The sequence below is a fragment of the Paraburkholderia silviterrae genome, from assembly GCF_004353915.1.
GTDB lineage: Bacteria > Pseudomonadota > Gammaproteobacteria > Burkholderiales > Burkholderiaceae > Paraburkholderia > Paraburkholderia silviterrae.
Genome location: NZ_SMRP01000011.1, coordinates 1 through 115343 on the forward strand (window position 1 = coordinate 1; position 115343 = coordinate 115343).

Below are 115343 nucleotides of genomic sequence, written 5' to 3' on the forward strand. Positions count from 1 at the left end.
GCCACGGCGGGCGCGCTGGGCCGCGGCGCCGGTGCGCGGGCCGGCGCGCGCGGCGCCTCGGCGGGCGGCTTCGAGGCGAACAGGCCGTCGATCCAGGTCTTGAGCCGATCGCGGAAGGTTTCGAACGCGCCCGGCGTGACCTCGGTCGCGAAGCGCGCACGCGGATCGACAATGCGCGCGCGCAACGCACGCTGGAAGAAGTCGCCGACGATCGGCAACGCGCTGCGCGCGCCCTCGCTCTGGAGCGTGACGCGTCCGTCGTCGAAGCCCACCCACGCGCCCGCCACCAGTTGCGGGTCCATGAGGATGAACCAGCCGTCCGCGTTGTCCTGGGTCGTGCCGGTCTTGCCGGCCACGTCGGCGCGAATGCCGAAGCGCGTGCGGATGCTCGCGCCCGTGCCGCGATTCACGACGTCGCGCATCGTGTCGAGCAGCGTGCGGTCCGCGGATGCCGAAAGCGCGCGCTCGGGCGAGGCGCTCGCGAATTGCGCGAGCACATTGCCCTTGCTGTCCTCGATGCTGGTGACCATGCGCGGCTCCAGGTACTCGCCATCGTTCGCGATGGTGCTGTACGCCGACACCATCTCCTTCAGCGTGACCGGGCTCGTGCCGAGCGCCAGCGACGGCACCGGGTTCAACTGGCTGTCGCGCACACCCATCGCGCGCGCAAGACGCGCGACTTTGTCCGGGCCCACCGCCTGCATCACCTGTGCCGTGATGCGGTTGCGCGAGAACGCGAGCGCGTCGCGCAGCGTCATCGGCTTGTTGCTGGGCGGCACGTCATCGTTAGGACGCCAGATCTCACCGCCTTCGAGCGGCATTTCCACGGGCTGGTCGATCAGCGTGTCGGTGGGCTTCGCGCCGTCCGCGAACGCGGCGCCATAGACGAACGCCTTGAACGTCGAGCCCGGCTGACGCCGCGCCTGCTGCACGTGATCGAACGGCTCGTCGGCGAAGTCGCGGCTGCCCACCCAAGCCTTGATCTGCCCATTGCGCGGATCGATCGCGAGGAAGCCGGCCTGCACCGTGGTCTTGTCCTTGCACAGCGCGCGCATGAACGTGCGGTCGGCGGCGAGCTTCTTGAGCGCGTCCTCGTCGCTTGCGCCCGAATTTGCATCCCCCTCGCGCGCGCTTTTGTAGTCGGGCGTCTCGCGCATGAAGGTCTTGAACAGATCGTTGCCGGCGTAGCAGCCGTTACGCCCGCTCCATGCACTATTCGCGCTGCCCTGCAGCTGATTGGCGTGCTGCTTGAGCGCGGCAGTGGCCATCGCCTGCAGGCGCGAATCGATCGTTGTCCGCACAACGAGTCCATCGGAATAGATGTTGTAGTCGTTACGGTCGGCCCATGCGATCAGCCATTTGCGCAGTTGCTGCGCGAAATGCGGTGCAGGGCCGGGCGGCTCGGTCTGCCGCTCGAAGTCCAGACGCAGCGGCTTCTTCGAGAGCGTCGCGTACTGCGCGTCGGTGAGCTTGCCGTACTTCACCATCTGGCCGAGCACGGTGTTGCGCCGCGCGAGCGCGCGCTCGGGATTGATCACCGGGTTGTAGTAGGCGTTGCCCTTGAGCATGCCGGTGAGCGTCGCGCTTTGCAGCACGGTGAGCTGATCCGCGGAAACGCCGAAGTACGTGCGCGCCGCCATCTCGATGCCGAACGCGTTGTAGAGGAACGGCACCGTGTTCAGATAGGTCTCGAGAATCTGCGGCTTGCTGTAGACGGCCTCGATCTTGAACGCGGTGATCGCCTCCTTGATCTTGCGCGTGAGCGTGGGCGCGCGGCCGATCTCGTCGGGATAGAGATTGCGCGCGAGCTGCTGCGTGATGGTCGAGCCGCCCTGGCGCTCGCCCGAGAACGTGTGCAGCGCCGCGCCCGCCGTGCGCTTGAAGTCGATGCCGTGGTGTTCGTAGAAGCGGTGGTCCTCGGTCGAGATCAGCGCGTCGACCATGTGCGGCGAGATCTGCGAGAGCGGCACCCACTCGCGGTTCGAGGGCTTGAATTCGGCGAGCAGCTTGCCGTCGGCGGAAAGAATCTGCGCGGGCTGGTCCACCCGCGCCTTGCGGATGTCGCCGATGCCCGGCGTGAACGGAATCAGCACCAGCACATAGAGCACGAGCGCCGCAGGCAGCGCGCCGATGGCGATGAGGATGCCGCGCCGGGTGGGATGGCGCAGATGATGAAGGCCCTTGCCTAGCCACGGCCGCACGAACGCGCAGACGCGCGACATGAGGGGCTTCAGGCGGGAGGACCATTTCGCGGCTTGAGCGCGGATGAACGACAAGGAACGCTTCACGCGGGGCTTCAGGGTCGGCTGCCAAAGCGTGCATCGTACCAAAAGTGCCGGGCACGCCTTTTAACGCACCAGTGGCGACACGAACCGCACCATTGCCGCGATTTATGACACGGCGATGAAATATTTATTCCAGATCGAGGAAGAATCCTCTCCAGTCACAGCCGATTTTCCGGCGGCTGTCGATCCTTACACTCCTGACGCTGCTTGCTGGCCGACGCCCGCAGCAAGCCCTTTCCAAACGCTACGAAAAAATCGCCTCAGGAGTTTTACACGTGAAAAAGAACGCCCCCTCGCTCGCCAGGACCGCCGCGCTCGGCGCTGCAGTGACCACCGCTGTTGGCCTCATCGGCGCCCTCGCCCCGAGCGTCGCGCACGCGCAAAGCTCGGTCACGCTCTACGGCCTGATCGACGCCGGCATCATGTACACGAACAACGTCGCGAACGGCAAGTCGGGCAGCGCGCTCTGGCAGGCGACGAGCGGCAACGTCAACGGCAGCCGCTTCGGCGTGCGCGGCAGCGAAGACCTGGGCGGCGGATTGCATGCCGTGTTCGTGCTCGAAAACGGCTTCAACGTGCAGAACGGCAAGCTCGGCCAGGACGGCCGCATGTTCGGCCGCCAGGCCTACGTGGGACTCGCGAGCGACCAGTTCGGCACGCTCACGCTCGGCCGCCAGTACGACGAACTGGTGGACTTCGTCTCGCCGCTCTCGGCCACCGCGGGCACGTTCGGCGACACGGGCTTCGCGCATCCGTTCGACAACGACAACCTCAACCACTCGCTGCGCATCAACAACGCCGTCAAGTACACGAGCAACAGCTATGGCGGCTTGAAGTTCGGCGCGTTGTACGCGTTCTCGAACCAGCCCGACTTCGCGGCCAACCGCGTCTACAGCTTTGGCGCGAGCTACAACAACGGCCCACTCGCCGTGGCCGCCGGCTATCTGCAGATGAACGGCACGCAAGGCGCGAATGCGAGCAGCCCGGGCGCGGTCGATCTCGCCGAGTCGGCGGCCAACGGCAAGGGCGGCTTCTCGCTCGGCGCGGACCGCCTGCGCTCGTTCGGCGGCGGCCTGAACTACAGCTTCGGCCCGGCCACGGCCGGCTTCGTGTTCACGCGCAGCGAGTACTCGGGCACGAACGCGTTCGGCTCGCAGGGCGGCGACATGAGCTTCAACAACTACGAAGTGAACGGCAAGTACCAGCTGAACCCGGCCTGGAGCCTCGGCCTCGCCTATACCTACACCGACGGCCACGTGGACCGCACGAGCTGGGGCGCCGATCCGAAGTGGCAGCAGGTGGATGCGCAGGTGGTCTATCGACTCTCGAAGCGCACCGACCTCTACGCCGAAGCGATGTACCAGCACGCCACGGGCCACAACTACGTGGCGTTCATCAACACGGCGGGCGGCGCTTCGTCGACGGCGAATCAGGTAGTGGGCACGGTCGGCCTGCGCGCGCGCTTCTAAGGCGCGGCGCTAGACCAGCACCAGCGACAGCGCGATCGAGATCCACACCGCGCACGCGCCCGCCAGAAAGGCGCGGCGCGCGAGCAGGAAGCGCGTCTCGTCGCCCGCCTTCTGGGGCGACGTGGCGAGCCAGGGCACGCTGCCGAGACAGGCGAAGCCCGCCAGCGCGAGCACGACGATCACGCGGTCGCCAAGGCGCCACGGCACTGGCTCGTGCAAGCCCCAGTAGCCGAGAAAGATCATGCCGATGGAAAACATCGTCGATGCCGCCGAGCTGAGCGCCACGACCGATCCGGTCGGAGATTGCATGGACTGTCTCCCCTCGCGCGAGACGCGCTGTGTGGGCCATTGCGGGTGGATTGCGGGTGATTTGCGGGCCATTATCGGCGCGCGCAGCGGCGGCGGCAACGCGCCCGCCAGGCCCGCCAGGCATTACGCATTCAGGCCGTGGGCCGCACCATCTCGAACATCTCGCCGATCTGCGCGTAGTCGGCGCGATAGCCCGCGCGCATGATGGGCTGCGCGGCATGGGTGTCGAAAAGCCCGTCTTTCAGAAACTGCTGCTGGATGTGCACGCCCACGACCTGGCCGAGCGCGAGCCAGTTGTCCATGGGCGAGCCATCGAGTGCATTCAGACGCACGATCTGCAGCAGCTTGCATTCGAGCGCGGCCGGCGCCTCGGCCACGTGCGGCACCGCCACGTTGCGGCCCGGCGCGGGCGTGAGGCCGGCGAGCGCGAACTCGTCGATCTCGGCGGCCACGGGCGCGGAGCTGCGATTCATCTGCTCGGCCAGCGGGCGCGACGCGAGATTCCAGACGAACTCACCCGTCGCCTCGATATTGGCGATGCTGTCCTTGCGGCCTTCGCTGCTAAAGCCGATCACGGCCGGGAACGTGGCGAACGCGCCGAAGAAGCTGTACGGCGCGAGGTTCAGCACGCCGTCCGGCGAGCGGCTCGAGATCCAGCCGATCAGGCGCGGCGCGACGATCGCCTTGAACGGGTCGTGCGGCAGGCCGTGGCCAGTGGCGGGGTCGTAGAAGTAGGTGTCGGGCATGGTGATTGGAGGGGGTTCTGGCGGCTGACACTATGACACGAGGCGGGGAAAGGCGCTGACGGTGGATGGGCGGGTATTTATCCACAGATTTTGTTGAGAGCCCTGTGGGCAACACCGGGAAATCGAAGCCAGGTGATTGATCCGAAAGGACTAACTGCCAGATACCGCATCGCAGGCGCGCGCGGAGCCTGGCGGGTTTTCCACAGATTTTGTTGAGAGCCCTGTGGACAAGCTCTGGGCGGTTCACCCAAGTGACTGTCACCAAAGGGAAATCGCGTCGTGCGCGTTGGCCGCCGCCCATAGGGCGCGTCGCGCCTTCTTTGGGCGTGGGGAAGCCATGCAGACAACGAGGCCATTAAATCTGCATAACGAAGTATTTGTCCCGCATGCCGTTCGCCGGATGTGCGGGTACGCGCTCAGGCCAGACGCAACAAAGCCGGCTCTCTTGCAAGAACCGGCTTCATTTGATGTAACGACTGTTGGAGCGATCGATCAGAGCGGCGCGGATGGCGGCGCTCTTAAGCTCCCGATGCGGCGAGATTAGTCGCGCGGCAGGCTGTAAGGCGTGTAGTGCGAGCGGCGGACGCGTTCTGCTTCGCGGTGACGCGCTGCATACGAATATTCGGCATCCATCGGCAGGTACGGCGACGCGAAGAGGTCGTTCACCTTTTGGAGAATTGCAAGAATGAAGCTCATGGTGACTCCCGGTTAGACAAGCTTTAAGGGTTTTCCCTAGGAACAGATGCATTATAGGGTTTTCCCTAGTTCGACGCTAGTGCAGTGCAACAAAAAACCTGCGGCGGCGCGTCGCAGCTTGATGGCAGGCCACCCATGCGTTGCATCAGCACAACACATGGGGGCCAGAATTTTAGGGGTCGAAACGAAGGAGGGATCGCAGATCAGCTTTTCGACGCAGCCTGACGGGAGGGGGCGGCGTGCTGCGGATGCGACTTGGACGAACTGCTGCTCGCAGCGCGCGATGCGGACTTTTCCGGCGATTTCGGCGCCTTGGTCACCCGCGCGGCACGGCGCTGCGGCGTTGCAGCCGGCTGTGCAGGCCCCGCACCCGTCGCAGCCGCAGCCGGCTGCGGCATCGGCGCCACCGCCGCAGTGGCCGGCGCGGCAAGACGCGCCGCAACGCTGTCGAGCGCTGCCTGCTGGTTCTGCATCAGCACGTCGAAGCGCTGCTGTTGCGCCGCCGTATCGGCCGAGAGGCTCGCAAGCAGGAGTGTCTGCGCAATCGCCACGCCCGCCGTCACCACGAGTGCGGCAACGGCCGCCGTCAACAGCCACTTCGTCCTGCGCGTTTGCGCGGCCATCGCCGCGACGATCTCGGTCGGCAACGCGGCCATGGCGCGCTCGGCACCGAGACTTGCCGCGTGCTCGGGCACGAAGCCGTGGAGCGCCGCGTCGACGTCCGCGGCATGCACCACCGAGATCATGCGCGCGGGATTGCCCGTGGTACTCGTGGCCGCGTAGGAGACGCCGCTCGCCGGCAATGGCACGGCGGCCGGTTCGTTGGCTGCGCCGTGCACGCCGGGCGCGGGTTCGGGCGCAGGTGGGGTCGGCTCCTGCGTGGCCACCGCTTCAGGTTCCGGCGACATGTTGGCTGTGGCGGCCGTGGCGGCCGTGGTGGCCGTGGTGGCCGTGGTGGCCGTGGTGGCCGCAGTAGCCGCAGTAGCCGCGGTAGCCGCGGTAGCCCCTGTAGCCGCTGTAGCCGCTGTAGCCGCCAATTGCTCCATTTGCGCCACCGCACCTGACACGTCATGCGGTCCCGGCGCACCGGGCGCCAGAACCGCCGTCCCTGATGCTTGCGTACTTGCGGCCCCGTCGTTCGGCCGGTCCGGCTCCGCCGCCTCGCGCTCCGTCGCGGCAGCGGGCTGCGGCGCTTCGCTGTGCGCGCAAGCCGCCGCCGGTTCGTCCGGGCCGCCGCCGGGGTTCGCGGCATCCTCCACCGGCTCGGCTGCCGCCTTCGTGCGTGGCGCGCGCCGCTCGGGCGCCGCACGGCGTTCCTTCGCGCTTGCGGCCTGCGCCGCACCTTCCGCTTCGAGCTCTAGCACTGGCTCACGGCCTTCGCCAAAGAGATCGAGCGTGAGCGCACTGCCGGGCTCCACCGCCTCGGTGTCCGCTGACCGGCTGGCTTCGGTGTCGGTGAAAGGCGTCGGTGTTCGACGCCGGGACGGCGCGCTGCGCGCAACGCGTCCGGGATTGGAGGGTTCGTTTTCTGCGTGTTCGGCCATGGATCGACGATGAGACTCGCTTCAGGTGAACTCGCGTCGCGCGTCGGTCACGCCTGGCCGCAACGTGACAGCCGCGTTTCGCTCCTCGGACGCGCGTCCTCAAGACCCCGCGCGCCGCTGGTCAGGCATCTTAGCCGCAAACGTTAAACCTGTAAGCCCCTCGACTGTGAACCATGCGTGACGGATCAACCTTGCGCGTCGTCCTCGCGAAACTCCTTGACGACAGCCAGCCGCCGCAGCGCCGTGCAGATCGCCTCGTACTCCATCGAAGAGACGCGGCTCAGCACGATCATCACCTCGTCGAGCTCGGGCGAATCGTCGCTCTGCTGGACCACGAACTGCTTCACGCGCGGGCTGGACGTGCCCAGCGCGTCATGCAGCAAATGGAAGGTGAGCGCACCGCGCTCGACCAGCAGCGAAATGCGCCGGCGCTGCCGGAACGTGATGAAGCGCCGCTCGAGCGGCTTGATGCCCGCGAGGATGATGAGAATGATGATGGTGGCCGAGATCGCAGCCGTATAGAGGCCGCCGCCCACCGCGAGACCGACGGCCGCCACCGACCACAGGCTCGCGGCCGTCGTCAGGCCGCGCACGATCTCGCCGCGCAGCAGGATCGAGCCGGCGCCGAGAAAGCCGATGCCGGAAACCACCTGGGCGGCCATCCGCGAGGGGTCGAGCACGACGTGCTCGCCGCCGAGCGCATCGGCAAAGCCGAACGCGGAGACGATCATGATGAGCGCCGACCCCACGCAGACCAGCATGTGCGTGCGCAGCCCCGCAGCCCACGACAGACGTTCGCGCTCGAAGCCGATCACGCTGCCGAGCGCGGCGGCCAGCACCAGCCGCGAAATGAGTTCGATGTTGCCGAGCATGGTTGTCGCTCTCCTTTGTCGACCGGAGTTAGTGCCTTAGCACTTTGCGATCCGGAGTTAGTGCTTTAGCGCTTACTCCGGTCCCACGCAGAGCGCTCCGGTCCCACGCAAAGCGCTCTCGTGGATGTGCGCCGCGTGTCATGCATCGTACGCCGCATAATCGAGACAGACTGGCCCCGGCGTACAATCGCGGACACCCTGTTTTCCTCGTGCCGGCGCCTTGCGCGCCCACGTCTTTCATGAACGCTCTCACCGGCGCAGCGAGCCTGCGCAATCATTTCGACCGCACGATCCTGCCGTTGTGGCGCGGCCCCGGCTTCAACGCGGCGCTGCGCCTGCCGCATGAAGCGCTCGACGCGTCGGGCACGGCACCGCTGCCCGACGTGCGCTATCGCGCGATGGCTTGCGCCCGCCAGCTCTACGTGTTCTCGCAGGCAGGCGAGCATGGGGCCGCGCATGCGCACACGCTCTTCGAATCGCTGCGCCATACTTTTGCCGACCGCGCGCAGGGCGGATGGTTCTACAGTGTCGATGCGCAGGGCGCGCCGCTCGACACCACGAAGGACCTCTATACGCATGCGTTCGTGGTGTTCGCGTGCGCGGCATACGGCCAGCGCTTCGGCGTAGCCCAGGCACTCGAAACGGCGCGCGAAACGTCCGCACTAATCGTCGAGCGCTTCAAGGCGCACGACGGCTTGCTGAACGCGGCGCTCGACGCATCGTTTGCGAGCGTCACGAGCGGGCCGCTGCAGAATCCGCTGATGCATCTGACCGAGGCGTGGCTCGTCGCCCGCGACGCCACCGGCGACGCCGCGTTCGACACGGCAATCACGCGGCTCGTCGAAGCGCTGGCGCGCAACTTCCTGCACGCGCCCACGGGCTGCATCGCCGAATTGCCGCTCGGCACGGCGGGCAATCGCCTCGAGCCGGGACATCAGTTCGAGTGGTTCTGGCTCGCGGCTCAGGCGGGAGCGCACCGGCTGGGTGACTCGGGACTTCAGGAGGCGCTCGCTCGCGCGTTCGCATTCGCTGTGAAGCACGGCGTGGACCCCGTCACCGGCGCTGTGGCGGCGTCCCTCGACGAACAAGGCCGCGTGATCGACGCCACCCAGCGCATCTGGGCGCAGACGGAGTATCTGCGCGCAATCGCGACGCACGGCGATACCGTTGTGCGCGCAACGCTGGAGGCCCAGATCGGCAAATTTGCGCAGCGCTTTCTCACGCCGCAAGGCTGGGTGGAATGTAGAAGCGCGAGCGGAGAGGTCGCCCGCGCGGACATGCCCTCGACTACGCCGTATCACCTGTTGACGGCGTACGGCGCGCTGCCCTAGCGCACTGGTGCACCCGGGAAGCGGCGCGCGAAGACCGAAGGAAAAGCGCTTGTGCCGCGCCGGCCGCCATCGCGGCGGCCCTCTTCATGCCGATCAGGCAGCACCGACGAATCAGCCCGCCGCCAGCCGCCCCTCGGGCTCCGCGCCCACCGTCGCGGCGTGCGCGAGCCCACGGCCTTCGGCCAGCACCGCCGGCGAAATCTCGAACGCCGCCACCGCATCGGCCAGTTGCCGGGTCTGCTGATGCAGCGAAGCCGCAGCAGCCGCAGCCTCCTCGACCAGCGCCGCGTTTTGCTGCGTCATCTGATCCATCTGCGAAACGGCGGTATTGACCTGATCGATGCCCGCGCTCTGCTCGAGCGACGAGGCGCTGATGCCCGCCATCATCTGCGTGACGCGCGAGATCGACGTCGACACGTCGCGCATGGCCGAGCCCGCGCGCTCGACCAGTTCCGAGCCGCCGCGGATCTGCGCCACCGACTCGCTGATCAGCGTCTTGATCTCCTTGGCCGACTGCGCGCTGCGCTGCGCGAGCCCACGCACCTCGCCCGCCACCACCGCGAAGCCGCGCCCCTGCTCGCCCGCGCGCGCCGCTTCCACGGCCGCATTGAGCGCGAGAATGTTGGTCTGGAACGCAATCCCGTCGATCACGCCGATGATTTCGGCGATCTTGTCCGAGCTCTGCGCGATGCCGTGCATGCGCTCGACCACTTCGCCCACCACGGCGCCGCCGCGCGCGGTCGCGTCGAGCGCCGCCTCGGCCAGCGCGTTCGCCTCGCGCGCGTTTTCGGCGGTATTGCGCACCGTGCCGGTGAGCTCTTCCATACTGGCCGCCGTCTCTTCGAGCGACGCCGCCTGCGACTCCGTGCGCGCCGAGAGATCGGCGTTGCCCGTCGCGATCTCGTCCGCGCCCACGTGGATCGAGCCCGCCGTCTCGCGCACCGTGTGGACCGTGCGCGCGAGGCTCGCCTGCATCATCGCGAGATCGCGAAAGAGCAGGCCGATCTCGTTGTCGCCGCGCGCGGCCACGGTTTCGTTCAGGCGTCCGCGCGCAATGCGCTCGAAGTGGCGGCCCGCTTCCTCGAGCGGCGCCACGACGCCGCGGCGCAGCGCGAAGTGCACGCCCGTGGCGAGCGCGACCAGCACGATCAGGATCGCGATGCCCACGGTCTGGAACAGCGCGAGACGGGAATCGATCGACTCGAGCGATGCGTGGCTGGCCGCCGCGCTAAAGCGCGCGAAATCGTGCAGCTCGGCAAGGTAGGCGTCCTGGTAGGACTGGGTCGGCTGGTCGAGAAAAGCCTGGATGTTGTTGGCGTTGAGGTCGTCGATCAGTTCCGCGAGCGCCTTGTGATAGACCTGATAGCGCTGGCCGAGCGCGGCCACGCGTGCGCGGTCTTCATCGTTGACCGGCTCGACCGACGTGAGCTCCGAGTACGACCGGTCGGCCGCGCTCAGCTGCTCCTGCGCGTGGCTGATGATGTCGGCCGGCGCCGCGCCGCCGCCGCGAATCAGTCGGGTGCCCGCGCGCGAGAGATTGATGCGCGCGTCCATCAAATGCTGGGTGGTTTCGTTGGCGGCGCTCGCCTGGCGCAGCGCCACCCGGGAGAGATCCTTCACGTCGTCGTGCGTGCGGGTGAGCGCCCAGTAGCCTAGCCCCTCGGTCACGAGCTGGAGCACGCAGAATGCGGCTAGAACGCACAAAAGGCCGGATGCGACCTTGATCTTGCTGAACATCTTGAACACCTGGGATGGCAGTGAGTAGGTTCGGCGCGCGCGGGGTAACGCACGCACCCGCACGGGTTTACGGCCTCGCAAACGTTGGATTGAGGCCAAATGCGCGAAATTTCTGCATCAAATGCGCAATAGCGTGTTGCAGAAACGATCCCGGCGAGATTTCCACTGTTTTTGGCAACAATTCAGAGGCGGCGGCATTGCGATTCACCTTGCGCCGCCGCATGGCACTTCCTACAGTGGTTAGGAAACTACGTGGGCTTGGCCCCTGGGAACCCGACGATGACCGACTTGCTGGATCGCGCGCGCGGCGCGCTACACGCCCAACCGTTCAGCATGCTGCTCGGCGCGGAACTCATGCACGCCGGGCCCGACGAGCTCACGCTACGGCTTCCTGTGCGCGACGAGCTCAAGCAGCAGCACGGTTTCGTGCACGGCGGGGTGATCAGCTATCTCGCCGACAACGCCCTCACGTTCGCGGGCGCGCTAACGCTCGGCCCGCGGGTGGTGACGAGCGAGTACAAGATCAATTACCTGCGGCCCGCCATGTCCGGCACGCTGGTGGCGAGGGCGCGCGTGGTCTTTGCGGGGCGCCAGCAGGCCACCTGCCAGTGCAGCGTGTTCGTGATGGAGAACGGCGACGAGCACCTGGTGGCGCTCGCGCAGGGCACGGTCAGCCGGATGGGCGAAGCGGGGGGCGCGAACGGCGCGCACGGAGAGGCCGGCCCACCCGCATGACCGTTGCGCGGCGAGGGAAGCCAGAACGCAGAACGGCCGCGGGTGCTCCGCGGCCGTTTATCCATCATGCTGCTGCAAAGTCAGAACAGGCGCCCGCTCACTCGGCCGCGCGCGTCTTCTGCGTCTGCACGCCCAGCCCTTCAATGCCAAGGCGCACAGTCTGGCCCGGTTTCAGGTACACCGGCTCGGGCTTCACGCCCATGCCCACGCCCGGCGGCGTGCCGGTGGAGATCACATCGCCCGGCTGCAGGCTCATGCACTGCGAGAGATACGACACCAGTTTCGCCACAGTGAAGACCATCGTGCGCGTGCTGCCGTTCTGGTAGCGATGGCCGTCCACTTCGAGCCACATCGAGAGATTCTGCGGATCGGCCACTTCGTCGCGCGTGACGAGCCACGGGCCGGTCGGGCCGAAGGTGTCGAAGCCCTTGCCCTTGTCCCACTGGCCACCACGCTCGATCTGCCACTCGCGCTCCGACACATCGTTGACGATGCAGTAGCCCGCCACGTAGTTCAGTGCATCGGCCTCGCTCACGTTTTTCGCATGCTTGCCGATCACCACGCCCAGCTCGACTTCCCAGTCGGTCTTCTTCGAGCCGCGCGGGATCTCGATGTCGTCGTTCGCGCCGATGATCGCGCTCGTCCACTTGTTGAACACCACCGGCTCGCTCGGCACCGGCATGCCCGATTCGGCGGCGTGATCGGCGTAGTTCAGGCCGATGCACACCATCTTGCCGATATGGCCCACGCAGGGCCCGAGGCGCGGATTGCCCTCCACGAGCGGCAGCGTTTCCGGGTCGATCGAGCGCAGTTGCGCGAGGCCCGCGTCGGAGAGCACGTCGCCCGCGATGTCGGCAACGGCGCCCGAGAGCGCTCGAATGCGGCCTTCGGCATCCACGAGGCCCGGCTTTTCGTGCCCCTTGGGGCCATAGCGAAGCAATTTCATCGTCTCTGTTCCTTGTCTGTCTGTACGGGGATTGCGCAGCGCGCTACGTCATCCATGCGTCATCTACACGTGAGCCTTGCGTCGCTACTGCGTTGAGCGCCCGGGGATTATCGCCCACCACGGGCTAACTAGTTAGACCACCCACCATCGATCACATGCGCCTGGCCGGTCGTGAACGCCGACTCGTCCGAGGCGAGATAGAGCACGAGCGCGGCGATCTCTTCAGCCTTGCCCACACGCCCCATCGGCTGGCGCGCGACGAAGGCCGCGCGCGCCGCGTCCACGCTCGTGCCCTGCGCCGCGGCCTGGGCGGCGATGCGCTCCTCGAGCGAGGGCGAGGCCACGGTGCCGGGGCAGATCGCGTTGCAGCGGATGCCGCGTGTCACGAAGTCGGCGGCCACGGCCTTGGTCAACCCGATCACCGCCGCCTTGGACGCGCCGTAGACGAAGCGGTTGGGTACGCCCTTCACGCTCGACGCCGCCGACGACATGTTGATGATCGAGCCGCCGCCCGCCTCCAGCATGGCGGGCAGGAAAGCGCGGATGGTCCGGTACATCGCTTTGACGTTGAGGTCGAATGCGAAGTCCCAGTCTGCTTCGCTCGCTTCGAGAATCGAGCCCGCGTGCACGAAGCCCGCGCAGTTGAACAGCACGTCGATGGTGCCCAGTTCCTGCGCGAGCGCCGCGATGGCCGCGCCGTCGCGCACGTCGAGCTTGCGCGCCTCGACCGGCAGCGACGCTAGCGCGTCGATGCGGATATCGGTGGCGATCACGCGTGCGCCTTCACGCGCAAACATTTCGGCCGCGGCGTAGCCGATACCCTGGCCCGCCGCGGTGATCAAGGCCGTCTTGCCGGCCAGTCTTTGTGCCATCTGCCACTCCCGTCGATGCGGACGCGCTCGCCGCGTTCAGTTCAGTGATGAGGCTTGGGGGGATAACGATCGAGGCGATGCCGCTCGCGTGCCGCCTTGATGAAGCAAACGGCCATTATGGCCAGACACGCCGGCGCCGTGGCGGCTTCACGGACGTTTTCTAACCGGCTGGATCGGTCCGCAGCCCGTAGAACGCGGCCGCGTTGCCGCCGAACACGGCGCCACGCTCGCGCTCGCCCAGATGCGCGAGCAGACGCTGCGCGCTCGCATGCCAGCGTTCGTAGTCGCCGTTGAGGTTGAGCACGGGCCAGTCGCTGCCCCACATGAGCCGCTGCGCGCCGAAGCTCGCGAGCAGATGCTCGACCCACGGGCTCAGCGTGGCGTCGCTCCAGCCCGGCGCGGCCTCCGTGGCGAGCCCCGACACCTTGCAGTACACCTGCGGGAAGCGCGCGAGGCGTGTGATCGCCTGCGACCACGCAGCGAAATGAGGCGTGCCTGCACCGCCCTCGCCGGCGTCCTTGATCGGCGGCTTCGCGCCATGATCGATCACCACGCGCAGCGCGCGATGGCGCGCGAGGAACGTTTCGAGCGCGCTCGCGTGGCGCGTGAGGATGAGCGCGTCGAAGGCCAGGTCGTGGGCGATCAGGGCCTCGATGGCGCGCGCCGTATCGGCTTTCGCAATCCAGTCGTCGTCGGGCAAGTCTTGCAGCATCGGGCGCACGGCGCGCAGCTTGGGCTCGCGCGCAAGCTCGTCGATCAGCTCGGGGGCCAGCGGGTCGTCGAGCGGCACCCAGCCCACCACGCCCGCGATCGAATCGTCGTGGCGCGCGAGATCGAGCAGATACCAGGTTTCGTCGACGCTGGGCGCGGCCTGCACGACCACGGTGCGCGCGACGCCGCTGCGCTCACGCAGCGGCGCGAGATCGGCGGGACCGAAGGGACGGTAGAGCGCGGTCAGGCCGGGTGTGAGCCAGCCGTAGTCGCCGCGCGCGGGGTCCCAGTAGTGCTGATGCGCGTCGATCTGCATGTTCGCGGTGTGCTTTGTCATGGCGTCCGGCGTCGAGGGCTCAGGACTCGGCTTCAGGGCATCGGCGCGCGCGCATCGACGAGGCCCTCGTCGCGCAACGCGAGCCAAAGCTCAGGTGGCAACTTCGTCTCGAACGACGCCACGTTCTCGCGCAATTCCGCCGCGCTGCGCGCGCCGGTAAGCACGGTCGCGACCGCGGGATGCGCGTAGGGAAACTGCAGCGCCGCCGCCGCGAGCGGCGCGCCATGCGCGCGGCAGACCGCTTCGAGCCGCGCCACGCGCTCCACCACGTCGGGCGGCGCCTCGCCGTAGTTGAACTTGCGCTCGCCTGCGAGACCACGCGCGAGAATGCCCGAATTGAACGCGCCGCCCAGCAGGATGCTCACGCCATGCTGGCTGCAGGCGGGCAGCAGATCGTCGAGCGGCGCCTGTTCGAGCAACGTGTAACGGCCCGCCAGCAGCGCGCAATCGATCTGGAATTCGCGCATCGCTTCGAGTATCACTTCGCGCTCGTTCACGCCGAAACCCACGGCCTTCACCGCACCCGACGCGCGCAGGTCGTCCAGCGCGCGAAAGCCGCCGCCTTCGGTCAGTTGCCGCCAGTAGTGCGCGTTGCGCTCGCCATGCGTGAGGCGGCCAATGTCGTGCACGAGCAGGATGTCGATCTCGACAATGCCGAGCCGCTGCTGGCTATCCTCGAACGAGCGCAGGATGCCTTCGCGCGTGTAGTCGAAAATGGCCTCGAACGGCAGCGGATCCTGCCAGCCTTCGCTGCCGTCATAGGGATGGGTGCGCGGCACGAAGCGGCGGCCCACTTTGGTCGACAGCACGTAATCGCGGCGCGGATAGCGCCGCAGCGCGTCGCCGAGGCGATGCTCCGCTTTCGTGTGGCCATAGTGCGGCGCGGTGTCGAAAAAGCGCACGCCGGCCGCCCAGGCGGCATCGACGGTGGCCTGCGCCTCTTCTCCGGTGAGATCACGATACAGGCCGCCGAGCGGCGCCGTGCCCAGACTCAGCGCGCTCACTTCGAGCGCCGTGCGCCCGATGCGGCGGCGCTGCGCGACCTGCGGATGGAGCGCTTGCGCCATACGGGGTGTCTCCTCGATCGAATCAACGCTGCGCGTCGCGCGTGCGTGGGCATCTGTGCTTCAGTATGTTAGTACGTCAGCGCGAGGCGAGCACCGGCACGCGCGCTCGCGGGCAGCCTTCGTCGATGTTTCGGGGAGCAGCGGAGTAAGGCAAGTCGCGCTCGGGACGACTCGCCTCACCTCCCCCCAATTCATTTATTGCATTTATTTCACTTGTTTCATATAGTATGCGCATCGCAGGCAGCTATTGGCTACACGCATCAGGAGCCACGCTATGCCCATCCTCAAACGAATTCCCAAGGAAGCACCACCGGCAATGAGCGAACATGAAATGGAACTGGCCCGCGTCGCGCAGCGCTGCATCATGGAAGCGCTCGATCATTCGCGGGCGGTCTCCATCACGCTTTCGACCGAAACCGGCCTTCATCCCTCGATCGAAGTGCCACCCGCCGCGCTCAAGCTCATCGGCCAGTTGCTCGGTGCAATGAGCGAAGGCAAGACCGTTGTGCTCATGCCCGACAAGCAGGAGTTCACCACCGTCGAAGCCGCCAATTACCTCAACGTCTCGCGACCGTTCGTAATCAAGGAGATCGAGGAAGGCCGGATTAAGCACCGCATGGTCGGCACACACCGGCGCATCGCACTGGAAGACCTGCTGGCCTACGAGCGCGGAATGCGCGAGCGGCAGTCCGCCGCGCTCGACCGCATGGCAGAAAACGCCCGTGATCTCGGACTGGATTACTGAATGGCGGGGCACGTGCGCTACACGGCTTTGCTGGACGCGTGCGTCCTGTTCCCTATTGCCATGACTGATGCGCTCATGAGTCTCGCAACCGCGGGACTCTTCGCCGCAAAGTGGACACGCCGCATCGAAGAAGAATGGATCACGGCACTTGAGCGGTATCGCCCCGATCTCGCCGGCAAACTGGGTGTGCGCCGCGCCGCCATGCATGATGCCGTGCCGGACTGGCAAGTCGCAGAGGGGGCATGGAAACCTCTCGTGCCCTCGATTGCACTACCCGATCCCAACGACGCACACGTGCTCGCAGCGGCCATTGCGGGCCACGCCGACTGCATCGTCACAACGAACCTGCGCGATTTTCCTGCCGAGGCAGTCGCAGCCTATGGCATCGACGTGGTCGACCCGGATCGCTTCATCATCCATCAGTGGGATCTCGACACGCTCGTCTGCATCGCTGCTTTCAAGCGCATGCGGGCGCGCTGGAAAAAGCCCGAAGCCACGGCTGAGGATTTTTCCCGCGCGCTCGAACGCGGCGGCCTGCCGGGCACGGCCATGCGAATCAGGGAAGCGGCCGAGTTGATCTAATCCGCCGTGCCAGCGCGAAGCAACGCTCCACGGCACCGGAGTCTCACCTCTTCACGACCACCGGTCCCTCGGACCCTCCCCCTTCTCCACCCTTCGCCTCGCGCGCGACGATCGCCACGAAGAGCCGCTCCAGATCGCGCGTGAACCGCGCCGTATCGAAGAGCGGCGCATCGGCCTTCGCCCGCGCGAGCCGTTTGCGGATCTGCGCGAGCCAGGCCGGATCGCTCGCGAGCGCGAGCGCAATCTGAAAATAAGCGTCGAGATCGCGCGCGACCAGCGCTTCGAGCCCCACCGCGTGCAGCAGGCTCGCGCCCACGCGCCCCGCGAACAGCGAGCCCAGCGCCGACACCATCGGCACGCCCGTCCACAACGCGTCGCTGCCGGTCGTGTGCGAGCCGGTCGGCAGCGTGTCGAGCGCGAGGTCCGCGAGTTGCAGCCGCGCAAGATGCGCCTCCTGCGGCAAGCGCTTCGCGTAGATCACGCGCGTGCGTGCCACGCCGTTCGCTTCAAAGAAGTCGTTCAGGTTTGCCTGCGCCCGCTCGCTGCCCGGGTCGAGCAGCCACAGCACGCTGCCCGGCGTCGCGACGAGCAGGCGGCACCACACCGACGCCATCTGCGCGTTGAGCTTGAAGGTCTGATTGAAGCTGCAGAACACGAAGCCGCGCTCGGGCAAGCCCGCTTCGGCACGCGAGGGCCGCCGCCCGCACTGGCGCCGATGGTCGTTCGGCTGATAGCAATGCGGCATCAGCGCGAGCGTCTCGCTATAGAACGGCGCGGTGGCAGACGGCGTCACCATTGCATCGCCGATCAGGTAATCCGCGAGGCGCGGCTCGCCGAGCGAGCCCGGATAGCCCAGCCAGCTCACGATCGCGGGCGCGGGCCGCAGCGCCGTGACGGCGAGGCGCGTGCCGGTCGTATAGCCCTTCAGATCGACGAGCAGGTGGATGCCGTCGTGCGCGATCTTCGCGGCCGCCTGCGCGTCGGTGAGCGCACCCATTTCGTGCAGCGTGGCGGGCAGCGCCGCGAGCCGCTCGCGCCATGCGGCATCGGGCACGGTTTCGCCGTACGAATACAGATGGATGTCGAAGCGCGCTGGATCGTGCAGTTCGAGCACGCCCGCGAGCAGGCGCAGCGTGGCGTGCTCGTAGAAGTCGGAGGAGAGATAGCCGATGCGCAGGCGCGCACCCGCCTCCCAGGCCGCCAGCGCTTCGGCAAGACCCGCGCCGCGCGCGACGAGCGGCGGCGCGGCAAGCTCGCCGCGCCAGCGCGACTGCGCGAAGCGCCGCCCGGCGTCGCGATGCAGCCCCGGCGTGAGCGCCGGGATGCCAAGCAGCCCCCACGGCGTGAGATTCTCGGCCGCGCCCGTGGCGACCATCTCGAGCGCCGCCTGGTCGATCTTGTCCAGATCGCGCCAGTGCGCAACGCGCCGCCGCACGTACTGCGCGGACTCCCAGCGCCCGCCGCGGCAGTACGCTTCGTCGGCCTCGTCGAGGCGATTCAGGCGCTCCAGCAAGCCGCCGTAGCATTGCCAGAAGTGCGCCGACTTCGGTTCGAGCTCGAGCGCCCGCCGCAGGCTCGCCTCGGCAGCCTCGTATTGGCCCGCGTCCTGCTGCACCATGGCGAGGTTGCCGTGCGCGAGAGCATAGCCGGGATCGATTTCAATGGCCGCGCGATACGCGGCTTCGGCGTGGGTGGCGTCGTTGCGCTTCTTGAGGAGGTTGCCCACGTTGTTGAACATGCGCGCCTCGCGCACGCCCAGATTGATGGCCGCGAAGTAGGCCGCGATCGCCTCGTTGTCGCGCCCTTGCCAGAGCAGCGTCCACGCGAGGTCGCGCTGCAGCGGCCCGCTCTCGCCCATCGAAAGCGCCTGGCGGATCGCCTGTTCGCCCTCTGCATAGCGCTTCTGGCGCGCGAGCGCGACGCCAAGCTGATGCCACGCATCGACATGCTGCGGATCTTGCACCAGGATCTCGCGAAAAAGGGCCTCGGCAAGCGTGTACTGCTCGGCGTTCAGGCGGTCGATGCCGCGCTTGAGCAGTTCGTCGGAACGCGACGACGGAGTCGGAGTGGAGATTTTCATCACGCCATCGTAGGAAGCGTGATGGGGTGCGAACATCAGAACGTTCCTGGTTTACTGCGGCGCGCGCCGGGCCCTTGCGCGCGTTCAGCATCGCGACTGGAAGCCGGGTGCGCAAAACGGTTAGAATGGCCACCCTCTCAAAATACCGTCCGGTGTGCGCAAGGCGCGTCGGACGCGCATGCATACCTCATGGCGAAACTTCTGACCGATCAAGAATTCCAGCGTTTTTCCGAGCTTCAGCAGAAACAGGCCAGCTTCACGATTTCGAGCGAGGAAGCCGACGAGCTGCGCGATATCGTCGCGCGCGCGCAGCAAAAGCGCGACGACCGCGCAAGCGCGATGAAGACCGTCGAAACCGCGATCGAGCAATTCGAGATCACGCCCGACGAGTTGTTCACGGCCGAGCAGATTGCCGAAGCCGCGCGCAACTTCGGTCTGATCCCGGCCACGCGCAAGGAGCGCGTGCTGCCGCCTTCGCTCTCCTTTAACGGCAAGACGCACCAGTGGACGACGCGCGCCCTGCCCGAGGAAATCCGCGCGCCGCTGTTCGAAGCGTTCCAGGGCGGCCAGTCGGTCAAGGCGTTCATCGCCACGCCGAAGGACGCCGCGCGCTGCGCCGCGACCATCGCCCGGCTGGAAAAGGAAACCGGCGCGCAATACGCACAGCCCTGGCTCGAAGAGCTCGCCGTCACGCGCGCCCAGGTGGACGACGCGCTCGCGAAGATCGCCGCCTGAGTGCGGCTGCCTCGCGCAAATCCACGCAAAAACGCGCGGCAGAACCAGGCATAACGCCAAGGCGCAGCGAAGCTGCGCCACCCCTCGCCTGCGGGCAGGACATGCCGCGTCAGTCGAGCGGCATCCTGAACCCCACCACGCCCGGGTCTTCCGTCGGCGTCACCGTGAACCCGCAGGCGCGCGCGAGCCCAATCATCGGCGCATTCTCGCGCAGCGCCTCGCCGAGCAGCCAGTGCGTGCCGCGCGAGCGCACGTAGGCGATCATGCGCTCCAGCAGCAAGCGGCCAAGGCCGCGCCCCTTCAGATTGGACTGGATAGTGAGCGCAAACTCGGCGGTCTCGTTGTCGGGGTCGGCCACCGCGCGCGCCACGCCCAGCGTGCGCGGCTTGCCGTCCTCGCCCTCGACGGTCGCGATGAGCGCCATCTCGCGGTCGTAGTCGATCTGCGTCATGCGCGCGAGCTGCGTGTGGTCGAAGCTGCGCACCGCCGAGAAAAAGCGCAGGCGCAGGTCGTCGGGCGTCATCGTGTCGATGAACGCGCGGTGCATCTCCTCGTCTTCGGGCCGGATCGGCCGGATCGTCAGGCGCTCGCCGTGCCAGTCGACCGTCTCTTCGAGCCTGCGCGGATACGGCACGATCGCGAAGCGGCTGCGCTTGTCCGCCAGCGTGAGGCGCGGCGCGAGCACCTTTATCGCGTTCGGCAACACCCGCAGGGACAACTGCATCCCGACGATCTCGCGCACCTCGCACACCACCTGCGAAAGCTCGGTAAGCGCCGCGAGCGTGGGCTCGGGCGTGGTGTAGCGCGCATACGGCGAGTGCGCGACGATGTCGCGCGAAAGCACCGAGTTCAACGGCGGCAGGCTGTAGACGCGCAGCGGCGGCGAGAAGCCGTCCGGCGACGGCGCCACGAAGTGGAACACCGGGCCGAAGTTCTCGTCGTCGCGAAACTCCACGCTCACGTCGACGACGGCTTGCTCCGAGAACTGCGCCGCGCTTTCCAGCGTCTCGAGCCCGAACGAGGCCAATAGCCGCGCCGCCTCCTGGCCCTCCAGCGTGTTGCGCCCCGCCGCCAGCGCCGCGCGCGCCACGCCCTGCGCGGCCTCGATCGCCGCCGCGCCTTGCGCGGGCATGCTCTCGGGCGTCTGCATCAGGAGCTCGCGCCCGAGCCGGTAGTCGACGAGACGCGCAAACGCGCGCGCCAGGCGCCGCGGCGTGGTATGCACGGGAATGCCGTGCGCGTGCAGCGCGTCGCGCGTGGTGTCGTCCACGCCGCCGAAGAAGCACGCGAGCATGCCGCGGTACGCGAAGTGCTGGTTTTCGATGAGCGTGCGCGCGACCTCGGCCACGGGCGCGCTGTGCGTGGGCGCGTGCACGACGAACGCCGTGCCGGTCGAGCGCTGCGAAGCAAGCGCTTGCAGCGCGAGGCCAAAGTGCTCGGGCCTTGCCGTGTCGCCGAGCACGAGCGGATTGCCGGCCTGCGCATGCGGCAACGCCGCTTCGAGTGCGGCGCGCGCCTCGTCGCTCCATTTTGCGAGCGTGTCGCCGGCCTTCATGAAGGCGTCGCGCGCGAGCGTGGCCACGCCGCGGTCGCTCGTGATGAGCGTGGCCGTGTCGCTCGCGGCCACGCGGCCCAAGCCCAAGGTTTCGATTTCGTCGAGCAGGTCGTCGAGCGTGTCCACGCGCACGATGCCCGCGCGCCGGAACGCCGCCGTGTAGAGCGCGTCGCCCGGATCGTCGCGGCCGCTGCGCAGCGCGAGCACGGGCTTGTTGCGCGCCGCCGCCCGCGCCGCCGACATGAACTTGCGCGCCGCGCCGATGCTGTCCACTTCGAGCAGGATCGCGCGCGTGGCCGGATCGCTCGCGAGGTAGTCGAGCACGTCGCCGACATCGACATCGGCTTCATCGCCCAGCGCCACCGCGTGCGAGAAGCCGAGCCCGCGCGGGCCGGCCCAGCGCAGCACGGCGTTGGTGAGCGCGTTGGATTGCGAGACCCACGCCACGCCACCGGTGCGCGCGACCGTGGCAGCCGCGCCGAGCTGCGCGTTGAGCGCCGGCGTGAGCGCGCCGAGCGTGCCGGGCCCGAGGATGCGCAACAGATGCGGGCGCGCCGCCGCGAGCGCGTGGCGCAGGTCGGCACGGTCTTCTTCGTTGCGCACCTCGCCCACGATGATCGCCGCGCGCGTGCCCATGCCGCCGAGCCGGTGCACGAGCGCGGGCCACGTGGCGGGCCGCGTGCAGATGAGCGCGACGGTGGGCGCCTCGGGCAAGTCGCCCGTATCCGCGAGCACGGGCTTGCCGTCGAAGCGGTCGAACTCGCCCGCATGACGCGGATTGACCGCCCAGAGCGGACCGGCAAAACCGCCTTCGATGAGGCGCTGCCACACCATCTTGCCAATGCTGCCCGGCCGCTGCGAGGCGCCGATCACCGCTACGGATTTCGGCTGGAATATCGCGTCGAGATTGCGTACGGTCACTGCCCCTCCTCGCTATTCGAATGGGCGCGCGCGCACCTGGCGCGCCGCCGGATTGTCGTCACGAATGAGGATAGGCGAATCGGGAATGCGCTGCGCGCATTTCGCCGCGCGCGCCTGGCGTGGCGCACAGCGACACGGCGCCACCGGGCGGGGCGCCGTCAGGCGGGGCGCCGCCCGGTGCTTACATGTTCTTGCGGAACGGTGCGCCCGAATGCTCGCGCAGCTCGTTGAACACGATCTTCGGCCACGCCTTCTGGGCGACCTCGATCTCGGAGACGTGCGAGGCGAGATACGTGGGCGCGTTCGATGCGTCGTAGGCCATGCGGGCCTCGTACGAATCGGTGAAGCGGCGCAGCTCGTTGGGGTCGTCGCAGGTGACCCAGCGCGAGAGGCGATAGCGCGCCGGCATGATGCGCACTTCCACCTTGTACTCCGCCGCAAGGCGATGCGAGACCACTTCGAACTGCAGCTGGCCCACGGCGCCCAGGATCGTCGCGCCGCCGTGCAGCGGGCGGAACACCTGAATCGCGCCCTCTTCGCCGAGCTGCTTGAGCGCTTCGCCCAGTTGCTTCGCGCGCATCGGGTCGACCACTTCGATGGTCTGGAAGATTTCCGGCGCGAAGAACGGCAAGCCCGTGAACTGCAGGTCTTCGCCTTCGGTGAGCGTGTCGCCGAGGCTCAGCGTGCCATGATTAGGAATGCCGATGATGTCGCCGGGGTAGGCCTCGGCCACGGTCTCGCGGCGCTGCGAGAGGAAGCTCACCACGTTGTTGGCGCGGAAGGTCTTGTTGTTGCGCGTGACCTTCAGCTGCATGCCGCGCTCGAAGCGGCCCGAGCACACGCGGATGAACGCCACGCGGTCGCGGTGCGCGAGGTCCATGTTGGCCTGCACCTTGAACACGACGCCCGTGAACTTGGGCTCTTCGGGCGATACCGGACGCTGCACGGCCATGCGCGGCGAGGGCGGCGGCGCGAGATCGACGAGCGCGTCGAGAATCTCCTTCACGCCGAAGTTGTTGATGGCCGAGCCGAACAGCACCGGCGACTGCTCGCCGGCAAGGAAGGCCTCGCGATCGAACGTGGGCGTCGCGCCCGTGATCAGCTCGACTTCTTCCTTGGTGCGCTTCCAGTGGTAACCGAAGCGCGCTTCGCCTGCTTCGTCGCCAAGGTTTTGCAGCGTCTCCACCGCGCCGCCCAGCGATTGCTCGCCCGCGCGGAACACGCGCACCTGGTCGCGCTGGATGTCGTAGACGCCCTGAAATTCCTTGCCCATGCCGATGGGCCAGGTGAACGGCACCGCGGCCACGCCGAGGTGCTGCTCGATTTCGTCGAGCAGGTCGAGCGGCTCGCGCACTTCGCGGTCGAGCTTGTTGATGAAGGTGAGAATGGGCGTCTTGCGGCTGCGGCAGACTTCGAGCAGCTTGAGCGTCTGCGCTTCCACGCCGTTCGCGCCGTCGATCACCATCACCGCCGCGTCCACCGCCGTGAGCACACGATAGGTGTCTTCGGAGAAGTCCTCGTGGCCCGGCGTGTCGAGCAGGTTGATGACGGCGTCGCCATACTCGAACTGCATGACCGAGCTCGCGACCGAAATGCCGCGCTGCTTTTCGATCTCCATCCAGTCGGAGGTCGCAAAGCGGCCGCTCTTCTTGCCCTTCACGGTACCGGCGATCTGGATCGCGCCCGAAAACAGCAGCAGCTTTTCGGTGAGCGTGGTTTTACCCGCGTCCGGGTGAGAAATGACCGCGAACGTGCGGCGGCGTCTGAGTTCGGCAACTGACATGGATGGAGGGGTATCGCTGATGAAATCGGGCAGCCGGCCGTGCGGCGGGCGTTGCGGATGCGGCGAGCCGGTGCGCACGGCAGAAGGCGCCGGGGACGAATGATACACGGCATTGCCGCGCGCGACTAAAAGTTAACGGCGGGTTCGCTGCGCGCGCGCGAGGAGAGGCCATCGCCGGGCGCTTTTCGGGCGCTTACCCGGCAATGGCCGGCAGCGTGCCTGAGGTGAGCTTTTACGGGAGCGGTGCGCGGCGCACGCACGCCAGACGGGCCGCGCGCCGCGCAAAGGTGAGATTTTACGGGACCGGGTTCGCGTTCAGCGCCTGCTCGAGCCCTGTTTCGAGCCCCGTTTCGAGTCTCGCTTTGAGCCCCATTTCTAGCTCCGCTTCGAGTCCCAATTACTCCTTGATCAGAAAACGGTCGCGGTTCTTCACGCCAGCGAGCCAGCCCGGCGCGCGGCCACGGCCGCTCCAGGTCTCGCCGGTTTTCGGGTTCATGTAACGCGCCGGCAGCGGCTTCTTGCGCGCACCCGCCGCAGGCCGGCTGGAGAAACCGAGTTCTTCCGGCGTGATGTCGTACTCCGCGATCTTTTCCTTGATCTCGGCAATGGTTTGCTCGATTTCCTTTTCGCGTGCCGCCGCAACTTCCTTGTGCAGCTTTTCGAGTTGGGCGGTCAGTTGCTTGTAGCTCGGCATAAACAGTGATCTCCAGTTCGGTCACACATTCGCATTGTGACCGTTCTGGCGCCGAAGAGTGCCAAATTACGCGTTTTTTTGGTCGGTTTGAGCCAATTTATTGCGATTCTTTACACGGAGCGGACTGCGACCGGCAGGTCCGACCAACCGTTTCGTGTCACGCGCGTTCTTTTGCGCGTGCCTCCAGCTCGCACAGCGCTTCCGACAGACGCTTGACGCGCTGCGCCTGCGAAGGGACCAGATTTGCGCTCGATACGGAATCGACGCGGTTACGCCAATAAGAAAGCGGAATGCGATCGTTGCCTGAGAGCCGTGCAATGACGTGCTCGAGGTGCTCGATGTCCTTTTCAAGTTGATGATGATTCATTGCCGCCCCTGGAATAACCTTTTTTCTGGAAGACACCTCTGCAATGGCGTCTGCGCATTCAATATTCCTTAACACAAGGCGATTAACCCGCCGCATTACATCAGCGCAGCTGGACGTTTCACCGTTCGCCCCGGTCATTTTTTTGACTCATTTACTCTTTTTCAGCATTTCATTTCAGGGGCCCCTGTTTCAGGCGCAACGATTTCAGCATGCCCTGCCATTGGAGAATAAGGCCGGCACGGCGCGCCATCGGTTGCCTACCGCACGGAACGCGACGGGCGCCTCGTCCACCCTCACGGTTATTAATCATCGAAAGAACCGAAGATTAACGGTGGCAATCGCGCCTGTATATTCCTCAATTGTGCAGGGAATATGCACTGCGCATTTTGCGCAACACGCGGTCGCGTTGGATTTTGATAACGAGAACGGTGTGAATTCGAACGATTCGCAGCACGACAGTCTGCTGCATGCGATTTACGCAACAATAGAACGTCCGGCGGGCTGGAAGGATTTTTGCGCGCAATTCAGGAAATCGATCGAGACGGCCTCGGTTCATCTCTGTGTATTCGATCGGCAGCGCGAACTCTTTTCATGGGCCGACGGTTTCAGCATTCGGGAAACCGAGCCGCTCGAACTCATCCGCCCGCTCTATCGCGACGATGCCCGCCTCGAATGGCTGCGCGCATTCCCACCCGGCAAATGGCTGCATTGCGGCGCGCACCGGGAGACCGGCGAGGGCCATCCGGCCTTCGGGCCGGCCCTGATGGCGGGCGGCGGCGGCTTCGTCTCGATCTGCAAGCTGATCGACAGCGGCGCGCTCACGGCCATGATCGCCTGCCGCGGCCCCGCGCGCGGCGCCCCGCTGCCGGGGGCCACGCGCGCGCTGCTCGAGCGGCTCGCGCCCCATCTGGTGCGCGCGGTGCGCCTGAGCGTGCGCCGCCTCCTGCCCGACGCCGACGCGCTCACCGGCCGCGTGCGCCCGCCCGCCATGCTCGTGAGCGCGAGCGGCGAGGTCCTGCACGGCAACGAAGCCGCACAACGGCTCCTGCGCGCCACCTCGCTCGTGCGCGTGCGGGGCAAGCGGCTGGCGTTCTCCGCGCCTTATCAGGCGCGTTTCCTGGAGGATGTGGCGATCTGCGAGGCGCGCCTGAAGAACCGCGCGAGCGGCGCGCGGGCGGCGGCGGCGCGCATTCGCGCGCTGCGCATCGTGGGCGCCGCCGAAACGGCCGACAGCGAGCGGGGCCGAGCCGCGCCGCTGCCTGGCGGCCCGGAAGTGCTCTATGCGTTCTACAACGTGGTGACGCCCGGCGAAGTCGCCGGGCTGCGCGCCCTTGCGGCGCTGACGTTCTATCACCCGCGCTCGGCGCCGGCAGTGGATGAGCAGGTGCTGGCCACGGCGTTCGAGCTCTCGCCCGCCGAGTGCCGGATCGTGCATCTGCTGGTGGACGGGCTCACGCCGAAGGAAATCGCCGCGCAGGTGAGCGTGCAATACGACACGGTGCGCAAGCAACTACAGTCGATCTTTCAGAAAACCGCCACGCGTCGCCAGCCCGATTTGCTGCGCCTGTTGATGAACCTGCCCGCGCGCAGCCGCGGCGGTGGCGGCGCGGATGGCAACGCTTGATTCTGCTTGTTACCGCTTGATGCCGCTTGATGCCGCTTGATCTCGGTTGCTCTCGCTTGATTTCGCCTCGCGTCGCCTCACACTGCCGCGGTGCGCCGCAAGCCGGATGCGCCAGACGGCACGCGGCCGCCACGCCCGGAAACGGTGGGCAGGCGGCGCGCCCGCGCGTCCCGGTTACTTGGTGCGGCAAGCAAATACGAGGGTGTACGTGTCGCCTTTGGTGGACGTATCGACGGTGTCGTAGGCGCCGCCTGCGCAGCGTGCGCGGGCCTGCTGGACGCACGAGTCGTGGTCGCCCGCGGCGGAGCACTGCACGGGGACCGTGGGGCGGCCATCCGAGAGGAACAGCGGCGGACCGCTGCTGCAGGCGGCCAGTGCCGCGAGCAACGCACAGGCGCCCAGCGTGGACGACAGCCTGCCAAAGCGGGACAACAACGAACCGGAACGAATCATGGGGTACCCCGAGGGCCTTCTAGTTTTTCGACGTTGCGATTGTGCCATGCCAGACAGCGCCTGCGCGGCATGCGAGCCGTGTCGCGCACAGCGTCCGGCGAAGTCTCACCGGGCCGGGGGCAGCGTCTTGTAGGGCGGCAGTGCGTGCGGATCGGCGCGCAAACGCACGAACACCTTGTCGACGTCGGGAATCGCCGTGAGGCGGCGCTCCAGTGCCGCCCGGTCGAAGGCCGCCGGCGCGCAGCCTTCCGCGTAGACGAAACGGCGCTGCACCGTGATCCACAGACTCGTGCCGGCGAGCGATGCGTCGTCCTTGAACTTCTCGCGGATCGCCCTGGCGATATCCGCGTCGTAGAGGTAGGAATTCGGCTTCGTGCACTTGTGTGCAAGCCAGCAGGTGGTGCCGCGCTCCACGCGATAGTGGGCATCGTCGTCGGCTTCGGCCTTCGTCATGCGCGGGCCGAGCGGCTGCGGGCACGCGCCCGGCGCATTCGAGAGCGCGAAGAACGGATCGTTGTACCAGTTCCTGACTTCGTCGGGATTGGCGGCCGAAGCGCTCGTGCTGTTTGCCGCGTCCGCCGCGCTCACGCCGCTCACGTCTATGACGCCGCTCAACCCGGCAGCGCCATTTGCGGCGGGCTGTGCCACGGCCCCGGGCGCCGCAGCCGCCAGCGTGAAAACCACCACGAAAGCCGCCACGAACGTCGCGGCGACGATCGTCGCCAGCCGCGCGCTCCATCGTGCGCGCGGGCGTGTCCGCCCTCCCCGCATTGCCCCGATTTCCCGCATCGCCGTCTCCTTGCTGCCCCGGCGCGCCGCCCGTCGATCCGCGCACCCGCTCTCGTCAAGATAGGACTGCGCAGCTTGCGTCGCAATACTTAAGCGTTTCGGTACAATCGCCGCGGCGCACCATGGCCAGCCAATGCAATAAAAACGCCGTACAGAAGTGCATCGACGAAGTGCAACACGCCTTGCCGCAACCACCTTGCATGGAACCGGCGTTAGCGCTCTGCATGGACCAGGAACTAGAGCTTTGCATGGAATCAGCGTCAGTGCTGAAGCACTCACGCTGATCGACAGCCGCAGCACTCGCTCCAGCCGTAGCGCCAACGCCGCATCGAGCCGTGCATGGGATCGACACAGGAGACCCCATGTCGTTTGTTATCGTTTTAGCCGCTCTCGCTTTTCTCATGCTCGCCGCCTACCGCGGCTACAGCGTGATCCTTTTCGCTCCGGTGGCCGCCCTCGGCGCCGTCCTGCTCACCGATCCCGCCGCCGTCGCGCCCGTCTTCTCGGGCATCTTCATGGAGAAGATGGTGGGCTTCGTGAAGCTCTACTTCCCCGTGTTCCTGCTTGGCGCCGTATTCGGCAAGGTGATCGAACTATCGGGCTACTCCGAGGCGATCGTCCATGCCGCGATCCGCTATATCGGCCGCTCGCGCGCGAACGCCGTGATCGTGGCCGTGTGCGCGCTGCTCACGTACGGCGGCGTGTCGCTGTTCGTGGTGGTGTTCGCGGTGTACCCGTTCGCCGCCGAGCTCTATCGCCAGAGCAACATTCCCAAGCGCCTCATGCCCGGCGCCATCGCCCTGGGCGCGTTCTCGTTCACGATGGATTCGCTGCCCGGCACGCCGCAGATCCAGAACATCATCCCCACCACGTTCTTCAAGACCACGGCCTGGGCCGCGCCGGCGCTCGGCGTGATCGGCTCGCTCTTCATCATCGTCGTCGGCCTCGCGTATCTCGAGTGGCGCCGCCGCAGCGCGATGGCAAAGGGCGAAGGCTACGGCACCTCGCTCGTGAACGAGCCCGAGCACGTGAAGACCGACCATCTGCCCAATCCGCTCCTGGCCATCACGCCGCTCGTGCTCGTGGGCGTGGCGAACTTCTTCCTGACGCGCTGGATTCCGCAGTGGTACGGCGACACCTACACGGTCACGGCCGACGTGCTGCCCGGCATCCACGCGCCCGTCACCACGACGGTCAAGCAGCTGGTCGGCATCTGGTCGGTCGAAGGCGCGCTGCTGCTCGGCATCGCGTTCGTGATCGTCACGGCGTTTTCGCGCGTGAAGGAGCGTTTCGCCACCGGCACGAAGGCCGCCGTGGCGGGTGCGCTACTCGCCTCGCTCAACACCGCTTCGGAGTACGGATTTGGCGGTGTGATCGCGGCACTGCCCGGCTTCATCGTGGTGAGCGACGCGCTCAAGAGCATTCCGAATCCGCTCGTGAACGCGGCGGTCTCGGTGAGCTCGCTCGCGGGCATCACCGGCTCGGCTTCGGGCGGCATGAGCATTGCGCTCGCCGCCATGTCCGATCTCTTCATCAAGAGCGCGCAGGCCGCGCATATTCCGCTCGACGTGCTGCATCGCGTGGTGGCGATGGCCAGCGGCGGCATGGACACGCTCCCGCATAACGGCGCAGTGATTACGCTGCTCGCGGTGACGGGGCTCACGCACCGCGAATCGTATCGCGACATTTTCGCGGTCACGATCATCAAGACGATGGCCGTGTTCTTTGTGATCGCGGTTTTTTACGCGACCGGGATCGTTTGAGAGGGAGCGGTTGAGAGAGTGGCGGAGGGTTTCCCCTCCTCCTTTCTACACTTCGTGGCCCGTTCTGACGACGGCCTCACCCCGAGCCGCCAGCGCGCCGTTCGTCTGTGCAGATGCACGGACTTGCGCCATGTACGGCTCGATATCCATTTCCCCATACGCGATAAAGCGGCTCTTCTTCACGATCCGATAGCCGAGCCACATCGCAACGAACAAGGGAATCCCGATATAGGTAGCCAGCACGCTCGGCCAGTCGATTTTATTGGCCATGAACGCCTGGTAGTCTTGCCCGAGCATGACAACGAGACAAACCGCGAACGCGAATATCGGCCCAATGGGAAACCACTTTGATCGATACGGCAGTTCCTCGAGCGAAAAACCCTGTGCGACGAAGCCCTTGCGGAACCGATAATGGCTGGCCGCAATACCCAGCCAGGCGATGAACCCGGTCATGCCCGACGTATTGAGCAGCCACATATAGACGGTTTTGTCGCCATACATCGACGAAAAGAAGCACAGCGCACCCACCGCAGTCGTTGCATAAAGCGCATTCCGTGGCACGCCGCTCGCCGAAAGCTTCCCGAAGAGCCTGGGTGCACGCCCCTCGATCGCCAGGTTATAGAGCATCCGCGTAGAGGCATACATGCCCGAATTGCCCGCCGACAGCACGGCGGTCAGGATCACCGCATTCATGACGCCTGCCGAAACCGCCAGGCCGGCGCGACGAAATACGAGCGTGAACGGGCTGACACCAATATCCGTCACATCGGATTTCAGGAGATTCGGGTCCGTATGCGGAATCAGCAGACCGATGACGAAAATGGCGAGCACGTAAAACAGCAGAATTCGCCAAAACACCTGTCGTACCGCGCGGGGAATGTTTTTGCCAGGATTCTCCGATTCGCCGGCCGCAACGCCGATAAGCTCGGTTCCCTGAAAAGAGAAACCCGCGATCATGGTGACGCCCAACAAGGCCGGCAGGCCACCGGTGAACGGGCCGCCATCCAATGTGAAGTTGCCCCAGACGTGATCCGCCCCGCCCTTCAGGATGCCGATGATCATCAGCAAGCCGATGCCGATGAACGCGACGACGGTAATCACCTTGATCAGCGAGAACCAATATTCGGCTTCGCCGAAACCGCGCACGGAGAGTGCGTTGAGCAGGAACATCACGCTGAGGAACGCGGCGCTCCACCAGACTCCGGGAACATGGGGAAACCAGTAGCCCATCACCAGTTGCGAGGCAACCAGTTCGACCGCAATGGTCACGGCCCAGTTGTACCAGTAGTTCCAGCCGAGCGCGAAGCCAAACCCCTCGTCGACGAATTTCGCGCCGTAGGTCGCGAACGAGCCGGAGACGGGCATGAACGCCGCCATTTCCCCGAGGCTCGTCATCAGGAAGTAGACCATCAAGCCGATCACCAGGTACGCGGCCATGGCGCCGCCGGGTCCGGCTTGGGAAATGGACGCTCCTGAAGCGACGAACAGACCGGTGCCGATCGATCCACCGATCGCAATCATGGTCAGATGGCGCGCCTTGAGACTGCGGTGCAGGGCAGGTGTGGTGTCCCGAGCGCCGGAAGGGGGCGCTGAAACGCGATGTGAATCCGAATCCATATTAATTCTGACTTCTTTCTAGCTAGTGTTACAGGGGGGAATCGAGTTTCCAGGCCATCCGGGAGCCCGGTGGCCACGGCCATTGCGCAAGAGGATGCACCGCCCTGCCAGGCAGGTAACCGGTGCCGACGTCGCCGCGCATGGCGGAACCCTATGACACAACAACTTGGCGCAACGCCCGGACAGGCGTGCCGCTCGATTGAGCGACCAGATCGCCCGTCCTCAATGAGAGTTGAGGCGTGATTTTATAGCAGTGCTCGCCCGGCGAGCCGCCCACCCACCTGGGCACCGCGCCTGCAGGGTGTTTCTCGCGCAAGGCAAGGCGAAATATGCGCCACGCGCGACAACCGGCATTCGAGCCGTCAAGCAGGGGATTTGTACCGACCCCAAAGGCGAAGGCCTGAGGTTCAGGGCACGGGGGAGCGTCGCCTCCAGCGAGGCGACCAGGGAGGGATTTACAACGATGGCGTCCGCGCGAACATCGCGCGGACGCTGCGGAGCAGCCGGTTACACGTAGCCGGTCGTTCCCTTGGTTTCCAGATATTCCGCCAGCCCGAACTCCGCGTATTCGCGCCCGTTGCCGGAGCGCTTGAACCCGCCAAACGGCGCAGCCGGATTCCAGGGCGGATAGTTGATATGGACGTTCCCAACCCGCAGCCGCGCCGCGACGCGGCGTGCATGGTCGAGGTCCTTCGACTGCACGTAGGCGGCGAGCCCATATACGGAATCGTTGGCGAGCGCGATCGCCTCCTCTTCGGACCGGTAGGTCATGATGGACAGCACGGGCCCAAAGATCTCCTCGCGCGCGATCGTCATATCCGGCCGCACGTTGGAAAATACCGTGGGCCGCACGTAGAACCCCTCCGTCAAGCCTTCCGGGCGCCCTGTGCCGCCCGCAATCAGCGTTGCGCCCTCCTCGATCCCGATGCCGATGAAGTGCTGGATGCGGTCGAACTGCGTCCGGCTGACGACGGGCCCGAGCCCGGTTTTCGCATTGCGCGGGTTCCCGACGACGGTCCACTCCGCTTCGGCGCGTGCCGCCTGCTCCGCGAGATGCAGATGATCCACATGCACGAGCATGCGAGTCGGCGCGTTGCACGACTGCCCGCTGTTGCTGAAACAGCTTCGCGCGCCGCGCGTGACGGCATCCTCGATATCGGCGTCGGGAAGAATGATATTCGGGCTCTTGCTGCCCAGTTCCTGATGGACCCGCTTCACCGTATCCGCGGCAGCCTTCGCGACTTCGATGCCCGCGCGCGTCGACCCCGTGAACGACACCATGTCGACATCGGGATGCCGTGACAGCGCGTCTCCCACGACGTGCCCGTATCCGTGCACGAGATTGAATACGCCGGGCGGCACGCCCGCCTCGTCCAGGATCTCCGCGAACAGGATGCCGCTGAACGGCGCAATCTCGCTGGGCTTGAGCACCATCGTGCAGCCCGCGGCCAGCGCCGGCGCAACCTTGCAAACGATCTGGTTGATCGGCCAGTTCCATGGGGTAATCAGCGCACACACGCCTATCGGCTCGTGTGACACGAGCAGCGAGTCGGTTTGCTTGCGGAATGGGAACGAGCGCAGCGCGCGTATCGTCTGTTCGAGGTGCGCGGTGCCGACCGCGGCTTGCATCGCGCGCGAAAACTCGATTGGCGCGCCCATTTCCTGACTGATGGTCTGCGCGACTTCTTCGTAGCGCCGCTTGTAGATCGCCAGCACCTGCTCCAGCAAGGCAAGCCGCTGCTCGACCGTCCAGCGCGAGAACTCGTCGAATGCGCGCTTCGCTGCATCCACGGCACGATTGACTTCGTCAGGGCCGCCGATCCTCAGTTGTGCATAAGGCACTTCCGTTGCCGGATCGATGACATCGATTGCTTGCGCGCCGGCGGGATCGAGCCACTGCCCGCCGATATAGCTCTGTTGACTCGTACGCATCGACTACTCCTGTGAGCCCTTCACGTTCAGCGCGTCGCGCGCGCGTACGCGTTAGCGACGATGTCGCGAATCTGTGCGACGAACCACGAAATTTCGTCGCGCGACATCACCAGCGGCGGCGAGAACTGCAAGATCGGCGTGCCCTCATGATCGACGCCCGCACGGCAAAGGAGGCCTGCATCGAACAGCGCGGGGGCGAGCACCGTCGAGACGAACGTCTGCGCGCTCATGTTGGCCTTCCAGCGGCGCGCTTCTTTGTCGGACACGAGCTCGAGCGAGTAGTGATAGCCGTCGCCGCGCACGTCGCCCACGCACGGCAATTCGAGCAGCGCGTCGAGCTGCGAGCGGAAATAGCCCTCGTTTTCGCGGACGTTCGCGAGCACGCCCTCACGCTCCATGATCGAAAGATTGGCGAGAGCGGCCGCGCACGCGACTGGATGACCGCCATACGTCGCGCCGTGCAGGAACATCTGCTGTGGGCCCTCGAGCACGGTGTTGACGACCCCGTCGCTCGCAATCACGCCGCCGAGCGGGACGTAGCCCGACGCAATGCCCTTTGCGAACGTCAGAATGTCCGGCTTGAAGCCATAGCGGCGCGAGCCGAAATGCTCGCCTAGACGGCCGAACCCGCAAATCACTTCGTCGGTAATCAGCAACACGCCATGGCGATCGCAGATATCGCGCAGCCCTTGCGCATAGCCTTCCGGCGGCGTCAGACTGCCACCGGCGTTTTGCAGCGGCTCGACGACGATAGCCGCCACGGTATCCGGGCCTTCCTGAATGATCAGCGATTCGATTTCATCGAGCAGGTATTGCGTGAACTGCGCCTGGGTCTCGCCCACAGGACGGCCGTAGCGCTTCGTGTTGTTGACGTGCCGCACGCCCGACATCAGCGGCTCGAAATGCTTGCGGAAGTTCGTCAAGCCGTTCAATGCCAGCGCGCCGAACGACGTGCCGTGATAAGCCACGCGCCGCGCGATGAACTTGCGTCGCTGCGGCTCGCCGCGCGCCTGGTGGTACTGACGAACCAGCTTGATGGCCGACTCGTTCGACTCCGACCCGCTCGAGGTGAAGAACACCCGGTTCAGCCCTTCCGGCGCGAGCGTCGCGAGCTTGTGAGAAAGACGGATGGCGGGTTCGTGTCCATTGCCCCAGTTGGTCGCGAACGGCAGCCGGACCATCTGATCGCGAACGGCGTCGCCAATCTCGGCGCCGTGGCTATAGCCGATCTGGACACAGTACAAGCCCGCCAGCGCGTCGAAGTAGCGTTTGCCGCCCTGGTCGACGAGCCAGCAGCCCTCGCCGTGGTCGAAAACGGTCAAGTCCTTGTCGCCATAGGCATCGGCGTGTGTGAAGTGCATCAGCAGATGGCGCTTGCCCAGTGCCTGCAAGTCTTGCTTGATGTCCGCGTTGCTCATTGTTTCGTTCTCCTGTTTCATTTTCACATCAGAATCCTGCAATGCAGATGTCCGAAGATGCGCTCCGGCAGCACCTGGTCGCGGCCCATCGCAAACAGCACCCGCGTCACGCTGGCTTGCCCGGCCATGGCGCTCGCGAAGCACCCGGCCACGTACACCGCGACGAAGAAAGCCGACAACGTGCCGAAATTGCGGCTCGCGAACGTATACGCCGAGCCGGCGCTCGGGATGAGCCGCGCCATGTGGCCGTAGCCGCAGGCCGTGAACAACATCGCGACCAGCGTCACCGCATAAGCCGCAGCGAGGTGCCCATTCGTCTTCGCGGAAGCGAGGCCGTAAGTGGTGAATAGCGAGAAGCGTACGTCGAGTCGACTCTCGATTCCTCATGCATCCCTCACATGGCGATTGCCCACGACTATGTCTCCAATTTTTTTCCGGCGGCGCTCAAACGCCACCGCCCGGGAAAGATTGTGGAACGACAATAATTCGACGACGAATGAGAAAAGCGGACGTTATAGGGGGATATTTTCGGACGCCGGTTTCGTGTCGGAGGCAGGAGATGACGTGGCAGCCCCGAAACCGCTTGGCATCGGGCGCGCATTCCAGCTATGTTTCGCGAGAGACAATCGCAGCCCTATGCCAATGAATGCAGAATCCCGCCGAAGACAGAGCACAGCCGAACGCCGCTTGCGTTCGTCGCCAGGGCTGAATTGGCTGCCTGGGCGTCAGGAAGACATTCCGGCTACCGTCCACGCCATTGCCGCGGCATTGGACGAGTGCCGCGTACGGCGCATCGACGCCGCCGCCTTGCTCGACGGCACGGGCCTGAGCGCGAATGAAGTCGCCTCGCCATCCATTTACGTCAACCGCAGTCAGGAGCAGCACTGCTTTCGCAATCTCTTGCGCGCGAGCCGGTCTGCGTCGATCGGTCTCGCGATCGGTAGCCGGCTACACGTCTCGACGCTGGGCCTGGCCGGCTACGCCATGCTGATCAGCGGCTCGGTCATCCAGGCGTTCGGCTGCATGAGCCAATTTCCGCTCTTCATGGGGCTCTATTTCGACGTCCACGTTCGCGCCTCCGCCGAGGGCATGACGGTGTCCATCGCGCGCTACAACGGCGAGCCCGATATCGAGGCCTATCAAACCGACATGTGCCTCTCGAGCCTGCGGCTGATCGTGTCCGATCTCGTCGGCAGAGCGGTATGGCCCGACCAGTTGAATCTCGTGCGCCGTCCGGCGCGATATGCGGCCGACTATGTGCGTCACTTCGGGTGCCGGGCCAGATTCAACGCCAACGAGAACTCTCTCGTCTTCACGTCGATCAGCGGCCTGGAGATGCCACGCCTCGCGAATGAAGTGAGCTTTAACGCGCTCCACCAGCAATGCGAGGCGCTCGAGCGCCAATGGGCTGCCATGATCGGCACACGCTTCGCAGATCGCGCGAGGGAGTTGATGGTGCGCGACCTGTCGCGCTTCAAGTCGATGACCGCGCTCGCTGGCGCGCTGCACATGACGGAGCGCACGCTGCGCAGACGGCTAGAGAAGGATGGGATGTCGTTTCACTCGCTACTCGAGGAAGTTCGCTACGAGGCGGCGACCCGGCTTCTGAACGACGGCTCGCTTACGGTGGCGGCGATCGCCGAACAGCTCGGCTATAGCGAGCCACGGAGCTTCCGCCATGCATTTCGCCGTTGGACCGGCCGGGCGCCGCGCGCAATCGACGGCTCGCCGGACCGTTGAAAACGACGCGGCTCGCAGGTGACCCTCAAGCGACCTTCAAGCGACGTTCGAGCGGCCTTCAAGCGGCCTTCACCCCTTGCCGCCCACGTGCGGGCGCAACGCCGCCAGCCAGCACACCACCGCCACCGCGCCCGCATCGGGTGAGCCGATCGCCCGCTCGCCCAGATAGCTCGCACGCCCCACGCGCGGGTGCATATGCGCCGTGGCGTGCGCACCATGCTCGGCCGCCGCGACTGCGGCCGCCCATGCGCGCTGCACCGTCTGGCCGTGATTGAGCGCCTCTTCGAAGGCATCGTGCGCAGGAATCAGCGCGTCCAGCATCGTGCGGTCGCCGGCTTTCGCGCCGCCCAATTCGCTGATCGCCTCGATCGCGCCACGAAACGCCTGCGCCCATTCGTGCGGCGCGGGCTCTGGCTTATCCGCGAGATGCCGCGACGCGCGCAACAGCGCGGTGGCGTAGAACGGCCCCGAGCTGCCCGCGATGGCCCGGCGCAGGCTCGCGCCGAGCGACGCCAGCGCCTGCGGCGCCGTGCCGAGCGCATGAACCGGCGTAGCGGCCACCGCATCGGCGGCGCGCCGCATGCTCACGCCAAGATCGCCGTCACCGGCGAACGCATCGAGCTCGGTCAGGCGCGCCTCGTTCTCGATCAACGCGAGCGCGATCGCGTCGAGCGCCGCCTTGAGCCTGGCTGCCCACGCCGCACGCGCGGCGTCGAGCAACGGTGCTACGGATTCCTCATGATGGACGCCCGACGTGTCGAGGCGGATGGTCGGGTTCACGCAGCCCTTGCCGGGCCATGCGTGCGCATCGGTATGCGCATCGAGCAGGGCGAGCTTGCCGTCGTCCACGCGCATCAGCGAAATCGAGCAGCCCGGCATGTTCAGCGCCGAGAGGAAGGTGCCCGCCCACGCCCGCTCCACATACACCTCGCGGCAGCGAAGGCTCGCAATGGCCGCGCGCAGCACGATATCGAGCTCCATTTGCGGCGTGGCGCCGAGGCCGTTGACCAGCAGCACGACACGCTCGCCGCGCGTGATGGCGAGCTCGTCGAGGATATTGATGAGCAGTGCTTCGGTAAGCGCGTTGGCCGGCAGCGGCGCGCTGCGCTCCACGCCTTTTTCGCCATGTATGCCGAGCCCGATTTCGATTTCGTCGTCGGCGAGGCTGAAGCTCGACTTCTCCACGCCCGGCAGCGTGCAGCCGTCGAGCGCGACACCCATCGTGCCGAGATTGGCGGCCGCGTCGCGCGCGATCGCCGCGACCACTTCGAGGGTCGCGCCGCGCGCGGCGGCTGCGCCCGCGATCTTGTGGATCAGCACCGTGCCGGCAATGCCGCGCCGCTGATGGCGCTCGGCGTGGCCGCGCAGCGCGACGTCGTCGGCGACGGTCACGACTTCCACGGGGATGCCCTCGGCGCGCGCAAGCTCCGCGGCAAGTCCAAAGTTGAGCCGGTCGCCGGTGTAGTTCTTGACGATGAGCAGCGCGCCCCTTGTGCCCGCTGTTGCGCGGATAGCCGCGAGCACGGCGTCGGTGGGCGGCGACGTGAACACCTCGCCACATACTGCCGCGCTCAGCATGCCAGCGCCCACATAGCCGCCGTGCGCGGGTTCGTGGCCGCTGCCGCCGCCCGAGATGAGCGCGACCGGCCGCGCATAGGACTCAGGAATGTCGCGGCGGATGAGCACGTTCTCCTCGCCGAGAATGACGACATTCGGTGCCTGCAGCGCGATGCCTTCGAGCATCTCACGCACGACGTCGGACGGGTGATTGACGAGTTTTTTCATGACGGCCCCGATGAATGCGGTTGAACATCCCGGCAGGCAGCCTTGCCTTGACGCGACGCCATGCAAACAGCATAGCGCGCCGTCGGGTTCAGTCAGTGTACGCCCCTCGCCACCACAGCGTGAAGAGCCTGTCTAACCACCCATTCCACCCGTTTCGGCGTGGCGGCGCTGGCGCCGCACCGTCGAGGCGCACCTTCGCAGTGCCACGCAAAGCGCCGGCGAAACGGCCCGTACCGCTTCACCGGCGATTGATCAACACATCGCCGCATCAGTGCTGCAGAAAGTCGAGCACCATGCGGTTGAACGCATCCGCATGTTCCCACTGAGCCCAGTGGCCACAACGGTTGAACACGTGCAGCTGCGCGTTCTGCATGCCGGCGATCAGGCGCAAACCGATATCCATCGGCACGAAGCGGTCGTCGCGGCCCCAGATCACGAGCGTGGGCGCCGCGATCTCGCCAAGGCGCGGGCCGTAATCGGTGAATTGCTTCGGATTGGCCGCGAGGCTCTTGACGAAGTTCTCGAGATGGACGCGCTGCGCGAGCATGTTGTCCAGACGCGCCTTCATGAGGTCCTCGGTCAGCGCGCTCGGGTCGTAGACGAACACGTTCATCATGCGCTTGAGGTTCTCGATGGTCGGCTCGCGATACAGCCCCTGCAGCAGCTTGATGCCCTCGGTGGGCATCGGCGCGAAGTTGCTCGGGCCGCCGGTGCCGCCGCCCATGAGCACGAGCTTGCCCACGCGGTGCGGATTCGCGAGCGCAAACGCCACGGCGCTGTGGCCGCCCATCGAATTGCCGAGGATATGCACGCGCTCGATGTCGAGCACGTCGAGCAGGCCCTTGAGCACGCGGCCGTTCAGCTCCGAGCGCGACGCGGTGCAGACGATGGGATCGCTCTTGCTCCAGCCCGGGCAGTCCATCAGGATCACGCGATAGCCCGCTGCCACGAGCGGCTCGACGTTGCGGTTGAAGTTGGCCCAGCCGCTCGCGCCCGGACCCGAGCCGTGCAGCATCACGACGGTCCCGGCGTTCGCGCTTGCTGCGTTCGCGGCGTTTGCGCCCGTATCGTTGTAGTGGATTTTCAGCTCGAGCTCGCCTTCCTTCACGTGGGCGAAGCGGCTCGTGGAGGCTTCGGTAATCGCTTGTGCCGTTGCAGTCATGATGATGTCCTTGCTGTAAAACGCTGTGATCCGCAAAAGAGAGGGGCTTCACCACCCCTCCAATAGATATTCGATATCCTTACTTCAATTCAAACGCTCTGAGCACCGGGCGCGCCGTGCCGTGCGAAGCCGCCCACCACCGTCAAGGCCGCGAGCGCCGCGATCACGCATAGTGGAATGCTCGACGCCACCAGCATCGAGGCGCTCTGACCCAGCGCGAACAACTGGCCGGCTGCGAGCGGCCCGAGGATCGAGCCGAGCCGCCCCACCGCCACGGCAGCGCCCACGCCCGTGCCGCGGACTTCCGTGGGATACGCGTGCCCCGCGAGCGCGTAGAGGACCGACTGGCCGCCCACGAGGAACAGGCCGCACAGCAAGCCGCCGCAAGCCATCGATGCCGCGCCGCTGGCGCCCGCGAGTGCCGCCAGCGCCAGCGCAATGCCCACATACATGCCGATCACCGTACGCCGGCGGCCGAGGCGGTCCATGAGCGTCGCGATCGCCACCGCCCCAATGCCGCCGCCGAGGTTGAACATCATCAGCACGAGGTTCGATTGCACACGCGTGAGGCCGCGCGAGAGCACCATCGAAGGCAGCCAGTTCATCAGGAAGTACAGCACGATCAGCGTGCCCAGATAGCTCACCCAGAGCGCGAGCGTCGTGCGCGCGCGGCCATGGCGCCACAGCGCATCCGTGACGCCAGGCACGCCTTCGCGCGCCTTCGAGGCCTGCGCCGCCACGAACTGCTGCGACTCGCGCAGGAAAATACCGAGCAGCGGCACCATTACGATCGGCCCGAGACCGCCGACATAAAACACGTCGCGCCAGCTCGCCGGGCTCGCGCCCAGCATGCCGATCACCGCCGCGATCGCCGCGCCGAACGGCATGCCGCAGTACATCGCGCCCACTGCCGTGTTGCGCTGCTGCGGGCCTGCCGCTTCCGAGCACAGCGCAATGAGGTTCGGCATCGCGGCACCCAGACCGAGGCCCGTCAACAGACGGGCGATCAGCAGGCTCTCGAAGCTCCAGACCAGCGTGGTCGCAAGCGAGAACAGGCCAAACAAGGCCACCGAACCCATCAGCACACGCTTGCGGCCGAAGCGGTCGGCGAGGCGTCCACCCAACGCCGCGCCCGGCAGAAGACCGATTGCGCCCGCGCTGAACGCCCAGCCCATCTGCGCGACGGCGAGCGAAAACTCCTTCGCCATGCGCGGTCCGGCTACGCCCGCCGATTGCAGATCCAGCCCTTCGAGCAGCGCGATCGCGAGGCACAGGCCTATCGTGGCCTTGCTGCTCGCTGTGCCACTGTCACGGACTCCATTAGCAGAACTGATTCGTGACGTCATTTCCAAAGTCTCCGAAGTTGTGATCGAGCCGCTCTTTGTGGCGGCTATTCGTATTCAAAAGCGTGACGCCGCGTGCCGCGCGTTGGTGGCAGACGGCGCGTATTTACTGCTTGAGCGCTTGCGCACGCTTCTTCAAATCGAGCGCCACGTCCACGATCATGTCTTCCTGGCCGCCCACCATCCGGCGCTTGCCCAGCTCGACGAGGATGTCGACGGCTTTCAAGCCGTACTTCTTCGCGGCCACTTCTGAGTGCCTCAGGAAGCTCGAATACACCCCCGCAAAGCCGAGCGCGAGCGTCTCGCGGTCCACGCGTACCGGGCGGTCCTGCAGCGGGCGCACGATGTCGTCGGCGGCGTCCATGAGCGTGTAGAGATCGGTGCCGTGATTCCAGCCCATGCGCTCCGCTGCGGCAATGAACACTTCGAGCGGCGCGTTGCCCGCACCGGCGCCCATACCTGCGAGCGACGCATCGATGCGGTCGCAACCTTCCTCCACCGCGACGATCGAGTTCGCCACGCCGAGCGAGAGGTTGTGGTGCGCGTGCATGCCCGTTTGCGTTTCGGGTTTCAGCACCCGTTTTACGGCACGAAAACGGTCGCGCACGTCGTTCATGGTGAGTGCGCCGCCCGAGTCCACCACGTAAATGCAGGTTGCGCCGTAGTGCTCCATCTTCTTCGCCTCGACAGCGAGGTTCTCAGGCGTGGTCATGTGGCTCATCATCAGGAAGCCCACCGTGTCCATGCCGAGTTCGCGTGCGTACTCGATGTGCTGCTTCGAGATATCGGCCTCGGTACAGTGCGTGGCCACGCGCACCACACGCGCGCCAGCGTTGTATGCGGCCTTCAGGTCGTGGATCGTGCCGATGCCGGGCAGCAGCAGCGTGGCGATCTTCGCGTGCTTCACCACGTCGGCGACAGCCTCGATCCATTCGAGGTCGCTGTGCGCGCCAAAACCGTAGTTGAAGCTCGAGCCTTGCAGGCCGTCGCCATGCGCGACTTCGATGGAATCGACCTTGGCCTTGTCCAGAGCGCGCGCAATGTCCTGCACGTTCTGGATCGAGTACTGATGACGGATTGCGTGGCTGCCGTCGCGCAGCGTCACGTCGGAGATATAGAGTTTCTTGCTCATGGCATTAGGCTCCTTGCACGCTGAGCAGCGTTTGCGCCATGCGCTCGGCGGTGGCGAGCGCAGCGGAAGTCATGATGTCGAGGTTGCCTGCGTACGCGGGCAGGTAGTGCGCGGCGCCTTCCACTTCGAGGAACACCGAGGTTTTCAGGCCGCTGAACTTGCCGAGGCCCGGAATATTGAGCGGCGCGCTGGCGGGGATTTCATCGAACTGCACCTTTTGCTTGAGGCGATAGCCCGGCACATAGGCATGAACTTTCGCGACAGTCTCCTCGATCGACTGCTCGATCTTTTCGCGGTCCTCAAGATCGGAAAGCGTATAGACGGTGTCGCGCATCATCACCGGCGGCTCGGCCGGGTTCAGCACGATGATGGCCTTGCCCTTTGCCGCGCCGCCCACCACTTCAATTGCCTTGGAGGTGGTCTCGGTGAACTCGTCGATGTTCGCGCGCGTGCCCGGTCCCGCCGACTTGCTGCTGATCGACGCGACGATCTCCGCGTAATGGACCTTTGCCACGCGCGACACCGCAGCGACAATGGGAATGGTTGCCTGCCCACCGCACGTGACCATGTTCACGTTGGGCGTATCGATATGCGAATCGAGGTTCACCACCGGCACGCAGTACGGGCCAATGGCGGCGGGCGTGAGATCGATCACGCGGATCGACGGCTTGAGCTTGCGCAGCAGCGCGTCGTTCTTCACGTGCGCGCCAGCCGAGGTCGCGTCGAACACGAAGTCGATATCGTCGAACACGGGCAGGCGCGTGAGCCCTTCCGCGCCTTCATGCGTGGTGGCCACGCCCAGACGCGCGGCGCGCGCGAGGCCGTCCGATGCAGGGTCGATGCCGACCATCGCCGCCATCTCCAGATGCTGGCTGTTGCGCATGATCTTGATCATCAGATCCGTGCCGATGTTGCCAGAGCCGATGATCGCGGCCTTGAGTTTTTCCGAAGCCATTTGAGTTCCTCAATCAGGCGGTAAAGGTCGCGCGAACGCTGCCGAGGCCATCGATTTGCGCGGTGTAGGTGCCGGGTTCCTTCACGGCCACCATGGGCCCGAGCGCGCCGGTGAGCACAACGTCGCCGGCACGCAGCGGCGTGCCGAGCTGCGCCATGCGGTCGGCGAGCCACACGGCCGCGTTCAGCGGATTGCCGAGACATGCCGCGCCGTTGCCGCGCGAGAGCACGTCGCCGTCGCGCGAAAGCTCCATCGCGCAGGCTGTGAGATCGAGTTGCGAAAGCGGCACGGGGCGGCTGCCCAACACGAAACGCGCGCTCGACGCGTTGTCCGCGACCGTATCGACAAAGCGGATGTCCCAGTTCTGGATACGGCTATCCACCACTTCGATCGCCGCGAGTGCATAGGCAGTGGCGTTCACGATGTCGACGAAGGTGTGCTTCTTCTGCGTGAGATCGCGTTCGAGCACGAGCGCGATTTCCGCCTCCACCTTCGGCTGGATCAATTGCGAAAGTGGAATCGGTTCACCGTCGCCATACGCCATCGAAGCAAACAGTGCACCGAAGTCGGGCTGATCAACGCCCAGTTGCTTCTGCACAGCAAGCGATGTGAGGCCGATCTTGCGGCCCACGATGCGCTCGCCGTTCGCCACGCGCAGATCGACGTTGGCTTGCTGCACGGCATAAGCGGTTGCCATGTCGTCCAGCGGATCGCCGCCCCGCGGTTCGCCGCCCTTCACGATCTCGCCACGCACGGGCTCGATCACTTCACGCGATGCTTCGGCTTCGCGCAGCCGCGCGGCCAGCGCCGCGACGAGTTTCGGATCGGTCATGCCGTTCTCCCAGACAGGTTGAGTCAGGCCACTAACGCGAGCGCATCGACGGCTTGCGCGGGCGTGGCGTGCATGGTGGCGAAGCCGGCGATCCACTCGGGAATCGCGCGGTAGTAATCAAGCGACGCGCGGTACGGGCCATAAGCCGCCAGCGCGCCGAATGCGGCAACCCAGGTGCGGATCTCGTGCGCCGACTTGCCGCCGTCGCGCGTGATGGCCGTGTTGGTCATGCCGTCCACTTCGGTCAGCTCGCCCGAAGCCAGGCGCTCGAGAAACGCGCGGTCCCACTCGGGATTGAGCGGATGCAGCGGGCTGTCGCCCTTCGTGAAGGCCTGCGCGGCCGCCACGGTGCGCGCCTGGCGCGCGGCGCGCGACTCGGGCGTGGGATTGCGTCCCGCGATCAGGCGCTCGGCCACTTCGGGCGTCGCGCCAATGAGCTCGGGCACCGGCGGCTCGTGCGAAATGCCGCCCGAGCCCACCACGAGCACGCGCCGGCTCGTGCGCGAGAAGAAGCGGCCAATCGCGTCGCCTAGCAGACGCGCACGGCGCAGCGTGGCCATGGGCGGCGCAACCGAATTGATGAACACCGGAATCACCGGATAGCGGTCGAGGCCGCCCGTCAGCACTTCGAGCGCCTGCGCACAACCGTGATCGACTTGCATGCGGTACGAAAGGGCCACGTCGATATCGGCTGCGAGCACGTTCTCCGCGAGCGCATGCGCCAGATCGCCTGGCACGGGCAGCGTGCCGGCCATGCTCTTGAAGTCGCCGATCGCCTGCGCCTTCGCGCCGATGCAGAACGGCGGCATCACGTCGTAGAAGAAGCCGTTGAAGTGATCGGGTGCGAACACAACGATCAGGTCGGGCTTGAAGGCCTCGACGCGCTCGCGCGCAGCACGGCCCGCGCGCTCGACTTCGGCCACCACGTCCGGCTGCGGATCGAAGTAGCCGTGCAGCGGCGTGTGCGAAAGACATTCCAGATGAATGGGCATAGGCGAGCCTCTCCTGGTCATGCTGGTCATGCTGCTCATGCTTGTGCTGCCTGCGCAACGGCGACGTTGCCGCGCGAAGGACGGTTTTGCGGGACCGCAACGGCGTGTGGCTCGCGCGAGACCACGTCGGTCACACCCAGCTTGCCCGCAAGCTCGACGATCGCTTCCGAGACTTGTTGGGGCGTGCACACGCCTGCAACGAAGCGGTCCGGGCGCAGCAGCACGACCGACTCCGGCAGCCGGCTGAACCAGTCCTTCAGCCGGCCCTGCACGTCGCCAAGCGCCAGCACGCCCTCAGGCACGTCATCGGCGTAATCGAGCTGCACGTCGGGCTTCGCGAACACGAAGCGCGCGCCAAGCCGCTCCCACAACGCTCGCGCCTCTCGCGTGAGGCCGAACGTGGGGTCCGCGCCCCAGGCCAGCACGGCGAAACCGTTGCCGATCGCATCGTCGAGCCGCACGACGCGGCCGTCTTCCAGGCGCACGCGCGGCTGAATGAACATGCGCCCGACCGGCGAAGCCGCGAGCGGATCGCGGCCATACGCGAGGCGTCCGAGCAGCGAATCGCGCTTCTGGCTCATCAGGCCCAGCATGCGGCCCGGCGCCGAGTTGCCGGAGCGCTCGAGGATGCGCGCAAGCCAGCCGCCCGTCGGTTGCGGCGGCGGCAGCAGCACCACGCCCGCTTCGTAACGCGGCATCGGCTTGAAGCGCATTTCCACGAAGTAGCGCTTTACTGCGGGAAATACGTTCATCGAGCGCACGAAGCGGTCGCGAAAGCGTGCGCCGAAACGCGTGGTCGGCGCGAAGATATCGCCGGCCACTTCGGAGAGGTGGATCATCGAACGCGCGTGTGCGCGGCGCTCCGCCGTATAGGTATCGAGCAGTCGACCGTCGGCCTGGCCCTTCGCGACCATCGCGAGCTTCCAGCCCAGGTTGTTCGCGTCGCGAATGCCGCTGTTGTAGCCCTGCCCCTGCCACACCGGCATGATGTGCGCCGCGTCGCCCGCGAGCAGCACGCGGTCCACACGGAACGTTTCGGCCAGACGGGCGTTGTGTGTATAGACACGCTTGCGGATGTAGTCGACCTTCTCCGGGTCCGCCACCACCTTGCGAATCAGCGCGGCCATGTTCTCGGGCTTCGAGAGTTCCTCTTCGGTCTCGCCCGGCATTACCATGAATTCAAAACGGCGAATGCCGTGCGGCAGCGCCGCGGATACATAGGGGCGTTCGTGATCGCAGTGCAGATAGATGTGCGGCGAGCCGATCGGATCGTTGCGCACGTCCACCACGATCCACTGATTGGGCTTCGTGCGGCCTTCGAAGGGCACGTTCAGCGCGCGGCGCACGAGGCTGTTGCCACCGTCCGCGCCCACCATCCAGGCCGCGCGGATCGTGCGGCGCGCACCGCTTGCGTCGCTCACGTCGATCGACACGCCCTGCGCATCCTGCACGAACGCGTTGACGCTATGGCCGAGCAGCACCTCCACATGCTCGAAGCGCGCGAGGCCCTCGTACAGCACGCGGTCGGCGAGCGGCTGGATGAACGCATTGCGGCGCGGCCAGCCGAACTCGTCGGTGCGCGGCTCGATCGACGCGAAGCAGTGGCCGTCCTTCGTGACGAAGCGCATCCAGTGATCGGGCGTGGTGTGCGGCAGCAGCGCATCGGCGAGCCCGACCGCCTGGAATACGCGCAATGCTTCGTCATCCAAACCAATTGCGCGCGGATAGTCGATAATCTGGTCGAGCTTTTCGACGAGCGTGACACGCACGCCCTGCAAGCCGAGAATATTGGCGATCATGAGGCCCACGGGACCGGCGCCGATGATGGCGACGTCGGTCGAGCGCGGACCGGAGCGAGCGGCGTCCGCCGCGATGGGAGTGGTGTGCATGTTGTCTCCTTTGTCGGTCGCACTTGGCGCTTTAGTGCCTGGTGCGACCCCATGCAGGGCCCGCGCGACTCATCGGCCGCTGCGGATGCTGACAGGGGGTGCCTGAAAACGGATCACCGTGTTGGAAGCGGTGTCGCCAACGGGTGAATGCAAGCGAGTCTAGGGGCGCGCCAGAGCGCTCTCAACATTTTTAGAGAAATGTGCATAGAATGCACATGATTGATTTAAAAGAGATTTTTCATGACGAAGTACGTAAACGTCCGAGGCCTGGCGCGCGGGCTGGAGGTGCTCCGGGCGCTCAATGCCATGGAGAACGGGCGCGCGACGAGCCAGCAACTGAGCGAGGCCACGGGCCTGCATCGCACGACGGTGCGGCGTTTGCTGGAGACGCTGGTGGAGGAGAATTTCGTGCGGCGCAGCGCATCGGACGACAGCTTCCGCCTCACGATCAACGTGCGCGCCTTGAGCGAAGGCTTTACGGATGACGAAAGGATCGCGACCGTCGCGCCGCCCATCATGGGCCAGTTGCTGCAACGCATCGTCTGGCCATCGGACCTCACGACGCCCGACGGCGACGCGATGATCATCCGCGAGACCACCCACCGTTTCAGCCCGCTCTCGTTTCACCGCGCGATGGTGGGCCGCCGCCTGCCGATGCTGCTCACGGCGGCGGGCCGCGCCTACTTCGCCGCCTGCCCCGAGGCGGAACGCGAGGACATTCTGGATCTGCTGCGCGCGGGTGCGGGCGGCGAGCAGCAACAGCAGCTCGCCTCGGACGCCGCGTTCATCCGCAATCTCGTGCGGCAAACGCGTGCCGACGGATTCGGCTCGAATCACGGCGACTGGGCGGACCAGCGCAAGATCGGCGCGCTCGCGGTGGCCATCGGGGCGCATGAGCGCGTGATCGCGAGCCTCAACGTCATCTACCTGGAACAGGCGATCCTTCCCGCGGAAGCGGTGCGCCGCTTCGTGCCCGAGTTGCAGCGTGCGGCGCAGGAGATGGAAAAGGCGCTGGAAGTGCAGGAAGACGACGTGGGCGGCGCCAAAGGCTAAACGACTACTCGCACGGGAACATGCGCATCGTCACGACGTTTGCACACGGTCTCGCACATTCGCGCGCACGAGCTCGAATAGCGCGTCGAGCTCCGCGCCATGCGGCTCCTTGCGGGCAACCATCAGCAGATCGATACGCGGCGGCTCGCCTGCCAGCGGCCGCGTACAGATCGCCGCGCTCGTGAGCGATTCGACATACGCTGGCAGCAGCGCATAGCCGAGCCCCATGCCCACGAGATTCAGATTCAGCAGAATATTGGTGGCCACCTGCGCGACTTTGCGTTCGACCTCGTGCGCCGCGAACCACGCATCGGCCACGTCATACACTTGCCCAGAAAACTGCGGATGCGTGCTGATGAACGGCTCGCCATTCAGCATGCGCGGTTCAATGCGTTCGTGCTGCGCGAGCGAATGAGCACTCGGCAGCACCACCACGAGCGGCTCGGTCAGCACCACTTCGCTCGCCAGCGCACTGGACTGCACGGGCCGCCGCATAAAGGCCACGTCGATCTCGCCGCGCAGCAGCGCCTCTTCCTGGTCGGCGGTCGGCAGGCTGCGCAGCTCCACGTTCACATCGGGAAAGCGCAGGCGCAAGCGCGGCAGGATGGCCGGGAAAACCCGAATCTCGGCGGCGGGCACGAAACCGATCGTGACGGTTGCGCGACCCTGCCCCACCTGACGCGCACGCGCCACCGCACGATCGGCCTGCGCCACCACGAGCCGCGCTTCGGCGAGAAAGACTTTGCCGGCCTCGGTCAGCTCGACCTTGCGGCGAGTGCGCTCGAAAAGCGGCGTCCCCACTTCGTCTTCGAGATTGCGGATCTGCTGGCTCAACGAGGGCTGCGCCGTGTGCAGACGCTCGGCCGCGCGCGTGAAGCTCAGCTCGTCGGCAACGGCAATGAAATAGCGCAGGTGTCTCAGTTCCATGCTCGAGGCGTCGTCTGGTTATCGTTCAAAAGTCTAACTGGCTACAAACAAAATATTTCACAACGATAAAGCGAACGACGAAGATCCGTCTGCATTCCCGCAAAAAAAGGCAATGCTGCCACGGAGGAGACTCGCATGTCCGCAACCATCGACATCGATGCACTTGTCGACGCGCACAACGGCCGCGTCACGTCGTCGATCTATACCGACCCCGACATCTACGCGCTAGAACTCGAGCGCATCTTCGGCCGCTGCTGGCTGTTCCTCGCTCACGTCAGTCAAATACCGAAAGCCTGCGACTTTTTCAATACCTACATGGGCGAGGATCCCGTGGTGGTGGTGCGCCAGAAAGACGGCTCGATCAAGGCGTTTCTCAATCAATGCCGCCATCGCTCGATGCGTGTGAGCTTCGCCGATTGCGGCAACACGCGCGCGTTCACGTGCCCCTATCACGGCTGGTCGTATGGCGTCGACGGCGCGTTGATCGACGTGCCGCTCGAGTCGCGCGCCTACCCGCAAGGCCTGTGCAAGGAGAAGTGGGGCTTGCAGGAAGTCACGCGTGTGGCCGTCTACAAGGGCCTCGTGTTCGGCAACTGGGACGCGGGCGCGCCCGACCTCGAAACCTATATGGGCGATATTGCCTGGTATCTCGACGGCGTGCTCGACCGGCGCGAGGGCGGCACCGAGATCATTGGCGGTGTGCACAAATGGGTCATCGACTGCAACTGGAAATTTCCCGCGGAGCAGTTCGCGAGCGACCAGTATCACGCCTTGTTCACGCATGCCTCCGCGGTGGAAGTGCTGGGCGCGAAAGCCGGCGCAGAGGGAAGCCAAAGCGGCGCGCTCGGCGCGGGCCAGACCGCGCGCCCCGTGTGGGAAACCGCGAAAGACGCGTTGCAATACGGGCAGGCGGGCCACGGCAGCGGCTTCTTCTTCACCGAGCAGCCCGACGCGAACGTATGGGTGGACGGCGAAGTTTCGCAGTACTTCCGCGACACCTACGCCGAAGCCGAAGCGCGCCTCGGCAAGGTGCGCGCGATGCGGCTTGCGGGACACAACAACATGTTCCCGACGCTGTCCTGGCTCAACGGCACGGCTACGTTGCGCGTGTGGCATCCGCGCGGGCCGAATCAGGTCGAGGTGTGGGCCTTCTGCATCGCCGACAAGGCCGCATCGGCCGACGTGAAAGCCGCCTTCGAGCGCAGTGCGACGCGAGCATTCGGCCCAGCCGGCTTCCTCGAACAGGACGACTCGGAGAACTGGGCAGAAGTGCAAAAGGTGCTGCGCGGCAACCGCGCGCGCCAGACCAAACTATGCATGGAGATGGGTATGGGCGGCGAGCGCGTGCGCGAAGACGGCATTCCTGGTATGACTAATTACATTTTCTCGGAGACGGCCGCGCGCGGCATGTACCGGCGGTGGGCCGATCTTTTGATGTCGCAAACGTGGGACGAAGTGAACGCGCGCACGGCGCAGTACGAAGCGGAGGTCCTCAAATGAGCGAAACCGCCGCAATGGAAGCTGCGCCCGTCGGCTTGCCGCACGCCCGCGTGCCGCACGCCCTCCATCACGAAATCGAGCAATTCCTCTTTGACGAAGCCGCGCTGCTCGACGAATGGCGCTTTCGCGACTGGCTCGATCTCATGGCACAGGACATTCACTACACCATGCGCACGACGGTCAATGCGCAGACGCGCGATCGCCGGCGCGGCGTGCAACCGCCCACTACGTGGATCTTCAACGACACGCACTTTCAGCTAGAACGCCGCGTGGCGCGCCTGGAAACGGGGATGGCATGGGCCGAGGAGCCGCCCTCGCGCACGCGCCACCTCGTGACGAACCTGCGCGTGCGCCCCACCGCATCGCCCAACGAATACGAGGCGCACGTGAATTATCTGCTCTATCGCGCGCAGAAAGAGCGCGACGAAACCATTTACGTGGGCCGCCGCATCGACCGGGTGCGCCGCATGGCCAATGCGGGCGTCGCGCCCGGCTGGCAAGTCTGCCGCCGCGAGATCGCGCTCGATCAGGCGGTGCTGTCCTCCCATAACCTGAGTGTACTTTTTTGATCATGGCCCGTATCTTTGTCTGCCACGACGACGCATTGCCCGATGGCGAAGCCATCAAGGTCGATGCCCCGACCACCGCCATCGCGGTTTTCAGGGTGAACGGCGCGCTCTATGCGCTGAACGACCGCTGCACGCACGGCAATGCTTCGATGTCCGAAGGTTACATCGAGAACGACGGCACGGTGGAATGCCCGCTGCACGCCGCGCGCTTTTGCCTGAAGACCGGCGCGGCGCTGTGCCAGCCCGCCACCGAGGCGCTCACGACCTTCCCGGTCGCATTGGTCGACGGCGCTGTTTACGTCGACGTTCCGGAGGCCGCGTGATGACTGCGTCCAAAGGCTGGCTCGACAACGAAGTGGCCTTGATCACGGGCGGTGGCTCGGGCCTCGGTCTCGCGCTCGTCGAGCGTTTTGTCGAAGAAGGCGCGCGCGTGGTCGTGCTCGAACGCTCGGCGCAGAAGGTCGCGGCGCTGCGCGAGCGCTTCGGCGCGCACACGCTCGTCGCCGTGCAGGGCGACGTCAGCGCCTATGCCGACAACGAACGCGCCGTGCTGGCCGCCGTCGACGCCTTCGGCAAGCTCGACGTCTTCATCGGCAATGCGGCGATCTGGGACCACGCGTCGAGCCTCGTCGACCTCTCGCCGGAGCAACTCGAAAGCGGCTTTCACGAGCTCTTCGCGATCAACGTGAAGGGCTATCTGCTCGGCGCGAAGGCCGCCGCGCGGTCGCTCATCGCGAGCGAAGGCAGCATGATCTTCACGCTCTCGAACTCGGCGTTCTATCCGGGCGGCGGCGGACCGCTCTACACGGCGAGCAAGCACGCCGCCGTGGGCATCATCCGCCAGCTCGCCTACGAGCTCGCGCCGAAGGTGCGCGTCAACGGCGTGGGCCCGTGCGGCATGGCAAGCGATCTGCGCGGCCCGGTTTCGCTCGGCCAGCAAGATCTGCGCATCATGGACTCGCGCACGCCCGAAGCCATCGCCGGCATTCTGCCGCTGCAATTCTTTCCACAGCCCGCGGACTTCACCGGCCCCTATGTGATGCTCGCCTCGCGTGCGAACAACCGCGTGCTCAGCGGCGTGATGATCAACGCGGACGCCGGGCTTGGGATTCGCGGCATCCGCCATGCCGCGGGCGGCCTGCATCTCTGATGGACACGCCTATGACGAATGCCTCGACCATTGCGATCGTGGGCGCCGGACAAGCGGGCGCGATCGCCGCGGCGGAACTGCGCCAGCAGGGCTACGCGGGCCGCGTCGTGCTGATCGGCGACGAAGCTCACGCGCCCTACGAGCGGCCACCGCTGTCGAAAGACGTGCTGCTTCAGCCGGATACCGCACGCTGCGCAATCTACCCGGACGACTTCTACGCGCAGCACGCCATCGAGCTCAAGCTCGGGATGCCGGCCGTCGCGCTCGATGCCGAAGCGCAAACCCTCACGCTGCAAGATGGCACCTCGATCGCCTTCGATCACTTGCTCCTTGCCACCGGTGCACGCGCGCGCCGCCTGCCGATGCTCGATGCGCTGGGCGGGCTGGGCATCGACGTCCACACCTTGCGCACGCTCGACGACGCGCGGCGCGTGCGCGCTGCCCTCGAGCCAGGCAAGCGCGTGCTGCTGGTGGGTGCGGGCGTGATCGGGCTCGAGCTCGCGTCTAGCGCCATCGATCTCGGCGCGCAGGTCAGCGTGATCGAACAAGCACCGCTCGTGATGATGCGCTGCGCCCCGCCCGTGCTGAGCCGCCATCTCTGCGAGACGCATCGCGCGCGCGGCGTGGCGCTGCATCTGGGTGTGCCGCTCGCATCGGCCGCACGCGAGCACGGCGAGATCGTGCTCACGCTCGAAGACGGCACGCGCCTCACAGGCGATGCCGTGATCTACGGCGTCGGTGTGGAGCCCGAAACGGCGCTCGCGCGCATGGCCGGCCTCGAGGTCGAAAACGGCATCGTGATCGACGCGCAATGCCGCACATCGCATCCGCGCATCTATGCAGCGGGCGATGCCGCCAGCCGGCGCAGCGCTGCGAATGCAGGCGCCACCCGCCAGGAAACATGGGAGAACGCGAAGCATCAAGCCGTGACGGCCGCACGCGCGATGTTGGGCATCGCGCCCGAAGCGCTGGACGCGCCCTGGTTCTGGACCGATCAGTGCGGCCTGAACGTGCAGTTCGCGGGCGACATGCGCGCCGCCGAGTGGATCGGGCGCGGTTCGCTCGCGGCACCGCCATGCATGTTGTTCGGTCTCGACGCCGATGGTGCGCTGGTGGGCGCCATCACCGTGAACCTGGGCCGCGAGATGCGCAACGCGAAAGCGCTGATCGCGAGGCGCACCCGGATCGCGCGCGATGTGCTCGCCGATCCGGCCCACTCCCTGCGCGAACTGGCCCGCGCCGCATCCTGAGCGCTGCCGCCAGCCCGGCGACAGGCGCCGTTTTCAACAATTTGCGAAAAGCGCTTGCAAGCCCGCGCGAGTGTCTCTATAATTCGCGCTCTCTACAGGCTCGTAGCTCAGTTGGTTAGAGCACCACCTTGACATGGTGGGGGTCGTTGGTTCGAATCCAATCGAGCCTACCAACGAATATGCAGTACCGCGTGTGTGTGCAGTTCAGCACCACGCAATGACAATGACGCACTCCCTCACGGGACTGCGTCATTTTCTTTTGGCTTTTGCATTTTCGCTCGCGTATGAAGCCTCTATCCCACACGCCTGCGCCCGGCAATCAACCGTGATTCCGCATCAATCGAGCGCCTTGTCGTTCGGATGCGCGAACAGGTCCTTCATCTGCTGCGAAAGCGGATAGTCGAGGTTCATGCCGTTGGGCGGGATCGGCTGCGTGAACCACTTCGTGTAGAGCTTCGCCATTTCGCCCGAGGTCTGCATCTTCGCAACCGTCTCGTCCACGAGCGCCTTGAATTGCGGATCGTCGCGGCGCAGCATGCACGCGTAGTTCTCCGAAACAGGCGGTGTGCCCACGACGACATAATCCTGCGGGTTTTTCGTCTTCGCACGCTCGCCGTAGAGCAGCGGCTCGTCCATGACGAACGCCACGGCGCGCCCCGTCGTCACGTTGAGGAACGATTCGGCGTGGTCCTTCGCGCTGATGATCGTCATGTTCATATGTTTCTCTTCATTCATCTTGCGCAACAGGCGCTCGTCCGACGTGCCCGCCGTGGTCACGACGGTCTTGCCCGCGAGGTCGGGGAAGTCCTTCACGCCCGAGTCCTTGCGCGTGATGAAGCGAATGCCGTAGAGGAAGATGCTGTTCGAGAACGCGGCCTGATTCTGGCGCTCGAACGTGTTCGTGGTCGAGCCGCATTCGATGTCGATGGTGCCGTTCTGCACGAGCGGAATGCGGTTTTGCGAGGTGATCGGAATCGTCTTCACCTTCAGGTTCGGCAGATTGGTCTTCTGCTTGACCGCATCGACGATCTTCAGCGCGATCTCCTGCGAATAGCCAATCACGTTCTGGTTCTGGTCATAGTAGGAAAACGGAATCGACGACTCGCGCGTGCCGAGCACGATCACGCCGCTGTCGTGAACCTTCTTGAGCGTGCCTGTGAGCTCATCCGCGTGCGCGACGCCCGGGAGCATCGCGAATGCCAGCGCCATCGCCGCGATTAATTTCGTTTTGTTCATCGTGCTCTTCTCCCAACCCGTCAAAGTGAATATGTTGCCTCGCAGTGAATGCGCGGTTCGTGGTGCCCCGTCTTGATGCCTGGATGTGATGCGTGTTGCCTTATGCGTGCTGCTCGCCGTGCTTCAGCGGCCCGGCGCGAACGGGTCGCCGTCGAGCGCAAGCTCGTGCCCGGCGAGCAGATCGGCCATCAGCTGCGCGCTCCCGCATGCCAGCGTGAAGCCCAGTGCGCCGTGCCCCGTATTCATCCACAGATTGCGGAATTGTGTCGCGCCAATCAGCGGCTTGCTGTCCGGAGTGGCCGGGCGCATGCCGGTCCACGTCTGGATCGCGCCGTAATCGCCGGCCGCGGGAAACGTCTCGCGCGCCTGGCGCGTGAGCAACGCAATGCGCTCGTTGTCCGCATGCGCGCTCATGCCCGTGAGATCGACCATGCCCGCAATGCGCAGCCGCTCGCCAAGCAGCGCGTAGACCACCTTGTGATGCGCATCCGTGACCGAGACGCGCGGCGCGCCCCGCGCGCTCGCATTGGGCAGCGTGAGACTGTAGCCTTTGAGCGGATACATGGGCACGCTCACGCCGAGCGAAGCCAGCATCGGCTGGCTCTGAAAGCCCAGGCACACCACGAACGCATCTGCTTCGATTTCGCCCGCCGACGTCACGGCCGCCAGCACACGCAGTCCTTTCGTACGGAGTCCAGAGAACTCGGTGGCGAGACGCAAATCCACGCCGTCGCGTTGCGCCGCGTGCGCAAGGCCGCGCGTAAAGCTGTCGCAATCGCCGGCTTCTTCGCCCGGCGTGTGAATGCCGCCCGCAAGCTCGCCGCCGATGTGCGCGAGCGCAGGCTCGAGCGCGACGCACGCCGCGCCATCGAGCGCGTGCTGCTCGCAGCCGAACTGCGCCTGATAGCCAGCCTGGCTGCGCGCCCCCTCGAAGGCCTCGCGGTCGCGATACACCACGAGCTTGCCGTTGCGCACGTAATCGAACGCGAGCGCCTCGCGTGCGACGATCTCATGCATGAGACGCTGGCTCAGAAAGCCGAGACCGAGCAGCTCCGCCGTGGTCGCCCGGCTGCGCGCGCGCGTGCAGGCGCGCAGGAACGCGACGCACCAGCGCCATTGGCGCGGGTCCAGACGCGGCACGAAACGCAGCGCCGCCTCGCGCGAGAACAGCCATTGGGGCAGCTTCGGCAGCACCGAAGGATCGGCGAGCGGCGCCACATAGCTATAGCTCAGCTGGCCGCCATTGGCGTGGCTGGTCTCCTGCGCCACGTCCGCGTGACGTTCGACGAGCGTCACCTGATGTCCATCGCGGGCAAGAAAATACGCGGTCGTCACGCCGATCACGCCGCCGCCCAGCACACAAATTCGCATATCCCGCTGTTCTCGTTCGTCTTCGTTTTCTCTGGCCGCCCCGGCGGCCCATGACACCAGTCTCGCCAGACAAAAACACAAACTCAATTGCGAATTGAGCGAGGGGTATAACCCCAGGTTAAGGAAAGCATTTCGGTGGGAAATACTGCATGCCAGAAACGGCGTGCGCCGTTTACACGGATTGCCGCGAATTTCAGCGCACAGCAGCAGACGGGCAAGGCCTTGCACCTTGCTTTTTTTCATGGCCCGGCGCGAGCGCGCCGGCCATGGCGAGGCGCCCTAGATATTCAGGCGCGTGACCTTGGTGCCCGCAAGCGAGACGTCGGCCATCAGACCCGCGTTGGTCAAGACGAACACTTCGACCGGATGCGTGGCCGTGTTGGTGTCGACGGCGCCGTTCGCGCCCACCGTGACAAGCGCGACCGAGGCGTCGGCGCCCGCGGCCCAGCCATCCGTGCTGCGGAATTTGCTCAGCGCGTCCTGGGTCATGAAGCAGAAGATGATGGCCTTCGACTGGGCGCCCGCCTGCAGGCCCAACGAGCCCGAGGCCGTGCTGTAGTAGCCCGTCGTGGCGCCGCCCATGCGCAGCGCGCCCTCGCCGTACTGAGCGCCGACGATGAAGCCGGCCTGCAGCACCGACGGGAACACGAGCACGCCGCGCGACTTCGCGACGAGTTCACGCGAACCTGGCACGGTGGAATAGAGCTTCGCCATGGCATTGTCGACGCTCGCGTCGATCGACTGGCGCTTCGACATATTGGTTGCCGCGTTCGAAGTGTTGCCCGGCGTAGTGGTACAGCCAGCGAGCGCCAAACCGCCGGAGGCAAGCGCGACGGCCGCCGAAAGCATGAAGTTGCGTCGTTGCATGTCGTTGTCTCCACACAATTGAGGGTGCGTGGAGCGGTGCCGCAATCCGCATGCCCGGGTTGTCGCGGCGTTACAGCGAGCTTGCCCGCTTGCGCAGCCAGGCGCGACTGTTGTCGTAGCGGCTGCAGTACGTGCGAGTCGAGGCCGCGTGCGATTGCGCCCGATTTATGGCAAGCGGGGACTCAAATGCTGCAATAACGCCAAGCCGAGTCCGGCCGATACGGGCCCACATCTGCCCGCACCGGCCGGCGACACACTCACGTGCCGATCCGACTCAAGGCGTGGTGGGCTGCCAGGACGAATCGGGATCGAAACTCTTGAGCGCGGCGGCTGTGCGCGCGCCGTTGGGCCCGAGGTTCTTCTGGTAGAGCTTGCCGTCCTGATTGATGATGAAGCTCATCACACCCGTCTTGCCATACTGCGCCGGCCACGCCACGAGCGCGAAGCCGTTGGCCAGCTGGCCGTTCGCCAGGTAGCCGCGCGCGCCACCGTCCGCATGTGCGCCCTGCGCCGTGAGGATGCGGAAGTGGTAGCCGTGATACCCCTCCTGCGGCGTGACTTTCGCGTTGTGCGGCATGGCCTCGGCAAGCGGCCCGAGCGGGCTCTCGGTCTCGCCAGGCGCAACCGGCCAGTAGAGACCGTCATGGGTGCCGGGCGTGCTCACGATATGCTGCGCGTAATGCTGCGTGAGCTTGCGGTAGTCGTTCTGCGCATCGACATAGGCGAGCGAGCTGAGCATGGCCGCGCGCTCGTTGCGGCCGATGCGCCGCGTGAGCACTTCGCTTGCTCCCTCACGCGGATCGAAGCGCCAGCCGCTCGCGCTCTGCACGATCGGGATGGGCAGCGTCCAGCCACTGTCGCCCACGGCCAGGTGGGCGCTCGCCTTGCCCGCCACGGGTGTTGCGTCGGCCTCGATCTGATGGCCCTTCGCCCACGCGCCCAGAAAGTCGTAGATGTCTTCCTGGCCGATATCCTTGGTGGGGATGAAGTGCTGGAAGTCGTTGCCGAGCACGTGCTTCATCGCATCGTGGTCGTTGGTGGCAAGCGCATTGGTGAACGCGTCGGCCGCGGCTTCGGGCGTGGCGTAGACGGCCTGCGCCGAGGCCACGCCCGCGCCGGGCATGGCGAGCAGCGCAGGCGCTGCGAACAGCGCGAACGCCAACGCTGAGGTGAGCCGGGCGAGCCCGGCAGGCCGCGTGCTGCGCGATGCGCGTTGCGACAGACGGCGTGCGTGTTTGCGGATCATCGCAAGACTCCTATAGAGATTCAACGACGACCGAAGTGGCGTTCGCCACCACCGCCCGCACCAAGCCGGCCACCGCCGCCACCACCGCCACCGCCGCCACCGCCGAACGAACCCCCGCCGCCGCCCTGGTGCTGCTGGAACGCCGTACGGCTTTGCTGACCGCGCTGCGCGTCGGCGCGCGCCGTGTTGCCGTCGCCGGCACCACGCAGCGCGTTATCGCGATTCGCGCTTTGTGAGCGGTTGCCGAGATCGTTCGGCCGATTGGCGCCCTGCGTGCGATTGTTGAGTTCATTGCCACGGTTGCCGTTTTGCGCGCGGTTGTTCAGCTCGTTGCCGCGATTGGCGTTCTGCGCGCCGTTCGCGTTGGGCCTGCCGCCCTGCTGGATGCCTTGCAGACGCTGCTGGGCGTTGCCGCCCATGTTCTGCCCGGTGCGATTCTGCAAAGTCTGCGCGGCCTGCTGGCGCGACTGGTCGTAGCCGCGGAAGTCATTGCGCTGGCCGTTCAGATTCCCGTTGTTGGCGCGTTGACCGTTGAAGTTCTGGTTGCGGCGCTCGACATTGGAGTTGCGATTCCAGTTCGCCGTGCTGTTGTTCGTGTTGATACGGTTGTTAACGTTGATGTTGTTGTACCGGTTCACGTTGATGTTGACGTCGTGATTACCCCAGTTAAAGCCGCCCCACAGCGAGTTCGCCACCGCCACGCCCGCACCGAACGCCAGCCCGCTCACGAAGCCCGTAGCGATGGCATAGCCCGGAGGCGGCGGCATGTACACGGGCGGATAAGCGGGATACGGCCACGCGCCGTACACCACGGTTGGGTTATAGGTGGGCACGTACACCACCTGCGGGTTGGCCGGCTCGATCACGATCGTTTGCGTGGTCGACGTGCTCGCTGCCGGCTGCACCACCACCTTCTGCTGCTCGTTGGACTTGAGGTTGCCCGCCTTCTGCGCCTGCACGCGCAGGCGCTGCACGGAGTCCATGACGTCGTTGGGCTGAGCGAGGAAGGCATTGCCGATCTGCGCGACCCAGTCGGGCTTGGACTCCATGGTGGCGAGCACCTGCGGGAAGGCCACGAGCGACTGCACGCTCGGATCCCACGGCTGGGAAGCGACGGCCTTCACGGCGTCATCGCCTTTCACGTTCGGATTGGCCTTCGACCACGCGGCGGCGGCCTGCACGTCCTGCGGGAACGTGGCAGCCATGAGCACCTGCGCGAGCAGCGCGTCGGGATAGAGCGCGATGGGCGCGGTGAGCGCATCGAGCTGCTGGTTGGAAAGATGTGCCGCGTTCTGTGCAATGGCGGCCACAGGCCCGGTCGGGCCGACGAAAAGCGGTGCGGCCGCGAGCGCGGCGCACATGAGCCAGGCAGCGCGCTGGCGTACACCGGACGATTTCACGAATCGTTCCTCCTCGTTGCGGATGGGTCATTCAGGTGCCCGAAAAGGATACCTGCCTGCGGTGCGGACTGAAATTCGAACAGCGGCACCGCGATGTGATGCGACGTCGTGCAACGTACTAGCGGGAAAATAAAGGGGTAAGACTCAAGGTGTCAACCGCGATTTCGTTAAAGTTTGCCCGTTTATAAAAACGCATCAATTGCATTGAACAAACCTGAATTCGAAACAATCCGCGCCGCATTAAATTCCCCTTTTCATTCAATGTTCTGCGTCTTCGGATTGCTTGCGTCCCGGCGACAAGTGCATACGCACAAAGCCCACGTGCTCGCGCAGCACATAGAAGGCATCAGCATAAGCGAGCGGCATGCGCAGCGTATTGAGTGCGCGCTCGATCTCGTCGAGTTCCGCGACCAGCGCGCGCCGCTCTTCCTCGCTTGAATGTTTGAGCGCATCGCGCTCGATGGCAATGAGCGCGCCGTAATAGCGATAGATGCGCGAGCGCACGCGCCAGCGATACAACGCGGGAATCGCCCGCAGCGCCGGAAAGACCAGTACGGCGAGCGGCAGCAGCAGCACGAGCATACGGTCGGTCACGCTGGCGAGCCAGAACGGCAGCGAGCGATAGAGAAAGCTCTTGCCCGACTTGTAATACCGCGTGGCGTCCTCGCTGATGCGGAAATCGTGCGCCACCGGGCTTGGGAATTCGCCCGCGCGCTGCAGCAGCCCGGGCACGCCGTTCACCTCGCCGGCCGCCTCGATGATGAGGTCGGAGATCGCTGGATGCAGCGTGTTGTGCGCGACGATCTCCACGGTCGGGCCAATCAGATGCACGGTATGCGGCGGCACGCGCCGGCTCAGGTCGAGCACGCCCGGCGGCAAGTCGATGCTGTCGAGATAGGGAAAGAGGCGCGTATACGCGGCCTGCTCGTCGAAGCTCATCACCGAAATGCCGGGAATGCCGAGCAGACGCTGCATGAGCTCGCGCGTGGTGGAGTCGCCGCTCAGCATCGCGACATCGACTCGGTTGGAGACCAGTGCCGTGGCGGCCTCCATGCCGTCGAGCGGCAGGAAGGTGGAGTCGCCGCCCGGCTCCATGCCGTTCGCGTCGAGCAACTTGAGCGAGAGCTCGCGCGTGCCGCTGCCCAGCCGGCCGATGGCGATGCGCTTGCCGTCGAGATCGGAAAGCTGCGTGAGCCCGGAGCCGTGATAGAACACGACGATGGGCAGGTACGCAACGCTGCCAAGCGAAACGAGCGAGCGCGTGTCGAGTCCGTCGGCCACGCCGCCCTGCACGAACGCGAGGTCGACCTTCGCCTTGGGATCAAGCAGGCGCTGAAGGTTCTGGACCGAGCCGTCCGACTCCAGGATCTTGAGCTTCACGCCATTGCGCGCGAGGATCGTGCGGTAGGCCTCGGCCATCTGCATGAACGAGCTGTCGCGCGGCCCCGCGCTAATGGTGATGCTGCGCGGCGGCGCCGGATCGACGAGCCACACGAAGATCGCGATGACCACGACGCAGAACAGCGCGATCGGCAGCGTCGTGAGCGCGAGATCGCGCCACGCAGGATGCGATGGGTCGCGCATGAAATGCGGCAAAGGCTGTCGATGTCGTTTCATGAGAACCCGGCGGCAATGCGTCGAACTCAGGAAACCCCATCATGCCATTTTCGCGCCGGATCGCAACGCTGGTTTGCGAGAGTGTGCATATGCGCTATCGCGGCGCCTCGGCGGCCCTCAGCCTGAGCGGCCCGAACCTCGGCGGCCCACCTACGCGGCCCGCACTGAAAGCAACGTAATCGCGCTATGCGCGGCTCACTGCACCTTCACTGCGTCGCCGCGTTGGTGAGCGCGAAGAGTTCGGCGCGCAGCGCCTTGGCGCGGTCGCGCTTCATGTACTGCTCGAATTCGGCCTGCGCGTCGAGCCACAGCGCATGCGCCTTCTCGTAGCGGCGCGCACCGCTTGCCGAGAGACGATAGACGAGCGTGCGCGTGTCGTGCTCGGCCGTGAACGCGAGCACGAGGCCATCGCGCTGCAAGGGCTTGAGCGCGCGCACGAGCGTCGTGCGGTCCATCACGAGCTCGTCCGAGAGCTCGGCCGCCGTGGCGTCCGGACGGCTGGCAAGACGCGAAAGAATCGTGAATTGCGCGGCCGTCACGCCCGCCTGAGAAAGATGGTGCTCATAAAGCTGCGTAACGAAGCGCGCCGCCTGTCGCAGCGCAAAACAGTTGCATTCCTCACGCGTCATTCGCTTCGCCATCGCTGCTCACCCTGGTCCGCTTCGTTCATCATGCGCCGTGCTCGCCCTGCACATGCACGGCCATCATACTTTCTCGAGCGCAAGCGCGATACCCTGGCCGCCATCGATGCAAAGCGTCACGACGCCGCGGCGCAAGCCGTCGCGATGCATCGACCATGCGGGATCGAGCTTTGCGGGCACAAGCGTCTCGCGCGCCGAATTCAGCCTGCTCATCGTGTTCTCTCCGTTGATTTGCAGAATTGCCGCATGTATCACTTCATTCTATGTATGCATATGCACACATTCCAGTGCTTTGGCCGAATCGATATTCACGATTCGTGGCACGTTTTATGTCGTGCCATACATGCGGCGCGAAAATCCGGCGCGCGGGTGCGGCCATGTCGCCGCGTCGTCAGGCCACGGCCGGGAAATCGAGCGTCGTATCGTTCACGCGGTTCACCAGATTCGTGAACGTGATCGACGTGATGGCGAGCGCGATCTCCACGATCTGGCGTTCCGTGTAACCCGCCTCGCGAATCGCATTGACCTCGGCTTCGGCCACCGTGCCGTGCGTACGCACCAGCACGCGCACGAAATGCACCAGCGCGTCGCGCTTCGCGTCGCCGGTTGCGTCACCCGCACGAATCTGCTTCATCCCTTCGGGCGTGAGGCCCGCGGCCTTGCCCATCAGCGTGTGTGCAGCTACACAGTAGTCGCAGCCGGCCACTTCGCTCACCGCGAGCTTGATGGTTTCGATATCGGGCTTGGCGAGCGAGCCGCCGGCCAGCACGGCGTCGACGGCCAGCATCGCGCCCAGCGCTTCGGGGCTGTGCGTGCCAATGGTGGCATAAGCGTTCGGCACCTTGCCGACGGCCTTGCGGATCTTCGCGAAGATTTCGGCGGCGGCACCTGTGGCGGCTTCGGGGCGAATGGCGGAAAGACGGGACATGACAAACTCCTCAAGTTGCATTGAACTGGCTGTGTTGCGTAGCCATCGTCGATGGCATGAAGCCAGTCTAGCCGCGCAGCCCGGCGCTTTTAATGCCAGAATGACGCGACTTCATGCCCGTTCGTCTCACTCAGATCGCCCAGCCGCCGCCCATGGACATCCTCAGCCGCCTTCTGACGCTCATGCCCGTCGCGGGCCGCCTCGACGTGCGCTGCCATTTCGGCGCGCCGTGGCGCATCGACGAGCCCGCCGCCGACGCGCGCGAGATCCGCTATCACGTGCTGCTGAGCGGCACGGCCATCGTCGAGGACGCGCACGGCGCGCCCACTGCGCTGCATGCGGGCGACATCGTTCTGTTTCCCTCGGGCGCGCCCCACCTGCTGCACGATGGCAGCGGCGCGCCGCCGGCCGCCGTCGAACGGCGCTTCGAGCAGGGTCACGCGGTCGAAACGAACCTTGCCGAAAGCCACGCTGCGGACGTGCTCTGCGGCCGCTTCCTGCTGCCCGCCGTGCCGCAGCGCCTCTTGCGCGAGAATCTTCCCGCCCGGCTCGTGGTACACAGCGCGAGCGCCGGCGGCAACCCGCCCGAGCGCCTTGTGCGCCTGATCGCGCTGCTGCGCGACGAGGCGCTCGACGCGCAGCCCGGCAGCGAGTCGCTCGTCAACCATCTTTCGGGCGCGCTCTTCGCGCTCACGCTGCGTTACGCGAGCCGTGCCGATGCGCCGCCGCGCGGCCTGCTCGCGCTCGCTCAGCAACCGCGCCTGCAGCCCGCCATCGACGCCATGTTCGACGCGCCCGGCAAGCCGTGGACGCTGCCGGAGCTCGCCGCGCTGTGCCATATGTCGCGCGCGACGTTCGTGCGCCACTTCGACGAAGCGATCGGGCGCAGCGCGGCCGACGTGCTCACCGACATCCGCATGACGCTCGCGGGCCGCATGCTCGCGCAGGGCGCCCAGCCGGTGGCCGAGATCGGCGAATTCGTGGGCTACCAGTCCGATGCCGCGTTTCAGCGCAGCTTCAAGCGACATGTGGGGATGACGCCCGCGCAATGGCGTGCCGCGGCTCGCGCGGGCGCGTGAGTGCAGCGAGTGCCTTGGCTGCTGCGACTGCCGTGGCTGCCGTGAGTGCCGTGAGTGCCGTGAGTGCCGTGAGTGCCGTGGGTGCCGTGGGTGCCGTGGGTGCCGTGGGTGCCGTGGGTGCCGTGGGTGCCGTGAGTACCGCGAGTGCTGCGAGCGCTGCGAGTGCCGTGACTGCCGCGACCGCCCTGGCTGCGTGATCGTTCGCGAAGCAGCGCGTATGTTCATCCGCCTTGCGCCTCGCTCATGGCGGGCGTGCCGGCGCCGGCCGCGACCACATCGCCGCTTTCGCTCCAGCCGCCGCCCAACGAGCGATAGAGCGCCACCGCCGCGAGCGCGCGCTCGCGCTTGGCGTTGTTGAGCAGATCAGCGTCGGCAAGCCAGGTCTGTTGCGCGCTCAGCACGTCGAGAAAGTCGGCCGCGCCGCCCTTGTATAGCTGGTTGGCGAGCTTGAGCGCCTGTTCGGACGACGTCACGGCGTCGCGCAACTGCTGGGTCTCGCCCGCCGTGCTCACGAGGTCGCTGCGGCTGTCTTCCACTTCGCGCAGCGCCTGCAACATCGTCTGCTGCAAGTTCAGTTGCGACTCGCGCATGCGGCTCTCGCTCTGCTCGATATCGGCCGTGATGCGGCCCGCGTTGAAGATCGGGCTCGTCGCGCTGAGCGCCGCGCTGAAGAGGTTGTCGGTGAGCGTGGGCAGGCCCAGATACGACGATGCGAGCACACCGTCCGTGAGATTGAGCGAGAACTTCGGATAGCGCTCCGCGCGCGCGACGCCCACTTCCGCCGCGCGCTGCTGCACGGTCGCGTAAGCGGCCTGCACGTCGGGGCGGCGCAACAGGGCCTCCGAAGGCAGCCATTGCGGCACGCCCGCGGGCGCCGCCGGAATGGGCGCGGGCGCAGCCAGCGCGAGCTGCGCGACCGACTCGGGCGTGCGCCCCGTATACACCGCGATGAGGTTCAATTGATGGTCGATGCTCGCCTGCGCGCGCGGAATGCGCGCCTGCAACTCGCTCAACTGAGTTTGCGCACGCGTTACGTCGAGCTGAGTCGAAAGGCCATACTTCAAGCGGTCTTGAGTCAACTGCAATGTGCGCTGCCTGATCGATACGTTGTCCTGCAGAATCTTCAGTTCGGCTTGTGCCCAGCGCAGATCCACGTAGGCCGATGCAGTATCCGCCGCCAGTGCGAGCCGCACCGCGTCGAGCGCATGTTGCTGGCCCACCAGGTTCGCCTGTGCCGCGAGCAGGTCCAGACGCTCGCCGCCGAACACGTCCGGCGCCCAGCTCAGCGTCACACCGGCGCCCGCCTCTTTCACGTAGCCGAGCGGCGGCGGCGTGTTCTGCCGCTCGTAGGCGCCGTGCGCCGTGAAGTCCAGTTGCGGCAGCAGCGCGGCGTGCTTCTGCGTCGTGATCGATTGCGCCTGCTTCACACGCTCGGCCGCCGCCTGCAAGTCGAGATTGCCGCTCAGCACGCTCGAGAGCAGCGCATCGAGTGTCGGGTCGTCGAACTGGGCCCACCACGCGCGCGCATCGACGGCGTCCTGCGGCGCGTCGATGCGCCAGGCGGCGGGAGCCGTCGCGTGCACGGCGGAAGGCAGATCGGCGTGCTGCGCGGGCTGCACGGCGCAGGCGGCAAGCACGGCCGCGACGAGAGCCGCGAGCCCCACGCGCGCGAGGCGCTGTGGCTTCGAGTGGGAATGGCCTCGCAATTGCATAGGAAACCTCAAGGACTCAATGGGCATCGGGCGGCGGTGTGTTGTGGACAGGCTGCGAGAACGCCACACAGGCAATGGCAACCACGAAGCACAGCGAGAGCACGAAGAACGTATCGGAGAACGTCATCACGAGCGCCTCGCGCAGCACGAGCGCATGCAGTTGCGCGAGGCCCGCTTGCGCCGCATCGAGCGTGTTGCCTGCAATAGCGGACCAGTGGTTCGTGCTCCCGGCGAGCAAGCTCTCGACTTGCGGCGCGCCGTGCACGACACGCTCATTGAGCCGCAGATAGTGAAAGTTGAGCCGGTCGTTGAGCATGGTCGCGCTCACCGCAATGCCGATCGCGCCGCCCAGGTTGCGCATCAGGTTGAAGAGACCGCTTGCCGACTTGAGCCGCGAAGGCGGCAGTGAGCCGAGCGACATGGTGACAATAGGCGGAATCGCGAACTGCTGGCCCACGCCGCGCAGCGCCTGGGGCAGCAGGAATTGCTGCCAGCCCCAGTCGTGCGTGAGCGGCACGTACAGATAGCAGCCAAGGCCGAAGCAAACGAGGCCGAACAGCATCAACGCCCGCATGCTGAAGAAGCGCGTGGCGTATGCATAGGCACCGAGCGCGAGCATCTGGAACACGCCCACCGAAAGCAGCGAAAGCCCGATCTGCAGCGAGCTGAAGCCACGCACCTCGGCAAGAAAGAGCGGCGTGAGGAACACCGCCACGAAGATGCCGATGCCCGTGACGAACGAGAGCACGCTGCCGATGCCGAAGTTGCGCACCGCGAGCGCGCGCAGGTCGACGACGGGCTCCTTCGCGGTGAGCGCATGCACGATGAAGAGAAAGCCGCAGATTGCCGAGACCCATGCGCAGGCCACGATGGTGTCGTCGCCGAACCAGTTCTTGCGCGGCCCTTCTTCGAGCACGTATTCGAGGCAGCCGAGAAAGGCGCACATCAGCGCGATGCCGATATAGTCGCCGCGCTTGATGAGCGCGAGATCGGGCTCGTCGATATGCACGTACTTCGGCACGAGCGCGGCCACGGCGATGCCCGGCACAAGGTTCAGATAGAACAGCCAGTGCCACGACCATTGGTCGGTGATCCAGCCGCCTATCACGGGGCCGAGCGTGGGCGCGAGCGAGGCGAGCGCGCCGATGGTCGTGGAGGCCACGATCCGCTGCTTGCCCGGAAAGAGCACGAAGGCGGTGGTGAACACGGTGGGGATCATCGCCGCGCCCAGCGCGCCTTGCAGGGCGCGAAACGTGATCATCGAGTCGATATCCCAGGCAAGGCCGCACAGCATGCTCGTCACCGTGAAGCCCACCGCCGAGGCCACGAAGAGCCAGCGCGTGGAGAACACTTTCGAGAGCCAGCCGGACATCGGAATCACCATGATTTCGGCGATCAGATACGCTGTCTGCACCCAGGACAGCTCGTCCTGGCTCGCGGAGAGCCCGCCGCCGATGTCACGCAACGAGGAAGCGACGATCTGGATGTCGAGCGTGGCCATGAAAAAACCGATGCACATCAACGCGAAGGCGAAGGCGCGCTGCGCCATGGGCTGCTCGTGCGGCGCGAGCTTGTGGTGCGCTGCGTGTGCTTCGGGGGCCTGGTGTGCCTCGTGCCCCGCCCGCACGGGCCGTACTTCTATGGCGGAAGTCGTATCGCTCATGTCGTGCCACCCTGTTTCAATGCACGGCGTCAGTCCACGGCGGCGGCGGTTTGCCCGCCATCGCGCAGATGCACCGTTACCGTGGCGGAAAGGCCGGGCCGCAGCACGCCCTCCATGCCTTGCGGCACCTTCACGCGAATGCGCACCGGCACGCGCTGCACGATCTTCGTGAAGTTGCCCGTGGCGTTCTCGGGCGGCAGCACGCTGAAGGTCGCGCCCGTGGCGGGCGCAAGGCTCTCCACCGTGCCATGCAGCGTTGTGCTTGCGGCGTCGAGCATGACGTCGGCGTGGTCTCCTGCATGCATCTTCTTGAGTTGGTCTTCCTTGAAGTTCGCGTCCACCCAGAGATCGGCCGCGGGCACCACCGTGAAGAGCGGCGCGCCCACGTTCGCGAGCATGCCCACGCGCGCAGTGCGGTTGCCGATGTACCCGTCCACCGGTGCGCGGATCGTCGTGTATTCCACGTTGAGCGCGGCGAGGCGCCGGTTCGCCTCGGCCGTTCCCACGCGTGCCTGCGCGTTGGCGATCTGCGCGGCAAGCACGTCGAGCTGGCGCTGCGCGGCCACCACCGACGCGCCGCTCCGGGCCACGGAGGCCTGCGCCTTCGCGTAATCGGCATCGGCGCGCTCGACGAGCTGGTTCGACACCGCGTCGTCTTTCACAAGCGCGCGATAGCGCGTCTGATCCTGCGCGCTGCGCGTGAGCTCGGCGTCCGAGGCGCGCACTTCGGCCTGGTGCTGGCCGATCACCGCGGCCTGCAGCGTGCGCTGCGCTTCCAGCTCCGCCACCGCGGCGCGCGCGCTCGCGAGCTCGGCGTCGGCCTGTGCGAGCTTCGCGTCATAGTCGCGTGGGTCGAGCCGCATGAGCACCTGGTTCGCCCGCACGCGCTGGTTGTCCTGCACGAGGATCTCGGCGACGAAGCCGCTCACGCGCGGCGCCATCACCGTGACGTTGCCGCCCACGTAGGCGTCGTCGGTGGTCTGTATGAAGCGCAGCACGAAAAACCAGTAGCCGCCCGCCACCGCGAGCACGAGCGCCACCGCGCCGAGCGCGAGCGGCATCCACGGCAGACCCGCGCGCTCGCGCCGCGCCGCAACCGGGGCGGGAGTGGAAGGACTCGACATGACGTTCACCTGTGCATATGCACTTTCGAAGTTGAAAAAGCCGCCGTGCGATTGAAGCCGGTCATTGGAGAAACATCGGGGCGCTTCAGACGGCGCGCGCTGCGCAGCAACAGACGCCGCGCGCGTAAGCGTGCATATGCACAGATTAGACGATGCGGCGCTCCGAAACAACCGTCGCGCGCGGCATCACTTTATGACCGCGCCGACAACAATCGCCCCTGCCTGGGACCGCTTTGCCTTCAGTTTCCTTGCTGTGCCGCCTGGGCTGCGCCGCCAAAAAACTCGGTGGCGTGGTCAATGAAGGCGCGCACCTTCGCGGGCAGCAGCGTGCGCGACGCGTAGGCGATGCGAAGCTCGATCTGTGCGTCGACGATGGGAAAGTCGTCGAGCAGCGTGACGAGCCGCCCCGTCTCCAGTTCGCGCTGCACGAGCGGGAGCGGCAGGATGCCGATGCCGAAGCCTTCGAGCACCATCGCGCAGTTGAAGTCGGGATTGTTCGAGGCGATGTCGTACTTCATGCGCACGGTCACGTCCTCGTCGCCCGCGCGGAATGTGAGCGACGGCTTGCGCAGCGAAGGCGGCATGGGCACGAACACGTGCGATTCGAGATCGGCGGGATGCCGCGGCGTCGAGGTTGCCGCGAGGTACGCGGGCGTCGTGGCGAGCGCGAGCGGGATGCGGTCGAGCAACTTGGTGACCGTGCCGTCGTTGTTGAGCATGAACGGCAGCACGAGCCCCAGGTCGAAGCCGTCCGCGACCAGATCGACGGGACGCTCGGTCAACGTCACGTCGAGCGTCACCTTCGGATACGCACGCTTGAAGCTGGCAATGAGCGGCACGAGCCGGTTCACCGCCGCCGTAGTGTGCGCAACGAGACGCAGCACGCCGCTGGGCTCGCGCGTCTGCTCGGTCGCGCCGGCCTCCAGCGCGTCCAGGTCGTCGAGCACGCGGCAGCAGCCGTCGTAGAAGCGCTCGGCGGCTTCAGTCAGCGAGACCGCGCGCGTGGTGCGATGAAAGAGCCGGCTGCCAAGGCGCTTTTCAAGCCGCGCGATCGCGCGCGAGACGACGGGCGTGGCAAGCCCGTGCATGTCCGCGGCGCGCGTGAAGCTGCGCGCCTCGACCACGGAACGAAAGATCCGCAGGGTGTCGATATAGTCCATGGCGATTGCGCCAATGATGGCGAATGGAATTAGATTCAGTGCAGTAGCTAGAAGCCACCTGTGAAAACGGCAGGAGCCGGCCGCGTCAAGGTGCGGGTGCGCCGAAAACCTCCGCGCAGAATCCGCGACCGTCCTCGGAAAGGCTTGCGCTGCCGGTGCCGTCCTCGGCGAGCGTCGTCACCGCGAGGCCGCCGTCCACGAGCGCCGTGAGATGGCGGCGCAGGCCGCTCATCGGCACGCCCGCCTGTTTCGAGAGCTTCGCGAGCGACCACGCGCGCCCCGGTGTTTCGCATTGCGCGCGCCAGAGCTGCTCGAGTATGGCCACCAGCGCCGGATCGATTTCGTCGCCGTTTTCCTCGCCGTCGTGCCGATCGTTTTCATTGTTCATCGTAGGTCTCCTCAGGCCATTTTCGCGGCCAGTTCGCCGAGGGTCTTCAACGCCGTCTCGGTCTGCGCGGTCCACGCATAGCTGTAGTTCAGGCGGATGTAATGGTGGAAATTGTTGCGCATCGAAAACATGTAGCCCGGCCCGATCGTGATGCCCTGCGCGAGCGCGGCCCGGTAGAGCCGCATCGAATCCACGCGCGGCGGCAGCTCGACCCACAGCACGTAGCCGCCCTGCGGGTCGGAGGTGCGCGTGCCGGCGGGAAAGAACCGCTCGATCATCGCACGCATCAGGCGCGCCTGCTGGCGATAGAAGCGGCGCAATCGACGCAGGTGGCGGTCGTAGCCGTCGTGGCGCAGATAGTCGGCGAGCGCCACCTGCGGCACCGAGGGCGTGGTCAGCGTATTGAGGAACTTGAGCTTCTCGACCTGCGCGCGGTAGCGCCCCGGCAGCGCCCAGCCGATGCGGTACGACGCCGACAGGCTCTTCGAGAACGACGCGCAATGCAGCACGAGCCCGCGCGTGTCGAACTGCTTGAGCGACGATGGCCGCGTCGGCCCGAAGTAGAGCTCCTGATAGACGTCGTTTTCGATCACGGGCAAGTCGTGCGCTTCGGCCAGCGCCACGAGCCGCAACATGTGCGCATCGGGCATGCGAAAGCCGAGCGGATTCTGGAAATTCGGCATCACCATGCACGCGGCCACCTTCTTGCGCGCAAGCACGCGCTCGAGCGCATCGAGGTCGATGCCGGTCTCGGGGTGCGTGCTCACTTCGATCGCGCGCATGCCGAGACGCTCGATCGCGTGCAGCATTGCGTAGTAAGTGGGCGACTCGACCACCACGGTGTCGCCCGGCTTCGCCACCGCTTGCAGGCTCAGGTTGATGGCCTCGGTCGCGCCCACCGTGATGACGATTTCCTCGGGATCGATGTCGGCGCCGTTCTCCGCGTAGCGGCGCGCGATCTGGCGGATCAGCTCGGGGTTGCCGGGCGGCAGGTCGTCGATCAGGTTCCAGCTCGCGTGGCGCCGCGCGATCGCGTTCGCATACTGGTTGATGCGCCGCCACGGAAAGAGTGCCGGGTCCGGATACGGCGAGCCGAGCGGCACCGCGTCCTGCGCGACGATGCTGCGCAAGGTGGACAGCACGAGGCGGCTCACGTCCACCGAAGCGGGCGCCGCGTTGTGCACGGGCTCCATCGGCGCCTTCGCCGCGCGGCCATGACGCGACTTGCCTCCCTGCGGAGCATGCGCCGAGCGCGCATTTCGCCCTTCGAGCACCACGGGACGGGCCTTCACGAAGAACCCCGACTGCGGCCGTGATTCGATCACGCCCCGGCTCTCGAGCAGCGCATAGGCGTGCACCACGGTCTTGATGCTCACGCCATGCTGCTCGCTCGCGCGCCGCACCGAGAGAATGCGCTCGCCCGGCGCGAACACGCCGCGCCGCACGGCGGCCTCGATGTCGTCGGCGAGTTGTTCGTAGCGGGGCACAGTCGGCGGGGCAGTCACGGGCGGCAGGCAAAGCGAATCGGGCGATCCCGTGAGTCTATGTCAAATCGTCGCAACTGTATCCCTTGCTTTTTCGTTTTTCTGTGATCACCGGGCCTGCAGGAACACAGTAGTCTTCGCACATCGGGCGGCGCATCCGCACCGTCCCTGCCTGACCAGATCCGAACGCAACATGAAAAAGCCGCAACCCCGCATCGAGCCCTATCACCATCCCGCCGCCGGCTGGGGGGCGCTCAAGCAAGTCGCCATCAACCTCATCAAGGAAAAGGTGACGGGCGGCAACTACCGGACGCTGCTCAAGCAGAACCAGCCCGACGGCTTCGACTGCCCGGGCTGCGCCTGGCCCGACCGCGAGCACGCCTCCACCTTCGAGTTCTGCGAGAACGGCGTGAAGGCCGTGGCCGCGGAGGCCACCAGCAAGCGCGTGACGCCGCAATTCTTCGCGGAGCACACCGTCACCGAACTGATGGCGCAATCGGACTACGAGCTGGAGCAGCACGGCCGCCTGACCGATCCGCTTGTCTACGACGCGAAGCAGGACCGCTACGTGCCGATCGACTGGGACGACGCGTTCAGGCTCGTCGCGAAGCACCTGAACGCGCTCGACGATCCGAACCGCGCAGCCTTCTACACCTCGGGCCGCGCCAGCAACGAAGCCGCGTTCCTCTATCAGCTGTTCGTGCGCATGTATGGCACGAACAACTTCCCCGACTGCTCGAACATGTGCCACGAGGCCACCAGCCGCGGCCTGCCGGGCACGGTGGGCATCGGCAAGGGCACGGTCACGCTCGACGACTTCGAGCACGCCGACACGCTCTTGATCTTCGGCCAGAATCCCGCCACCAATCACCCGCGCATGCTGGGCGAGCTGCGCGATTGCGCGAAGCGTGGCGCGACCATCGTCTCGATCAACCCGCTCAAGGAGCGCGGCCTCGAGCGCTTCGCAAGCCCGCAGCACACGCTCGACATGCTCTCGCCTTCAGGAGTCCAGATCAGCTCGGTGTTCATCCGCCCGCGCGTGGGCGGCGACTTCGCGCTCATCAAGGGCGTGGCCAAGCGCACGCTCGAGCTCGACGACGCCGCGCGCGCGATGGGTGCAGAACGCGGCGCCGAACGCGTGCTCGACGTGGATTTCATCGCCGAACATACGGTGGGCTTCGAGGCCTTCGCGGCCGACCTGCGCGCCGAGTCGTGGGACACCATTGTCGCCGAGGCGGGCGTGCCGCTCGAAGAAGTGCTCAAGCTCGCGGATATCTACGTGAAGGGCAAGGCCGTGATCGCGACCTGGGGCATGGGCATCACGCAGCACAAGAACTCGCTCGCGACCGTGCAACTGCTCTCGAACCTCATGATGATGCGCGGGAACATCGGGCGGCGCGGTGCGGGCCTGTGCCCCGTGCGCGGACACTCGAACGTGCAGGGCGACCGCACGGTGGGCATCGAGGAGAAGCCCACCCAGGCGTTCCTCGACCGCCTCGGCAAGGCCTACGATTTCGAGCCGCCGCGCGAGCACGGCTACGACGTGGTCGAGACGATCCACGCGATGCTCGAAGGCCATGTGAAGGTGTTCATCGGCCTCGGCGGCAACTTCTCGATCGCCACGCCCGACACGCCGCGCACGTGGGAAGCGATGCGCTCGTGCGCGCTCACGGTGCACGTGACCACCAAGCTCAACCGCAGCCATCTCGTGCATGGCGAAGACGCGCTCATTCTGCCCACGCTCGGCCGCACCGAGATCGACTTGCAGAACGGCGTGCCGCAAGGCGTGAGCGTGGAAGACTCGATGAGCATGGTGCATATCTCGTACGGCATGAACCGCCCCGCTTCGCAGAATCTGCTTTCGGAAATCGCCATTGTCGCGCGCATGGCGCACGCCACGCTCGGTAGCGAGAAGGTGGACTGGCTCGGGCTTGCCGCCGACTACGCGAAGATCCGCGACGGCATCGAAAAGGTCTTCGACGGCTTCGAGAACTACAACGAGCGCCTGAAGCATCCGGGCGGCTTCCACCTGGGCGTGGCCTCGCGCGATCGCATCTGGAAGACGCCGAGCGGCAAGGCGCAGTACGTGGTGCATGCCATCGCGCTCGATACGCCGATCCATCGCGCACGCGCCGCGCACGGCCAGCAGTTGATGACGCTGATGACCACGCGCTCGCACGACCAGTACAACACCACGATCTATGGTCTCGACGACCGCTATCGCGGCGTCTATGGCCAGCGCCGCGTGCTGTTCGCGAACCGCGAGGACATTACGATGCTCGGCTTCGAGCCTGGCCAGCGCGTGGACATCACGAGCGTGTGGGACGACGGCGTGGAGCGCCACGTCGAGGACTTCCTGCTAGTGGAGTACGACATTCCGCGCGGGTGCCTCGGTGCCTACTATCCGGAGACGAATCCGCTCGTGCCGCTTTCGTCGATTGCGGATGGCGCGGGCACGCCTACGTCGAAATCGATTCCGGTGTTGCTGAGCCCGACGAAGGCAGCGGCGCTCGCAGCGTGATCGCGAAGCGCACTCGCGTCGCGCGCGACAGCACGAAGGCCAACCTCCGTCAGCCTCGGCCTGCTGGCCGGAAACCGGCTGAATAACATCCCGAAGCCCGGCCTGGAGCTGGGCTTCGTCAATTCACGACCGCTCCAGGTTCCATGAGAGCGATCCGATTCTCAAAGTTTGTTAGCTGAAACACAAACCTTGCTCAAGCTTTGTCCACTTCCGACACCGATGGCGCCGGAAACGCAATCTAGAATGCCTGCGCACTGATCCAGCCACAACACGCGCCACGCATTCGCCATGCCAAAGAAAATCGTCTCCCTGCTTGCCTTCGCACTGCTGAGCTTCCCGCTCGTCATGACCGAGCTCGCGTTCGGCGCTGCGCCGCCATCGACCACCACGCAATCGAATGCGACGATTCCGTACACGCGCTTCACGCTCCCCAACGGCCTGACCGTGGTCGTCAGCGAGGACCACAAGGCGCCTGTCGTAGCGGTAGGCGTCTGGTATCACACAGGCGCCGCCGACGAGCCAGCCGGCAAGGCCGGCTTCGCCCATCTGTACGAGCATCTGATGTTCTCCGGCTCCGAGAATCACAAGGGCTCGTACTTCGCGCCGTTCGAGCGCGCCGGCGCGACGGATCAGAACGGCGCGACGTCCTTCGACGTCACCCGCTATTACGAAACGGTCCCGACCACGGCGCTCGACATGGCGCTGTGGATGGAATCGGACCGCATGGGTCATCTGCTCGGTGCGATCGGCCAGCATGAACTCGACACGCAACGCGGCGTCGTGGAGAACGAAAAGCGTCAAGGCGAAAACGAGCCGGGAGGCCATGTACTGGAGGACGTTCTCAACCACATCTGGCCCGCCAATCATGCGTACCAGCACGGCGTCATCGGATCGGTACCCAATCTCGACGCTGCCTCGCTCGCCGACGTCAAGCAATGGTTCAGGCAGTACTACGGCGCGGCCAATGCGACGCTCGTGCTCGTCGGCGATATCACGGAGGCGCAGGCGAGAGCCAAGGCCGCGCAGTATTTCGGCGACATCCCCGCGGGGCCGCCCGTGCCGCGTCAGCAGCCGTGGGTCACGCCGCTCGCGCAAACGCAGTATGGCGTGCAATACGACCAGGTGGCCAATCCGAGCGTTTCCCGCACATGGGTCGCGCCCCAGGTCGGTGCGGACGATTCCGTGCTGCTCCAGTTGGCCGCGATGATACTGGGCGGCGAGAAAACCTCGCGCTTGTACCAGCGCATCGTGTACCGGGACAAGCTCGCGGACTCGGTGGGCGCCAACTCGACACCCTACGCGCTCGCTGGCACCTTCACCATCTCCGTCGATTCAGTGCACCCCGGGAAGCTGCGCGCGCTCGATGCAGCGATCGACAACGAGGTGAAGCGGTTCGTCGACGCGGGTCCGACGCCCGACGAACTGGAGCGCGCCAAGCTCGCCGTCCGGCTGGCGATTCTGAAAAGCCTCGAGAATGTGGGCGGCAACAGCGGCAAACTCAGGATCCTTGCCGACGGGCAGGTCTTGCGCAACGATCCGCTCGCCTACGCGAAAGGTGCGGCTATTGCCGAAGCGGCCACGCCGGCAAGCGTCAAGGCAGCGGCGGCGAGGTGGCTGAGCAAGGGCAGCTACGTGTTGACCGTGCTGCCTGCCAATACGAAGCCCGATCGCGGCGAGCAGTTCGCCAAAATCCCCCCGCGCGGTGCTGCCGAAGGCCACCCCGCGCCGCAGATGCCGCCCGCGCGCGCCTACGTCACGGAAAAAAGCCAGGTAGACCGAAGTAAGGGCGTGCCGCCGGTGACCACGTTTCCCGGCCTGAAGTTTCCGGCGCTGGAGCACGCGAGGCTCAGCAATGGCATTGAAGTGGTGCTGGCACAGTGGCATGCCATTCCGGTCACGCACGTGCAACTCCTGTTCGACGCCGGTTTTGCAGCCGACCAGGGGCGCAAGCTCGGCACGGCCAATGCCACGGCAATCGTCATGAACGAAAGTACGCACGACCTCGATGCGATGGCCGTCGACAGGCTCAAACAGCAACTGGGCGCCGTCACCAACGTCAACTGCGGGCTCGATGCTTGCTGGGCGTCGCTCGACGCCTTGAACGACCGGCTGCAACCGTCGCTTGCCCTCTTTGCCGACATCGTGCGCAATCCGGCGTTCAAAGCCGAAGACGTCAAGCGCCAGCTCAACGCCTCCGACATCGAGGCGGAGAAGTCGGATCCCAATGCGCTCGCGCTGCGCACGCTGCCGGTGCAGCTTTATGGCAAGCAACACGCTTATGGCATTCCGTTCACCGGCTCCGGTACGGAGGCGTCCGTCGAATCCATCCAGCCGTCCGACCTGAAGGCGTTCCACCGCGACTGGATGCGGCCCGACAACGTGAAGATTCTCGTGGCTGGGGACACCACGCTGAAGCAGATCGTCCCGCAGCTCGAAGCGGTATTCGGAGACTGGAAGGCGCCGCACAGCCCGGTGCCGAAAAAGAATATCGCCCCGGTGACTCCGCAAACCAGGGCGCGCGTATTCCTCATCGACCGCCCGGGCGCCGGGCAGTCGATGATCCTGGCCGGGCTCCTCGCGCCATCGAGCAAGTCTGCGCAAGCCTTGCAGCTCGAACTGGCCAACGACGCGTTCGGCGGCACCTTCATGTCGCGTCTGAACATGAATCTGCGCGAAAACAAGCGCTGGTCCTATGGCGCCAATAGCGACCTCGTGGACGCAGTCGGCCAGCGTCCACTCTTCATCACTGCCCCGGTACAAACCGACAAGACCGCCGATGCCATGCGCGAAATCGTCAAGGAGCTGTCCGACGTCGCCGGCCCGCGGCCGCTCACCGCGCAGGAGATCGAGAACGTCAAGGCTTCAACGGTGCGCAGCATGCCCGGGCAATTCCAGACAGGCAGCGATGTGCTCGACGCGATGCAGTCCATCGCGCAATACGACCGTCCCGCCGATTACGTGAACCAGCTCAAGGCCCAAGTCGAAGGCGTCACGCCGGCGCAGGCGCAATCGGCCCTCGCGGAAGTCGTCCGGGCGCAGGGCGTCACATGGGTCATCGTCGGCGACCTGAAGACGATCGAAAAGCCCGTCAGGGCCCTCAACCTCGGCGATGTGAAAGTGCTGGATGCCGACGGCAATGTCATGCCGTCCAGGTGATCACGAGCGCAGCACGTTGGCGGGCCTTCAGCCCGCCAGCTTGCGGAACGTCTCCAGCACTGCGTCGCCCTTGAACGGCTTCACGATCCAGCCGCGCACGCCCGCCGCCTTGCCGCGCTCCTTCATGGCGGGGCTGCTTTCCGTCGTGAGCATCACGACGTTGACCCCCGCATTCCCCAGTTCGCCGCGGATCTTTTCGACCATCGTGAGGCCGTCCATGTTTGGCATGTTCACGTCGCTCACCACGAGCTTCACGCCCGGATTCGCGCGCAGCTTTGCGAGCCCGTCCTTGCCGTCCACCGCCGTGTCCACGTCCAGACCGTTCTTGCGCAGGAAGCCCGCGACTTCGTCGCGCACCGTGCTCGAATCGTCCACCACCAGAATCTTTGCCATGTCGTTCCTTTCCTTCGCGCCGTGAGTGGCGCGCTTTACGTCGACGCCTTACGTCGATTCGTCGATATCGTCAAAACAATTCGAGCTCGCCGCTCGCCTGCTCTTCTTCGGCGGCGGCTGCGGCCTGCGCGGCCGTCTCGTCGAAACCCTCGGGCGACCAGCCGAGGCTGAACACGAAGCGCTGGTCGACCACCACTTCGCGGCCCGTTTTCGGGCAGGTGAGGCGGTACTTGATGCACAGCTGCAGATTGTCCGAGCCGAACGAGAGATAGCGGCGCCGATGATTGATGAGCAGCGGCACCTGCACCTGTGCGCGTCCCCGGCCCGCCTCATCGGCGGCGCGCGCGTTGCCGAGGTAGCGGTTGCGAAACGCGCCCCAGACGAGGTTCGTGAGTTCGGCGAGCACGCCGTTCACGTCGCGGAAGTCGTGCGCTTCGTCGCGGCCTGCGCGCTGCGGCAGCAGCTCGAGCAGCGGCATCTCCTCAGTCTGCATGAGCAGCCACCCGCGGCACCACGCGGTCTCGATCGGGATCAGCGTGAGGACCTCCCCGAAGATGATGCGGTCGCGCACGATTTCCGGCGTGTCCCAGCTCGCCTCCAGATCGGGGAACAGGCTGCGCAGGCGGCCGAGCGTCATGTCGGCGATGCCGTCCACGAGCGGGTCCGGATATTCGTGCGAGAACACCTGCGCATCGAGCGCCGCGCGCAGCGTTTGCGGATCGTCCTCGATCCAGCTCGCGCGCGGCACACGGCGCAGCGCCTCGGGCAGCTCCGCGCTGGCGCCCGCGGTTTCGCAAGGCGCGCGGCGCAGCACGACCGGCAACTCGGGCCGCTCGGCTTCGAGCGCGAGCGCCACCGCGGCTGCGGCCTCGCGCGAGCCGCCATAGTCCTCTCCCAGCAGCACGCCGGCCAGGTCGTAGTGCGTCCGCAGCGCGGCCGCCAGCGCGTCGCGTCGCACCGGCACGATGGCCAGATGATGCGCGTCGCCGAACTGCGCGAGCGCCTCGGCGCGCGCGGGTTCATTTTCCAGCAGCAGGATCTTGCTAATCGGCTTGTTCGTGTTCATGCGTTTGCTTTCCTGCACCTGCGATTGCGTGTGACTCATTGAGTCGCTTCAAAACAATTCCAGTTCGCCCGCGCTGTCATGCGCCTCGACCGCCTCAACGGCAACGAAATCGAGCGGCGAGCGCGTACAGATGCAGAGCGTCGCCCCAAGACGCACGGTGCCGTCGATCGTGAGCGCGTACGACTTCACATGGTCCGGCTTCAGCACGCGCAGATACGGCAGGCATTGGCTGCCGAGCGCGTACGGCGTGGACATCCCCAGGTCCGGAAAATGCTCGACCAGTTGCTGGTTCATCGCCCCGCAGCACAGGTTGCAGAATTCCATGAACGTGTCCACCAGCACACCTTCGGCCCCGCCCATGTAATACGCGCGCGTTGCTTCGTCATCCTTTACATGAAGCAGGAGCAGCAAACGAAACTGCATCGATGAGATCGTGAGCAGGACCGCATGCTCGCCCTGCGCAAGATCGCCCGGGGCAGGCGCGATCTCGCACGCATGCTGCGGATCGGTCACGAGGCGCGTGCGCGCCGCCGCGAAGAAAATCCGCTCGAAACTGTCCTGCGCCTGCGGGCCGATCATGCGTGCGCCCCATCATGCGCTTCTTCGAGTTGCGCGTGCAGCAGTTGCGTGAGCGACTCCACGCTCGCGAGCGAGGCCGCGATCATCTTGCCGCCCGCCTGGATGTCCTGGAACGTCGCGGTCGTGACGAGGTCGTTGCGATTCAGGCTGTCGCGGTAGCTCTTCGAGAGCTCCTGCGAGCGCGTGGCGAGCGCACGCACCTCGCCCGCGACGATCGAGAAACCGCGTCCGGCCGCACCCGCGCGCGCCGCTTCGATTGACGCATTGAGCGACACGATCAGCACATGGCTCACGATCGACGAGAGCTCCTGGTTCTTCTGGTGCATGTCGTGGTTCTGCGCCATCAGCGAGATCATCTGCTCGTGCCAGCGCTCGAAGGTCGCGGACATCTGCTTCAGACGCGCGGCCTCCGCGGCAATGCGTTCGGCGCGCTGCCGTGCTTCGGCGCTACGCCCGCGTTCGGCGCCGAGTGCCGCTTCCATTGCCTCGTTCACCCACTTGCGTTGCGCCAGGTCCGCACGCAGCGACTCGATCTGCGCGCCCAGTGCCTCTTGCTCCTGAGCGGCGCTCTCCTGCGCCGCCAGCACGCGTGCCTCGGCCTGCGCGAGCGCTTCTTGCTGCTGCTCGCGCTGCGCCTCTTGCACATGACGCCAGTGCGCACGCGAGCGCGAGAAGAGCCCCGCTGCGCACAGCGCCGCCACCGCGACGCCCGCCGCTGCTCCCATCAAATACGGTAAAACCACAGCTACCCCCGCTAGTCCGCCAGCGCTGCTTCGCGCAATGCCGGGCGCTCCCCGGCGTACGCCACGGCACATGCCTGCGGCAAATACACGATCGTTTCGAAGTGCCGATAATCGGCGCCCTGGCGGTTGTCGGTAAAGCGCAGCTCGATACGGCCGCCCTTGCGCTCGAGAAAGTCGCGCACCGCATCCATGCCCACGCCGCGCCCCGACACCTCGGTCACGCTGTGCGCCGTGGAGAAGCCCGCGTGGAAGATGAACGCGGCAACCGTCTCGTCGCTTGCGCTCTCGTGCTGACCCAGCCAGCCGCGCTCCACCGCGATGGCGCGAATGCGCGCGAGCGCGAGGCCGCGGCCGTCGTCGGCGAGCGCGATGCGCAGCGCGCCGTCGGCCACGCCGAGTGCGATGCCGATGTGCCCCGCGTCATCCAGGCCCCGCGCGCGGCGCTGCGCCGGCATCTCGATGCCGTGGTCGAGCGAATTGCGCAGCAAATGCGTGAAGACGTCGCTCACGGTGACGGCCGCCTCGCTGCGCAGGCGGTAGCCGCCATCGTCGATACGCACGTGCGGCGCAACCTTGCCAAGCTCTTGCGCCAGCGACGGCAGCGATCCGAGTACGCCTGCGAGCGCTTGCTCCACGCTCTCGGTGCCGATGCCGCCCAGCACGCGGCGCAACTCCACGCGCATCGAGCGCAGCGAATCGAGATCATGTTCGTTCGCGCCGTCGAGCAGGTGCAAGCTCGCATCGATCGGCTCGCGCCCAATGCCGCCAGGTACACCACCGTCGCCCTGCGCGCGCGCGCCTCGCCCGAGACTGACTTCGTTAAGCGTCGCGTAGTGATCGACGGCGTCCCGCACGCGCTGCAAATCGTCGATCAGCGCTTGCTGATCCCAGCTGTGGCTCGTATCCGCGCGGCGCAGCGCGTCGTAACGCTGCTCCACCTCGTGCACGACGCCCGTGAGATGCTGGAGGCTGTACGTGCGCGCATTGCCCTTCACCGTGTGCATGTTGCGGAACAGCGCGGCAACGGCGTCCATGTCCGCACAATCGTGCTGGCGAATGATGCGCTCGTTCTCGTGAATGAAGCCCTTCGAGCTTTCCACGAAGCGATGGAACTTCTCCTCGCTCACCGCGAGAATCTCGCCGATCATCTGCAGGCTGCGCTTCTGCTCGCCCGCCTCCGCCGCGAGCTCGCGCAGCTCGGTCACGTCGCGCACGCACAGCATGAGGCGCACGACCACGTCGTTTTCGTCGGTGATCGCCGACCAGCTCAGGTCGAGCACTTTCTTGCGCCCATCGGGCATCGTGCGCGTGATCTCATTCACGAGCAGATGCTGATTGAACGCGAAGTTCACGTCGTCTTCGCCGAGGCACGCGTGCACGGCGGCGTCGATCTGCGCAAGCGTGTCGGCGTCCAGCTCCGTGTGCGAGAACACGAGGTCCATGAGCGGGCGTCCCGCGATCTCGCCGGTCTCGAAGATCGCTTCGAGGTAGGCCGAATACTCGTTGTGCACGCTCGCGCCTTCCACGACCGTGAGAATGCCTTGCTGCATGTTCTGCAGCATCGCCTGAATATCGGCGGTCTTGCGCTTGAGCTGGGCGGAGCTGTGCTGGATCTTCTCGATCATGCCGTTGAACGCGACGACCGAGTGGCCGATTTCGTCCATGCGGCCCACCGGCACGCGGCGCGTGAAGTCCTGGCTCGACGCGATCTCGCTCATCATTTCCTGCATGCGCGAGAGCGGCCGCGTGATCTGGCGGTACAGCAGCGCGCCGATCAGCGTGAGCAGCAGGACCGCGCCGCCCGTCACGCCGGCGATGGCGCTCGTGGTGGTGTCGAGCATGCCGTTGAGCGCCTGGATGGCCGCGTCTTTCTGGCGATTCTTCTCCACGCGCATCGTGGTGACGATGCCTTCGAGTTCGTCGCGATACTGCGCGACGTTCGCGAAAAGATAGGCCTGCGCGAGCGCGTTCTTGCCCGCCGCCTTCATGTTCGCCGTTTCTTCGATGGCGTTGAAATAGTTCGCGATGCTTTCCCGCGCCTGCGCGACGAGCCCGTCCTGCGCGTGGCTCGCGGCGGCCTGCCGCTGCACGTCGAGCGCGGCGCGCAGCGCGGCTTCCTTCTTCTTGAGCTCGTCCTGCGCCAGTTGGGCCGTGGTCGCATCGGGCGCGTAGACGAGCGTCATCGTCGCGAGCTGCACGTCTTTCACGAGCGCAACGAGATCGGAGGAAGCCAGCGCGCTGGGCACGACGCCTTGCGTGACCTGGTGAACGTCGGTGGCGCTGCGGCGCGTCTGATAGACCGCGTAGCCGCCGATGGCGGACAACGCGACGAACATCAGCACGATGAGTAGCGTGATGCGGTGGCGAATGGTCATGTCGAAATCCCCGGGCCTTCGCCGTGCCGGACGCGCTATGGCTGCGCGACTCGTGACACGAAAGGCCAATTTATTCGGGGTGCATTATCGACGCTCATGTATGACGAAATGATGAATAGACTTATTGTGTGCGCCGGCGCACCGACACTTCGTGCGTGACATGCCTTGCGCTCAGTCCAGCATCAGGACCATGAGTTCTTCGTCGAAATACTCGCCGTCGATGCACAGCGAGCGCGGCTCGGTGCCATAAATCGTGAAGCCGAGCGAGCGGTACAACGTTTGCGCGCGCGGATTTCGTGCGCCCACGGACAAGTGCACCTGCTCGACGCCGCTCGCACGCGCATGCTCGACGGCACACTCCATCAAGCGCCGTGCGACGCCCGAGCGCCGATATGCGGGCTCCACGAACACACCCCAGATCATCGACTTGTGCGCGAGCTTCTGACGCGTCTCGCGCCGCCAGCCCACGATGCCCACGAGCGCCGCGCCGTCGAAGGCGCCGAACACGGCTTGCTGATCGGTCTCGCGCACGCGCGCGATATTTTCCTCGCGCGTCCAGCGCGCTTCTTCCTCGCGCGTGGGCACGATGCCATAGGGCGTATCGACGGTGGCCTGAAGGCGCAGGGCGTGGAAAGCGTCGACATCGTCTTCGGTGAGCGCACGGATCGCGAGCGGAGCGGCATTCATAGGCTTTGCTGTACGGGATAAAAAGGGGATCGAAGCACGACGCTAGCACGATTGCGGCATACGCCTTTGCACAATGGCAGCGCCGGTCTGCGTTAATATGCCCATTCGATTCTTCGCGCTGTCATGCCACCGAGGCCCACCGTGCCACAACCGACCGACTCCACGCCCACGTTCTGGCGCGACCCGGCTCTCCCGTTCATCGAAGTGCGCGCCATCGCCGATGGCCGCAAGCTGCGCTACGGGCGTCACGCGCACAGCACGTTCTCGATTGGCGCGGTGACGGGCGGGCGCAGCACCTATTCGAACGGCGACACGCTCGAACACGTGCATGCGGGCGCCGTTGTCATTGTCAACCCGGAAGTTGTGCACGCATGCAATCCCGCTGCCGACGAGGCGTGGGCCTATCGAATGTTCTATCTCGATGCGGACTGGCTCGCGAAGCTCCAGCATGCACAGGGCTTCGGCACGCAGGCGGGATTCGTGCCGTTCGAGCAGACGCTCACGTGGCGCGCCGATCTGTTCGCGGGCCTGAATGCGCTCTACGAGGTGCTCGTGAATCCGGGCGAAGACGTGCTGCGCAAGGAAAGCGCCGCCATGCAGTACTTCATGGCGCTTCAGCAGGCGCTCAACCCCGCGCCGCGTGCGAGTGCGCCGCCCGAGCCGAACCGGCGCCTCGCTCGCGCCGCCGAATTCATCGACAGCAATTACACGCGCGCGCTCAAGCTTGAAGAGATCTGCGCGGCGGCGGATCTCTCGCCTTCGTATCTGATCCGCGCGTTTCGTGAGCAATATGGTTTGACTCCGCATGCGTATGTGGTGAACCGGCGCATTGAGTTCTCTCGGGCGCAATTGCGGCGCGGACATGCTATTGCGGACGTTGCCGTCGAGGCTGGGTTTGCTGATCAGGCGCATCTGCAGCGCGCCTTCCGACAGTTTGTGGCGGCCACGCCGGGGCAATATCGCGGATGAGGTGTGCGTTTTTTGTTGTGTGTTTTGGTGTGTGTTTTGGTGTGTGTTTTGTCGTGTGCTTTGGCGCTTTGGCCTTTCCTTGTTTTCATGTCGGTATATTGGTGTTGCCCCTGTGCGGGGCGGCACCTACTTTTCTTTGCAGCCGCAAAGAAAAGTAGGCAAAAGAAAGCGGCTCAAACCGCCAGTGTGACGCAGTCCACCACTGCCCTCTAATCGGAGCGGCTCCGGGGCATCCGTCACCTCGCACACTACGCGTAAGTGACAAAGGACTCATCCTTCCCGCCGCGCGCTACGCGCGGGCGGAAAGGTCTGCAAGGAAAACCGGGCGTGCTGCCTGAGAATGCGCGGGAATACTGCTGAGCGAATATCCGGTAGTCCTACGAAAACGCGTGCATCCCACTGGTTTTGGTTATGCCTCACGGCGCGCGAAGCGCCGCCGGATGGATGAGCCCTTTGTCACTCCGGGTGACGACGCGTGATGACAGACGCCCCGGAGCCACTCCGATTAAAGGTTAGTGGTCCACTGCGTCACACTGGCGGTTTGAGCGGCTTTCTTTTGCCTACTTTTCTTTGCCGCTGCAAAGAAAAGTAGGTGCCGCCCCGCACAGGGGTAACACTAATAGACCTACATGAAAACAAGGAAAGGCCAACACCCAGAAAACCCCCACCAAAACCGAATCTCAAACGCACTCGAAAGTGCCTGCGCCCGCAGCTCAATCTAACAGCAACCACAGCGCGCTCACGGCGAGCATCACCGCCATCATCCGGTTCACGACCCGCACACGTGCCGGCACGCGCAGCGCCTGCCTCATCGATGCGCCCGCCCACGCCCAGCACGCAATCGACGCGTAGCAGACCACGAAGTAAATCGCCGCGAACTGCAACACGATCCCACTCTCGCCGGAGGCCGCATACACCCCCATCCCCGCAACCGAAGCGAGCCAGGCCTTGGGGTTGAGCCACTGCATGGCGGCGCCGGTCATCAGCGACGGGCCGCGGGCGGCGCGCGGCGACTCAATGCGCCCATCGTCCACCGCCAGCTTCCACGCGACAAACAGTAAAAACGCCACGCCCGCCCATTCGATCGCACGCGTGAGCGAAGGCCACTGCGCAAGCAGCTCGCGCAGGCCGAGCCCGATCAGCAGCAACAGCAGCGCGAATCCAACCGTCGCGCCAGTCACATGGCGCAGGCTCGCACGCAGTCCATAACGCGCGCCCGCGCCCAGCGCGACGATATTGACGGGTCCAGGGGTGATCGACGTGGCCAGCGCGAAGGCGGCCATGGAAAGTGCTGTGCTCACGGTTCTCCTCGATACGCCAGTCGGCGATGATCCAGCGTCGAGCATACGAGGCGCGCGCGAGCCCGTATTGAAGAAAACTGCCCCGCGAAGCGTCGATGGGTGAACTGTCGAACTCACGCTATGATTCGTCGCGCGGCCTGCTTTCATTTCAAGCCGGCATCGAACCGCTCTCCGACGACTCATCCACCGGACTCTCCACGTGAAAAAGATCCTCATCATCGGCATAGGCGCCGGCGATCCGAATTACCTGACCGTGCAGGCCATCGAGGCGCTCAACGCCGCCGATGTGTTCTTCGTGATGGACAAAGGTCCCGCGAAAGATAAGCTCGTGGCGCTGCGCAAGGAAATTTGCGCGCGCTTCATTAGAGATCCGAACTACCGTATCGTCGAAGCGGAAAGCCCCGAACGCCGGCGCGACGGCGTCGAATACAAGGCGGCCGTGGACGAGCTCAACCGCGACAAGCAGCGCGTGTTCGAAGGCCTGATCGAAAACGAGCTCGCCGAGGACCAATGCGGCGCCTTCCTCGTGTGGGGCGACCCGTCGCTCTACGACAGCACGATCCGCATTCTCGACGCGATCCTCGCCGAGGGGCGGCTCGCGTTCGAATTCGAGGTGATTCCAGGTATCAGCAGCGTGCAGGCGCTCGCGGCGAAGCATCGCGTGCCGCTGAACTTCATCGGCCAGCCCGTGAGCATCACGACCGGGCGGCGGCTCGCGGAGAACGGCTTCCCCGACGATGCCAACAGCGCCGTGGTGATGCTCGACGCGCAGAACGCCTACACGCAGCTTGCGGGCGAGGACTTCGACATCTATTGGGGCGCCTATGTGGGCACGCCCGACGAGATCCTCGTGGCGGGACGCCTCGACGATGTGAAGGACGAGATCGCGTGCGTGCGAGCACAGGCGCGCGAGGCGAACGGCTGGATCATGGACACCTATCTGCTGCGCAAGCGCGGCGTAAAGGACTGAAGGCGTCGGCCGCCGGGCATGACCTGGCGGAAACCCGGATATGAGTTTGCCTCGCAACCCGGCGAGAAATCATCGATTCATGCGCTGTCCAGCGCGGTCGCACAATCGCTCCACCGTTTCATTACGTATCGGCCAAGGAGCAGACACATGGACAAGCAGCTTTACATCGGCGAAGGGTTCGAAGGGCCCGGCGTCAATCTCGCGCACATCAACGTACTGGTCGGGCCGCGCAACGGTCCGGCCGGCCAGGCGTTCTCCACCGCGCTCGCCACGCCCTCCGCGGGCCATGCGCCATTCGTCGTCATCGCCAGGCCCGGCATTCCCACCAAGCCGCTCACGCTCTACGTGAACAAGGCGCAAATCGAAAACGACTTCCACGGCAACGCCACGTGGGGCGCCTCGCAAGCTGGCATCGCAAAGGCGGTGGCCGAATCGCTCGAAAACGGCACGCTGCCGCCGGAAGCCGAAAACGACTGGGTGGTGGTGTCGGCGAACTGGGTCAACCCGAAAACCGACGACCTCGACGCCGTGTTCGAGAACAACTATCGCGCCTGCAAGAACGCGATTCTCGCGGCCATGAAAGGCCTGCCCCGCAAGGATGACGTGTTCGCCGCCGCACGCGACGTCTCCAACCCGTTCTATACGCCCAAGCAAGCCTGAGCGGGTCTGTTCAAGAGGAGACACAAGCCATGGAATACGTGCGTCTTGGCCATTCCGGCCTCAAAGTTTCGCGCCTGTGCCTGGGCACGATGAACATGGGCACGCCGCAATGGAAGCCCTGGATTTTCGATGAAGCGCAAAGCGAGCCGATCGTGCGCCACGCGCTCGACGCCGGCGTCAACTTCATCGACCTCGCCGACTTCTATTCGACCGGCGTCGGCGAAGAAGTCGTCGGCCGCATTCTCAAGCGCCTCGCGCGCCGCGAGGAAATTGTCGTGACGACCAAGGTCGGTTACGACATGGGCGCGTATCAGAACGCGGGCGGCCATTCGCGCAAGCACGTGATGGACGGCATCGACGCGTCGCTCAAGCGCCTCGGCATGGACTATGTCGATGTCTACATGCTGCACTTCTTCGATGTGAACACGCCTGTGGAAGAGACCATGGGCGCGCTCGACGACATCGTGCGCGCGGGCAAGGCGCGCTACATCGGCGTATCGACGATGTACACGTGGCAGTTCGCCAAGATCATGCAGGCCTGCGAGCGCAATGGCTGGCACAAGCCCATCAACATGCAGCTCCAGCTCAACGCCGCCTACCGCGAGGAGGAGCGCGAAATGATCCCCTACTGCATCGATCAGGGCGTGGGCGTCTCCGTGTTCAGCCCGCTCGCGCGCGGCCTGCTTTCGTGCGCACCGGACTCCACGCGCAACCAGACCGACTTCTTCACGGCCCAGATGTATGGCGACAACGCCTCGCGCGAAATCGCGGCATCGATCGCCCGCGTGGCGCACGCACGCGGCGTGAGTCCCGCGCAGATCGCCCAGGCCTGGGTGCTGTCGCGCGAGGGTGTGTCGAGCATGCTGGTGGGCGCCGATTCGTCAGCGCAGTTCGATAGTGCGCTCGCGGCGCTCGAAACCCGGCTCAGCGCCGACGAGCTTTACGAGATCGATCGAAACTACACGCCGTGCGATCTCATCAACGACTACACGGCGGGCCGGCGCGTGCCGCGCGAGGCGCGTGCGCCGCGGGCCTTCACTGAAGGGAAGCAAGCAGCATGACAGACTTTCTGCGTACTGGACATTACATCGACGGCGCCTGGCACTCGGGCGCCCAGACCTACGCGGTCCGCAACCCGGCCTCGGGCGAGATCGTCGCTCAGGTGGCCAGAGGCGGCGCCGAGCAGGCGCGCGAAGCGATCGCCGCCGCCGAGCGCGCCTTTCCTGGCTGGCGCGCGCTGACCGCCAAGGAGCGCAGCGCGCGCGTGAAGCGCTGGGGCGAGCTGATGCTCGAACACCGGGACGCGCTCGCCGAACTGCTGTCGCGCGAGCAGGGCAAGCCGCTTGCCGAAGCGCGCGGCGAGGTGGCCTATGCGGCCAGCTTCTTCGAGTGGTTCGCCGAAGAAGGCAAGCGCTGCTATGGCGATGTCATTCCGAGCCCGAAGCCGCACGCGCGCATTGTCGTGACGCGCGAGCCGGTGGGCGTGGTCGCCGCCATCACACCGTGGAATTTCCCGCTCGCGATGATCACGCGCAAGGCCGGCCCCGCGCTCGCGGCGGGCTGCACGATGGTGCTCAAGCCCTCCGAGGAAACGCCGCTCAGCGCGCTCGCGCTCGCGGTGCTGGCCGAGCAGGCCGGCGTGCCGGCCGGCGTGTTCAACGTGGTTTCCGGCGACGCGGTCGCCGTCGGCAACGCGCTCACGGAGTCGCCCGTCGTGCGCAAGCTCTCGTTCACCGGCTCCACGCGCGTGGGCAAGCTGCTCGCGCGCCAGTCGGCGGACACGCTCAAGAAGCTCTCGCTCGAGCTGGGCGGCAACGCGCCGTTCATCGTCTTCGACGACGCCGATCTCGAAACGGCCGTGCAGGGCGCCATCGCCTCGAAGTTCCGCAACACGGGGCAGACCTGCGTGTGCGTGAATCGCTTCTACGTGCAGAGCGGCATCTACGACGCGTTCACCCAGGCGCTCACGAAGGCCGTGCAGCAACTGCGCGTGGGCGATGCGCTCAAGGGCGACTGCGACCAGGGCCCGCTCATCAACGAAGCGGCGCTGGCCAAAGTCGAGGCACATGTCGCCGACGCGCAGCGCCACGGCGCACGCGTGCTGACCGGCGGCAAGCGTCACGCGCTGGGCGGCACCTTCTACGAGCCGACGGTGCTGGCCAACGCGAGCGCCAGCATGCTGATCGCCAGCGAGGAAACCTTCGGGCCGGTTGCCGCATGTTTTCGCTTCGACACCGAAGGCGAAGTGATTGCCGAGGCCAACGCCACGCCCTATGGCTTGTCCGCGTATTGCTATACGCGCGATCTCGGACGCGCCTGGCGGATCGCGGACGCACTGGAGTCCGGCATGGTGGGCATCAACGACGGGATCATCTCCACCGAAGTCGCGCCGTTCGGCGGCGTGAAGCAGTCGGGCCTCGGCCGCGAGGGGTCGAAGTACGGGCTCGACGAGTACGTCGAGCTCAAGTACGTGCTGATGGCCGGCCTCGACCGCTGAGCGCCACGCCCGCGCGCTGTGCCGCGCCTTCCCGTGTCGTTTGCGCGGGAAGGTGCACGCAAAGCGCCGAACGCAGCAATCTGCGCGCCGCACGATGCGGCGCCGCGCCCGACACCAATCAGAATGTATCAAGGAGACCGCATGACTCAACCTCCCTCGTGGCCAACCGCGCTCGAAGAAGTGCAGACGCGGCCCGACGCGCCGGCTCAAGGCACAGCGGCCGAGCAAGCGCAACGCGTGACGCTCGACGACATTCCCGTCAACGCGTTCCATATCCGCATTGCCGGGCTGACCTTCGGCGCCCATTTCACCGAGGGGTATGCGCTCGGCACCATCGGCTATGCGCTCGCGTCGCTCAACAAACAAATGCCGCTCGATACGTTCTGGACCGGCATGGTGGGCAGCTCCGCGCTGATCGGCATTTTTCTGGGCAGCCTCGTGTTCGGCCGGCTCTCCGACCACATGGGCCGCCAGCGCATCTTTCTCCTGAGCTTTCTGATCATCACGATCGCCGCTTTCGCGCAGTTCTACGTCAGCTCGCCCCTCATGCTGTGCGTGCTGCGGATTCTGATAGGCGTGGGCATGGGCGGCGACTTCGCCGTCGGCCATACGTTCCTCGCGGAGTTCTCGCCGCGCAAGCACCGCGGCACGCTGCTCGGCTCGTTCAGCGTGATCTGGACGATCGGCTACGTGGCGGCCAGCGTGCTCGGCATCCATTACGCCGACGCGTCGCCCGACGCATGGCGCTGGCTCCTCGCCTCAGCCGGCGTGCCGGCGCTCGCCGTACTCGTCGCGCGCATCGGCACGCCCGAATCGCCGCGCTGGCTGCAAAGCAAGGGCCGCATCGCAGAGGCTAATGCGATCGTGCACAAATACTTCGGGCCGGACGTCGTGCTCGATACGCCAGCCGACTTGCCGAAGAACGCCAACGATGGCTTCGCACGCCTGTTCAAGGCCGACCTGATCCGGCGCACCCTGTTCAACTGCACGTTCTTCGTGTGCCTCGTGATTCCCTACTTCGCGATCTACACGTTCCTGCCCGCGGTCCTCAAGGCCGTGCATCTGGACGAGAGCACGGGCGCGGACTTCCTGCTCAACGGCATGCTGATCTTCGGCGCGCTGCTCGGCATCTGGCTGATGATCCGGCTGCCGCGGCGCACGTTCCTGATCAGCTCGTTCGCCATCACCTGCGCATCGCTCGCCATGTTGAGCGTGCTGCCCGACTCCGCGCGTACGCCCATGATCGTCGCATTCGCGCTCTTCACGGTCACGATGTCCGCATTCTCGAATCTCGTGGGGGTGTATCCGCCGGAGTGCTTCCCGACCTCGGTGCGCGCTTGCGGCGTAGGCGTTGCGATTGCCTGCAGCCGGCTTGGCTCGGCGATCGGCACGTTCTTGCTGCCGCTCGGCATCGCCGAGTTCGGCTTTCATCCGACGATGATGGCGCTCGCCGCCGTGTTGCTGGTTGGCATGATCGTTTCGATTGCGTGGGCGCCCGAAACGAAGCACCTGACGCTCAATCAGGCGAGTCACCATTGACTGGCGCGCGGCGCTTATCGCCGCGCAAGACACAGCGCGCGAGCCCTGGGCCGCGCGCTCTTTTTATTGCTGGACGGGCTGGCATTCGGCTACGCCGCGCCGCCCTTGCCCGCAGCCTACTCGGCGATCATGATCTGCTGACGCAGCCAGTCCGCAAAGGCCTGCACATGCGCGAGCTGCGCGTGTTCGCGCCCGATGTCGAGCCAGTAGCCGTAGGGGCCATTCACCTGCACGTCGGAGAACGGGACGAGACTGCCGTTCGCCAGCTCCTCGGTGATCATGTTGCGGTCGACGATGGCGAGGCCCGCGCCCTTGCGCGCGGCGTGAATAGCTTGCTCGAGCGTCGAGAATTCGATGCCGTTGTCCTCGTCGCCGCCGGGCAGCCCCGCGCTTTCGAGCCAGTCGGGCCACAGGCCGAGCCGCTCGCCCTCGTGCAGCACATGCAGCCGCGGCCATTTGCGCACCAGCGCCTCGACCGGCTCGCCGCCCAGCCAGGGCGCACCAACCAGCGTATGCCGCTCCACCGCAATCAGCTCCGAGCAGGCGCCGGGCAATGCGCTGCGCCCGAAGCGAATCGTGCAGTGGCAATCGGCCACCGAACTCGTCCGCACGGAAAGCTCGACGTCGGGCAGCGCGGCCGAAAGCAGCGGCAAGCGCGCCGAGAACCATTGCGTCGCGAACGTCGGCGGCAAGGCAAGCACGAGCCGGCGCCGCGTCTTGGTGGATGAGAACGAGTGAGTGCCGCGCTCGAGCATATCGAAGGCGGCGGAAACACACGGCAAGAGACGCGCCCCGGCTTCGGTGAGCCTGATGCCACGGGGATCACGCTCGAAGAGCTTTTCCCCCAGCGACTCTTCAAGAATCCTGATTTGTCGGCTGACCGCGCCTTGCGTCACGCACAGGGACTGGGCAGCGCGGTTGAAGCTCAGGTGTTGCGCCGTTTCTTCGAAAAAGCGCAGCGCAATCAGCGAAGGAAGGCGTCGCATAGAGTTCGTGCAATAGGAGGCCAGCGGCCGCGGACAACGCTCGTGTGGCCAGCGGCAATGAGATTCCGGCGACGCGCAACGTATGCCGGAAGCAGCGGCCGGTCAAGTTTTCAGGGGCGCCGTGCAATGGCCGCGGGCGGGCGGCACGGCTCGCGGGCCGCCCTGCAGGCTCGGGAAAGGAACGAGAAGTGGCCGAGAGGCGGCCGAGAAGCGGCCGGGCAAAAGGTTAAGAATGCTGTCGTGAAACGTGCAGCCAGAATTGAACGATTTTTGCCCCTTACCGTGCACGCAAACGATCGCAACACGGCATGCCATCTGGTCACCGCCCTCCTGCGACCCGATGGCAACCCCATCAAGCCCGCGCAATGCGGGCTATTTCTCGCGCGCAAGAGATAGCAGAGTCGCGCGCACGAAACGATCAGACGAGTCTGATTTGACCTGCAGCGTTGTTTCTGCAGCGGTGGCTTCACGCACCACGCAAATGGAGAGCTAGTTTACAAGCCGTTAAAAAATGGCTTGCCGAGGCGTCAGAATGAACAAGAACAACCATCGGCTTGTCTTCAATCGACATCGGGGAATGCTCGTCGCCGTCGAGGAAACCGCGACGGCCGCTGGCAAAGCTGGAGAATCGTGTTCGCCGGGCTCGACAGGAATATGCCTGATATTGCGGCGCCTCCTGCCTGCGGCACTGCTGGCGCCTGTGCCGATGCTCGCATTTGCGCAGATCGTTGCGGGCGGCGCGCACGCACCGAACGTCATCCAGACCCAAAATGGTCTTGACCAGGTCAACATCAACCGTCCTGCGGGCGGGTCAGGCGTTTCCGTCAACACCTACAACCGGTTCGACGTGCCATCACGGGGTGCAATCCTGAACAACGCGAGTTCGATTGTTCAGACCCAACAGGCAGGGATGATCAACGGCAATCCGAACCTTGCGCCGGGTCAATCCGCGAAAATTATCGTCAATCAGGTCAACAGCCAGAACCCCGCCCAGTTGGGCGGGTACGTCGAAGTTGCGGGCAGTCGGGCCGAGGTCGTACTGGCGTCGCCGTCAGGCATTTCCGTATCAGGTGGCGGATTTATCAATACGAGCCGGGCGATTCTGACAACCGGCACGCCGAGCTTTGGACCGGACGGCTCCCTCTCGGGCTTCAACGTCACGGGCGGCAACATCACGGTCAACGGCGCGGGCCTGAACGCATCGAATGTCGATCAGGTTGACTTGCTGGCCCGTGCGATTCAAACCAACGCGGCGATCTACGCGAAGAACCTGAACGTCATCACGGGCGCGAACAGGATCGACCATGACGCCCTGAGCGCCACGCCGATTGCAGGCGACGGCCCCGCGCCGGGTGTCGCCGTCGACGTGAGCAATCTGGGCGGCATGTATGCCAATCGCGTCTATCTCGTGGGCACGGAGGCGGGTGTTGGGGTGTCGCTGAAGGGCATCGTTGCGGCAAATGCCGGCGACCTCGTGCTGACCACACAGGGCAAGCTGGTACTCGCCAGCCAGGCGAATGCAAGCGGCAACATCAGCGCGAGTGCGCGCGATGGCATCGAAAACAGCGGCACGATCTACGCGCAGCAGAACGTCAGCCTGAACACGGCGGGCGCGCTAAGCAATAGCGGCACCGTTGCCGCGCAGCAGAACACGATGGCCAGCGCGGGCTCTGTGAACTCGACCGGCACGCTCGCGGCGGGCGTGAACAGCGACGGCGTCGTGACGCAAGCGGCAAACCTGAACGTCAGCGGCTCGGGCGGACTCACAGCCACCGGTCATAACGTTTCGGGCGGCGACGTGGCGCTGTCTGGCAATGGCGTGAACCTCGCGGGCAGCGACACGTCGGCAACGGGCAATCTCTCGCTCAATGCCGGCGCGGGTGACGCGAACCTCACGGGCGCATCGGTAAAGGCCGGCAATGCCCTCTCCGCGCGCGCAAGCGGCACGCTCACGACCGACAATGCAAGCGTGTCGTCGGGCGGCGCGCAGACACTGACTGCGGGCGCGATGTCGAACCACAACGGCCAGGTGGTGTCGGGTGGCACACTGAACGCCAACATCACGGGCGCAATGGCGAACCAGGGCGTCATGCAGTCCGCGGGCGCGCAAAGTGTCATTGCGGGATCGCTCGACAACACGGCCGGTCATATCCTTTCGCTCAACGGCGACGGCCTGAACCTCGGCATCGCGGGCGCACTGCTGAACGGCATGGGCGGCGTGATTGGCGGCAACGGCAATGTCAGCGCGAGCGCCTACACGTTCACGAACACGGGGCAAGTCTCCGCGCTCGCGAACGCGGTGCTGCGCGCGTGGAACCTCGACAACAGCGGCTCGGCCACGGCAGGAAGCACGCTGACGGCAACGGCCACCGGCGCTCTGTCTAACGCAGGCGGAACGCTCTCGGGGGCGACCACGACCGTTTCCGGCGCTTCTATCGACAACACGAAGGGCAACATCAATGGCGATGCGCTCGCGCTTACGACATCGGGCGACCTGCTGAACGAAGGTGGCTCGATCACGCAATCGGGCACAGGAGACCAGACCGTACAGGCAGGCGGCAAGGTCAGCAACGCCAACGGCGGCAAGATCGCGAGTAACGCGAGCAACCTCAGCATCAGCGGGACGAGCGTTGACAACGATAGCGGAACCATCGCGCACGCAGGTACGAATGCGCTGAACGTCACAGGCACGAATGGCGTATCGAACGTCGGTGGCAACATCGGCAGCAACGGTTCAGCAACCGTCCACGGCTCGACCGTCAACAACACGCGCGGCACGATGACCGCGAAGCAGAACCTGAGCGCGCAGGCGCAAGCCCTCGTGAACCAGAACGGCACGATGGGTGCCGGTCAGACGCTGAACGCCAGCGCGAACGGCGCGCTCGACAACCGCGGGGGCTCAATGACAGGGGCGACGACGACCGTCTCGGGCGGCTCCATCGACAACACGGACGGCGACATCGAAGGTACGACGGTCGGCGTCTCGACGCCAGGCGACCTGCTGAACCAGGGCGGTACGATCCTGCAATCCGGCGCGGACGCGCAGACCGTGCAGGCCGGCGGCAAGCTGGACAATTCAAGCGGCGGCAAGATCGCGAGCAATGCGTCGAGCCTCAAGCTCAGCGGCTCGGCCATCGACAACGACAACGGATCCATCACGCATGCCGGCACGGACACGCTGAACGTGACGACGACGGGCGACCTGTCGAACGTGAACGGTCAGATCGCGTCGAATGGCTCCGTGAGCACGCAGTCCGCCAGCCTGGAGAACACGAACGGCTCCATCACTGCGCAACACGCCGCGACAGTCAACGCCACGAACGGCATCGTTAACGCGAACGGCCTGCTCTACGGGCATGACAGCCTGAGCGCCACGACGGGCGGCGACTTCGACAACACGGCTGGCGCGGCGCAGACCGCGGGCGATCTTGGCGTCAACGCGGGCGGCACGCTCACGAACCGGAATGGCGCGATGACGGCCAACGGCGCGCACGGCACGATGAATGTGTCGGCCGGCGCGCTCGACAACACGAACGGCGTCATGACCAACGCGGGCGACAGCGCAACCGCCATCACGTCGGGCTCGGGCATCGCGAACAGCGGCGGCACGATGGGCGGCAATGGCGATGCCACACTGACTGGCCGGACGCTCGACAACGCCAGCGGCGGCAACGTGGTCGCGGGCGGCGCGGCGAACCTGGCCATCAGCGACACCATCGACAACCGGGGCGGTACGGCCTACGGCGGCACGGCGCTGAACATCGGCCAGGCGACAACGGCCGTCATCAACGACGCGGGCACGATGCTCGGCGGTCTCGACGTGACTGCGAATGTCGCATCGTTCTCGAATGTCGACGGCGCGGTGCGCGCGAACCGCGACATCGCGGCAAGCGGCGCCATCAGCGGCGACGGCGAAATGACCTCGGGCCGCAACCTCTCGCTGGACATTGCGGGCGACTACACCAACACGGCGAACAACCACCTGAATGCCGATGGCGATATGTCGATCCATGCAAGCGGCACGCTGACCAACAACGCCGAACTGGCGGCAGGCGGCGCGCTGAACGCGAGCGGCGCAAACGTGGTCAACGCGGCCGGCGCAGACATGAATTCATCGGCGACGACCGTGACCGCTTCGGACACGATCAGCAATGCGGGCATCATCGAAGGCGACAAGGTCACCACGAACAGTCCGACGCTGAACAACACAGGCGGCATCATCGGCAACGACGTAACGCTGAACGCAACCGACGTGACCAACGACGGCGCGGCCGCCGTCATCGCGGGCGCGGACAAGGTAGGCATCTACGCGTCGAACTCCGTGACGAATCGCAACGGCGCACTGATCTACAGCGCCGGCAATCTGGAAATCGGCAAGGACGGCACGCGCGACGCCTCGGGCATGCTCGCGGACCAGACCAACACCATCGACAACATCGCGGCCGACATGCAGGCCGAAGGCGACATCGACCTGGCGGGCCATACGATCAACAACATCCGCCCGAACATTGTCGTTGCGCCAGGCACACCAGTGACCACGTCGAACACGCTGACGATGTGGACGGCTGACCTTGGCGACGATCTTTCGGCGGGCGTCTTCGGCCACTATCACAGCCTGGACTTCCCACAATGGAACTGGGACCCCAAGGCGATAGGAACGGAAGTTCACAACGCCCTGGCGCGGCCCATTACCGTGACGATTCCCGCCTCGCAGGTCACGAATCTCGACACGACCGCGCAGTCGTTTTCGCTGACCGAACCGGTCTATGATCACTATATGTCGGGCTCGACGGTGGTCGCGCGCGACATCACGCAGAACGCAACGCAGTGGTACAACAGCCTGACGCAGAACCCGGACGGTACGGTGTCCATTACGTTCTGGCCGGACTTCGACCCGAACAAGCACATCCGGCCCGACCAGAACGACCTTCGTTTCGACCTCGGCAGTTCGCATGACTTCGTCGAGAAGTCGCGCACGACCACGACGACGACCACGGCCGACCAGCTTGTGAGCAGCGGCGCGATGGCAAACATGATCGCGCAGGGCGCGATCCGCATGAACGCGGACGGCGGCGCGATCAATAACGAGTCGTCGACGATGGCGGCAGGCGGCGACCTGACACGCCGCGCGATTGGCGGCAGCGTCAACGATACGGGCACGGTGTTACAGCAGGACGTGACCGCACAAACCACGTCGATCTACTACTGGCACCAGAAAACGGGCGGCAGCACGAGCACCCAGGGACCGCTCGACAACGGGAAATACGACGGCATCACGCAGTCGACAACGACCATTGACGCACTGCCCGCCATCGCGACATCGAACCAGACCGTGCAGACCGACGCGCAGGACATCACCATTGCATCGGTGGACCGGCACGGCCAGACCGTCACCGGCTCGGGCGTGGCGGGCGGCGACGCGACCGGCACGCAGCCAGGCGGCGTCACCACGAACGGCAGCGCAACGTCGGTTACGGGCGTGACCGGCCAGGGCGGCAGCACGCAGAACATTGCCACGACCGGCGACCAGACGAAGAGGCCGCAGACGCTCGGCACGGCGGACGGTGGCATCCCAGACCTGAAACTGCCCATCAAAGCGCTCTACACGTACCAGACCGCGCCAGGCACGGAATACCTCATTGAGACGAACCCGCGCTTCACGAGTTACACGAAGTTCATTTCGAGCGACTACATGCTCGGACAGCTTGGGCTGAATCCACAGGACATCGAAAAGAGGCTCGGCGACGGCTACTACGAAACGCAACTGATTCGCGAACAGGTCACTCAACTGACCGGCCGCTCGATGCTCAACGACTACGCGACCAACCTCGACGAGTACGCGGCGCTCATGAACAACGGCGTGACGTATTCGAAGGCGTTCAACCTGTCGGTTGGCATGGGCCTGACCGATGAACAGATGCGGCAGTTGACAACCGACATGGTCTGGCTCGTCAACCAGACCGTCACACTGCCGGACGGTTCGCAGCAAACCGTACTCGTGCCGAAGCTTTATCTGGCACAGTCGAGCACGGTCGACCTGAAGGATAGCGGCGCGCTTGTCGCCGGTAATCAGGTCATCCAGAACGCGTCGGGAGACTTCAGCAACAGCGGTCACGTTGTCGGTGACGTGGCGACGGCCATCATCGGCAACAACATCGTCAACAAGGGCGTGATCGGCAGCGGCGGCACGACGACGGTCAGCGCCGTGCAGGACGTGAACAACATCGGCGGACGGATTGGCGGCGTCGATACGGTTGTCACTGCGGGTCGCGATATCAACAATGTCACCACGACAAACCAGGTTTCTGCGGTGGATCGCGCCGGGGCTTTCGAGTCGGGTGCAAGCAGCATGGGCGTGCAGTCGGTCGCAACGATTTCCGGTTCGAACAGCGTTACGGCAGTGGCAGCGCGCGACGTGAACCTTGCAGGTTCGGCGATAGCATCAGGCGGCGACGCGGCAGTTACAGCCGGTCGCGACATCAACGCGGGCACGGTGGCGCTGACCTCGTCGACGTATTCCACCGACCAGGGCGGACAGAACGCGTCGCACGCCACGCTCACGCAGAACGTCGGCAGCGCCATCACGGGGGCTGGCAATGTGACAACGCTATCGGTGCGCGATACGACGATAACCGGCTCGACTGTTGCGGCCGGCAAGGATATGGCGATGGTCGCGGGCGGCGACGTGACGGTGGGCGCCGCGAAGGATACGTACTCGCACGATGAACAGTCGCTCAACGACAGCCGCGCCGCGCACGCTTCGTCGAGCCATGACGAGGCGGTACGCGGTAGTACGGTGAGCGCGGGCGGCAGCACCACCCTTGCGGCGGGCCAGAACGGCAGCGGCAACCTGAATATCATGGGTTCGAGCGTCACGGCGGCCACGGGCGCAACGAATCTCGTTGCCACTGGCGACGTGAACATCGGTGGGGTGACGGAGACGCATGACGCACAAGGATGGTCGCACTACGAGCACTCCGGGTTCCTCTCGAAGACGCAGACGGACGACGCAACGGCCTCGCATCAGGTGGTGACGATGGGCTCGACGGTGGCCGGCGATTCGGTCAACGGTGCAGCGGGTCACGACATGACCATCGCGGGCTCGACCGTCGCAGCGACGAATGATGTCGCGCTCGCGGCAGCCAACAACCTGACCATTACGACCACGCAGGACACGAGCCAGAGCAGCACGTACCACGAGGAAAAGAAGTCGGGCTTCGGCGCGCTCAGTGGCGGCGGCCTGTCCATCAACTACGGCACGCGTGACCAGAAGGATACGGCCAACGAAAGCAGCGTGACGAACAACGCGAGCCTCGTCGGCAGCACGGACGGCAGCGTAAGCATGACGGCCGGCAACAACCTGCACGTCTCGGGCAGCGACATCATCGCGGCTCAGAACGTCACGGGCACGGGCGCGAACGTGACCATTGACGCGGCCCAAGGCACGACAAATCACGACGAGTCACATCAGGTCAAGCAAAGCGGTGTCTCGGTCGGGCTCGCTGGCAGCATGGGCGATGCAATCAACAATGCCTACTCCGAGGGGCACGCGGCGGGCAATTCGGCGGGTAGCGGCGACAGCCGCGCCGCAGCGCTGCACGGCATTGCAGCGGCGAACGATGCCTATACGGCCGGCAGCGGCGCGGCGGGCGCCGTGACCGGCAAAAGCAAGCCGGACATCGGTGTATCGGTCTCGGTCGGTTCGAGCAGCAGCCGCAGCGACGCGAGTGAGAGCCAGACGCTGAACAGCGGCTCGAACGTGCAGGCAGGCGGGACGGCGGCATTCGTGGCGACGGGTAACGGTACGCCCGGTTCGGGCAACGTGACGATTGCCGGCTCGAACGTCACCGCAAATGATGTCGTGCTGGCGGCAAAGGACAAGGTCGACATCGTCAACACGACCGACACTGACTCGACGCGCAGTTCGAACAGTTCGAGCAGCGCAAGCGTCGGCGTGCAATGGACGACCGGCGGCGGCTTCGGTATTTCGGCGTCGATGTCGAACGCGCACGGCAATGCGAACAGCGACGCGGCCATACAGAACGCTTCGCACGTCAACGGCGCGAACAGCGTCAGCATCGCGTCGGGTGGCGATACGAACGTCATCGGCTCACAGGTCAACGGCAGGCAGATCACGGCCGACGTGGGCGGCAACCTGAACATCGCCAGTGTGCAGGACATCACGAACAGTGCGGCGCACCAGAGCAGTTCGGGCGGTGGCTTTACCATCAGCCAGGGCGGCGGCGGCGCGAGTTTCAGCGCGCAGAACGGCCACGCGGACGGCAGCTATGCGGGTGTGAATGAACAGGCGGGTCTGTACGCGGGCGACGGCGGCTACGCCGTCAACGTCAAGGGCAATACGGGTCTAACCGGCGCGGTCATCGCGAGTACCGCAGACGCATCAAAGAACAGCCTGACCACTGGCACGCTGACGTACAGCGACATCGCTAATCACTCGCAGTACGACGCGAACAGCAACGGCATCAGCGCGGGCGTGGCACTCGCGAACAGCGGCAAGTCGGTCGGCCCCGCTTCGGGCACGAACGGCGGCGGCGTCTCGCCGATGCTTCCGCAGAACGACAGCGGCTCGTCGGATGCAACCACGCGCAGCGCGGTCAGCGCCGGCACGATTACCGTCACGGACACCGCGCATCAGACGCAAGACGTTGCTGGCCTGAGTCGCGACACGACGAACACGAACGGCACGGTATCCAGGCTACCGGACGTGAATGCCCTCCTGAACCAGCAGGCCGACCGGATGAGCGCAGCACAGGCCGCAGGTCAGGCGGTCGCGCAACGCATCGGTGACTATGCGAAGGCACAACAGGCGGCAACGGGCGATCCTGAATGGGCGGAAGGCGGTGACAAGCGCGCGGCGATGCAGGCGGCAGGAGCGGCTGTGGTGGCGGGTCTTGGCGGTGGCGTGGGGAGCGCGGTTGCGGGCGCGGCGGGTGCGGCGATTGGTTCGAAGATTGCGCCGACGCTGAACGAACTGAGCGGTTCGATTGCGGCATCGAATCCGACCGGTGATACGGACGTGAACAAGGCGCTCGGGAACATTGTGGCGAACGTGATCGCGACTGGCGCGGGTGCGGCGGCGGGTGGCGCGGGGGCGTTCTCCAGTTCGGACGTGGACCGGTACAACCGGCAGTTGCATCCTGACGAGCGCCAATGGGCCAAGGACAATGCGGGCAAGTTCGCGCAGATCTACCAGGACCAGACCGGGCAGACCATCACGCCAGATCAGGCGCAGCAGATGCTGCTGGCGAGTGGCTATCGTATGGTGGATGCGGCAGCGAGCGCGGGTCCGGCACCGGATGGAAACAAATATGCAACGGCGTTCATCAGCCAGTATGGCGGCGACATGTTCCGGGCCACCTCTGCGGAGTACAACAGCCCGTTCCTCTATGGCAATGCCGATCATTCGCTGACACCTGAACAGAGAGCATTACCTGGTCACGAAGCGAATCCCGCAGTGGGTCTTGCGATTGCGGGGGCTCTGGCTGCGCCCGCGGTGCTTCCCGCATTGGCGGCAATTCCCGGTACACCGATCCTCGGGATTGACGGAGCGTTGGGGTCGGCAGCATTGGCCTCGAAGGCTGGAACCGGTGCTATTAGTGCTACGCTCAGCGTGGGTTCCCAATACATCCAGAACGGAAATGTCAATTGGGTGGATGTTGGGGGAGCGTATGCAACTGGCTTTATAGGTTCCTATGACCTTGGTGGAGTATATAAAAATCTGGCGTGGAACGTTGCTGTAAATACGCTTAACGGCGGAGCGACGACCGCGATTAATAATCAATTCCAAGGAAAAAACGACAATATCATTGGTGCGGGCGTTACCAGTGGTGCATTTAGCGCAATTGGTTATGGTGCAGGCGCAATCACCGCAAACACGATTAATTCGATCATGCGACCAACGATTAATAACGCGGGCTCGTGGACAAGTACCGGTGCGTGGTCAGGGAGTGGTTACAATCTGTTCAACCCGAACAATACTGCGGTCATTGGTGGCGGAATCACTGGAGGAACTTTGCAAGAGATTGTGCAAGGCGGAATCAAACGAGCACAGCAAACAGGAAGCAAGAAATGATTCGCCGATTAGCAACTGTGTTCTTATGTACGGCCTGCATTTGGCTAGTTGCCTGTTCAATTGCCTGGTTCGGTGGGAGCTATGCATACGCCACGTTCAATGGGTTGCATTACTCACCGGGATGGAATGATACTGTTTCAATAGTCCGGATTGCACTTCTAATAGCGTTAGTCTTTACGTTGCTTGCTTGGCTCAAGACAAAAAACGCCTAAACAGCAACCCCTGCCCCAGCCGGGGTTGCTGTTTGCAATCCTGTACAACCAGCAGTTGCATCCGCAGGAAAAGACGCTGGCGAAGCGGTTGGCTGACGAGAGCGGCGGGAAATATAGCCGGGCGCAGATCGAAGGCCAGTTGCGTATCATGGGTGTCAGCAATAACGGCACGAACGAATCGGGCGCGCCGACGACACTGATCGGCCAGACACCTACGGATTCCGGCGCGAAATGGATATCGGGTGGCACGACGGCGAATGGTCAGCCGATCCTGACGCAAGTGACCGCGCAGGCCGATCCGCAGCTGCAGTCCTACATTCTTGCGAACTACAACGGCGCCTCATCGGGACAGGTGCCGAGTCAGTTCACATATGCGCTGACGGGACATAGTGGCTCGGCCAATATCACCGGGCCGTTCACGAAGTTCGATCAATCGGACGAAAATTTCATGCGAGGTACAACCGCTGACGTGGCTTCGATGGTGTCGACCAATGCGGGAAGGTTCAGTGCCGCGACGGCTGCCGCTGCAACTGTTCCTTCGCCTTACTCTGCCGGATTCTCGGCAGCGGCCTATGCAGCCACGGTTGCGGGATTTACGGCCGACGCTGTAGCGCAAATGGTTAAGCCTGATGTAGGCCAATATCTGACCTCTGGGGGAATCGGTATCGCGGCGAACGCGGTATCGGAAAAGTATCCGGCGCTCAGTCCAGCAATCAATGAATCCGCTAACGTACTTAACAATGGCAGTGCATCGCAGGCGGTCCAAAACACCTTCAACAACTACATAAAACAGGTGATTGACAGGAAATATGGAAGCGGAAATAAAAATGATAAAAATTAGAATTCTTGACGACGGGAACTTCACGCGTTGGTTCAGACTATGCCTGATTTTTATTGGCATTGGTCTTATGTACTGGACAATTAAATACGTCGAACCGTCACTCTGGAGCGGATTTCTTCTGCTCTTCGGATTCGGGATCGCACTAGTAGGTGGAATGACCAGCCGCGCTGCCTTGTTGAAGATCAAGCCATTCGACAGCAGCTACAAGAAGGCGCGCAAGAGCTATGAGATCAAGGACGAGGATAATAACTCCGGGGGAAAGAAATGACAGAGTCACCCGTCTTTGTCGGCGAAGATATCGGTGTGATATTGGTTTGCCGCATACCCGTTCTCGGCGCTTCTTGCAATTGTCGGCTATCTTGCTGCACAAGGACTAAGAGCGATCCGAAGTAATTCCGTCGTTCTTTGAATAAAGCCGCCAGAAAATGAAAATCCGAAAGACGGGCGCGGCGCTAGCTCTCACAGCCTTGGCCCGTCTCGCGTCCAACGTCCTGGCGCAAAGCCAGCCGCAACTTCTCCACAGATTGTGGTGACAAGCCTGTGCATATCCCCCGGACAGGCAAACCAACTCCTTGAGCGCACAAGGAATTTCCCCCGCGCATCGCAATTCGGCCACGCATCGATCAGGCATCGATGCATCTCCCCCACCTAATCCCCTAAAGATTGTGTGGGCAATGCCGTTAATCCTTACATGTTGTCGGGTCGTGAGCGACCCCATTGCAAGGAACCCCATGCGCAACAACCAGCCCATCACGCAGCAGGAATTCGACTACCCTGCTTCGCAGATGCTCGTTTCGGCCACCGATCTCAAAGGCCGCATTCAGTATTGCAATCCCGCGTTCGTCGCCGTCTCCGGTTTCGCGAAAGAAGAATTGATCGGCAAGGCGCATAACGTCATCCGCCATCCCGACATGCCGCCCGAGGCCTTCGCCGACCTGTGGGAGACCATTCAATCCGGCCGTCCCTGGACCGCGCTCGTGAAGAACCGCCGCAAGGACGGCGATCATTACTGGGTGCGCGCGAACGTGACCCCCGTCTCGGAGCAGGGCACCGTGGTGGGCTATCTGAGTGTGCGCGTGAAGCCGAGCCGCGAGGAGATCCGCGAGGCCGAGGCGCTCTACGCGCAGATGCGCGAAGGGCGTCAGCGCAGCGCGCGCCTGCGCCGCGGCGCGCTCGTGCGCACCGGCCTGGTTGGCGCGGTGCAGTCGCTCATGCGTCTGCCCGTGGCCACACGCATCGCCATCGGCTATGCGCTCGTGCCCGCTGCGCTCGCCGCCGCGGGCTTCGGCGCCTGGCGCGGGCTGCCGCCCACGCCGTTCTGGTGCGCATTCGGCGCGGCGGCGGTGTGCAGCCTCGCGGCCTGGCGGCTCGCCACGCGCCACCTGGGCGAGCCGCTCGCGCAGATGTCGATGGCGTCCACGCGCATGGCTGCGGGAGACCTCACCGCCGCGCTCGCCATTGCCTCGAAGGACGATCTCGGCGACGTGCTCCAGGCGCTCAATCAGCTCCAGGCCAATCTCACCGCCATCGTGTTCGACGTGCGCGCGCAGATCGACGGCATGCTCGAGGCCGCCCACGAGATTTCGAGTGGCAATCTCGATCTCTCGCGCCGCACCGAGCTGCAAGCCGCCTCGCTCGAAGAAACAGCCGCCACCATGGACCAGCTCACCACCACGGTGCAGGCCAACGCCGAGGCGAGCACGCGCGCACTCGAGCTCGCACGCGCGGCGCAGTCGGCCGCCGCCGAGGGCGGCTCGATCGCGGGCCGCATGGAACGCACGATGTCCGGCATCACCGACGCCTCGCGGCGCATCTCCGACATCACCGGCGTGATCGACGGCATCGCGTTCCAGACCAATATCCTCGCGCTCAATGCGGCCGTCGAAGCCGCGCGCGCGGGCGAGGCGGGCCGCTCGTTCGCCGTGGTCGCTGGCGAGGTGCGCATGCTCGCGCAGCGCTGCGCGGCCTCCGCGAAGGAGATCAAGCAGGTCGTGGACGCCAGCGTGAGCGAGATCGCCCAGGGCACGGCGCTCGTCGGCGACACGACCGCCCAGATGCGCGCCATCGACGAAGCCGTGAGCCGCGTTTCAGCCATCATCGTCGAGGTCGCCAACGCGAGCGGCGAGCAGGCCGAGGGCATCCACCAGGTCAATCAGGCGGTCGCGCATCTGGACAGCGCCACGCAGCAAAACGCCGCGCTCGTCGAGCAGGCCGCCGCCACGGCGCAGCGGCTCGCCGAGCAAGCCGACGTGCTCGACGAGGCCGTGCGCCTCTTCACGCTTGCGGGCACGCACTCGAGCGAGCGCAGCGCGCCCGTACAGCGACAGGCGCGGCGCACGCCCTCGCACGCGTCTGTGCAGGTGCACACTCAGATGCATGAACGGGAGGAAGCGCTGGAGGCTTGAGCGCTTTCACGAGCGCATGCCCACGAAAGCGCATCCGGCATAGCACGCGAAAGCGTTCCGTAATTTCATCGCTTGCTCCGATTAAGCTGAAAGATCCGCATAAATCCCATCTCGACGGGGCGCCAGCCAGGCTTCACTATGAACTCCGTCAGCACCCATGACCTGGGTGTCTGATCCGAGTAACAACGGCGTTTCAACGGCTCACCTGGCCTCTACCGGGTGAGCCGTTTTTTCTGGCGCGGACGATGAGGAAATACGAACGAGAGCCGATGCGCCGCTAAGGCCGCTTTGCGTCATGCCCATGACAACGCCTCACGCGGCGGCACAGAGCGCATGCACCGTTGCAGGCCGCGCAAAAATCCTCATGCCGGCGCACGTGCGGGCCGGGACTCGCGTTAAACTGACTGGCCGGGGCTGGGCGGCCGGGTGTGTGCGCCCGCACTCACAGCGGTGAGACGCCGCGCAGCCGACCCCGTACAATGGCTCGACCACACACGAGGACAACATCAATGCGCACGACCGGGTCTTCCGGAACCATGACCCTGCTCACCGAGCATGATGAAGCGACCGGACGCGAAACGCGTTCGCTGCGTCTCGAATCGGCGGCCGACGGCAAGAGCCTCTTGCTGATCGAAGTCGACGAGCGCAAGCCGGGCATCCACCGCGAAGTGCGTTATGAAATCACGCCTGCGGAACTGATCGCGGCCATCCGCGCGCAGGGCGCCGAGCTTCCAGGGGAATCGCACAGCCGGTAACACGCGGCCGCGTTCGTAACGGGCCGCCGTCCGTCTTCGGCCCTCCGCCATCGGCCCTCACGCGAAGACGCCATGCCGGCGCCTTCGCGCACGCGCTTGCGCGCCTCCCCCATTCCCCACCTCCCGGCAAGGCCGCCATACCAGCGCCTGAGCGCAACAAATCCGCATTGGGCGTATGCTTTGGGCCTCGCTTGCACGCCTTCAAAATGCGTCCATAATCGATACGTTAGTCTTCCAGTTTGCGCCGTCCCCGCGGCGCGCCGGGGCAAGGGAAGTAAGCCGATGCTACATGACCTCATCGCGCAGTACGGGCCTGCGCTTGTATTTCTGAACGTGCTGGCCGGATCACTCGGCCTGCCCGTGCCCGCCATGCCGGCGCTCGTGCTGTTCGGCGCGATGGCCGCCATGCATCCCGGCTCGATCGGCGAGCAGGTCGCGCCGGTGCTCGGGCTGTCGATTGTCGCCACGCTCATCGGCGACAGCGTCTGGTTCCTCGCCGGCCGGCTCTACGGCGGCAACACGCTCAAGACGCTGTGCAAGCTCTCGCTCTCGCGCGACACCTGCGTGAAGAAAACCGAGCGCTTTTTCGGCCGCTGGGGCGTGCGGGTGCTCGCCATCGCCAAGTTCGTGCCGGGCCTGTCGATCGTCTCCGTGCCGATGGCGGGTGCAATGGGCACGCCCTACCGCCAGTTCGTCGGCTTCGACGGTATTGGCGCCGCGCTCTGGTCGGGCACGGGCCTCCTGATCGGTGTGCTGTTCGCGCCGCAGATCGACATGATGCTCGCCGGCGCAAGCCGCCTTGGGCGCTTTGCCGCCGTCGTGGTGGTCGTGCTGCTCGTGCTCTACGCGACCTACCGCTGGCAGCGCCGCCGCCAGCTCATCAAAAAGCTCGCGAACGCGCGCATTACCGTCGACGACCTCTATCGCGCGATGGCCAACAAGCCGCCGCCCGTGATCTTCGACATCCGCTCGGCCGAAAAGCGCAAGCTCGACCCCTACGTCATTCCGGGGTCGCTGTTCGCCGACGAGCGGCAGCTCGACGAGATTATCGAGAAGTATCCGCGCGAGCAGAAGCTCGTGATCTACTGTTCGTGCCCCAATGAAATTTCCGCGGCCTGGATGGCGAAGAAGCTTGCCGAGGCCGGTTACGTCGACGTGGTGCCGCTGCTCGGCGGCCTCGATGCGTGGCGCGATTCGGGCCGCTCGCTCGAAGCGCTGCAGGTGACGCCGCCTCCCGAGGTGCCGGTCAACATTACGCCGAAACCCGTTTAATCCGCGCGGCGCCTCCGCGCCGCCGCGCGCATGAGGAGAAACGCCTGATGGGTTCTACCCCCGCTGAGCCGCCTCGCTACGAGGCTTCGCATTCCACGCTGACCGACACGCAGCCGCAACCGGCCGAGGCGCCGTTCTCGACGCTCTCCTCGCGGCGCCACCAGATGTTCCCCGATCTCACCGACCACGAGATCGCGCGGCTCGCGCGCTTTGGCGAGCATGGTCACTGGGAGCCGGGCGAGTTGCTCTTCCACACTGGCACGACCGGCCCCGGCATGTTCGTGGTGCTCTCCGGTCATGTGAAGGTGTCCCAGCGCGATGGCCTCGGCCGCGAGCGGCTGATCGCCGAGCATGGGCGCGGCAGCTTCCTCGCCGAAGTGGGCCAGCTCTCCGGCGGTCCGGCGCTCGTGGACGGTGTCGCGCTCGAGCCCGTCGACGCCTTGCTGATTCCGCCCGAGCGCTTGCGCGCGGCCATCGTCGCCGAAGCCGAGCTTGGCGAGCGCATCGTGCGCGCGCTGATTCTGCGGCGCGTCGCGCTGATCGAGAAAGGCGCGGGCGGCCCGATTCTCGTCGGCAAGCACGACGACCCCACCATGCTCAAGCTCCAGGGCTTCCTCTCGCGCAACGGCCATCCGTACTCGGTGCTCGACGAGCGCGACGAAAGCAGCATGCTCAGCGTGATCGAGCGCTTCGCGGCGCGCAGCGAGGATCTGCCGCTCGTGATCTGCCCCGACGGCTCGGTGCTGCGCCACCCCACCCCGCCCGAGCTCGCCACCTGCCTTGGCCTGTTGCCCGAGCTCGACGGCGAGCGCGTCTACGACGTGGCCGTGGTGGGCGCCGGCCCGGCGGGTCTCGCCACCGCGGTGTACGCGGCCTCCGAGGGTCTTTCGGTGATCGTGCTCGACGCGCGCGCCCCCGGCGGCCAGGCCGGCGCCAGCTCGCGCATCGAAAACTATCTGGGCTTCCCTACCGGCATCTCGGGCCAGGCGCTCGCGGGCCGCGCGTTCGTGCAGGCGCAGAAGTTCGGCGCGCACGTGGCCATTCCCGTCTCGGCCCGCAAGCTCCACTGCAACGAGGAGCCGCGCCGCCTCGAAACCTGTAGCGGCGACGTGCGCGCCCGCACCATCGTGATCGCGAGCGGCGCGATCTACCGGCAGCCCGCGATTGCCGGGCTCGACCGCTATACGGGGCGCGGCGTCTACTACTGGGCCTCGCCGGTGGAGGCGAAGCTCTGCAAGCACGAGAACGTCGTGCTGGTGGGCGGCGGCAACTCGGCGGGCCAGGCAATCGTCTACCTCTCCACGCACGCGCGCCATATCGACGTGCTGATCCGCAAGTCCGGCTTCGAATCGACGATGTCGCGCTATCTGATCGACCGGATCGCGTCGCTGCCGAACGTCACGGTGCACCCGCATTGCGAGGTCGGCGCGCTCGAGGAAGACGAGACGGGGATCGCGGCCATCCGCCTGAAGGCGCAGTGCCCGTCGTCGGGCGCCGAGCGCTTCGACGCGCGCCATCTGTTCCTCTTCACGGGTGCAGACCCCAACACCAAGTGGCTGCACGAATGCGGCGTGGCCCTCGACATGCACGGCTTCGTGCTCACTGGCGCCGACGACGCGTCGTGCAGCCTCGCCACGTCGGTCAATGGCGTCTACGCGATCGGCGATGCGCGCGCGGGCTCGACCAAGCGCGTCGCAGCGGCGGTGGGCGAAGGCGCGGCGGTGGTCGCGCAGATCCATCAGTGGTTGAGCGCGGCGCCCGTCCAGCGCGCGGCTGTGACGCCCGCTGCGATGGCCACGATGGCGGGCCTGAATGCGTGAGGACGCGGCGCTCGACACGCCAGCCGAAGCGAGCGCGCAACCGACCCCAGGCGTGACGCTGCCGCTCGCCGCGGCGCGCACGCTGCATCTCGCGGCCCAGGGGCTGCTCGCCCCGCCGCGCCGCAAGGCCACCAAAGACGATGTGCTCGACGCGGTCCGCCGCATGGCGCAACTGCAGATCGACACGATCCACGTAGTCGCTCGCAGTCCTTACTTCGTGCTGTTCAGCCGCATCGGCGCCTACGACCCGCGCTGGCTCGACGCCCATCTGGCCGAAGGCCGGCTCTTCGAGTACTGGTCGCACGAGGCCTGTTTCGTGCCGATCGAGGACTATGGGCTGCTGCGCCATCGCATGCTCGACCCTGCGTGCATGGGCTGGAAATACGCCGCCGAGTGGCACGCGAAGCATCGCCGCGAGATCGACGCGCTGCTCGAGCGCATCCGCGCAAACGGTCCCGTGCGCTCCGCCGACTTCGCGCGCGAGAAAGGAGCAAAAGGCAGCGGCTGGTGGGACTGGAAGCCCGAGAAGCGCCACCTGGAGGTGCTGTTCGCGACCGGCGCGCTGATGGTGGCCGAGCGCCACAATTTTCAGCGCGTCTACGACGTGGCCGAGCGCGTCCTGCCCAACTGGAGCGACGCGCGCGATCTGCCCGCGCGCGTGGACGCCGAACGCGCGTTGCTGTTGCGCACCTGCCAGGCGCTGGGCGTGATCCGCGCCGACTGGGCCGCCGACTACTACCGCCTGCCGCGCCGCCCGTACACCGAGGCACTGCACGCGCTCGCCGACGCGGGCGAGCTGGTGCCCGTGCGCGTGGAAGCCTGGAAGCACGACGCGTTCGTGCACCGCGACTTCGCGCCGCTCATCGACGACGCCGCCAGCGGCGCGCTGACCTCGAGCGCCACCACGCTGCTCTCGCCTTTCGATCCGATCGTGTGGGACCGCAAGCGTGCAACGGCGCTGTTCGGCTTCGACTACGCGATCGAATGCTACCTGCCCGCGCACAAGCGCAAGTATGGTTACTTCGTACTGCCGATATTGAATCGCGGCAAGCTGATCGGACGCGCCGATGCAAAGGCGCATCGCGCGCAGGCGGTATTCGAATTGAAGTCGCTGCATCTGGAGCCGGGCGTGCGCATGAGCGGCCGACTCGTGAGCGATTTGCGGCGCGCGCTGCAACGTTGCGCCGACTGGCATGGCACGCCGGAACTGAGGATTGGCGAGGCGCCGCACGGGCTGGCCGCCGCGCTGCTCGCCGAGTCGTGAATCGCAAAAGCGCCGCGCGGGCGGCGCGCCCATTGCCTCCATTGGCGCACGCCGCCCGCGCGGTCTTCGGATGCTCAGCGCTCCAGCTTCACGCGCAGCTCACGCGCCGCTTCGAGCAAGCCTTCATAGCCCGAGCGCGCATGCTCGGGCAGGTCCGGGTCGCCCACCAGCGCACCCAGCGTTTCGATCAGGCTGAAGACCAGGCCCTTGGCCGCACCCTTGGCGATACTGCCGCTCTTCACGCCTTCGTCCACGTGCGAGAGCGCCGCGTTGAGATTCTCCAGGTCGTGCTTCTTTGCGTCGCCGCCAGGCGCTTGAGCGTCATCCTTTTGCGTGTCGTCGCTCGTCATGATGAACCGTTTCCCCTTGCTGGTACGTCGTAGAAAAAAATCCCACACTGCTGTTATATACCCAACGCCTACGGTCGTCCATCGGCCGCGGGCGGGTCCATCCTGCCACCCGGCAGCGCTTCGGACGGCTCCCGAATCTTCTCACCTTTGCGCGCCTTCTGCCGATACGTGCGCCCCTCATGCTTGCCGAGGCTCATGGCAAGCACAAAGAAAAGCCCTGAAAACAGGCGTCGATTCGCGCATTCAGAGCCGCAGCGCTTGCGCGGCGGTGCGTTGGCGCGTGCGCGCGAGCTCACGTCAGGCCACTCCCGTAAGCGCTCACCTTTGTGCGACGAGGGGGAACTCGCGCGCCGTTTCCGGCGCCCGGCAACACAACGCGAGACGCTTGCGCGCCAACGCCTGGTTGCACGTATCGCCTTGTTTCATGGCACTTTCTCGCCAGACACAGGTTCGTCAGACTGTGCGCACGGCACGCCGACGGTGCGCTCGCGCGCTGCGCCTCGCTCACTCCCGAAAAGCCTCACCTTTGCGGCAAACACGCGGCGGAAGTACAGCCATCCGCCTTGACGCCACGAACACGCCTCTCCAGACTGTGCGAGTCGTCCCCGCGAGCCCGCTCAGCCGATACCCCATGAACCAGGTCACGCCCTTCATTCCCGAACGCTTTCACAACGCCGCGCCGCATTACCTGAGCGGCCGCCCCGCGTACTCGAGCGCACTCATTCGCCGCGTCGCGCAACACGCCAGCCTGAACGGCACGCAGCGCCTGCTCGACCTCGGCTGCGGCCCGGGCCAACTCTCGCTCGCGTTCGCGAGCTGGGTGGCGAGCGCCGTGGCAATCGACCCGGAGCCCGCCATGCTCGAAGTCGCCGCGCAACTGGGCGCGGGCATCGCGCCAAACATCGAGTATCGCCGCGGCAGTTCGTACGACCTCTCGCCCGCACTCGGCAGGTTCGACCTCGCGGTGATCGGACGGGCATTCCACTGGATGGATCGTGTCGACACGCTTGCGCGGCTCGATGCGATCCTCGGCGAACGCGGCGCCGTCGCGCTCTTCAACACAGCGCATCTCGACGACCCGCAGCGCCCTTGGGCCGCGCAATATCGCGACCTGCTCGACCGTTACGCCAACACCGATCCCGCGCGCGAGACGCGCCGTTCGCCGCAGTGGGAGAGCCACACCGACGTGCTCGCGCGCTCGGCGTTCGCCGCGATCGAGCGCATTTCGGTGATCGAGTACCGGCGCGTGAGCGCCGAGCAGTTGAAGGCGCGCCCGCTCTCGATGTCGAGCCTCTCGCGCGAGCGCCTGGGCGCGCAGCTCGACGCGCTGCTTGCCGAAATCGACGCCATTGTCGCGGCGCATGGTGAGGATGGCTGGCTCATCGAGCGCATCGAGTCGACCGCCACGATTGCCACGCGCGCGAGCGCGTAAGCACGCAAGCGCCGCCAGCGCGCCGCTGCGGCTTGCGGTATCGTATGACGATGACCTCGAAAGGAGACGCGATGAGCTACGCCGCAAAAGCCCCGGCCCGCAAGGAGATCGATGCGCTAAACGGTCTCGCCGTGCTGGAATTCGGCACCGACTGGTGCGGCTATTGCCAGGGCGCGCAGCCCTTGATCGGCGATGCGTTCGCGCAGCGCCCCGGCGTGCGCCGCATCAAGGTGGAAGACGGCCCGGGCCGCGCGCTCGGCCGCTCGTTTCGCGTGAAGCTCTGGCCCACGCTCGTGTTCCTGCGCGATGGCACGGAAGTGGCGCGCGTGGTGCGCCCGGGGAGCGCCGCCGATCTGGACGCGGCATTCGACACGCTCGGCTGAGCGAGCACCCTTTCAGGGTGCCCCCAGCGCCGCGTGCTCACTCGAGCCCGGCCAGCAAATCGTCGATGGCGCGATACACGCGCTCCACGACCTCCGGCCCCACCTCCGCTTCGAGCGCCTTGTAGCGCGCTTCCAGATCCTTCGAAATCGTCTTTACGAGCTGGTGGCTCTTTTTCGTGAGCGTCACGAGCACGCGCCGCTGGTCGTCGGCAAAGCGCTCCTTCGTCACGAGGCCCAGCGCCTCCATGCGCGCGAGCACGCCCGCCATGCTCGGGCTCGAAATCGTGCAGAGATCGGAGATCTGGCGCGGCTCCAGCGGCCCACTCTCGTTGAGCGCGCGAATCACGCGCCATTGCTGCTCCGTGAGCCCATGCGCCGTGATCAACGGACGGAAACGCTCCATCATCTTTTCGCGCGCGCGCAAAAGAAGCATGGGCAGGTTGCGGTGTGCAACGCGGGTGGACGCGCGAGAGGAATCGGACATGGTGGCTTCGTTCAATACGCGGCTGCCCGGGTCCGGGACCAGGGGAAACCCGCGAATTCTTCATCGATGGTTGACGCTCGATCATAGCAAGCGCAGAATCACTCACATATTAGTGTTTTCGAGAAAGCAAACCACACCATGTTTTCACTGGCCGACCATCTGCTGCATCTCGAAGGCGAGGCCCTGCCGCGCGACGTGAGCGCCGGCGCGGCGCGCGCGCTGCTTGCGGGTGGCGAGCGCTGCCGCGCGCCCGTCTGCGGTGCCGTGTACGGGACGCTGCTCAACGACCGCGCCGCGCTCGAAGCACTCGGCGACGCCGTGAACGCCCCGCCCTACAAGGCGCCGCCCCGCGCGCCCATCCTCTATCTGAAGCCGCACAATACGCTCGCCGGCCACGGCGCGCGCGTGAGCGTGCCGGGCGCGGAAGGCGTTCAGGTGGGCGCGTCGCTCGGCATCGTGATCGGCCGCACCGCTGCGCGCGTCAAGGCGCATGAAGCGTTCGATTACATCGCCGGCTACACGCTGGTCGCCGACCTCAGCGTGCCGCACGAAAGCGTCTATCGTCCGTCCGTGCGTTTTCGCGCTCGCGACGGCTTTTGCGTGATCGGCCCAACGGTGCAGGCGCGCAAGCATGTCGCCGATCCGGACCGGCTCGCGATCCACGTCGACATCGAGGGCGAGCCGCGCTTTAGCGCGAATACGTCCTCGTGCGTGCGCGGCGTCGCGCAACTGCTCGCGGACGTGACCGACTTCATGACGCTTTCAGCCGGCGACGTGCTCACGCTAGGCGTGCCGCACGGCGCGCCCATCGCACATGAAGGTGCGCACGCAACTATCTCCATTGCCGACTGGCCCGCGCTTGCCATCGAATTCATCGCGCCGCAAACGGCAGCGCACACCGCCACGCAAGGAGCACCAGCATGATGCGAGGACGCGTTGCCTACGCAGGCGCCATCCACGAAGCACGACCCGAAGCCAGCCTGGAAAGCATGCGCGTGCGCCTTGCCGACGGCCGCGTCCGCGAAGAGCATGAAGTCGTCTGGCTCGCGCCGTTCGAGCCCGGCACGATCTTCGCGCTCGGCCTGAACTACGCCGAGCATGCCAAAGAGTTGCAGTTCACGAAGCAGGAAGAGCCGCTCGTGTTCCTCAAGGGGCCGGGCAGCGTGATCGGGCATCGCGGCGTCACGCGCCGCCCCGCCGACGTCACGTTCATGCACTACGAGTGCGAGCTCGCGGTCGTGATCGGCCGCACGGCGCGCGAGATCAAGTGCGAGGACGCCATGCAATACGTCGCGGGCTACACCATCGCCAATGACTACGCGATCCGCGATTATCTAGAGAACTACTATCGCCCGAACCTGCGCGTGAAGAATCGCGACGGCGGCACCGTGCTCGGGCCGTGGTTCGTCGATGCCGCCGATATCGCCGACGTCAATGCGCTCGAACTGCGCACCTGGGTGAACGGCGAACTGAAGCAGCACGGCAACACGCGCGACCTCGTCACTGGCATTGCCGAGTTGATCGAGTATTTGAGCGGCTTCATGACGCTCGCGCCCGGCGACGTGATTCTCACGGGCACGCCCGAAGGCGTCGTCAACGTGAATGCCGGCGACGAAGTGATTTGCGAGATCGACGGCCTCGGCCGCCTTGTCAGCACGATCGCGTCCGACGCCGAGTTCGGCCGCGCTCCCCAGACGCAACAGACGTAAGCGAGAACGCCATGCGCATCGAACACCTGATCGACGGCCGCGCCCATACGGGCCGCGACTACTTCGAAACCGTGAACCCCGCGAACCAGGAAGTGCTCGCGGAAGTCGCGCGCGGCGGCGCCGAGGAAATCGACCTTGCGGTGCGCGCCGCGAAAGACGCCTTCCCCGCCTGGGCCGCGAAGCCCGCGGCAGAGCGCGCGAAGCTCGTGCGCAAGCTCGGCGAGCTGATTGCGAAGAGCGTGCCGGAGATCGCGCTGACCGAGACGAAGGACACGGGCCAGACCATTTCGCAAACGGGCAAGCAGCTCGTGCCGCGCGCCGCCGACAACTTCACCTACTTCGCCGAAATGTGCACGGCGGTGGACGGCCACACCTACCCCACCAGCACGCATCTGAACTACACGCTGTTTCATCCGGTGGGCGTGTGCGCGCTCATCTCGCCCTGGAACGTGCCGTTCATGACGGCCACCTGGAAGGTCGCGCCGTGCCTCGCGTTCGGCAACACGGCGGTGCTCAAGATGAGCGAGCTTTCGCCGCTCACGGCCTCCATGCTCGGACAGCTCGCGCTCGAAGCCGGAATTCCATCAGGCGTGCTCAACGTCGTGCATGGCTTCGGCCAGGAAACGGGCGAGCCGCTCGTCGCGCATCCCGACGTGCGCGCGGTCTCCTTCACGGGATCGACGGCCACGGGCAACCGCATCGTGCAGACTGCGAGCCTGAAGAAGTTCTCGATGGAGCTGGGCGGCAAGTCGCCGTTCGTGATTTTCGAAGATGCCGACTTCGAGCGCGCGCTCGACGCCGCCGTGTTCATGATCTTCTCGAACAACGGCGAGCGCTGCACGGCAGGCTCGCGCATTCTCGTCCAGCGCTCGATCTACGCGAGGTTCGCCGAGCGATTCGTCGAGCGCGCGAAGCGCATCGCGGTAGGCGACCCGCTCGACGAAAAGACCGTTGTCGGGCCGATGATCAGC

Annotated in this window: 92 protein-coding genes, 1 tRNA gene and 1 pseudogene (1 of these 94 running past the window's edge); 38 read left to right on the forward strand and 56 right to left on the reverse strand. The window is 65.6% G+C overall.

Features of this window, described 5'->3' with window-relative positions; translation table 11 throughout:
* Positions 1–2222 (reverse strand): penicillin-binding protein 1A (locus EYW47_RS21210; protein ID WP_133196994.1); only part of this gene is annotated, 2222 nt, incomplete at its 3' end.
* Positions 2223–2611: 389 nt separating this feature from the next.
* On the opposite strand from EYW47_RS21210, the gene EYW47_RS21215 reads away from it, so the two are divergent.
* Positions 2612–3754: a porin gene (locus EYW47_RS21215; RefSeq protein WP_133196995.1), complete on the forward strand. Its 1143-nt coding sequence runs from the start codon at positions 2612–2614 to the stop codon at positions 3752–3754.
* A 9-nt stretch (positions 3755–3763) separates the two neighbouring features.
* Here EYW47_RS21215 and EYW47_RS21220 read toward each other — a convergent pair whose 3' ends face one another.
* The 5 genes from EYW47_RS21220 to EYW47_RS21240 all read right to left on the reverse strand — a co-directional run bounded on the left by EYW47_RS21220 (position 3764) and on the right by EYW47_RS21240 (position 7921).
* On the reverse strand, positions 3764–4063 hold the full coding sequence (locus tag EYW47_RS21220; protein ID WP_133196811.1) for a hypothetical protein: 300 nt from the start codon (positions 4061–4063) through the stop codon (positions 3764–3766).
* A 131-nt stretch (positions 4064–4194) separates the two neighbouring features.
* Positions 4195–4809, reverse strand: coding sequence for a flavin reductase family protein (locus EYW47_RS21225; RefSeq protein WP_133196812.1), 615 nt, complete (start codon positions 4807–4809; stop codon positions 4195–4197).
* A gap of 540 nt (positions 4810–5349) precedes the next feature.
* Positions 5350–5505 (reverse strand): hypothetical protein, encoded by a 156-nt coding sequence (locus EYW47_RS40965; RefSeq protein WP_165976642.1) that lies wholly within the window; start codon positions 5503–5505, stop codon positions 5350–5352.
* 203 nt (positions 5506–5708) lie between these two features.
* A complete protein-coding gene (locus EYW47_RS41965; protein WP_240763832.1) occupies positions 5709–7049 on the reverse strand; it encodes a hypothetical protein in 1341 nt (446 codons plus the stop codon).
* 185 nt (positions 7050–7234) lie between these two features.
* Positions 7235–7921 carry an MgtC/SapB family protein gene (locus EYW47_RS21240; RefSeq protein ID WP_133196815.1) on the reverse strand — a complete coding sequence of 229 codons (687 nt, stop codon included), beginning with the start codon at positions 7919–7921 and terminating at the stop codon, positions 7235–7237.
* Between the two features lie 239 nt (positions 7922–8160).
* Here EYW47_RS21240 and EYW47_RS21245 point away from each other — a divergent pair, with 239 nt between their 5' ends.
* On the forward strand, positions 8161–9252 hold the full coding sequence (locus EYW47_RS21245; RefSeq protein WP_133196816.1) for an AGE family epimerase/isomerase: 1092 nt from the start codon (positions 8161–8163) through the stop codon (positions 9250–9252).
* Positions 9253–9363: 111 nt separating this feature from the next.
* Here EYW47_RS21245 and EYW47_RS21250 read toward each other — a convergent pair whose 3' ends face one another.
* On the reverse strand, positions 9364–10989 hold the full coding sequence (locus tag EYW47_RS21250; RefSeq protein WP_133196817.1) for a methyl-accepting chemotaxis protein: 1626 nt from the start codon (positions 10987–10989) through the stop codon (positions 9364–9366).
* 279 nt (positions 10990–11268) lie between these two features.
* On the opposite strand from EYW47_RS21250, the gene EYW47_RS21255 reads away from it, so the two are divergent.
* The gene (locus tag EYW47_RS21255) at positions 11269–11724 is read left to right on the forward strand and encodes a PaaI family thioesterase (RefSeq protein ID WP_133196818.1); all 456 of its coding nucleotides are present in this window, start codon (positions 11269–11271) and stop codon (positions 11722–11724) included.
* Positions 11725–11821: 97 nt separating this feature from the next.
* Here the strand turns inward: EYW47_RS21255 and EYW47_RS21260 are convergent, their stop codons facing one another.
* The 4 genes from EYW47_RS21260 to EYW47_RS21275 all read right to left on the reverse strand — a co-directional run bounded on the left by EYW47_RS21260 (position 11822) and on the right by EYW47_RS21275 (position 15657).
* Positions 11822–12670 carry an ureidoglycolate lyase gene (locus tag EYW47_RS21260; protein ID WP_133196819.1) on the reverse strand — a complete coding sequence of 283 codons (849 nt, stop codon included), beginning with the start codon at positions 12668–12670 and terminating at the stop codon, positions 11822–11824.
* A gap of 128 nt (positions 12671–12798) precedes the next feature.
* Positions 12799–13542, reverse strand: coding sequence for an SDR family oxidoreductase (locus tag EYW47_RS21265; protein ID WP_133196820.1), 744 nt, complete (start codon positions 13540–13542; stop codon positions 12799–12801).
* A 160-nt stretch (positions 13543–13702) separates the two neighbouring features.
* Complete coding sequence (locus EYW47_RS21270) at positions 13703–14569, reverse strand: amidohydrolase family protein (RefSeq protein WP_133196996.1); 867 nt, start codon at positions 14567–14569, stop codon at positions 13703–13705.
* A gap of 53 nt (positions 14570–14622) precedes the next feature.
* A complete protein-coding gene (locus EYW47_RS21275) occupies positions 14623–15657 on the reverse strand; it encodes an aldo/keto reductase (protein ID WP_133196821.1) in 1035 nt (344 codons plus the stop codon).
* Between the two features lie 274 nt (positions 15658–15931).
* Here EYW47_RS21275 and EYW47_RS21280 point away from each other — a divergent pair, with 274 nt between their 5' ends.
* Both EYW47_RS21280 and EYW47_RS21285 read left to right on the forward strand, forming a co-directional pair.
* Positions 15932–16402 (forward strand): excisionase family DNA-binding protein, encoded by a 471-nt coding sequence (locus EYW47_RS21280; protein ID WP_133196822.1) that lies wholly within the window; start codon positions 15932–15934, stop codon positions 16400–16402.
* Complete coding sequence (locus EYW47_RS21285) at positions 16403–16984, forward strand: PIN domain-containing protein (protein WP_133196823.1); 582 nt, start codon at positions 16403–16405, stop codon at positions 16982–16984. It begins immediately after the preceding gene.
* 43 nt (positions 16985–17027) lie between these two features.
* Here EYW47_RS21285 and EYW47_RS21290 read toward each other — a convergent pair whose 3' ends face one another.
* A complete protein-coding gene (locus tag EYW47_RS21290; protein ID WP_165976643.1) occupies positions 17028–19064 on the reverse strand; it encodes an O-linked N-acetylglucosamine transferase, SPINDLY family protein in 2037 nt (678 codons plus the stop codon).
* 189 nt (positions 19065–19253) lie between these two features.
* On the opposite strand from EYW47_RS21290, the gene EYW47_RS21295 reads away from it, so the two are divergent.
* Positions 19254–19799: a hypothetical protein gene (locus EYW47_RS21295; RefSeq protein WP_133196825.1), complete on the forward strand. Its 546-nt coding sequence runs from the start codon at positions 19254–19256 to the stop codon at positions 19797–19799.
* A 109-nt stretch (positions 19800–19908) separates the two neighbouring features.
* Here EYW47_RS21295 and EYW47_RS21300 read toward each other — a convergent pair whose 3' ends face one another.
* The 4 genes from EYW47_RS21300 to EYW47_RS21315 form a co-directional block, all read right to left on the reverse strand.
* Positions 19909–22275: a bifunctional acetate--CoA ligase family protein/GNAT family N-acetyltransferase gene (locus tag EYW47_RS21300; RefSeq protein WP_133196826.1), complete on the reverse strand. Its 2367-nt coding sequence runs from the start codon at positions 22273–22275 to the stop codon at positions 19909–19911.
* Positions 22276–22456: 181 nt separating this feature from the next.
* On the reverse strand, positions 22457–24058 hold the full coding sequence (locus tag EYW47_RS21305) for a peptide chain release factor 3 (RefSeq protein WP_133196997.1): 1602 nt from the start codon (positions 24056–24058) through the stop codon (positions 22457–22459).
* A gap of 397 nt (positions 24059–24455) precedes the next feature.
* Positions 24456–24752 carry an H-NS histone family protein gene (locus tag EYW47_RS21310; RefSeq protein ID WP_133196827.1) on the reverse strand — a complete coding sequence of 99 codons (297 nt, stop codon included), beginning with the start codon at positions 24750–24752 and terminating at the stop codon, positions 24456–24458.
* Positions 24753–24909: 157 nt separating this feature from the next.
* Entirely contained in the window at positions 24910–25119 is a 210-nt protein-coding gene (locus EYW47_RS21315; RefSeq protein WP_133196998.1) for a hypothetical protein, read from the reverse strand.
* Between the two features lie 430 nt (positions 25120–25549).
* Between EYW47_RS21315 and EYW47_RS21320 the strand changes: the two genes are divergently transcribed.
* Complete coding sequence (locus EYW47_RS21320; RefSeq protein ID WP_133196828.1) at positions 25550–26743, forward strand: helix-turn-helix transcriptional regulator; 1194 nt, start codon at positions 25550–25552, stop codon at positions 26741–26743.
* Positions 26744–26917: 174 nt separating this feature from the next.
* Here EYW47_RS21320 and EYW47_RS21325 read toward each other — a convergent pair whose 3' ends face one another.
* Together EYW47_RS21325 and EYW47_RS21330 are read right to left on the reverse strand one after the other, a co-directional pair.
* The gene (locus EYW47_RS21325; RefSeq protein WP_133196829.1) at positions 26918–27196 is read right to left on the reverse strand and encodes a hypothetical protein; all 279 of its coding nucleotides are present in this window, start codon (positions 27194–27196) and stop codon (positions 26918–26920) included.
* A 105-nt stretch (positions 27197–27301) separates the two neighbouring features.
* Positions 27302–27985: a BON domain-containing protein gene (locus EYW47_RS21330; protein ID WP_377785096.1), complete on the reverse strand. Its 684-nt coding sequence runs from the start codon at positions 27983–27985 to the stop codon at positions 27302–27304.
* Positions 27986–28347: 362 nt separating this feature from the next.
* Here EYW47_RS21330 and EYW47_RS21335 point away from each other — a divergent pair, with 362 nt between their 5' ends.
* A complete protein-coding gene (locus tag EYW47_RS21335; protein ID WP_133196830.1) occupies positions 28348–29748 on the forward strand; it encodes a GntP family permease in 1401 nt (466 codons plus the stop codon).
* A gap of 45 nt (positions 29749–29793) precedes the next feature.
* Here EYW47_RS21335 and EYW47_RS21340 read toward each other — a convergent pair whose 3' ends face one another.
* From EYW47_RS21340 to EYW47_RS42795, 4 genes and pseudogenes are all read right to left on the reverse strand, one after another.
* Positions 29794–31365: an amino acid permease gene (locus EYW47_RS21340; RefSeq protein WP_133196831.1), complete on the reverse strand. Its 1572-nt coding sequence runs from the start codon at positions 31363–31365 to the stop codon at positions 29794–29796.
* Between the two features lie 507 nt (positions 31366–31872).
* A complete protein-coding gene (locus tag EYW47_RS21345; RefSeq protein ID WP_133196832.1) occupies positions 31873–33297 on the reverse strand; it encodes an aldehyde dehydrogenase family protein in 1425 nt (474 codons plus the stop codon).
* Between the two features lie 26 nt (positions 33298–33323).
* Positions 33324–34715: an aspartate aminotransferase family protein gene (locus tag EYW47_RS21350; protein WP_133196833.1), complete on the reverse strand. Its 1392-nt coding sequence runs from the start codon at positions 34713–34715 to the stop codon at positions 33324–33326.
* 161 nt (positions 34716–34876) lie between these two features.
* A pseudogene (locus tag EYW47_RS42795) lies at positions 34877–35068 on the reverse strand (Putrescine importer PuuP); the annotation flags it as partial.
* A gap of 289 nt (positions 35069–35357) precedes the next feature.
* Between EYW47_RS42795 and EYW47_RS21360 the strand changes: the two are divergent.
* Positions 35358–36455: an AraC family transcriptional regulator gene (locus tag EYW47_RS21360; protein WP_133196834.1), complete on the forward strand. Its 1098-nt coding sequence runs from the start codon at positions 35358–35360 to the stop codon at positions 36453–36455.
* 69 nt (positions 36456–36524) lie between these two features.
* Here the strand turns inward: EYW47_RS21360 and EYW47_RS21365 are convergent, their stop codons facing one another.
* From EYW47_RS21365 to EYW47_RS21400, 8 genes are all read right to left on the reverse strand, one after another.
* On the reverse strand, positions 36525–38240 hold the full coding sequence (locus tag EYW47_RS21365) for a dihydroxyacetone kinase family protein (protein ID WP_133196835.1): 1716 nt from the start codon (positions 38238–38240) through the stop codon (positions 36525–36527).
* Positions 38241–38508: 268 nt separating this feature from the next.
* Positions 38509–39402: an alpha/beta fold hydrolase gene (locus tag EYW47_RS21370; protein WP_133196836.1), complete on the reverse strand. Its 894-nt coding sequence runs from the start codon at positions 39400–39402 to the stop codon at positions 38509–38511.
* A gap of 89 nt (positions 39403–39491) precedes the next feature.
* Entirely contained in the window at positions 39492–40748 is a 1257-nt protein-coding gene (gene mhpT, locus EYW47_RS21375) for a 3-(3-hydroxy-phenyl)propionate transporter MhpT (RefSeq protein WP_133196837.1), read from the reverse strand.
* A gap of 103 nt (positions 40749–40851) precedes the next feature.
* Entirely contained in the window at positions 40852–41877 is a 1026-nt protein-coding gene (gene dmpG, locus EYW47_RS21380) for a 4-hydroxy-2-oxovalerate aldolase (protein ID WP_133196838.1), read from the reverse strand.
* Between the two features lie 4 nt (positions 41878–41881).
* On the reverse strand, positions 41882–42832 hold the full coding sequence (locus tag EYW47_RS21385; protein ID WP_133196839.1) for an acetaldehyde dehydrogenase (acetylating): 951 nt from the start codon (positions 42830–42832) through the stop codon (positions 41882–41884).
* 13 nt (positions 42833–42845) lie between these two features.
* The gene (gene mhpD / locus EYW47_RS21390) at positions 42846–43664 is read right to left on the reverse strand and encodes a 2-keto-4-pentenoate hydratase (protein WP_133196840.1); all 819 of its coding nucleotides are present in this window, start codon (positions 43662–43664) and stop codon (positions 42846–42848) included.
* A gap of 23 nt (positions 43665–43687) precedes the next feature.
* Positions 43688–44656, reverse strand: coding sequence for a 3-carboxyethylcatechol 2,3-dioxygenase (locus EYW47_RS21395; RefSeq protein WP_133196841.1), 969 nt, complete (start codon positions 44654–44656; stop codon positions 43688–43690).
* 35 nt (positions 44657–44691) lie between these two features.
* Complete coding sequence (locus EYW47_RS21400; RefSeq protein WP_133196842.1) at positions 44692–46545, reverse strand: bifunctional 3-(3-hydroxy-phenyl)propionate/3-hydroxycinnamic acid hydroxylase; 1854 nt, start codon at positions 46543–46545, stop codon at positions 44692–44694.
* Positions 46546–46785: 240 nt separating this feature from the next.
* Here EYW47_RS21400 and EYW47_RS21405 point away from each other — a divergent pair, with 240 nt between their 5' ends.
* A complete protein-coding gene (locus tag EYW47_RS21405) occupies positions 46786–47598 on the forward strand; it encodes a DNA-binding transcriptional regulator (RefSeq protein WP_133196843.1) in 813 nt (270 codons plus the stop codon).
* 30 nt (positions 47599–47628) lie between these two features.
* Here the strand turns inward: EYW47_RS21405 and hcaR are convergent, their stop codons facing one another.
* Positions 47629–48525, reverse strand: coding sequence for a DNA-binding transcriptional regulator HcaR (gene hcaR / locus EYW47_RS21410; RefSeq protein WP_133196844.1), 897 nt, complete (start codon positions 48523–48525; stop codon positions 47629–47631).
* A gap of 135 nt (positions 48526–48660) precedes the next feature.
* On the opposite strand from hcaR, the gene hcaE reads away from it, so the two are divergent.
* From hcaE to EYW47_RS21440, 6 genes are all read left to right on the forward strand, one after another.
* On the forward strand, positions 48661–50025 hold the full coding sequence (hcaE, locus tag EYW47_RS21415; protein ID WP_133196845.1) for a 3-phenylpropionate/cinnamic acid dioxygenase subunit alpha: 1365 nt from the start codon (positions 48661–48663) through the stop codon (positions 50023–50025).
* On the forward strand, positions 50022–50594 hold the full coding sequence (gene hcaF / locus EYW47_RS21420; protein ID WP_133196846.1) for a 3-phenylpropionate/cinnamic acid dioxygenase subunit beta: 573 nt from the start codon (positions 50022–50024) through the stop codon (positions 50592–50594). Before hcaE ends, hcaF begins: the two co-directional genes overlap by 4 nt.
* 2 nt (positions 50595–50596) lie before the next feature.
* Positions 50597–50917 (forward strand): 3-phenylpropionate/cinnamic acid dioxygenase ferredoxin subunit, encoded by a 321-nt coding sequence (hcaC, locus tag EYW47_RS21425; RefSeq protein ID WP_133196847.1) that lies wholly within the window; start codon positions 50597–50599, stop codon positions 50915–50917.
* Positions 50917–51744, forward strand: coding sequence for a 3-phenylpropionate-dihydrodiol/cinnamic acid-dihydrodiol dehydrogenase (gene hcaB / locus EYW47_RS21430; RefSeq protein WP_133196848.1), 828 nt, complete (start codon positions 50917–50919; stop codon positions 51742–51744). The genes hcaC and hcaB overlap by 1 nt, the downstream gene beginning before the upstream one ends.
* Before the next feature lie 11 nt (positions 51745–51755).
* On the forward strand, positions 51756–52994 hold the full coding sequence (gene hcaD / locus EYW47_RS21435; RefSeq protein ID WP_133196849.1) for a 3-phenylpropionate/cinnamic acid dioxygenase ferredoxin--NAD(+) reductase subunit: 1239 nt from the start codon (positions 51756–51758) through the stop codon (positions 52992–52994).
* A 96-nt stretch (positions 52995–53090) separates the two neighbouring features.
* Positions 53091–53167: transfer RNA gene (locus EYW47_RS21440), tRNA-Val, on the forward strand.
* Between the two features lie 163 nt (positions 53168–53330).
* Here the strand turns inward: EYW47_RS21440 and EYW47_RS21445 are convergent.
* The 9 genes from EYW47_RS21445 to EYW47_RS21480 all read right to left on the reverse strand — a co-directional run bounded on the left by EYW47_RS21445 (position 53331) and on the right by EYW47_RS21480 (position 62300).
* Complete coding sequence (locus EYW47_RS21445) at positions 53331–54230, reverse strand: glutamate/aspartate ABC transporter substrate-binding protein (protein WP_133196850.1); 900 nt, start codon at positions 54228–54230, stop codon at positions 53331–53333.
* 123 nt (positions 54231–54353) lie between these two features.
* The gene (locus tag EYW47_RS21450; RefSeq protein WP_420819400.1) at positions 54354–55658 is read right to left on the reverse strand and encodes a D-amino acid dehydrogenase; all 1305 of its coding nucleotides are present in this window, start codon (positions 55656–55658) and stop codon (positions 54354–54356) included.
* Between the two features lie 222 nt (positions 55659–55880).
* Positions 55881–56468: a BPSL1445 family SYLF domain-containing lipoprotein gene (locus EYW47_RS21455; protein WP_133196852.1), complete on the reverse strand. Its 588-nt coding sequence runs from the start codon at positions 56466–56468 to the stop codon at positions 55881–55883.
* Between the two features lie 274 nt (positions 56469–56742).
* The gene (locus EYW47_RS21460) at positions 56743–57714 is read right to left on the reverse strand and encodes a DUF2950 domain-containing protein (protein ID WP_133196853.1); all 972 of its coding nucleotides are present in this window, start codon (positions 57712–57714) and stop codon (positions 56743–56745) included.
* A 20-nt stretch (positions 57715–57734) separates the two neighbouring features.
* Complete coding sequence (locus tag EYW47_RS21465; protein WP_240763834.1) at positions 57735–59114, reverse strand: DUF3300 domain-containing protein; 1380 nt, start codon at positions 59112–59114, stop codon at positions 57735–57737.
* 258 nt (positions 59115–59372) lie between these two features.
* Entirely contained in the window at positions 59373–60731 is a 1359-nt protein-coding gene (locus tag EYW47_RS21470; RefSeq protein WP_133196854.1) for a TAXI family TRAP transporter solute-binding subunit, read from the reverse strand.
* Positions 60732–60937: 206 nt separating this feature from the next.
* A complete protein-coding gene (locus EYW47_RS21475) occupies positions 60938–61372 on the reverse strand; it encodes a MarR family winged helix-turn-helix transcriptional regulator (RefSeq protein ID WP_133196855.1) in 435 nt (144 codons plus the stop codon).
* Positions 61373–61435: 63 nt separating this feature from the next.
* A complete protein-coding gene (locus EYW47_RS40975) occupies positions 61436–61585 on the reverse strand; it encodes a hypothetical protein (RefSeq protein ID WP_165976640.1) in 150 nt (49 codons plus the stop codon).
* Between the two features lie 178 nt (positions 61586–61763).
* The gene (locus EYW47_RS21480; protein ID WP_133196856.1) at positions 61764–62300 is read right to left on the reverse strand and encodes a carboxymuconolactone decarboxylase family protein; all 537 of its coding nucleotides are present in this window, start codon (positions 62298–62300) and stop codon (positions 61764–61766) included.
* Between the two features lie 152 nt (positions 62301–62452).
* On the opposite strand from EYW47_RS21480, the gene EYW47_RS21485 reads away from it, so the two are divergent.
* Entirely contained in the window at positions 62453–63379 is a 927-nt protein-coding gene (locus EYW47_RS21485; protein WP_205710126.1) for an AraC family transcriptional regulator, read from the forward strand.
* 221 nt (positions 63380–63600) lie between these two features.
* On the opposite strand, the gene EYW47_RS21490 is transcribed toward EYW47_RS21485, so the two are convergent.
* The 6 genes from EYW47_RS21490 to EYW47_RS21515 all read right to left on the reverse strand — a co-directional run bounded on the left by EYW47_RS21490 (position 63601) and on the right by EYW47_RS21515 (position 70913).
* Positions 63601–65091 carry an efflux transporter outer membrane subunit gene (locus EYW47_RS21490; RefSeq protein ID WP_133196857.1) on the reverse strand — a complete coding sequence of 497 codons (1491 nt, stop codon included), beginning with the start codon at positions 65089–65091 and terminating at the stop codon, positions 63601–63603.
* 16 nt (positions 65092–65107) lie between these two features.
* Positions 65108–66640, reverse strand: a complete 1533-nt coding sequence (locus EYW47_RS21495) for a DHA2 family efflux MFS transporter permease subunit (RefSeq protein ID WP_133197001.1) — start codon at positions 66638–66640, stop codon at positions 65108–65110.
* Between the two features lie 143 nt (positions 66641–66783).
* A complete protein-coding gene (locus tag EYW47_RS21500; protein ID WP_133196858.1) occupies positions 66784–67878 on the reverse strand; it encodes an HlyD family secretion protein in 1095 nt (364 codons plus the stop codon).
* Positions 67879–68117: 239 nt separating this feature from the next.
* A complete protein-coding gene (locus EYW47_RS21505; RefSeq protein WP_133196859.1) occupies positions 68118–69038 on the reverse strand; it encodes a LysR family transcriptional regulator in 921 nt (306 codons plus the stop codon).
* 85 nt (positions 69039–69123) lie between these two features.
* Positions 69124–69426 carry a helix-turn-helix domain-containing protein gene (locus tag EYW47_RS21510; RefSeq protein WP_133196860.1) on the reverse strand — a complete coding sequence of 101 codons (303 nt, stop codon included), beginning with the start codon at positions 69424–69426 and terminating at the stop codon, positions 69124–69126.
* A gap of 11 nt (positions 69427–69437) precedes the next feature.
* Positions 69438–70913 carry an aminotransferase-like domain-containing protein gene (locus EYW47_RS21515; protein WP_133196861.1) on the reverse strand — a complete coding sequence of 492 codons (1476 nt, stop codon included), beginning with the start codon at positions 70911–70913 and terminating at the stop codon, positions 69438–69440.
* 190 nt (positions 70914–71103) lie between these two features.
* On the opposite strand from EYW47_RS21515, the gene EYW47_RS21520 reads away from it, so the two are divergent.
* Both EYW47_RS21520 and EYW47_RS21525 read left to right on the forward strand, forming a co-directional pair.
* Positions 71104–73431 carry an FdhF/YdeP family oxidoreductase gene (locus tag EYW47_RS21520; protein ID WP_133196862.1) on the forward strand — a complete coding sequence of 776 codons (2328 nt, stop codon included), beginning with the start codon at positions 71104–71106 and terminating at the stop codon, positions 73429–73431.
* A 288-nt stretch (positions 73432–73719) separates the two neighbouring features.
* Positions 73720–76587, forward strand: a complete 2868-nt coding sequence (locus tag EYW47_RS21525) for a M16 family metallopeptidase (protein WP_240763836.1) — start codon at positions 73720–73722, stop codon at positions 76585–76587.
* Positions 76588–76614: 27 nt separating this feature from the next.
* On the opposite strand, the gene EYW47_RS21530 is transcribed toward EYW47_RS21525, so the two are convergent.
* The 6 genes from EYW47_RS21530 to EYW47_RS21555 form a co-directional block, all read right to left on the reverse strand.
* On the reverse strand, positions 76615–76980 hold the full coding sequence (locus EYW47_RS21530; RefSeq protein ID WP_133196863.1) for a response regulator: 366 nt from the start codon (positions 76978–76980) through the stop codon (positions 76615–76617).
* Positions 76981–77050: 70 nt separating this feature from the next.
* Positions 77051–78046: a chemotaxis protein CheX gene (locus EYW47_RS21535; protein ID WP_133196864.1), complete on the reverse strand. Its 996-nt coding sequence runs from the start codon at positions 78044–78046 to the stop codon at positions 77051–77053.
* A gap of 48 nt (positions 78047–78094) precedes the next feature.
* Complete coding sequence (locus tag EYW47_RS21540; protein WP_133196865.1) at positions 78095–78625, reverse strand: hypothetical protein; 531 nt, start codon at positions 78623–78625, stop codon at positions 78095–78097.
* Positions 78622–79368: a methyl-accepting chemotaxis protein gene (locus EYW47_RS21545; RefSeq protein ID WP_133196866.1), complete on the reverse strand. Its 747-nt coding sequence runs from the start codon at positions 79366–79368 to the stop codon at positions 78622–78624. Before EYW47_RS21545 ends, EYW47_RS21540 begins: the two co-directional genes overlap by 4 nt.
* An 11-nt stretch (positions 79369–79379) precedes the next feature.
* Positions 79380–81743, reverse strand: a complete 2364-nt coding sequence (locus EYW47_RS21550) for a HAMP domain-containing protein (protein ID WP_133196867.1) — start codon at positions 81741–81743, stop codon at positions 79380–79382.
* Positions 81744–81914: 171 nt separating this feature from the next.
* Positions 81915–82430, reverse strand: a complete 516-nt coding sequence (locus EYW47_RS21555; RefSeq protein WP_133196868.1) for a GNAT family N-acetyltransferase — start codon at positions 82428–82430, stop codon at positions 81915–81917.
* A 123-nt stretch (positions 82431–82553) separates the two neighbouring features.
* Here EYW47_RS21555 and EYW47_RS21560 point away from each other — a divergent pair, with 123 nt between their 5' ends.
* Positions 82554–83399: an AraC family transcriptional regulator gene (locus EYW47_RS21560; protein ID WP_133196869.1), complete on the forward strand. Its 846-nt coding sequence runs from the start codon at positions 82554–82556 to the stop codon at positions 83397–83399.
* 713 nt (positions 83400–84112) lie between these two features.
* Here the strand turns inward: EYW47_RS21560 and EYW47_RS21565 are convergent.
* Positions 84113–84700, reverse strand: coding sequence for a LysE family translocator (locus EYW47_RS21565; protein WP_133196870.1), 588 nt, complete (start codon positions 84698–84700; stop codon positions 84113–84115).
* 199 nt (positions 84701–84899) lie between these two features.
* Here EYW47_RS21565 and cobF point away from each other — a divergent pair, with 199 nt between their 5' ends.
* The 5 genes from cobF to EYW47_RS21590 all read left to right on the forward strand — a co-directional run bounded on the left by cobF (position 84900) and on the right by EYW47_RS21590 (position 90366).
* Positions 84900–85670 (forward strand): precorrin-6A synthase (deacetylating), encoded by a 771-nt coding sequence (gene cobF, locus EYW47_RS21570; RefSeq protein WP_133196871.1) that lies wholly within the window; start codon positions 84900–84902, stop codon positions 85668–85670.
* Between the two features lie 147 nt (positions 85671–85817).
* On the forward strand, positions 85818–86330 hold the full coding sequence (gene fae, locus EYW47_RS21575) for a formaldehyde-activating enzyme (protein ID WP_133196872.1): 513 nt from the start codon (positions 85818–85820) through the stop codon (positions 86328–86330).
* A gap of 29 nt (positions 86331–86359) precedes the next feature.
* On the forward strand, positions 86360–87391 hold the full coding sequence (locus tag EYW47_RS21580) for an aldo/keto reductase (protein ID WP_133196873.1): 1032 nt from the start codon (positions 86360–86362) through the stop codon (positions 87389–87391).
* A complete protein-coding gene (locus EYW47_RS21585; protein WP_133196874.1) occupies positions 87388–88827 on the forward strand; it encodes an NAD-dependent succinate-semialdehyde dehydrogenase in 1440 nt (479 codons plus the stop codon). The genes EYW47_RS21580 and EYW47_RS21585 overlap by 4 nt, the downstream gene beginning before the upstream one ends.
* A 141-nt stretch (positions 88828–88968) precedes the next feature.
* Complete coding sequence (locus EYW47_RS21590) at positions 88969–90366, forward strand: MFS transporter (RefSeq protein ID WP_133196875.1); 1398 nt, start codon at positions 88969–88971, stop codon at positions 90364–90366.
* A 116-nt stretch (positions 90367–90482) separates the two neighbouring features.
* Here EYW47_RS21590 and EYW47_RS21595 read toward each other — a convergent pair whose 3' ends face one another.
* Positions 90483–91352, reverse strand: a complete 870-nt coding sequence (locus EYW47_RS21595; RefSeq protein ID WP_133196876.1) for a LysR family transcriptional regulator — start codon at positions 91350–91352, stop codon at positions 90483–90485.
* Between the two features lie 532 nt (positions 91353–91884).
* Here EYW47_RS21595 and EYW47_RS21600 point away from each other — a divergent pair.
* The 8 genes from EYW47_RS21600 (at position 91885) to EYW47_RS21635 (ending at position 110014) form a co-directional block, all read left to right on the forward strand.
* Positions 91885–101445 carry a hemagglutinin repeat-containing protein gene (locus EYW47_RS21600; protein ID WP_205710120.1) on the forward strand — a complete coding sequence of 3187 codons (9561 nt, stop codon included), beginning with the start codon at positions 91885–91887 and terminating at the stop codon, positions 101443–101445.
* A 237-nt stretch (positions 101446–101682) separates the two neighbouring features.
* Positions 101683–102498, forward strand: coding sequence for a hypothetical protein (locus EYW47_RS21605; protein WP_133196877.1), 816 nt, complete (start codon positions 101683–101685; stop codon positions 102496–102498).
* On the forward strand, positions 102467–102766 hold the full coding sequence (locus tag EYW47_RS21610) for a hypothetical protein (protein ID WP_133196878.1): 300 nt from the start codon (positions 102467–102469) through the stop codon (positions 102764–102766). The genes EYW47_RS21605 and EYW47_RS21610 overlap by 32 nt, the downstream gene beginning before the upstream one ends.
* A 463-nt stretch (positions 102767–103229) precedes the next feature.
* A complete protein-coding gene (locus EYW47_RS21615) occupies positions 103230–104903 on the forward strand; it encodes a methyl-accepting chemotaxis protein (protein ID WP_133196879.1) in 1674 nt (557 codons plus the stop codon).
* Between the two features lie 509 nt (positions 104904–105412).
* Positions 105413–105658 carry a hypothetical protein gene (locus tag EYW47_RS21620; RefSeq protein WP_133196880.1) on the forward strand — a complete coding sequence of 82 codons (246 nt, stop codon included), beginning with the start codon at positions 105413–105415 and terminating at the stop codon, positions 105656–105658.
* 282 nt (positions 105659–105940) lie between these two features.
* The gene (locus EYW47_RS21625) at positions 105941–106930 is read left to right on the forward strand and encodes a DedA family protein/thiosulfate sulfurtransferase GlpE (protein ID WP_133196881.1); all 990 of its coding nucleotides are present in this window, start codon (positions 105941–105943) and stop codon (positions 106928–106930) included.
* A 47-nt stretch (positions 106931–106977) separates the two neighbouring features.
* Entirely contained in the window at positions 106978–108750 is a 1773-nt protein-coding gene (locus tag EYW47_RS21630; RefSeq protein ID WP_133196882.1) for an FAD-dependent oxidoreductase, read from the forward strand.
* Entirely contained in the window at positions 108743–110014 is a 1272-nt protein-coding gene (locus tag EYW47_RS21635; protein WP_133196883.1) for a winged helix-turn-helix domain-containing protein, read from the forward strand. The genes EYW47_RS21630 and EYW47_RS21635 overlap by 8 nt, the downstream gene beginning before the upstream one ends.
* A 74-nt stretch (positions 110015–110088) precedes the next feature.
* On the opposite strand, the gene EYW47_RS21640 is transcribed toward EYW47_RS21635, so the two are convergent.
* Positions 110089–110364 carry a hypothetical protein gene (locus tag EYW47_RS21640; RefSeq protein ID WP_205710121.1) on the reverse strand — a complete coding sequence of 92 codons (276 nt, stop codon included), beginning with the start codon at positions 110362–110364 and terminating at the stop codon, positions 110089–110091.
* 631 nt (positions 110365–110995) lie between these two features.
* On the opposite strand from EYW47_RS21640, the gene EYW47_RS21645 reads away from it, so the two are divergent.
* Positions 110996–111796 (forward strand): class I SAM-dependent methyltransferase, encoded by an 801-nt coding sequence (locus EYW47_RS21645; protein WP_133196884.1) that lies wholly within the window; start codon positions 110996–110998, stop codon positions 111794–111796.
* A 71-nt stretch (positions 111797–111867) separates the two neighbouring features.
* On the forward strand, positions 111868–112179 hold the full coding sequence (locus EYW47_RS21650) for a thioredoxin family protein (RefSeq protein ID WP_240763837.1): 312 nt from the start codon (positions 111868–111870) through the stop codon (positions 112177–112179).
* Positions 112180–112216: 37 nt separating this feature from the next.
* Here the strand turns inward: EYW47_RS21650 and hpaR are convergent, their stop codons facing one another.
* Positions 112217–112612 (reverse strand): homoprotocatechuate degradation operon regulator HpaR, encoded by a 396-nt coding sequence (hpaR, locus tag EYW47_RS21655; RefSeq protein ID WP_133197005.1) that lies wholly within the window; start codon positions 112610–112612, stop codon positions 112217–112219.
* A gap of 189 nt (positions 112613–112801) precedes the next feature.
* Between hpaR and EYW47_RS21660 the strand changes: the two genes are divergently transcribed.
* The 3 genes in view from EYW47_RS21660 to hpaE are tightly spaced (at most 11 nt apart) and all read left to right on the forward strand, a layout consistent with a single transcriptional unit that may run on beyond the window.
* Positions 112802–113587 carry a fumarylacetoacetate hydrolase family protein gene (locus EYW47_RS21660; RefSeq protein WP_133196886.1) on the forward strand — a complete coding sequence of 262 codons (786 nt, stop codon included), beginning with the start codon at positions 112802–112804 and terminating at the stop codon, positions 113585–113587.
* Positions 113584–114372, forward strand: a complete 789-nt coding sequence (locus tag EYW47_RS21665; RefSeq protein WP_133196887.1) for a fumarylacetoacetate hydrolase family protein — start codon at positions 113584–113586, stop codon at positions 114370–114372. The genes EYW47_RS21660 and EYW47_RS21665 overlap by 4 nt, the downstream gene beginning before the upstream one ends.
* 11 nt (positions 114373–114383) lie before the next feature.
* A protein-coding gene (gene hpaE / locus EYW47_RS21670; RefSeq protein ID WP_133196888.1) for a 5-carboxymethyl-2-hydroxymuconate semialdehyde dehydrogenase crosses the window boundary here: on the forward strand, positions 114384–115343 show its 5' portion. Its footprint extends 498 nt past the window's final position; the window shows 960 of its 1458 coding nt (coding positions 1–960); it begins with the start codon at positions 114384–114386; its stop codon lies beyond the right edge, outside the window.

What these genes read in the sequence shown, in the direction of transcription:
- EYW47_RS21220 (WP_133196811.1), bottom strand. Translation starts at nt 4,063, where the DNA reads ATGCAATCTCCGACCGGATCGGTCGTGGCGCTCAGCTCGGCGGCATCG.
- EYW47_RS21225 (WP_133196812.1), bottom strand. Translation starts at nt 4,809, where the DNA reads ATGCCCGACACCTACTTCTACGACCCCGCCACTGGCCACGGCCTGCCG.
- EYW47_RS40965 (WP_165976642.1), bottom strand. Translation starts at nt 5,505, where the DNA reads ATGAGCTTCATTCTTGCAATTCTCCAAAAGGTGAACGACCTCTTCGCG.
- EYW47_RS41965 (WP_240763832.1), bottom strand. Translation starts at nt 7,049, where the DNA reads ATGGCCGAACACGCAGAAAACGAACCCTCCAATCCCGGACGCGTTGCG.
- EYW47_RS21240 (WP_133196815.1), bottom strand. Translation starts at nt 7,921, where the DNA reads ATGCTCGGCAACATCGAACTCATTTCGCGGCTGGTGCTGGCCGCCGCG.
- EYW47_RS21245 (WP_133196816.1), top strand. Translation starts at nt 8,161, where the DNA reads ATGAACGCTCTCACCGGCGCAGCGAGCCTGCGCAATCATTTCGACCGC.
- EYW47_RS21250 (WP_133196817.1), bottom strand. Translation starts at nt 10,989, where the DNA reads ATGTTCAGCAAGATCAAGGTCGCATCCGGCCTTTTGTGCGTTCTAGCC.
- EYW47_RS21255 (WP_133196818.1), top strand. Translation starts at nt 11,269, where the DNA reads ATGACCGACTTGCTGGATCGCGCGCGCGGCGCGCTACACGCCCAACCG.
- EYW47_RS21260 (WP_133196819.1), bottom strand. Translation starts at nt 12,670, where the DNA reads ATGAAATTGCTTCGCTATGGCCCCAAGGGGCACGAAAAGCCGGGCCTC.
- EYW47_RS21265 (WP_133196820.1), bottom strand. Translation starts at nt 13,542, where the DNA reads ATGGCACAAAGACTGGCCGGCAAGACGGCCTTGATCACCGCGGCGGGC.
- EYW47_RS21270 (WP_133196996.1), bottom strand. Translation starts at nt 14,569, where the DNA reads ATGCAGATCGACGCGCATCAGCACTACTGGGACCCCGCGCGCGGCGAC.
- EYW47_RS21275 (WP_133196821.1), bottom strand. Translation starts at nt 15,657, where the DNA reads ATGGCGCAAGCGCTCCATCCGCAGGTCGCGCAGCGCCGCCGCATCGGG.
- EYW47_RS21280 (WP_133196822.1), top strand. Translation starts at nt 15,932, where the DNA reads ATGCCCATCCTCAAACGAATTCCCAAGGAAGCACCACCGGCAATGAGC.
- EYW47_RS21285 (WP_133196823.1), top strand. Translation starts at nt 16,403, where the DNA reads ATGGCGGGGCACGTGCGCTACACGGCTTTGCTGGACGCGTGCGTCCTG.
- EYW47_RS21290 (WP_165976643.1), bottom strand. Translation starts at nt 19,064, where the DNA reads ATGAAAATCTCCACTCCGACTCCGTCGTCGCGTTCCGACGAACTGCTC.
- EYW47_RS21295 (WP_133196825.1), top strand. Translation starts at nt 19,254, where the DNA reads ATGGCGAAACTTCTGACCGATCAAGAATTCCAGCGTTTTTCCGAGCTT.
- EYW47_RS21305 (WP_133196997.1), bottom strand. Translation starts at nt 24,058, where the DNA reads ATGTCAGTTGCCGAACTCAGACGCCGCCGCACGTTCGCGGTCATTTCT.
- EYW47_RS21310 (WP_133196827.1), bottom strand. Translation starts at nt 24,752, where the DNA reads ATGCCGAGCTACAAGCAACTGACCGCCCAACTCGAAAAGCTGCACAAG.
- EYW47_RS21315 (WP_133196998.1), bottom strand. Translation starts at nt 25,119, where the DNA reads ATGAATCATCATCAACTTGAAAAGGACATCGAGCACCTCGAGCACGTC.
- EYW47_RS21325 (WP_133196829.1), bottom strand. Translation starts at nt 27,196, where the DNA reads ATGATTCGTTCCGGTTCGTTGTTGTCCCGCTTTGGCAGGCTGTCGTCC.
- EYW47_RS21330 (WP_377785096.1), bottom strand. Translation starts at nt 27,985, where the DNA reads ATGCGGGAAATCGGGGCAATGCGGGGAGGGCGGACACGCCCGCGCGCA.
- EYW47_RS21335 (WP_133196830.1), top strand. Translation starts at nt 28,348, where the DNA reads ATGTCGTTTGTTATCGTTTTAGCCGCTCTCGCTTTTCTCATGCTCGCC.
- EYW47_RS21340 (WP_133196831.1), bottom strand. Translation starts at nt 31,365, where the DNA reads ATGGATTCGGATTCACATCGCGTTTCAGCGCCCCCTTCCGGCGCTCGG.
- EYW47_RS21345 (WP_133196832.1), bottom strand. Translation starts at nt 33,297, where the DNA reads ATGCGTACGAGTCAACAGAGCTATATCGGCGGGCAGTGGCTCGATCCC.
- EYW47_RS21350 (WP_133196833.1), bottom strand. Translation starts at nt 34,715, where the DNA reads ATGAGCAACGCGGACATCAAGCAAGACTTGCAGGCACTGGGCAAGCGC.
- EYW47_RS21360 (WP_133196834.1), top strand. Translation starts at nt 35,358, where the DNA reads ATGAATGCAGAATCCCGCCGAAGACAGAGCACAGCCGAACGCCGCTTG.
- EYW47_RS21365 (WP_133196835.1), bottom strand. Translation starts at nt 38,240, where the DNA reads ATGAAAAAACTCGTCAATCACCCGTCCGACGTCGTGCGTGAGATGCTC.
- EYW47_RS21370 (WP_133196836.1), bottom strand. Translation starts at nt 39,402, where the DNA reads ATGACTGCAACGGCACAAGCGATTACCGAAGCCTCCACGAGCCGCTTC.
- mhpT (WP_133196837.1), bottom strand. Translation starts at nt 40,748, where the DNA reads ATGACGTCACGAATCAGTTCTGCTAATGGAGTCCGTGACAGTGGCACA.
- dmpG (WP_133196838.1), bottom strand. Translation starts at nt 41,877, where the DNA reads ATGAGCAAGAAACTCTATATCTCCGACGTGACGCTGCGCGACGGCAGC.
- EYW47_RS21385 (WP_133196839.1), bottom strand. Translation starts at nt 42,832, where the DNA reads ATGGCTTCGGAAAAACTCAAGGCCGCGATCATCGGCTCTGGCAACATC.
- mhpD (WP_133196840.1), bottom strand. Translation starts at nt 43,664, where the DNA reads ATGACCGATCCGAAACTCGTCGCGGCGCTGGCCGCGCGGCTGCGCGAA.
- EYW47_RS21395 (WP_133196841.1), bottom strand. Translation starts at nt 44,656, where the DNA reads ATGCCCATTCATCTGGAATGTCTTTCGCACACGCCGCTGCACGGCTAC.
- EYW47_RS21400 (WP_133196842.1), bottom strand. Translation starts at nt 46,545, where the DNA reads ATGCACACCACTCCCATCGCGGCGGACGCCGCTCGCTCCGGTCCGCGC.
- EYW47_RS21405 (WP_133196843.1), top strand. Translation starts at nt 46,786, where the DNA reads ATGACGAAGTACGTAAACGTCCGAGGCCTGGCGCGCGGGCTGGAGGTG.
- hcaR (WP_133196844.1), bottom strand. Translation starts at nt 48,525, where the DNA reads ATGGAACTGAGACACCTGCGCTATTTCATTGCCGTTGCCGACGAGCTG.
- hcaE (WP_133196845.1), top strand. Translation starts at nt 48,661, where the DNA reads ATGTCCGCAACCATCGACATCGATGCACTTGTCGACGCGCACAACGGC.
- hcaF (WP_133196846.1), top strand. Translation starts at nt 50,022, where the DNA reads ATGAGCGAAACCGCCGCAATGGAAGCTGCGCCCGTCGGCTTGCCGCAC.
- hcaC (WP_133196847.1), top strand. Translation starts at nt 50,597, where the DNA reads ATGGCCCGTATCTTTGTCTGCCACGACGACGCATTGCCCGATGGCGAA.
- hcaB (WP_133196848.1), top strand. Translation starts at nt 50,917, where the DNA reads ATGACTGCGTCCAAAGGCTGGCTCGACAACGAAGTGGCCTTGATCACG.
- hcaD (WP_133196849.1), top strand. Translation starts at nt 51,756, where the DNA reads ATGACGAATGCCTCGACCATTGCGATCGTGGGCGCCGGACAAGCGGGC.
- EYW47_RS21445 (WP_133196850.1), bottom strand. Translation starts at nt 54,230, where the DNA reads ATGAACAAAACGAAATTAATCGCGGCGATGGCGCTGGCATTCGCGATG.
- EYW47_RS21455 (WP_133196852.1), bottom strand. Translation starts at nt 56,468, where the DNA reads ATGCAACGACGCAACTTCATGCTTTCGGCGGCCGTCGCGCTTGCCTCC.
- EYW47_RS21460 (WP_133196853.1), bottom strand. Translation starts at nt 57,714, where the DNA reads ATGATCCGCAAACACGCACGCCGTCTGTCGCAACGCGCATCGCGCAGC.
- EYW47_RS21470 (WP_133196854.1), bottom strand. Translation starts at nt 60,731, where the DNA reads ATGAAACGACATCGACAGCCTTTGCCGCATTTCATGCGCGACCCATCG.
- EYW47_RS21475 (WP_133196855.1), bottom strand. Translation starts at nt 61,372, where the DNA reads ATGGCGAAGCGAATGACGCGTGAGGAATGCAACTGTTTTGCGCTGCGA.
- EYW47_RS40975 (WP_165976640.1), bottom strand. Translation starts at nt 61,585, where the DNA reads ATGAGCAGGCTGAATTCGGCGCGCGAGACGCTTGTGCCCGCAAAGCTC.
- EYW47_RS21480 (WP_133196856.1), bottom strand. Translation starts at nt 62,300, where the DNA reads ATGTCCCGTCTTTCCGCCATTCGCCCCGAAGCCGCCACAGGTGCCGCC.
- EYW47_RS21485 (WP_205710126.1), top strand. Translation starts at nt 62,453, where the DNA reads ATGGACATCCTCAGCCGCCTTCTGACGCTCATGCCCGTCGCGGGCCGC.
- EYW47_RS21490 (WP_133196857.1), bottom strand. Translation starts at nt 65,091, where the DNA reads ATGCAATTGCGAGGCCATTCCCACTCGAAGCCACAGCGCCTCGCGCGC.
- EYW47_RS21495 (WP_133197001.1), bottom strand. Translation starts at nt 66,640, where the DNA reads ATGGCGCAGCGCGCCTTCGCCTTCGCGTTGATGTGCATCGGTTTTTTC.
- EYW47_RS21500 (WP_133196858.1), bottom strand. Translation starts at nt 67,878, where the DNA reads ATGTCGAGTCCTTCCACTCCCGCCCCGGTTGCGGCGCGGCGCGAGCGC.
- EYW47_RS21505 (WP_133196859.1), bottom strand. Translation starts at nt 69,038, where the DNA reads ATGGACTATATCGACACCCTGCGGATCTTTCGTTCCGTGGTCGAGGCG.
- EYW47_RS21510 (WP_133196860.1), bottom strand. Translation starts at nt 69,426, where the DNA reads ATGAACAATGAAAACGATCGGCACGACGGCGAGGAAAACGGCGACGAA.
- EYW47_RS21520 (WP_133196862.1), top strand. Translation starts at nt 71,104, where the DNA reads ATGAAAAAGCCGCAACCCCGCATCGAGCCCTATCACCATCCCGCCGCC.
- EYW47_RS21525 (WP_240763836.1), top strand. Translation starts at nt 73,720, where the DNA reads ATGCCAAAGAAAATCGTCTCCCTGCTTGCCTTCGCACTGCTGAGCTTC.
- EYW47_RS21530 (WP_133196863.1), bottom strand. Translation starts at nt 76,980, where the DNA reads ATGGCAAAGATTCTGGTGGTGGACGATTCGAGCACGGTGCGCGACGAA.
- EYW47_RS21535 (WP_133196864.1), bottom strand. Translation starts at nt 78,046, where the DNA reads ATGAACACGAACAAGCCGATTAGCAAGATCCTGCTGCTGGAAAATGAA.
- EYW47_RS21540 (WP_133196865.1), bottom strand. Translation starts at nt 78,625, where the DNA reads ATGATCGGCCCGCAGGCGCAGGACAGTTTCGAGCGGATTTTCTTCGCG.
- EYW47_RS21550 (WP_133196867.1), bottom strand. Translation starts at nt 81,743, where the DNA reads ATGACCATTCGCCACCGCATCACGCTACTCATCGTGCTGATGTTCGTC.
- EYW47_RS21555 (WP_133196868.1), bottom strand. Translation starts at nt 82,430, where the DNA reads ATGAATGCCGCTCCGCTCGCGATCCGTGCGCTCACCGAAGACGATGTC.
- EYW47_RS21560 (WP_133196869.1), top strand. Translation starts at nt 82,554, where the DNA reads ATGCCACCGAGGCCCACCGTGCCACAACCGACCGACTCCACGCCCACG.
- fae (WP_133196872.1), top strand. Translation starts at nt 85,818, where the DNA reads ATGGACAAGCAGCTTTACATCGGCGAAGGGTTCGAAGGGCCCGGCGTC.
- EYW47_RS21580 (WP_133196873.1), top strand. Translation starts at nt 86,360, where the DNA reads ATGGAATACGTGCGTCTTGGCCATTCCGGCCTCAAAGTTTCGCGCCTG.
- EYW47_RS21585 (WP_133196874.1), top strand. Translation starts at nt 87,388, where the DNA reads ATGACAGACTTTCTGCGTACTGGACATTACATCGACGGCGCCTGGCAC.
- EYW47_RS21590 (WP_133196875.1), top strand. Translation starts at nt 88,969, where the DNA reads ATGACTCAACCTCCCTCGTGGCCAACCGCGCTCGAAGAAGTGCAGACG.
- EYW47_RS21595 (WP_133196876.1), bottom strand. Translation starts at nt 91,352, where the DNA reads ATGCGACGCCTTCCTTCGCTGATTGCGCTGCGCTTTTTCGAAGAAACG.
- EYW47_RS21600 (WP_205710120.1), top strand. Translation starts at nt 91,885, where the DNA reads ATGAACAAGAACAACCATCGGCTTGTCTTCAATCGACATCGGGGAATG.
- EYW47_RS21610 (WP_133196878.1), top strand. Translation starts at nt 102,467, where the DNA reads ATGGAAGCGGAAATAAAAATGATAAAAATTAGAATTCTTGACGACGGG.
- EYW47_RS21615 (WP_133196879.1), top strand. Translation starts at nt 103,230, where the DNA reads ATGCGCAACAACCAGCCCATCACGCAGCAGGAATTCGACTACCCTGCT.
- EYW47_RS21620 (WP_133196880.1), top strand. Translation starts at nt 105,413, where the DNA reads ATGCGCACGACCGGGTCTTCCGGAACCATGACCCTGCTCACCGAGCAT.
- EYW47_RS21625 (WP_133196881.1), top strand. Translation starts at nt 105,941, where the DNA reads ATGCTACATGACCTCATCGCGCAGTACGGGCCTGCGCTTGTATTTCTG.
- EYW47_RS21630 (WP_133196882.1), top strand. Translation starts at nt 106,978, where the DNA reads ATGGGTTCTACCCCCGCTGAGCCGCCTCGCTACGAGGCTTCGCATTCC.
- EYW47_RS21635 (WP_133196883.1), top strand. Translation starts at nt 108,743, where the DNA reads ATGCGTGAGGACGCGGCGCTCGACACGCCAGCCGAAGCGAGCGCGCAA.
- EYW47_RS21640 (WP_205710121.1), bottom strand. Translation starts at nt 110,364, where the DNA reads ATGACGAGCGACGACACGCAAAAGGATGACGCTCAAGCGCCTGGCGGC.
- EYW47_RS21645 (WP_133196884.1), top strand. Translation starts at nt 110,996, where the DNA reads ATGAACCAGGTCACGCCCTTCATTCCCGAACGCTTTCACAACGCCGCG.
- EYW47_RS21650 (WP_240763837.1), top strand. Translation starts at nt 111,868, where the DNA reads ATGAGCTACGCCGCAAAAGCCCCGGCCCGCAAGGAGATCGATGCGCTA.
- hpaR (WP_133197005.1), bottom strand. Translation starts at nt 112,612, where the DNA reads ATGCTTCTTTTGCGCGCGCGCGAAAAGATGATGGAGCGTTTCCGTCCG.
- EYW47_RS21660 (WP_133196886.1), top strand. Translation starts at nt 112,802, where the DNA reads ATGTTTTCACTGGCCGACCATCTGCTGCATCTCGAAGGCGAGGCCCTG.
- EYW47_RS21665 (WP_133196887.1), top strand. Translation starts at nt 113,584, where the DNA reads ATGATGCGAGGACGCGTTGCCTACGCAGGCGCCATCCACGAAGCACGA.